General features: G+C 40.4%; 91 protein-coding genes, 2 tRNA genes and 1 rRNA gene. 40 read left to right on the top strand and 54 right to left on the bottom strand.

The window, feature by feature from the left end; all coding sequences use genetic code 11:
- Window positions 1-2,346 (bottom strand): ATP-binding protein (locus Q0779_RS14510; protein WP_298773578.1); only part of this gene is annotated, 2,346 nt, incomplete at its 3' end.
- Window positions 2,347-2,628: 282 nt separating this feature from the next.
- Here Q0779_RS14510 and Q0779_RS14505 point away from each other — a divergent pair.
- Complete coding sequence (locus Q0779_RS14505) at window positions 2,629-3,420, top strand: EAL domain-containing protein (protein ID WP_298773577.1); 792 nt, start codon at window positions 2,629-2,631, stop codon at window positions 3,418-3,420.
- 73 nt (window positions 3,421-3,493) lie between these two features.
- On the opposite strand, the gene Q0779_RS14500 is transcribed toward Q0779_RS14505, so the two are convergent.
- The 8 genes from Q0779_RS14500 to aroA form a co-directional block, all read right to left on the bottom strand.
- Complete coding sequence (locus tag Q0779_RS14500; protein WP_298773575.1) at window positions 3,494-4,036, bottom strand: DUF2058 domain-containing protein; 543 nt, start codon at window positions 4,034-4,036, stop codon at window positions 3,494-3,496.
- Between the two features lie 14 nt (window positions 4,037-4,050).
- Window positions 4,051-4,746 (bottom strand): orotidine-5'-phosphate decarboxylase, encoded by a 696-nt coding sequence (gene pyrF / locus Q0779_RS14495; protein WP_298773573.1) that lies wholly within the window; start codon window positions 4,744-4,746, stop codon window positions 4,051-4,053.
- A 92-nt stretch (window positions 4,747-4,838) separates the two neighbouring features.
- Window positions 4,839-5,999, bottom strand: a complete 1,161-nt coding sequence (gene lapB / locus Q0779_RS14490) for a lipopolysaccharide assembly protein LapB (RefSeq protein WP_298773571.1) — start codon at window positions 5,997-5,999, stop codon at window positions 4,839-4,841.
- A gap of 1 nt (window position 6,000) precedes the next feature.
- Window positions 6,001-6,276 carry a LapA family protein gene (locus Q0779_RS14485; RefSeq protein WP_298773569.1) on the bottom strand — a complete coding sequence of 92 codons (276 nt, stop codon included), beginning with the start codon at window positions 6,274-6,276 and terminating at the stop codon, window positions 6,001-6,003.
- A 122-nt stretch (window positions 6,277-6,398) separates the two neighbouring features.
- Complete coding sequence (gene ihfB / locus Q0779_RS14480) at window positions 6,399-6,686, bottom strand: integration host factor subunit beta (protein ID WP_298773567.1); 288 nt, start codon at window positions 6,684-6,686, stop codon at window positions 6,399-6,401.
- A gap of 78 nt (window positions 6,687-6,764) precedes the next feature.
- Window positions 6,765-8,432 (bottom strand): 30S ribosomal protein S1, encoded by a 1,668-nt coding sequence (rpsA, locus tag Q0779_RS14475; protein WP_298773566.1) that lies wholly within the window; start codon window positions 8,430-8,432, stop codon window positions 6,765-6,767.
- Window positions 8,433-8,536: 104 nt separating this feature from the next.
- Window positions 8,537-9,229, bottom strand: coding sequence for a (d)CMP kinase (cmk, locus tag Q0779_RS14470; RefSeq protein ID WP_298773565.1), 693 nt, complete (start codon window positions 9,227-9,229; stop codon window positions 8,537-8,539).
- 199 nt (window positions 9,230-9,428) lie between these two features.
- A complete protein-coding gene (aroA, locus tag Q0779_RS14465; protein WP_298773564.1) occupies window positions 9,429-10,715 on the bottom strand; it encodes a 3-phosphoshikimate 1-carboxyvinyltransferase in 1,287 nt (428 codons plus the stop codon).
- Between the two features lie 454 nt (window positions 10,716-11,169).
- Between aroA and Q0779_RS14460 the strand changes: the two genes are divergently transcribed.
- Window positions 11,170-12,363, top strand: a complete 1,194-nt coding sequence (locus Q0779_RS14460) for an amino acid aminotransferase (RefSeq protein ID WP_298773563.1) — start codon at window positions 11,170-11,172, stop codon at window positions 12,361-12,363.
- 473 nt (window positions 12,364-12,836) lie between these two features.
- Here the strand turns inward: Q0779_RS14460 and Q0779_RS24025 are convergent, their stop codons facing one another.
- Complete coding sequence (locus tag Q0779_RS24025) at window positions 12,837-12,941, bottom strand: pesticin C-terminus-like muramidase (protein WP_367180818.1); 105 nt, start codon at window positions 12,939-12,941, stop codon at window positions 12,837-12,839.
- Window positions 12,938-13,147, bottom strand: coding sequence for a pesticin C-terminus-like muramidase (locus Q0779_RS24020; protein ID WP_367180817.1), 210 nt, complete (start codon window positions 13,145-13,147; stop codon window positions 12,938-12,940). The genes Q0779_RS24025 and Q0779_RS24020 overlap by 4 nt, the downstream gene beginning before the upstream one ends.
- Window positions 13,148-13,455: 308 nt before the next feature.
- Between Q0779_RS24020 and Q0779_RS14455 the strand changes: the two genes are divergently transcribed.
- Window positions 13,456-13,656: a hypothetical protein gene (locus Q0779_RS14455; RefSeq protein WP_298773562.1), complete on the top strand. Its 201-nt coding sequence runs from the start codon at window positions 13,456-13,458 to the stop codon at window positions 13,654-13,656.
- A gap of 192 nt (window positions 13,657-13,848) precedes the next feature.
- Here the strand turns inward: Q0779_RS14455 and Q0779_RS14450 are convergent, their stop codons facing one another.
- From Q0779_RS14450 to Q0779_RS14440, 3 genes are all read right to left on the bottom strand, one after another.
- Complete coding sequence (locus tag Q0779_RS14450; RefSeq protein WP_298773561.1) at window positions 13,849-15,117, bottom strand: glycosyltransferase; 1,269 nt, start codon at window positions 15,115-15,117, stop codon at window positions 13,849-13,851.
- Between the two features lie 249 nt (window positions 15,118-15,366).
- Window positions 15,367-17,052, bottom strand: coding sequence for a sodium:solute symporter family protein (locus Q0779_RS14445; RefSeq protein ID WP_298773560.1), 1,686 nt, complete (start codon window positions 17,050-17,052; stop codon window positions 15,367-15,369).
- Window positions 17,052-17,348 (bottom strand): DUF4212 domain-containing protein, encoded by a 297-nt coding sequence (locus tag Q0779_RS14440; protein WP_298773559.1) that lies wholly within the window; start codon window positions 17,346-17,348, stop codon window positions 17,052-17,054. Before Q0779_RS14440 ends, Q0779_RS14445 begins: the two co-directional genes overlap by 1 nt.
- A gap of 245 nt (window positions 17,349-17,593) precedes the next feature.
- Here Q0779_RS14440 and Q0779_RS14435 point away from each other — a divergent pair, with 245 nt between their 5' ends.
- The 15 genes from Q0779_RS14435 to Q0779_RS14365 all read left to right on the top strand — a co-directional run bounded on the left by Q0779_RS14435 (window position 17,594) and on the right by Q0779_RS14365 (window position 29,726).
- Window positions 17,594-18,208: a sigma-70 family RNA polymerase sigma factor gene (locus tag Q0779_RS14435; RefSeq protein ID WP_298773558.1), complete on the top strand. Its 615-nt coding sequence runs from the start codon at window positions 17,594-17,596 to the stop codon at window positions 18,206-18,208.
- Window positions 18,201-18,884: a ChrR family anti-sigma-E factor gene (locus Q0779_RS14430; protein ID WP_298773557.1), complete on the top strand. Its 684-nt coding sequence runs from the start codon at window positions 18,201-18,203 to the stop codon at window positions 18,882-18,884. Before Q0779_RS14435 ends, Q0779_RS14430 begins: the two co-directional genes overlap by 8 nt.
- Before the next feature lie 19 nt (window positions 18,885-18,903).
- Window positions 18,904-19,860, top strand: coding sequence for a DUF523 and DUF1722 domain-containing protein (locus Q0779_RS14425; RefSeq protein WP_298773555.1), 957 nt, complete (start codon window positions 18,904-18,906; stop codon window positions 19,858-19,860).
- Window positions 19,857-21,281: a deoxyribodipyrimidine photo-lyase gene (phrB, locus tag Q0779_RS14420; RefSeq protein ID WP_298773553.1), complete on the top strand. Its 1,425-nt coding sequence runs from the start codon at window positions 19,857-19,859 to the stop codon at window positions 21,279-21,281. The genes Q0779_RS14425 and phrB overlap by 4 nt, the downstream gene beginning before the upstream one ends.
- Before the next feature lie 3 nt (window positions 21,282-21,284).
- Window positions 21,285-21,752 (top strand): nuclear transport factor 2 family protein, encoded by a 468-nt coding sequence (locus tag Q0779_RS14415; RefSeq protein ID WP_298773551.1) that lies wholly within the window; start codon window positions 21,285-21,287, stop codon window positions 21,750-21,752.
- On the top strand, window positions 21,749-22,459 hold the full coding sequence (locus tag Q0779_RS14410) for an SDR family NAD(P)-dependent oxidoreductase (protein WP_298773550.1): 711 nt from the start codon (window positions 21,749-21,751) through the stop codon (window positions 22,457-22,459). The genes Q0779_RS14415 and Q0779_RS14410 overlap by 4 nt, the downstream gene beginning before the upstream one ends.
- On the top strand, window positions 22,459-23,712 hold the full coding sequence (locus Q0779_RS14405) for an NAD(P)/FAD-dependent oxidoreductase (RefSeq protein ID WP_298773548.1): 1,254 nt from the start codon (window positions 22,459-22,461) through the stop codon (window positions 23,710-23,712). The genes Q0779_RS14410 and Q0779_RS14405 overlap by 1 nt, the downstream gene beginning before the upstream one ends.
- Window positions 23,713-23,868: 156 nt before the next feature.
- The gene (locus Q0779_RS14400; RefSeq protein WP_298773546.1) at window positions 23,869-24,603 is read left to right on the top strand and encodes a DUF1365 domain-containing protein; all 735 of its coding nucleotides are present in this window, start codon (window positions 23,869-23,871) and stop codon (window positions 24,601-24,603) included.
- 28 nt (window positions 24,604-24,631) lie between these two features.
- Entirely contained in the window at window positions 24,632-25,918 is a 1,287-nt protein-coding gene (locus Q0779_RS14395; protein ID WP_298773545.1) for a cyclopropane-fatty-acyl-phospholipid synthase family protein, read from the top strand.
- The gene (locus Q0779_RS14390; protein WP_298773544.1) at window positions 25,896-26,402 is read left to right on the top strand and encodes a DUF2878 domain-containing protein; all 507 of its coding nucleotides are present in this window, start codon (window positions 25,896-25,898) and stop codon (window positions 26,400-26,402) included. The genes Q0779_RS14395 and Q0779_RS14390 overlap by 23 nt, the downstream gene beginning before the upstream one ends.
- A gap of 3 nt (window positions 26,403-26,405) precedes the next feature.
- Window positions 26,406-26,891 (top strand): chalcone isomerase family protein, encoded by a 486-nt coding sequence (locus Q0779_RS14385; RefSeq protein ID WP_298773543.1) that lies wholly within the window; start codon window positions 26,406-26,408, stop codon window positions 26,889-26,891.
- A 2-nt stretch (window positions 26,892-26,893) separates the two neighbouring features.
- On the top strand, window positions 26,894-27,415 hold the full coding sequence (locus Q0779_RS14380) for a DUF3833 domain-containing protein (RefSeq protein ID WP_298773542.1): 522 nt from the start codon (window positions 26,894-26,896) through the stop codon (window positions 27,413-27,415).
- A gap of 80 nt (window positions 27,416-27,495) precedes the next feature.
- Complete coding sequence (locus Q0779_RS14375) at window positions 27,496-27,792, top strand: hypothetical protein (RefSeq protein WP_298773541.1); 297 nt, start codon at window positions 27,496-27,498, stop codon at window positions 27,790-27,792.
- Window positions 27,793-28,019: 227 nt separating this feature from the next.
- Complete coding sequence (locus Q0779_RS14370) at window positions 28,020-28,892, top strand: glycerophosphodiester phosphodiesterase (RefSeq protein WP_298773539.1); 873 nt, start codon at window positions 28,020-28,022, stop codon at window positions 28,890-28,892.
- Between the two features lie 195 nt (window positions 28,893-29,087).
- Window positions 29,088-29,726: a hypothetical protein gene (locus tag Q0779_RS14365; RefSeq protein ID WP_298773538.1), complete on the top strand. Its 639-nt coding sequence runs from the start codon at window positions 29,088-29,090 to the stop codon at window positions 29,724-29,726.
- Window positions 29,727-29,770: 44 nt separating this feature from the next.
- Here the strand turns inward: Q0779_RS14365 and Q0779_RS14360 are convergent, their stop codons facing one another.
- The 18 genes from Q0779_RS14360 to Q0779_RS14275 all read right to left on the bottom strand — a co-directional run bounded on the left by Q0779_RS14360 (window position 29,771) and on the right by Q0779_RS14275 (window position 53,006).
- On the bottom strand, window positions 29,771-31,747 hold the full coding sequence (locus tag Q0779_RS14360; RefSeq protein ID WP_298773537.1) for a DNA topoisomerase III: 1,977 nt from the start codon (window positions 31,745-31,747) through the stop codon (window positions 29,771-29,773).
- Between the two features lie 85 nt (window positions 31,748-31,832).
- Window positions 31,833-33,869 carry a prolyl oligopeptidase family serine peptidase gene (locus Q0779_RS14355; protein ID WP_298773536.1) on the bottom strand — a complete coding sequence of 679 codons (2,037 nt, stop codon included), beginning with the start codon at window positions 33,867-33,869 and terminating at the stop codon, window positions 31,833-31,835.
- Between the two features lie 132 nt (window positions 33,870-34,001).
- Complete coding sequence (locus Q0779_RS14350; protein ID WP_298773535.1) at window positions 34,002-34,220, bottom strand: hypothetical protein; 219 nt, start codon at window positions 34,218-34,220, stop codon at window positions 34,002-34,004.
- A gap of 342 nt (window positions 34,221-34,562) precedes the next feature.
- Window positions 34,563-35,321 (bottom strand): SDR family oxidoreductase, encoded by a 759-nt coding sequence (locus Q0779_RS14345; protein WP_298773534.1) that lies wholly within the window; start codon window positions 35,319-35,321, stop codon window positions 34,563-34,565.
- Window positions 35,322-35,325: 4 nt separating this feature from the next.
- A complete protein-coding gene (gene mmsB / locus Q0779_RS14340) occupies window positions 35,326-36,225 on the bottom strand; it encodes a 3-hydroxyisobutyrate dehydrogenase (protein WP_298773532.1) in 900 nt (299 codons plus the stop codon).
- A gap of 23 nt (window positions 36,226-36,248) precedes the next feature.
- Window positions 36,249-37,427, bottom strand: a complete 1,179-nt coding sequence (locus Q0779_RS14335; protein WP_298773531.1) for an enoyl-CoA hydratase/isomerase family protein — start codon at window positions 37,425-37,427, stop codon at window positions 36,249-36,251.
- Between the two features lie 29 nt (window positions 37,428-37,456).
- Window positions 37,457-38,614, bottom strand: a complete 1,158-nt coding sequence (locus Q0779_RS14330) for an acyl-CoA dehydrogenase family protein (protein WP_298773530.1) — start codon at window positions 38,612-38,614, stop codon at window positions 37,457-37,459.
- A gap of 140 nt (window positions 38,615-38,754) precedes the next feature.
- Window positions 38,755-40,254, bottom strand: a complete 1,500-nt coding sequence (locus tag Q0779_RS14325; protein WP_298773528.1) for a CoA-acylating methylmalonate-semialdehyde dehydrogenase — start codon at window positions 40,252-40,254, stop codon at window positions 38,755-38,757.
- 75 nt (window positions 40,255-40,329) lie between these two features.
- Window positions 40,330-41,520, bottom strand: a complete 1,191-nt coding sequence (locus tag Q0779_RS14320; protein ID WP_298773526.1) for an acetyl-CoA C-acyltransferase — start codon at window positions 41,518-41,520, stop codon at window positions 40,330-40,332.
- Between the two features lie 546 nt (window positions 41,521-42,066).
- On the bottom strand, window positions 42,067-42,894 hold the full coding sequence (locus Q0779_RS14315; protein ID WP_298773525.1) for an SDR family oxidoreductase: 828 nt from the start codon (window positions 42,892-42,894) through the stop codon (window positions 42,067-42,069).
- A gap of 412 nt (window positions 42,895-43,306) precedes the next feature.
- Window positions 43,307-43,795 carry a glycine zipper 2TM domain-containing protein gene (locus Q0779_RS14310; protein ID WP_298773524.1) on the bottom strand — a complete coding sequence of 163 codons (489 nt, stop codon included), beginning with the start codon at window positions 43,793-43,795 and terminating at the stop codon, window positions 43,307-43,309.
- 332 nt (window positions 43,796-44,127) lie between these two features.
- Complete coding sequence (locus tag Q0779_RS14305; protein ID WP_298773522.1) at window positions 44,128-44,556, bottom strand: hypothetical protein; 429 nt, start codon at window positions 44,554-44,556, stop codon at window positions 44,128-44,130.
- A 103-nt stretch (window positions 44,557-44,659) separates the two neighbouring features.
- A complete protein-coding gene (locus Q0779_RS14300; protein ID WP_298773521.1) occupies window positions 44,660-44,866 on the bottom strand; it encodes a hypothetical protein in 207 nt (68 codons plus the stop codon).
- A gap of 158 nt (window positions 44,867-45,024) precedes the next feature.
- Window positions 45,025-45,249 (bottom strand): hypothetical protein, encoded by a 225-nt coding sequence (locus Q0779_RS14295; RefSeq protein ID WP_298773520.1) that lies wholly within the window; start codon window positions 45,247-45,249, stop codon window positions 45,025-45,027.
- A 115-nt stretch (window positions 45,250-45,364) separates the two neighbouring features.
- Window positions 45,365-46,108, bottom strand: a complete 744-nt coding sequence (locus tag Q0779_RS14290; RefSeq protein ID WP_298773519.1) for an aldolase/citrate lyase family protein — start codon at window positions 46,106-46,108, stop codon at window positions 45,365-45,367.
- A 777-nt stretch (window positions 46,109-46,885) separates the two neighbouring features.
- Window positions 46,886-48,016, bottom strand: coding sequence for a hypothetical protein (locus Q0779_RS14285; protein WP_298773518.1), 1,131 nt, complete (start codon window positions 48,014-48,016; stop codon window positions 46,886-46,888).
- Between the two features lie 87 nt (window positions 48,017-48,103).
- Window positions 48,104-52,009: an AMP-binding protein gene (locus Q0779_RS14280; RefSeq protein WP_298773516.1), complete on the bottom strand. Its 3,906-nt coding sequence runs from the start codon at window positions 52,007-52,009 to the stop codon at window positions 48,104-48,106.
- A 790-nt stretch (window positions 52,010-52,799) separates the two neighbouring features.
- Window positions 52,800-53,006, bottom strand: coding sequence for a hypothetical protein (locus Q0779_RS14275; protein ID WP_298773515.1), 207 nt, complete (start codon window positions 53,004-53,006; stop codon window positions 52,800-52,802).
- Between the two features lie 1,054 nt (window positions 53,007-54,060).
- On the opposite strand from Q0779_RS14275, the gene Q0779_RS14270 reads away from it, so the two are divergent.
- Window positions 54,061-56,121, top strand: coding sequence for a hypothetical protein (locus Q0779_RS14270; RefSeq protein WP_298773514.1), 2,061 nt, complete (start codon window positions 54,061-54,063; stop codon window positions 56,119-56,121).
- Window positions 56,122-56,261: 140 nt separating this feature from the next.
- Here the strand turns inward: Q0779_RS14270 and hda are convergent, their stop codons facing one another.
- From hda to Q0779_RS14255, 3 genes are all read right to left on the bottom strand, one after another.
- The gene (gene hda, locus Q0779_RS14265; RefSeq protein WP_298773513.1) at window positions 56,262-56,972 is read right to left on the bottom strand and encodes a DnaA inactivator Hda; all 711 of its coding nucleotides are present in this window, start codon (window positions 56,970-56,972) and stop codon (window positions 56,262-56,264) included.
- A gap of 56 nt (window positions 56,973-57,028) precedes the next feature.
- On the bottom strand, window positions 57,029-58,276 hold the full coding sequence (locus Q0779_RS14260; protein WP_298773512.1) for a DUF2066 domain-containing protein: 1,248 nt from the start codon (window positions 58,274-58,276) through the stop codon (window positions 57,029-57,031).
- 167 nt (window positions 58,277-58,443) lie between these two features.
- On the bottom strand, window positions 58,444-59,460 hold the full coding sequence (locus Q0779_RS14255) for an endonuclease/exonuclease/phosphatase family protein (protein ID WP_298773511.1): 1,017 nt from the start codon (window positions 59,458-59,460) through the stop codon (window positions 58,444-58,446).
- Between the two features lie 400 nt (window positions 59,461-59,860).
- Here Q0779_RS14255 and Q0779_RS14250 point away from each other — a divergent pair, with 400 nt between their 5' ends.
- The 6 genes from Q0779_RS14250 to Q0779_RS14225 all read left to right on the top strand — a co-directional run bounded on the left by Q0779_RS14250 (window position 59,861) and on the right by Q0779_RS14225 (window position 72,277).
- Complete coding sequence (locus Q0779_RS14250) at window positions 59,861-60,244, top strand: energy transducer TonB (protein ID WP_298773510.1); 384 nt, start codon at window positions 59,861-59,863, stop codon at window positions 60,242-60,244.
- 138 nt (window positions 60,245-60,382) lie between these two features.
- The gene (locus tag Q0779_RS14245; protein ID WP_298773509.1) at window positions 60,383-60,718 is read left to right on the top strand and encodes a hypothetical protein; all 336 of its coding nucleotides are present in this window, start codon (window positions 60,383-60,385) and stop codon (window positions 60,716-60,718) included.
- 286 nt (window positions 60,719-61,004) lie between these two features.
- A complete protein-coding gene (gene recC / locus Q0779_RS14240) occupies window positions 61,005-64,814 on the top strand; it encodes an exodeoxyribonuclease V subunit gamma (protein WP_298773508.1) in 3,810 nt (1,269 codons plus the stop codon).
- Between the two features lie 93 nt (window positions 64,815-64,907).
- Window positions 64,908-68,636, top strand: a complete 3,729-nt coding sequence (recB, locus tag Q0779_RS14235) for an exodeoxyribonuclease V subunit beta (RefSeq protein WP_298773507.1) — start codon at window positions 64,908-64,910, stop codon at window positions 68,634-68,636.
- A gap of 44 nt (window positions 68,637-68,680) precedes the next feature.
- Window positions 68,681-70,804: an exodeoxyribonuclease V subunit alpha gene (gene recD, locus Q0779_RS14230; RefSeq protein ID WP_298773581.1), complete on the top strand. Its 2,124-nt coding sequence runs from the start codon at window positions 68,681-68,683 to the stop codon at window positions 70,802-70,804.
- A 453-nt stretch (window positions 70,805-71,257) separates the two neighbouring features.
- Complete coding sequence (locus tag Q0779_RS14225) at window positions 71,258-72,277, top strand: D-alanine--D-alanine ligase (protein ID WP_298773506.1); 1,020 nt, start codon at window positions 71,258-71,260, stop codon at window positions 72,275-72,277.
- A gap of 90 nt (window positions 72,278-72,367) precedes the next feature.
- Here Q0779_RS14225 and Q0779_RS14220 read toward each other — a convergent pair whose 3' ends face one another.
- From Q0779_RS14220 to Q0779_RS14205, 4 genes are all read right to left on the bottom strand, one after another.
- Entirely contained in the window at window positions 72,368-73,798 is a 1,431-nt protein-coding gene (locus Q0779_RS14220; protein ID WP_298773505.1) for a hypothetical protein, read from the bottom strand.
- 174 nt (window positions 73,799-73,972) lie between these two features.
- A complete protein-coding gene (locus tag Q0779_RS14215) occupies window positions 73,973-74,332 on the bottom strand; it encodes a hypothetical protein (RefSeq protein WP_298773503.1) in 360 nt (119 codons plus the stop codon).
- A 243-nt stretch (window positions 74,333-74,575) separates the two neighbouring features.
- Window positions 74,576-75,082: a hypothetical protein gene (locus Q0779_RS14210; protein ID WP_298773501.1), complete on the bottom strand. Its 507-nt coding sequence runs from the start codon at window positions 75,080-75,082 to the stop codon at window positions 74,576-74,578.
- 56 nt (window positions 75,083-75,138) lie between these two features.
- On the bottom strand, window positions 75,139-76,257 hold the full coding sequence (locus Q0779_RS14205) for a hypothetical protein (RefSeq protein ID WP_298773500.1): 1,119 nt from the start codon (window positions 76,255-76,257) through the stop codon (window positions 75,139-75,141).
- Window positions 76,258-76,650: 393 nt separating this feature from the next.
- On the opposite strand from Q0779_RS14205, the gene Q0779_RS14200 reads away from it, so the two are divergent.
- The 3 genes from Q0779_RS14200 to Q0779_RS14190 all read left to right on the top strand — a co-directional run bounded on the left by Q0779_RS14200 (window position 76,651) and on the right by Q0779_RS14190 (window position 79,431).
- Window positions 76,651-77,103 carry an RpiB/LacA/LacB family sugar-phosphate isomerase gene (locus tag Q0779_RS14200; protein WP_298773498.1) on the top strand — a complete coding sequence of 151 codons (453 nt, stop codon included), beginning with the start codon at window positions 76,651-76,653 and terminating at the stop codon, window positions 77,101-77,103.
- Window positions 77,104-77,458: 355 nt separating this feature from the next.
- Window positions 77,459-78,139: a TIGR00153 family protein gene (locus Q0779_RS14195; protein ID WP_298773496.1), complete on the top strand. Its 681-nt coding sequence runs from the start codon at window positions 77,459-77,461 to the stop codon at window positions 78,137-78,139.
- Between the two features lie 23 nt (window positions 78,140-78,162).
- Entirely contained in the window at window positions 78,163-79,431 is a 1,269-nt protein-coding gene (locus Q0779_RS14190; protein WP_298773494.1) for an inorganic phosphate transporter, read from the top strand.
- 1 nt (window position 79,432) lies between these two features.
- Here Q0779_RS14190 and Q0779_RS14185 read toward each other — a convergent pair whose 3' ends face one another.
- The gene (locus Q0779_RS14185) at window positions 79,433-80,347 is read right to left on the bottom strand and encodes a LysR substrate-binding domain-containing protein (RefSeq protein ID WP_298773492.1); all 915 of its coding nucleotides are present in this window, start codon (window positions 80,345-80,347) and stop codon (window positions 79,433-79,435) included.
- Between the two features lie 106 nt (window positions 80,348-80,453).
- On the opposite strand from Q0779_RS14185, the gene nhaC reads away from it, so the two are divergent.
- The 5 genes from nhaC (at window position 80,454) to Q0779_RS14160 (ending at window position 88,062) form a co-directional block, all read left to right on the top strand.
- The gene (gene nhaC / locus Q0779_RS14180; protein WP_298773490.1) at window positions 80,454-81,833 is read left to right on the top strand and encodes a Na+/H+ antiporter NhaC; all 1,380 of its coding nucleotides are present in this window, start codon (window positions 80,454-80,456) and stop codon (window positions 81,831-81,833) included.
- Between the two features lie 86 nt (window positions 81,834-81,919).
- On the top strand, window positions 81,920-82,735 hold the full coding sequence (locus Q0779_RS14175) for a hypothetical protein (RefSeq protein ID WP_298773489.1): 816 nt from the start codon (window positions 81,920-81,922) through the stop codon (window positions 82,733-82,735).
- Window positions 82,736-83,164: 429 nt separating this feature from the next.
- A complete protein-coding gene (locus Q0779_RS14170; protein ID WP_298773487.1) occupies window positions 83,165-84,106 on the top strand; it encodes a LysR family transcriptional regulator in 942 nt (313 codons plus the stop codon).
- 175 nt (window positions 84,107-84,281) lie between these two features.
- Window positions 84,282-85,502: an alpha-xenorhabdolysin family binary toxin subunit A gene (locus Q0779_RS14165; protein ID WP_298773485.1), complete on the top strand. Its 1,221-nt coding sequence runs from the start codon at window positions 84,282-84,284 to the stop codon at window positions 85,500-85,502.
- A gap of 136 nt (window positions 85,503-85,638) precedes the next feature.
- Window positions 85,639-88,062: a hypothetical protein gene (locus Q0779_RS14160; protein ID WP_298773483.1), complete on the top strand. Its 2,424-nt coding sequence runs from the start codon at window positions 85,639-85,641 to the stop codon at window positions 88,060-88,062.
- Window positions 88,063-88,212: 150 nt separating this feature from the next.
- Here the strand turns inward: Q0779_RS14160 and Q0779_RS14155 are convergent, their stop codons facing one another.
- From Q0779_RS14155 to dnaQ, 6 genes are all read right to left on the bottom strand, one after another.
- A complete protein-coding gene (locus tag Q0779_RS14155; protein ID WP_298773482.1) occupies window positions 88,213-88,488 on the bottom strand; it encodes a hypothetical protein in 276 nt (91 codons plus the stop codon).
- Between the two features lie 31 nt (window positions 88,489-88,519).
- A complete protein-coding gene (locus tag Q0779_RS14150; protein WP_298773480.1) occupies window positions 88,520-88,675 on the bottom strand; it encodes a hypothetical protein in 156 nt (51 codons plus the stop codon).
- A gap of 393 nt (window positions 88,676-89,068) precedes the next feature.
- A tRNA-Asp gene (locus Q0779_RS14145) sits at window positions 89,069-89,145 on the bottom strand.
- Between the two features lie 54 nt (window positions 89,146-89,199).
- Window positions 89,200-89,276, bottom strand: a tRNA-Asp gene (locus Q0779_RS14140).
- Window positions 89,277-89,477: 201 nt separating this feature from the next.
- Window positions 89,478-90,884, bottom strand: coding sequence for a TIGR03503 family protein (locus Q0779_RS14135; protein WP_298773478.1), 1,407 nt, complete (start codon window positions 90,882-90,884; stop codon window positions 89,478-89,480).
- A 55-nt stretch (window positions 90,885-90,939) separates the two neighbouring features.
- Window positions 90,940-91,668, bottom strand: coding sequence for a DNA polymerase III subunit epsilon (gene dnaQ / locus Q0779_RS14130; RefSeq protein WP_298773477.1), 729 nt, complete (start codon window positions 91,666-91,668; stop codon window positions 90,940-90,942).
- A gap of 74 nt (window positions 91,669-91,742) precedes the next feature.
- Between dnaQ and rnhA the strand changes: the two genes are divergently transcribed.
- Window positions 91,743-92,225, top strand: coding sequence for a ribonuclease HI (gene rnhA, locus Q0779_RS14125; RefSeq protein ID WP_298773475.1), 483 nt, complete (start codon window positions 91,743-91,745; stop codon window positions 92,223-92,225).
- A 7-nt stretch (window positions 92,226-92,232) separates the two neighbouring features.
- Here rnhA and Q0779_RS14120 read toward each other — a convergent pair whose 3' ends face one another.
- Window positions 92,233-93,135, bottom strand: coding sequence for a LysR substrate-binding domain-containing protein (locus Q0779_RS14120; protein WP_298773473.1), 903 nt, complete (start codon window positions 93,133-93,135; stop codon window positions 92,233-92,235).
- A 25-nt stretch (window positions 93,136-93,160) separates the two neighbouring features.
- Entirely contained in the window at window positions 93,161-93,883 is a 723-nt protein-coding gene (locus tag Q0779_RS14115; RefSeq protein ID WP_298773579.1) for a methyltransferase domain-containing protein, read from the bottom strand.
- 359 nt (window positions 93,884-94,242) lie between these two features.
- Between Q0779_RS14115 and Q0779_RS14110 the strand changes: the two genes are divergently transcribed.
- The 3 genes from Q0779_RS14110 (at window position 94,243) to Q0779_RS14100 (ending at window position 96,828) form a co-directional block, all read left to right on the top strand.
- A complete protein-coding gene (locus tag Q0779_RS14110; RefSeq protein ID WP_298773471.1) occupies window positions 94,243-94,425 on the top strand; it encodes a hypothetical protein in 183 nt (60 codons plus the stop codon).
- Entirely contained in the window at window positions 94,394-95,185 is a 792-nt protein-coding gene (gene gloB / locus Q0779_RS14105; RefSeq protein ID WP_298773470.1) for a hydroxyacylglutathione hydrolase, read from the top strand. Before Q0779_RS14110 ends, gloB begins: the two co-directional genes overlap by 32 nt.
- Window positions 95,186-95,274: 89 nt before the next feature.
- Window positions 95,275-96,828 (top strand): LysM peptidoglycan-binding domain-containing protein, encoded by a 1,554-nt coding sequence (locus tag Q0779_RS14100; protein WP_298773468.1) that lies wholly within the window; start codon window positions 95,275-95,277, stop codon window positions 96,826-96,828.
- A gap of 128 nt (window positions 96,829-96,956) precedes the next feature.
- Here the strand turns inward: Q0779_RS14100 and Q0779_RS14095 are convergent, their stop codons facing one another.
- From Q0779_RS14095 to Q0779_RS14085, 3 genes are read right to left on the bottom strand one after another with little or no spacing between them, the layout of a single operon-like run.
- Entirely contained in the window at window positions 96,957-97,490 is a 534-nt protein-coding gene (locus tag Q0779_RS14095; protein WP_298773467.1) for a BsuPI-related putative proteinase inhibitor, read from the bottom strand.
- Window positions 97,490-99,334: an AsmA family protein gene (locus Q0779_RS14090; protein ID WP_298773466.1), complete on the bottom strand. Its 1,845-nt coding sequence runs from the start codon at window positions 99,332-99,334 to the stop codon at window positions 97,490-97,492. Before Q0779_RS14090 ends, Q0779_RS14095 begins: the two co-directional genes overlap by 1 nt.
- A 29-nt stretch (window positions 99,335-99,363) precedes the next feature.
- The gene (locus tag Q0779_RS14085) at window positions 99,364-99,858 is read right to left on the bottom strand and encodes a putative 4-hydroxy-4-methyl-2-oxoglutarate aldolase (RefSeq protein ID WP_298773465.1); all 495 of its coding nucleotides are present in this window, start codon (window positions 99,856-99,858) and stop codon (window positions 99,364-99,366) included.
- Between the two features lie 180 nt (window positions 99,859-100,038).
- On the opposite strand from Q0779_RS14085, the gene Q0779_RS14080 reads away from it, so the two are divergent.
- A complete protein-coding gene (locus Q0779_RS14080; RefSeq protein WP_298773464.1) occupies window positions 100,039-100,359 on the top strand; it encodes a hypothetical protein in 321 nt (106 codons plus the stop codon).
- A gap of 361 nt (window positions 100,360-100,720) precedes the next feature.
- Here the strand turns inward: Q0779_RS14080 and msrQ are convergent, their stop codons facing one another.
- Window positions 100,721-101,338, bottom strand: a complete 618-nt coding sequence (msrQ, locus tag Q0779_RS14075) for a protein-methionine-sulfoxide reductase heme-binding subunit MsrQ (RefSeq protein ID WP_298773463.1) — start codon at window positions 101,336-101,338, stop codon at window positions 100,721-100,723.
- Window positions 101,338-102,360: a protein-methionine-sulfoxide reductase catalytic subunit MsrP gene (gene msrP / locus Q0779_RS14070; RefSeq protein ID WP_298773461.1), complete on the bottom strand. Its 1,023-nt coding sequence runs from the start codon at window positions 102,358-102,360 to the stop codon at window positions 101,338-101,340. Before msrP ends, msrQ begins: the two co-directional genes overlap by 1 nt.
- 222 nt (window positions 102,361-102,582) lie before the next feature.
- On the opposite strand from msrP, the gene rmuC reads away from it, so the two are divergent.
- Both rmuC and Q0779_RS14060 read left to right on the top strand, forming a co-directional pair.
- Window positions 102,583-104,073: a DNA recombination protein RmuC gene (gene rmuC, locus Q0779_RS14065; RefSeq protein WP_298773459.1), complete on the top strand. Its 1,491-nt coding sequence runs from the start codon at window positions 102,583-102,585 to the stop codon at window positions 104,071-104,073.
- Window positions 104,074-104,298: 225 nt separating this feature from the next.
- Window positions 104,299-106,269 carry a transglycosylase SLT domain-containing protein gene (locus Q0779_RS14060; RefSeq protein WP_298773458.1) on the top strand — a complete coding sequence of 657 codons (1,971 nt, stop codon included), beginning with the start codon at window positions 104,299-104,301 and terminating at the stop codon, window positions 106,267-106,269.
- Window positions 106,270-106,913: 644 nt separating this feature from the next.
- Here Q0779_RS14060 and rrf read toward each other — a convergent pair.
- Window positions 106,914-107,029 (bottom strand): 5S ribosomal RNA (gene rrf / locus Q0779_RS14055).
- Window positions 107,030-107,442: the final 413 nt, after the last annotated feature.

The following is a 107,442-nucleotide window of genomic DNA, read 5'->3' as shown; positions in this document are numbered from 1 at the left end:
ATCTGTATTATCTGTATTATCTGTATTATCTGTATTATCTGTATTATCTGTATTATCTGTATTATCTGTATTATCTGTATTATCTGCATTCATTCTATGAGTAAAATGCGCATTAACTAACGCTTTAATAAAGCGCTGCCCTAAAATAGGCAAAGTAATTAAACCATCTATTGTTCGTCCAAAATCAAAACGTTCGGAATTTAGATGTTGACACATCACTAATGGTGATAATGGAAAACGTACTCTCAACACCTTCAACTCTTCTTTTGCTTTATTGAAATCAACATAACAATATAAGATTATCGAGGCCGTTGTATTGGCATTTTCATCAATGTCAAGTTCATGAATCCTCGAAACTGAATGAGCTATTTTCAGCCCATACTGTGCCATTTCCTTTAGGATCACTTCCTTAAAATCAACATCATTACTGATCAATATCAATCCTTGATGATGAAGCCCTTTAGGCACTACAAGCTCGCGACTTTCAACACTAACCTCTATGGTAAAATAAAAACGACTACCTTGTTCTGGCTCAGACTCGACACAAATCTTTCCTCCCATCAAACCAACTAACTGCGCGCTAATCGTCAGGCCTAAACCTGTACCACCAAACCGACGTGTAATAGAGCCATCTTCTTGAGTAAAAGGCTGAAATATCTTTTTTTGCTGAGCCTTATCAATCCCTATCCCAGTATCACTAACCGATACAGTTAATAATATTGCTTCACTCGATACATCAACAACCTCAAGATCAATCGATACTGAACCAAAGTCGGTAAACTTTACCGCATTTGACATTAAATTCATTAAAATTTGACGTAATCTATGTTCATCCAACATCAAACTATAAGGTAGGTTATGGGGAATATTCACTTTAAGATCGATGGATTTTGTGACAACCTTAGGAAGAACAATCAATAAGGTGTCATAAATAACCTCCCTAAAATTTGATGAATGCGTCGTAATAGCTAACTTTCCCGACTCAATTTTAGATAAGTCAAGAATGTCATTAATCAAAATCAATAACGTTTGGGAAGACGTTTCAATAACGCTCAAATAATCAAGCTGAGTTGGCGTCAAATGAGTATCAGATAAGACTTCAGACATCCCTATAATGCCATTTAAAGGGGTTCTTATCTCATGGGACATATTAGCCAAAAAAGAGCTTTTAGCTTTATTTGCTTGCTCAGCTTCTTCTCTTGCCTGCACAATTTTAGATTCATTCAAATGCCGTTCTTCAAGCAAGTTATTTAACTTAAAAGTAAACTGACTCAATTCATCATGACCATCATTATGGATCTTTATTGAATAATCATGTGTTTCTTCAATGCGTTGCATTGTTTCTAAAACATTTAATAAGTAAAAAAGAATACGCCTAATGAGTAAAAAACCTAACAGTCCAATAATCAATAAAATAACTAAAATGAGTGCAATATAAAAATATGCGCGATATTCAAAACTTCTAGATTCGATATGAATTTGATTATTAAGCGTTTGCATTACGCTTCTTAAACCATCAGATAACATCATCAATCGAATATTTAATGCTTGAATACCTGAGTCCATCTCATCTTGTGGAATGCTAGACAGTCCAGCTTTAGCCACTCTTTGTTTAAAAGATTGCGCCTCAATAAAAGCCTTAGAACTAAAAATATCCAATAATAGTTTAATTTGTTCAGGATCAGCACTGATTGTGATAAATCTATCAATAAACAACTGTTGTTTGTTCTTGAAACTAATTAACTCATCTTCCATATTCAGATCAGGAAAGACTCTCTCTAAATCAAAACTCCAATCAGCTTCGTAATCCCATAATAATATCCATGTTAGCTGATACATTATTCGAACTTGTTGTTCTAAATTATCCACCCCAGTGTAAATAGGTTCTTTTTCATAAAGTAAAATGAGTTCCGCTAAATAGTCAAATACCCAAAATGACCACTCTTGAACATCTTCTTTGACGACTTGAGGATATTCATCATAGGCCTCAGATAACCCCAATACGATTTCATTGAGGGTTTCTATTGTCTTAACATCATTATTGCTTGAAGGGCTATCGAGTGTGCTCAGACTCAATTTTCTCTGAATTTGGAATAAGACTTTTCTTATTTCGTCGGCATTTGACGTATTACCTTCTAGTTTCGCCACTCTCATTTTATGTCCTAGCTCAATACTATCAGAAATATCTGACAGCATGCTTAATTGAACCGATAACGTTTTTAAATGGGATGTTCGTTCAAGCAAATAATTCACTTCGATAAATGCTAAAATAGCCGAAAAAGTCAGTGGAAAAACAACAAGTAGCAATAACCTCGCCTTTATTGAAATTCGATTCAACCAGTCCATAACATTCCTATGTAATTAAAGTGGATATGAAAAAGGTAAAATGCATACAATCATCAAGAATTAATCCACACTGAACTCTGCTCCCAGAGCCCTTACCTTGAGTGTAGAACAGATTTGGTCAATGAAAATACACCGAGACTATTTAGTTCAATCAAAAACACTATCTTGCGCTACACTTATACATGAGTTACAACGGCAATTTGTCTTAAACTACTCTTAATCGAGCATGTGCAGTATAAATATCATCACTTGTTCGTTCTTCCATTGAATGGAATGCAATGTATGAACTCAACATCACATGAGACTTCACGAAGAACAGAAACGCGACAACAAAGCATTAGAAATTTTAAAATTAAAATGGCTTTTCAACCTATTGTGGATATTTTTAAACACAAAGTTATTGCACATGAAGCATTGGTTAGGGGAGAGTTTGGCGAATCAGCGAAAGAGGTATTATCTAGCGTCAATGCCTGCCACCAGTACCAGTTTGATCAACAATGCCGGTTTAGAGCTATTCAAACAGCAGTCGCATTACACTTAAAAAGTCAGCTTTTTGTCAATTTTTGTCCGAATGTAGTCAAATCACCCACTTTACATATGCAATCTCTAGAGCAATTAACAAACCACTTTAACTTCCCTAAACAACAACTCGTTTTAGAATTAACAGAATCAGAAGAAATTATCGATCTCAATAAAATAATTCAATTACGACAATATTATCAAGACAATGGTCTGAAGGTTGCGATTGATGACTTTGGCTCAGGCTATGCGGGGCTAGGTTGGCTCGTTAAGATCCATCCTGATGTGGTAAAATTAGACATGTCTCTTGTAAAAAGCGTCGATACTGATAAATACAAAAAAGCCATTATTCAAGGCATTATTATCACCTGCAGTCAACTCAACATTATGTTACTCGCTGAAGGAGTAGAAACAATGATGGAGTATTGGACATTAAAAAAATTAGGGATCCGCTACATGCAAGGTTATTTATTTGCCAAACCTAAACTTGGCTCACTCACACACACCCTCGCACCTTTGCCTCCTCAACAAGCTCACAATCGCCATACGGCTTAAAGCAAGGCGCCATACTCGGCAAACTAGACCAAATCAATACAGCGCCACTCTTTTGTCATCATGACAACAGCATTTACCACATCAAATCATCTGGGATCACATAATCAGCATAGGGATCCTCTTCACTGATATTGCTATTGTCATCATTTGCTTCCCACAAATAACCGATCCAATCAGGTACTAATAAATTCACTCTTTCTGCCAACTTATGAGGGACTAAATAACTATGCTCTTCAAAACGAATAATGCCTAACCGTCCCGTCAACAATTCAGTTTGCAACTTTTCATCAATATAAAGAGACAAAATTTTATTATTAAAAGTAAAATTAAACTTTATCTCAGCACTTGCGGGCACAGTCACAGCTAAACGCTTAAACTCTGTGACTAATCCTCTCACTAGCCCTTTTTCTGTTGCATCGTTAAAGCGTTTTTCATTGAGCGCTTTATCTTTTTCAGCCTGAGCAAGCTTTTGTAAAGCAATATCTTTTTTTAATGCCTCACTGCCATCATCCACTTTGGCTTTTTTATCCCTACGCTTTTGTGTTTTCGTATCACGTACTTTTTGTTTGCTCACTAAGCCCGCTTTTAACAGCTGTTCTTGAAATGGATTTGCCATTGATATTTTCTCGTCTATTTTAATGACTGATATATTGTTTCTAATGCCTGCAAAGGATTTTTCGCCTTGGTAATGGGCCTGCCAATCACAAGATAATCCGAACCAGCTGCGATGGCCTCAACGGGTGTCATAACTCTATGCTGATCACCGATATCACTGCCAAGAGGCCTGATTCCTGGCGTCACTAAGTTAAAACCCTGCCCAAATGTGGCTTTCATGACTTGTGCTTCTCTTGCTGAACACACAATACCATCTAGCCCTGCTTGCTGGGTTAATTTTGCCAGCCGATTGACCTGTTCGGCTGCTGAGCAAGTGACACCTAATAGGGCTAATTCAGTATCACTCATCGATGTCAACACTGTCACCGCAATCAATAATGGTGCTTTTTCACCATAAGGTAAAAGAGCTTGTTTCGCCGCTTGCATCATAGCCAAGCCACCACTGGCATGAACATTTGTCATCCATACACCCAACTCTGCTGCTGCTGCAACAGCTTTGGCTACAGTATTAGGAATATCATGAAACTTTAAATCAAGAAACAATTCAAAGCCACGTTGATGTATTTCAGTCACTAATTGTGGACCAAATAAAGTAAACATTTCTTTGCCTACTTTTAATCGACACTTCTTAGGATCAAGTTGATCGATTAGCCCCAATGCCTCAATTTTATTATCATAATCAAGCGCAACCAAAATAGGTGTGTCAATCATATTTTCTTTAAACCTCTTTAAATTATACTCAATTTAACCTTACCAATAACGCCGCTGTTTACAACAACTGCATTTTACACATCGAAGACAAGCTACTCACCATCTAGCCCTCGAATACGCTTAATACTGCCCCAATTTTTACACGACGGACAATGCCAATATAACCGGTGGGAAGGAAAACCACACTCACTACAACGGTACCCTGGGCGATACTTAATTTGTTGCTCAACAAGTTTTTCAAGCATGGATAAACTTTGTTTTGCTTGACCTTCTTCTGCTTGTTTTAAATGCATATTCATTAAATGCTGAAAACTTTTCATTGTCGGGTGGCGATATAAACCTTCAAGCACCAAAGTTTCAGCATCTTCAACCAAGCCCTTTTCTATCATTGTTTGTGCTAATGAAATAGTAATACTTGCACCAGCACCCAGCGACACAGCTTGGCGTAATAATTCAACATATCCATCGGTATCTTGGGTATCGATATAAACTTTTTTAGCAATAGTCAGCCCATCAGCAAATAAATCGGGATCCGCTAATAACAGTTTTTCCAGCGTACTCTTACATAAATTAAACTGACTCGATATTTGATAATATTCTGCCAACATCAACAATGTGCGACCCGATTGAGCATCCTGTTTCAATGCGGCATCTAAATATTGCTTTTGACTATTTTGATCATCAACTTCATCAGCCAACTCACAATAAAAATGAGCACATATGGATTTCAACGCTTGCTGCCGCTTGCGTGTCAATTTTTTAATAATATTAATGGCTTTTTGCCACTCTTTAGTGATTTGATAAATCGCGATGAGTTCAGTTTCAGCCTCATCACTGTGCTCTTCTTGATTCACTAAATTAATGAAAATTTCTTCTGCTCTGTCATAAAACCCTGCAGCAAGGTAATCTTTACCTAATTCCATCATGGCAAGATCGCGCTGCTCAAGAGCTAAATGCGGTCTGGCAATCAAATTTTGATGCACACGAATAGCCCTATCTACTTCACCACGCTTACGAAATAAAGAGCCTAAAGAAAGATGAGTATCTATCGTTTCATCGTCTACATCCAGCATAGTAATAAACAAATCGACCGCTTTATCTGATTCATTTGAAAGCAAAAAATTTAAACCTGTAAAATAATCCCGACTCAATTTTTTACGCTGGCTACTCTGATTTTGTCTTACACTTCTTCGTCCCATGTACCATCCATAGCCCGCGGCTATAGGTAATAACAGAAACAGTATTTCAAGCATATTAAGCGTCTATATCCTGACTATTTTGAATGGTTAATGTATCACACTTTTTACTCAATTTACGTAACGCAAATTTAAGCCTCATGATATGATAAATGGCAAAGACCCAACTCAACATGAATCCCGCTAAAAAAACGACCGCTAACAAGACGGGTAACCTGAACTCTCCCTGCGCAATAAAATAGCTAATGGTGACAACCTGTTCATTTCTGGCGCCAAACACTAACGCTAAGAAAAACAATACAGCAACGACAACTGCAATGATAAAAGACTTCACGCTACACTCCCTATACGCTTCAAGATACTCTAATTATCTAAGAATTTTCACTAACTAGCTAGCGTTACATAAGTTTTAGGCATAAAAAAACCTCCTAAAGGAGGTTTTTGAGGCAATGTAAATTACGCGTTAATAGCATCAACACGTTCGCGCAGTTCTTTGCCTGGCTTAAAGTGCGGAACATACTTTCCATCCAAATCAACAGATGTACCTGTTTTTGGATTACGGCCTACTCTTGGCGCACGATAATGAAGTGAAAAGCTACCAAAGCCACGGATTTCGATCCGGTCTCCAGTTTCCAATGTCAGTGCCATTTGCTCTAACATCTCTTTTATTGCACTTTCCACTTCTTTAGCCGACAGCTGCGACTGCCTAGTGGCGAGTTTTTCGATCAGTTCGGATTTTGTCATCCTATACCCTCTATTATCAAGCCAAACACAGTCACCTAACAGGGGTGATAATGCCACCCCCGAACTTCAGGCGATGATTTATTTACGAGCTGCTTTGAACGCTTCAGCCATCGCACTGCTCATGACAACTTCATCTTGCTTGTTCAAGCTAGCCATTGCTTCTTTCTCTTCAGCTTCATCTTTCGCACGGATAGATAGGCTGATGGTACGGTTCTTACGATCCACACCCATGAACTTAGACTCGACTTTGTCACCAACAGCGTAAACTGTAGATGCATCTTCGATGCGCTCACGAGAGATATCTGAAACACGAAGGTAACCTTCAACTGTCTCAGCTAGTTCAATTGTAACACCTTTTGCGTCAACTGCAGTAACAACACCATTGACAACAACACCTTTCTTCTTATCAGCAAGGTATGCATTAAATGGATCGTCTTCAGTTTGCTTAACGCCTAAGCTGATACGCTCACGCTCTGGGTCAACAGAAAGAACAACAGCATTGATTTCGTCGCCTTTCTTGTATTCAGCAACAGCGTCTTCGCCAGTACCATTCCAAGAAATATCAGAAAGATGAACCAAACCGTCGATGCCACCGTCAAGACCGATAAAGATACCAAAGTCAGTGATTGACTTGATCTTACCTGATACTTTGTCACCTTTGTTGAAACGCTCTGCAAAGTCATCCCATGGGTTAGTCTTACATTGCTTAAGACCAAGAGAAATACGACGACGCTCTTCATCGATGTCTAATACTAGAACTTCAACTTCATCACCTAAATTAACCACTTTAGATGGGTGGATGTTCTTATTAGTCCAATCCATTTCAGAAACGTGAACAAGACCTTCAACGCCTTCTTCGATTTCAACGAAACAACCATAATCAGTTAAGTTCGTTACGCGACCCGTTAGACGAGTGTTTTCTGGGTAACGCTTGCTGATTTCTAACCAAGGATCTTCGCCAAGTTGCTTAAGACCTAGTGAAACACGAGTGCGCTCACGGTCATACTTAAGCACTTTAACGTTGATTTCATCACCAACATTAACGATTTCAGATGGGTGCTTCACACGTTTCCAAGCCATATCAGTGATATGAAGAAGACCATCAACACCACCTAAGTCTACGAATGCACCGTAGTCAGTAAGGTTCTTAACGATACCTTTAACTGATTGACCTTCTTGAAGGTTCTCAAGAAGTGCATCACGCTCAGCACTGCTTTCAGATTCGATAACAGCACGACGAGAAACAACAACGTTGTTACGCTTCTGATCAAGCTTAATTACTTTGAATTCTAATTCTTTGTTTTCTAGATGAGCGGTGTCGCGAACAGGGCGAACATCAACTAGAGAACCTGGTAGGAATGCACGGATACCGTTCAACTCAACAGTGAAGCCGCCTTTAACCTTACCATTGATGATACCGATTACAGTTTCAGCATCTTCATACGCTTTTTCTAGAACAATCCAAGCTTCATGACGCTTAGCTTTTTCACGAGAAAGTTGTGTTTCACCGAAGCCATCTTCAACAGAGTCAAGGGCAACATCAACTTCATCACCAACGGCAATTTCAAGAACGCCTTGTGCGTTTTTGAACTGCTCAGCTGGAATTGGGCTTTCAGACTTAAGACCTGCATCAACCAGTACAGTACCGTTTTCGATGCGTACAACCACACCGCGAACGATAGAACCAGGACGAAACTCTAGAGTTTGTAAGGATTGTTCAAATAGATCAGCAAAAGATTCAGTCATGTTTAAGTTACTTTCTTTAATAAACCACAGCCCATCCTAGACGTGGAGTCAGTACAATAATTCACTGCATCCTTGCGAGTGAATGATGATGTATTGAGCTAACATTAGCTCAATACTGGCAATTTTGTTTCAATATGGGCTAACACTAAATTAACCACACCTTCAATATCGATTCCAGAAGTATCAATGACTAAAGCGTCATCAGCTGGAATAAGAGGCGCAACAGCACGATTCATATCACGCTCATCACGTTCCTCTATCTCAAATAAAAGGCGATCAATATTAACATCGAAGCCCTTGTCCTGCAACTGATTATAGCGCCTTTGCGCCCTTTCAGCAGCGGAAGCCGTTAAAAATATTTTAGCAGGCGCATAGGGAAACACCACAGTGCCCATATCACGCCCATCGGCAATCAAGCCAGGCGCTTCATTAAATGCCCGTTGCCGGCGCAGTAAAGCCTCTCTGACCCGAGGAAATGCAGCAACTTTTGACGCTGCATCAGAACAATCTTGACTTCTTATGGCCGTCGACACATCTTCGCCTTCAAGGACGACTTTAATGCCTTTGTTCTCATTGCCAGGTAAAAATTGCACATCCAGATGCGCAGCCAGTAATGTTATTGCCTCTTCATTATCTAATTCGACATTATGATGAATAGCGGCCAGCGCCAATACTCGATATATGGCACCACTATCGAGTAGTTTCCAGCCTAATTTTTCGGCGAGTAACTGACTAATGGTACCTTTCCCTGCACCGCTAGGGCCGTCAATAGTGACAACAGGAGCCCGTTCTGACATAAAATTCCTCCGCAAAAACCACCTTCCGTGAAGCTACTGAAAATGAGCGCGCGAAGTATAAACTAATTTACCAACAAAAGCGGTAAAAACTTCATTTGTTTTTACCGCCATAGGGAGATATCGCGCCCATATTTTCGTTTAATGGCTCACTTTCAGACCATGAAATGACACTCAGGTTCCCTCAAGATATTGATTCACTTCAATCAAATTTCGCAATCGATGCGAAGCGCTCAAAATAATCAGGGAATGTTTTAGAAGTGCAATCAGGATCATTAATGGTGATCCCACAATCAGCAAAAGCGACCAGTGAAAAGCACATTGCCATTCGGTGATCATTATAAGTATCAATATCGGCAGTATTAATAACCGTTGGAGGGGTAACACTAATATAATCTTGTCCTTCGTCGACAATGGCCCCCACTTTACGTAACTCTATGGCCATTGCCGCTAACCTGTCCGTTTCTTTGATACGCCAATTGTAAATATTTCGAATATGGGTCGTGCCAGTAGCAAAAAGGGCCGTCGTAGCTATCGTCATAGCCGCATCTGGAATATGATTCATATCCAGATCAACGGCTTTTAGCGGTGCCCCTCGAGCAATAATATAATCATCTCCCCATTCAATATCGGCCCCCATTTTTTCGAGTACATCGGCAAATTTCACATCGCCTTGAATACTGGACTTGCCTACGCCAGTCACTTTCACTTCTCCACCTTTAATGGCTGCTGCAGCAAGAAAATAAGACGCTGAGGACGCATCACCTTCGACCAATACTTGACCTGGAGACATATAAGTTTGACCCGACTCGACAATAAAAGATTGGTAGTCATTATTAATCACTTTGACGCCAAATTGCGCCATTAAAGCAAGCGTAATATCAATATAAGGTTTAGACACCAACTCACCTTTAATGCTAATGACCACTTTACTCTTAGCAAGCGGGGCAACCATCAATAACGCAGTTAGGAATTGACTCGACAGCTCCCCCGCTATTTCGACATTCCCTCCATTAAGGCCCGTGGCATTAATGGTTAAGGGTGGAAAGCCATCATTTTTAAGGTAAGTTACCTGAGCGCCTAATTGTCTTAACGCATCAACTAAATCACCAATGGGACGCTCTTCCATACGCGGCTCACCAGTTAAAGTAAACTCACCTTGCCCCAGTGTCAGCGCTGCACATAAAGGGCGCATGGCCGTACCTGCATTGCCTAAAAATAACGTTTGCGCTTGCTTTGCATTTAGCGCACCAGCTAACCCCTCTACTTCACATACTGTATTGTTGTTCGACAACCGATAGTTCACTCCCAACTGCTTTAACGATGCCAACATATAGTTAATATCATCAGAATCGAGTAAGTTCGTTAATGTCGTGGTGCCTTGTGCTAATGTCGCAAGCAGTAAGGCGCGGTTGGAAATACTTTTTGAGCCGGGAATATTCACTTGGCCTTGAATATGGCTAATTGGCTCTAGACGTAGCTGTTTCATTAATCACTTCTTCTTTATGTGCAATCCAGTATACATGGATACGAGTTAACAATAGATGTTCAGGCCTGCAATTAAAACGAGTCACCACGACAAAATGAACTCAACAAGACCGAGACTTAAACTTCGTGACTATAAAATTACTGATCCTGAGTAAGGATTCAACATTTTTTTGTATTTTATTGCACTTTATTAAATCATTTGTGCTTAAGCGCCCTCATTTAAGCCAAAATATGTCAAAAATACCTTTTAAGGACTATTTTTTATCCATATCGAGTTGAGCTTAATATCATACTCAACTCTTTAAACTGACACACTCTATATGGCAGCTTTCCCTTCCACTTCATCTGACGTAAAAAATTCATATAGACTGTCATTTTCCCTATTACTTACGTTATGCTGATCACATATTCATTCAAAGGGCTTTGGCCCACAGAGAAGAAAGGTAGAATAAGCTATGTTCAACACGCTTACCGCTATGCCTGCAGATCCCATTTTAGGGCTACTTACACAATATAGACTCGATCCCAATCCCAATAAAGTTGATTTAGGCGTCGGCGTTTATAAAGATGAAGCTGGGCATACGCCTATTTTAAATTGTGTCAAACACGCTGAACACCATCGCTTTGAAACAGAAGACACAAAAGTCTATATCGGCCCAACAGGCAGCCCACATTTTAACGATTTAATGACAAAACTGGCTTTTAGTCCTAATAACCCCGCTTTTTTAGCGAATCGTATTCGAACTGTTTCTACACCGGGGGGCACAGGTGCTCTTCGCGTCGCTGCCGATTTTATCAAACGCTGTAGAACCAACGCAACCATCTGGGTTAGCTCACCCACATGGGCGAACCATAATGGCTTATTTGAAGCCGCAGGGATTAACGTTAAAGCCTACCCCTATTATGATCATGATAATAAGTCTCTTAAATTTGACGAAATGAAAGCGACGTTAGCACAAGTCAATCCAAACGATGTGGTATTACTCCACGCTTGCTGTCACAACCCCAGTGGTATGGATCTCACTCCCTCACAGTGGGATGAGATTATCTCTTTGACGCAAGATGTCGGATTTACGCCACTTATCGATATGGCTTATCAAGGATTTGGAGAAGGTGTCGATGAAGATGCTTATGGCGTGCGTCAAATGGCCGCTAACGTCGATAACATAATTTTATGCAGCTCCTGTTCTAAAAACTTTGGCTTATACCGTGAACGCATAGGTGCCTGCTCCATTGTGGCAAAAGATCAACCCAGCGCCGATGTGGCCTTCTCTGTGCTCTTATATGTTGTCCGTTGTCTTTATTCTATGCCACCCGCTCACGGCGCTGCAATTGTTGAAACCATATTAGATTCAAAAGAGCTCACTCAAGAGTGGTTAACAGAACTCGCTCAAATGCGCGACCGGATCAATGGTAATCGCAGTATGCTTGTTAAAAAACTAAAAGAAAAAGGCGTCAAACGTGATTTTAGTTTTATTGCTAAACAAAAAGGCATGTTTTCTTTCTTAGGCATTACACCAGAGCAAGTCAAGCGGTTGCAAACTGAATTTAGCATTTACATGGTAGACTCAAGCCGGATCAGCATTGCAGGGATCAGCACTGGAAATGTGGACTATCTTGCCTCATCCATTGCCAAAGTCCTCGAATAACACCCATAGTTAACAATCAACACATAGCGACTCATTAGGAACTGTTGTTTTTCGTGGTTGAATGATGTTCAAAATAAACGTGTTTTAATCGCTGCGTTGAGCGTACAGCCTAGCCTGCTAAGCTAATTCTCTACCACAAAGAATAGAACACGTTTACACAGCTCCTACGGACTGCATTGATAAGGCCTTTTTACTGCACATCACTTATTTATGGTAAATAAGTCTGCTTTTCTCATGATAGACGTTATGATTCTTTATCGGCTACCTCTAGTGGTCTAAGAAAATCGCCACAACAAATGAAACTATCTTCACTGGCGTTCCCATCCACTTCATAGCCTTAATCATGAGGTAACAACATGGATCCATAATCAAATAAACTGATAGACTTAAGCCGTTTCACCTTTTATCAGCCAAGATTCCAGTAAGTCAGCCTCCTTATTACGACGAGTTGAATACATATCACCAAAATGACGTCAATTTTCCAGAGCTGCAAACCAATCCCCCTTAGGCACCTGACGCCAAAAATGGGGCGTACGAATAGATAAGTTACCATATTGAAACGCCACTGAAGCAATCACTGTTTAACAAGGTGTAGGTAAGTAATCAAAAGCCACAAAACTATGGGAATTTTGCCATAATGATTCAAGTCGCTCAACAGCTTGTTTTTTGCATAGTCATTGATTTCAGACACCTCACCGGAGCAAAGAGCCAAAGGAAAATCCATTAAGGCAGCTTGGGCTTGCTGTTTTCTTAGTCCAGCATAAGGGGTGAGCTTTTTGGCCAACTCAGGGGGAAAAGCCTACTCTAATTCACATGGGGAACGTGCCCCAAGATCAAACCCGCAACCTATAGAGACCCCAGAATGAACGTCAGTCAAAAATCAAAACACAAAACACAAAACACAAAGCCTTGATTCTGACGCATCCCCGCACAGTGTCAACTATCAACACTATCGATGACGCCACTCTTATCTTTAAGCTAGAATATAAGACCAACCCCCACCATCCAGCTTGAACTGCTGTTAATTTGTATTACACTTTAATACCTGCTCTCAAAAATGCAGCGCATTTTGTCATTTAGGTAGATTGATCAATGGAAGATACGAAAAGCAGCAAAATGATTGAGATTATTTGCCCCAATAAGTTAAGGCCCACCCCAACGGGGCTAAAGTTTACCCATCTTGAAAACCATGGCAATACGACCATGCTCAATAATAATCAATCTCATCGCTTTATGTGTCCGTTATGTCGTGAACAACATGATTGGAATATCAATGATGTCGTCGACTTTTAGTCAGTCCAGCGTATATGACAAGTCGTAATGACATTTTAAGAACAAGCACAAAATCAATATCATTGACATCACATTCTGGATAATGTTTTCAAGATCATATTGATGATATCTTCGCTTGCTGACCACTTTACAAGCAATCTCGTTGACGATTTTTTATTGCACTGAAATCTTATTGAACTCGTCTCAATCTTATTACATTTTCACTTGCTCCGCTTTCACTTGCGCCAGCCAATGAGATAAGGACTCTGGTGACATCAAGGCCTGTTGACCTAAGACACTATCAGACACCTCTTTAAGTTCTGGTGGCAACAAATCAATAATCAGTTCAAGATCGTTAACGGTTTTGACATGCTCATCGATCACTTTTGCCATGCCTGCATCATGTTTCACCCCTCTTGCACGCACAGCTTTAACTAATCCCGTTAATAAAGTCAGCCAAGTACTCATCGGCCCTTGTACCACCGATGCTGACTCGGCTGAGGAATCAATAAAAGCAAAAGGAATGGTTTCAATCAGTAATTTTTCTTTCATCGACGCGAGAATCCAATCAGTATCAAACGAGAAGTCAAACACGGTTGGCGCCGCCAAAATCGTGATGAGCGCCTTTCGGCTGAATAACTTAAACGCCGCTTGAGTATCACGGATCCCTTTTGAGAAAATCTCACTGCCCACCATTCTTTGCATATGTCTTAAGGTTTTAATACCCACCCCCCAACGTTCCTCTTGTTTCACTAAGATAGATTCAAAATGCTTGCGATTACCGAGTACCACTTGCACATTTCGCTCTATAAAGGGCTCTAAAATTAATCCAAGCTGACCCAGATGCACTGAATTGTCGGCGTCAGTATAAATAATGGCATCCATTTGTTTCTCTAGGGCTTTAAGGCATCCAAAAATAATCGCTCCGCCTTTACTGGAGTCACTTAATGAGGTTAAATTGGCTAACGGCCCTTTAGGCTCAGCCAAACCATCTTTTAAATGCAGTACAGTAACGCGTTGACCTTCATCATGTTGACTCACTATATTTTTAGCAATATCATAACTTTTATGAGGACAACCATCATCAACAGGATAAAGTGACCAATTCACCATGGAGTCCTGACAAGCCCAATTTAATTGGCGGATTTTGACGTTTAATGAGTCTTCACCATTGGGGTTTTGCTCAGTTTTTTGACGTAAACGATGGTGCTCTCCCCACATGGCGTACACCACGCCAACGCTAATGGGTTGACTCACACTTAACATATAACGCCTAGAACAGACGAGTTTCACAGCAAGTTGAAACTCAAGAGGAGTATTAGGTTGTAAAGATAAGTAGCTCAATTGATTGGATGAAATATCATTTAATTCCAGTAAGGCGTCTGCTAGCCAAAATAAATGATCTTGATGACTCGACTCTGTTAAATCAAAATATTGACTAGCATGACTCATCAGTGTCTCTAATCTCAATGCACTGCTCATAATGAATCCCTTCATATTGTTAACAACTCAGCGATGATTAATGGCAGGATTAACGCTCATCAAGACCATCATTCAACGCACACCATCTGTCCTATATTAAAGCTAGTCATGACGATTCAAATTGCAAATGAGGCTCTGACTTCAACAAGCCACTTTAAAACATACCCTATTCATACTGCTATTTTTTATGGTAAAACAGTTCCCTGAGGCCACATGACGAAATGCATTAATAAATAAGAAATATAAAGACTAAACAGGTCGACGAATGGAGTCGACTAAATCCTTTATGTTATCGGGTGTTGCGGGGGTTAATCGACACACAACAAAAGCCACAGCAAAATTAATTAACATGCCCACCGTGCCAATGCCCTCTGGTGAAATACCAAACCACCAGTTTTCGGGCACATTCATGTCGGGCGTAGCAATAAATTTAAAATAAATAATATATGAGGCTGTGAAAACTATTCCACAGAGCATGCCTGTCACCGCGCCTTCCCGGTTCATGGCCTTATAAAAAATACCCATGATGATGGCAGGAAAGAATGATGATGCGGCAAGCCCAAAAGCAAACGCCACCACTGACGCGACATAATCCGGTGGATGAATACCTAAATATCCTGCCACACCAATCGCGACACCAGCTGCCACTCGCGCAAATAATAATTCTTGTTTTTCAGTAATATTGGGCATGAGATTACGTTTACATAAATCGTGGGAAATCGCCGATGAAATCACCAGTAACAGACCCGCCGATGTGGACAACGCTGCTGCAATACCACCCGCCGCCACCAGTGCAATCACCCAATTAGGCAGGTTCGCAATCTCAGGATTGGCTAATACCATGATGTCACGGTCGATGATCATCTCATTGCGATCATCACCTGAATAATACATGCGCCCATCGTTATTGTTATCTTGCCACTGAATTAAGCCGGTTTTCTCCCAGTTTTTTATCCAATTTGGCGCATTGCCATACAAGACCCCTTGATTATCCTCATCGTTAATAGTGTTGATCATATTCACTCGCGCAAAAGCCGCAATCGATGGCGCCGTGGTATACAGTAAAGCAATAAAAAACAATGCCCAGCCTGCTGATTTTCTGGCATCCTTAACTTGAGGAACAGTAAAAAAACGCACGATAACATGAGGCAATCCTGCCGTTCCCACCATCAGTGCGAAGGTAATAAAGAGCACATCTAGCTGACTCTTATCACCCTGGGTATAAGCGGAAAAACCCAGTTCATGGGATAGGGCATCGAGTTTATGCAATAAATACATCTCTGAGCCATCATGGATTGTCGCCCCAAAACCAAGCTGAGGAATAATATGACCTGTCATCAGGACAGAAATAAAAACAGCGGGCACTAAATACGCAAAGATTAATACACAATATTGGGCCACTTGGGTGTAAGTTATTCCTTTCATTCCCCCTAATACTGCATAGAAGAACACCACTCCCATGCCAATCATGACACCAGTCACAATATCCACTTCTAAAAAACGTGAGAACACCACCCCCACACCACGCATTTGCCCAGCAACATAAGTAAAAGAAATAAAAATGGTACAGATCACTGCCACCGTTCGGGCCGTTTGAGAATAATAACGATCGCCAATAAAATCAGGTACGGTAAATTTGCCAAATTTACGCAAATAAGGCGCAAGACATAGGGCTAACAGGACATAGCCCCCCGTCCAGCCCATTAAAAATACGCCACCATCGTACCCCATAAATGAAATGAGACCGGCCATGGAAATAAAAGACGCCGCCGACATCCAATCTGCCGCCGTCGCCATGCCATTGGCGATGGGATGCACGCCGCCGCCAGCAATATAAAATTCTGTCGTTGAACCCGCTCGGCTCCATATGGCTATCGCAATATACAAAACAAAGCTCGCACCGATCATCATAAAAGTGAGCGTTTGCACATCCATTATTGCTCGTCTCCATGGTTTGATGAACGGCTATCACTTTCTTGTACACCATAACGCTTATCTAGCTTGTTCATTTGCCGGACATAGATAAAAATCAGCACGACAAACACATAAATACTGCCCTGCTGGGCAAACCAAAACCCCAGTTTAAAACCAAAAAAAGTGACTTGATTGAGAATATCAACCCACAAAATACCACAGCCAAAAGACACAAAAGCCCAAATAGCGAGTAAACTCAAGACTAAACGAATGTTCGCCTGCCAATATTTTTTTGCCTGCAACGCACTAATAGCCATCTGTTTTCTCTGTATTGAAAAATGAAGCGGTACTCAAAATATCAATAAACAGCCAGTGACAACATCACCCATTCAGACTAAAACCGTAGCCGCACCTCAATCACTTTTGTTGTAAGCTAAGAAATCATAACCACACGGATAACTTAAAAAACGATACTAATACCGACATAAAGTGATCCTTATTTCAAATTCAACCGTATTGGAATTTAAACACATCAAAGAGTTGGTCTAAAATGCAGGTAGGCATGCACAAATATACACAGGATAAGGAGTATCATATTCCACTTCATTCTTCCCAGACCGTCGATCTGAGTGATAGCCTTCGTTCAGTCGCAGCTCACAAAGATAAACACGCTTTTACTCAGCTTTTTCAGTTCTTTGCGCCAAAAATAAAACAATTCGGTGTGAGCAAGTTCAACAGTGATGCCATGGCCAATGAACTTATTCAAGAAACCATGACGAATGTTTGGAAAAAAGCCCATTTGTACCAAGAAAATAAAGGGGCTGCCACAACATGGGTATTTACCATCATGCGCAATACCAGCTTTGACATGTTGCGTAAGATGAAAACTCAATCTGAGCACATTTTTTCAAATATTATCTGGCCACTAGAAGACATGTGTGGGGCAACACCACACCATCATAGCGTTAATGATCACTTACAAGATAAACAATTACTTAATTGCGTTGACACCCTGCCCCCAGCTCAGCAAGAGGTGATTAAAGGCATTTATTACCACGACCTCTCACAAGAACAACTGGCGAAGCGATTGAATGTGCCTCTAGGGACAGTAAAGTCTCGCCTCAGGCTTGCACTTTCTAAACTCAAGCAGCAATTGGGAGAACAAGATCATGATTAATTATCATCCCTCAGACGCAATACTCACCCGTTTTGTTGAAGCCGATTTAAGCATTAGCCTGTCAATCATAGTGTCGAGTCACGTTGAAATGTGCACAGCTTGTCAGCAAAAAGTAGCCAAGCTAACTCAAGAAGCCGCCTTGATCCATTTTCATTTAGCTGAGCACGACAACCAGGAGGCTGACACTGTAAATGTTACAATGAGCGCATATGATGACATTGCTCTCATCAATAAGATCACCGACAGTCCACAGGAGGTTAAGTTATCACTTCCTAAGACAATCACTGAGATTGAAATTGAAGGACAACGCCTGCCTTTACCAACGGCTCTAAAGTCTATTGAACTGAATGAATGGCAAGGCATAGGGAAAATATCGCGTTCTCGGCTCAATGTTGATGATGATGAACGCAGAATGAGTTTATTGAGCATAGCTAAAGCAGGCAGTGTACCTCGCCACACCCACAAAGGGTTTGAAATCACCTTATTATTGCAAGGTAGCTTTGAAGATGAGATGGGGACCTATCAAGCTGGAGATTTTATCTGGTTAAATGATGAACATACTCATCAACCAGTTTCAACAAGCGGCTGTGTTTGCCTCACCGTTTCCAGTGATGCACTTAAATTTACTCAAGGTGTATCACAAATATTAAATCCTCTTGGTAAGTTAATCTACTGAAAAGCAGCGGGTAATCATAATGAATAGCATCATCAACAAAATGAAAATAGGCATTAGTGCCTGTGTCATGGGACAAAATGTGCGATTTGACGGCGGGCATAAACGCTCCGTGTTTTGCACTGAACAATTGAGTGAATATGTGCAATTCAACCCCATTTGCCCTGAAGTTGCAGTGGGTCTTCCCACTCCAAGAAAAAGCATTCGGCAAATAGACAAAGGCGCTCAAGTCTTCCTTTCACGCCCCGATGGCAGCCAGGATGTCACTCAAGCCATCACCCAATATGGTAAAGACATTGCCAACATTTGCACGGATCTGGCGGGATTCATTTTCTGTGCCAAGAGTCCGACTTGTGGCATGGAGCGGGTTAAGATCTACCATCATCACGGTAAAGGCTCAAGTGCAACGGGCATTGGACTATTCGCTCGTCAAATCATGGAAGCCAACCCAGCCTTACCCGTTGAAGAAAGTGGCCGCCTTAACGATCCACTATTACGTGAAAACTTCATTACCCGTATTTTCACCTACCAAAAGTGGCTAACACTCAAAGCCAACGGCTTGAACAAACACAAGTTAATCACTTTTCACAGTCAAGTTAAATATTTAGTATTAAGCCATCACCTCGAAAGTTACAGAAAACTGGGGCAACTATTAGGCACCAAGTCCACTTTATCCATTGAGCAATTAGGCGAAAAATACATTCTGTTACTCATGAATGCGTTGCGTCATCTGGCCTCAAAAAAATCGCACACAAATACCCTGCAACATTTACAAGGTTACTTTAAAAAACACTTAAATAAAAACAAACGAGCAGAGCTCTCAAAAGCCATTGCCTCTTACCGCAAAGGCTTGACACCGTTATTAGTCCCATTGACCTTAATTAAGCATTATTTACTTGAATTTCCTAATGAATACTTAAGCCAGCAAGCTTACCTTAATCCACACCCAGAAACCCTTAAATTGAGGTATGGCTATTGAATTCCTTACTTTGGCTGCGTCGTGATCTTCGCGTTCATGACAATCCAGCTCTAGTGCAAGCCATATTATCAGGGGCAACCACCGCCCTGTATATTTCAACGCCTATTCATTGGCAACAACATCATTTGGCGCCGATCCAAGCCGATTTTATTGCGAGGCATTTAAGCATGCTCAAGCAACAGCTTGCTTCTTTTGGGATCACACTCCTTCACTTAACGGCCAACTGTTATAAAAGCCAAAGTGACGTCTTACTCGCCTATTGTCAGCAGCATAATATCACGCAGGTTTTCGCTAATCGTGAACATGAAATCAGCGAAATCAGGCGCGATAATGCCTTACAAGATCTTTCACTTAAGCTTACCTTGTTTGAATCGGATATCCTGGTGGCTCGGGGAAAAATACTGAATAAACAAGAACAAATGTTCAAGGTCTTTACGCCCTTTAAAAAAGCATGGTTAACCTGTGTACAAACAAACGGCATCGAATGTGTCGAAACACCCACCCTACCCATGTGTATCAATCCTGTTGAGATAGAAACACCCACTTCAATACACGAAATATCAGATCACACTTTTCAGTTCGATTATCCCAGCAAAAACTCCAGCGCTTGGCCTCTCAGTCATCAAATGATGACGCAAGTACTTCCTCTATTTTTACAAGAAAAAGTGCAACACTACACAGCAAATCGCGATTTTCCGGCCATTAAAGGCACATCGGGACTTTCCCCCTATTTTGCCATAGGGGCCATTAGCCCTCGTTTAGTCGTCACCCAACTCATTCAAGCCCAGCCTCAAGTACTCTTTGATACTGAACATCCCCATTTTTCTTGGCTTAATGAACTTATTTGGCGTGATTTTTACAAGCACTTACTGTTTCACTTTCCAAAATTGATCCAAGGAGACTGTTTTCAACGCCAGTATCAAAACTTACCTTGGCTCAATTCAGTTAGTCATTTCAATGCTTGGTGCCAAGCCAAAACAGGGTATCCAATTGTCGATGCGGCCATGCGCCAATTGCTTAAAACCGGGTGGATGCACAATCGGCTAAGAATGATTGTCGCCAGCTTTTTAACCAAACATTTATTAATCGATTGGCATTGGGGGGAGCAATTTTTTATGTCTCACTTGATTGATGGTGACTTCAGTGCCAATAACGGCGGATGGCAGTGGGCCGCTAGCACAGGCTGCGATGCGCAGCCCTACTTTAGAATTTTCAATCCCATTCTTCAAAGTCAAAAGTTTGATCCTAATGGGGAGTTTATTCGGCGCTATTTACCCGAGTTAAGTGCGGTGCCCAATAAAGCGATCCATTTTCCCCATGAGTACCTTAAACAACACCCAGATGCCACAGCATACTGGCCACCACTTGTGGATCACAAGCAGGCAAGATTGAGAGCGCTTGATTTTTTCAAAAAGGGATAACAAATGATTGAACAAAAAGGAACAATGACAGATCCACTTTCACATCCACAATGGCTAAAGGCTTTTGTTGAATTATACAGTCAGCTTGGCACAAACAATTTAGGATTAATCAAGCAGGTTTATCACAGTGATGTTCACTTTTCTGATCCTATGCACACAGTCAAAGGCTTGGATAATTTGCTCCACTATTTCGAACAAATTTACCAGCACGTCACAAGCTGTCAATTTCAAATAGACCATACTTTTTATCAAGCCCATGAAGCGGCCATTTATTGGACTATGATCTTGTGTCATAAAAAATTAAACGGCAAGCGTCCCATCACAGTCCAAGGTCACTCGCACATCAAAGCAGAAAATGAACGGGTGATCTTTCATCGTGATTATTTGGACTTAGGTGCCATGCTTTATGAACATGTCCCCGTTTTGGGCTATGTCATTACTCGCATCAAACACAGAGCGAGTAAGCCATGAAAATCTTAATCACAGGAGCCACCTCAGGTATTGGCTATGAGCTGACACGAGAATATTCCAAACAAGGTAATGAGGTCATTGCTTGCGGTCGCAATCAACAAAAATTAGAACAGCTCACAGAATTAAGTCCCAAAATCACCACACTTTGTTTTAATTTAACCGATTATCAACATTACCCTCAGCTCGATGCTCCCATCGACTTGCTTATTTTTAATGCCGGTGATTGCGAATATATCGATAATTGCATTAATTTTGATGCAAAAAAATTTGAAAGAGTCATTCATATTAACCTTATTTCCATCGCCTATGGGCTTCAAAGCTGGCTTAAACACATCAAAAAAGGAGGCAGAGTCGTATTTATTAGTTCCAGTGCTGCGTTATTGCCACTGCCTAGAGCGGAAGCTTATGGCGCGTCAAAAGCAGCGTTAAGTTACTTGAGTCAAACACTGGCCATTTCGTTGCATCCCTACCAAATAAACACCACTCTTGTCCATCCAGGGTTTGTGGACACGCCACTGACAAAGCGCAATCAATTTACTATGCCAATGCTAATGGACAGCCAACAAGCCGCTATCAAGATTATTCGCGGCATCACTAAAGGGAAATCAATCATTAATTTCCCCATTGTATTTGTATGCTTAATGAAGTTATTGCGATATTTACCGCTGTCAATTTGGCAGAAGATCGCCACAAGGATGATGAAATAATGAAAAAAATTGCCATTATTGGTTCTGGTATATCCGGTCTCACTTGCGCCTATTTACTGAATAAGCAGTGTGATGTCACTGTGTTTGAAAAAAATAATTACGCAGGAGGACACACGGCAACGCTTGATATTACCCACCAAGATCAGACATTGGCTATCGATACAGGGTTTATTGTGTTTAATGACCGCACTTACCCCAACTTTAATCAGTTGCTAAAGCGATTAAACATATCACGCCAAGCGACCGAAATGAGCTTCAGTGTGCATCACCAGCATTCAGGTTTTGAATATAATGGGCATAATATCAATTCCTTGTTCGCCCAAAGACGTAATCTTTTTCGTCCTCAGTTTTGGCGGTTTTTACGGGAAATCATCAAGTTTAACAGTGATTGTAAACGCGCTTATTCGCAACACAATATCGACCCCAATCTCACTTTAGGTCAATATCTTAAACAACAAGGATTCTCGACATTTTTCAGTGAACACTACATTCTTCCTATGGGAGCCGCTATTTGGTCCACCAGCTTAGAAACGATGCAAGCCTTTGAGCTCAAATTTTTTATTCAATTTTTCTATCATCACGGTTTACTGAATATCCTTGATAGGCCTCAGTGGTATGTGATCCCAGGCGGTTCACACTCCTATGTAAAAGCCATTCAAGCACAATTAAAGCACCCTATTTTACTCAATTGTCAAATTAACAATGTCAGTCGCCAATCCCAAGGTGTTACGATTGAAATGCACAATGGTGACAAACATCATTTTGATGAGGTGATTTTTGCCTGTCATTCTGATCAAGCACTGGCCTTATTGGCCGATCCAACGCCCAATGAAACCGACATATTAGCTGCAACCCCTTATAGTCGTAATGATGTCGTGCTTCATACCGATACGCGTTTACTGCCGCAAAGACAGCGAGCTTGGGCCAGTTGGAATTACAAACTTGATAATGATAAAGCCCGTCCAGCTTGTGTGACATACAATATGAATATTCTTCAAGGGCTCCATAGTGATACCACCTTTTGTGTCACCTTAAATCAAAGTGAGTACATTGATCCCAATAAAATACTGCGATCCTTTGTTTACCACCATCCTATCCTCAACAATCACAGTGTAAAAGCACAACAAAAGCGCCCGCTCATTAATGGTCAACAGCATACCTATTATGTCGGCGCTTATTGGTATAGCGGCTTTCATGAGGATGGTGTCAAAAGCGCCTTGGATGTCACCCAGAAATTAGGCGTCCATTTATGACGATTTGGTATAGCGGCTTTCATGAGGATGGTGTCAAAAGCGCCTTGGATGTCACCCAGAAATTAGGCGTCCATTTATGACGATTTGGTATAGCGGCTTTCACGAGGGTGGTGTCAAAAGCGGCTTTAATGTCACTCAAGAATTAGGTGTCCATTTATGACGATGCACAGCGGTATTTATAGGGGACATGTTCGCCATCGTCGATTTGGTGCTATCCCCCATCAATTTAATTATTCAATTTATATGATGGGACTGGATCTTGATGAAATCATGCCCGTATCTCAAATCAGCCATATTTTTGGTATTCAATGGTTCAATCCCATCCGTTTTCATGAAAAAGATTATATCAAAAGTGAACCAGGAACCTTAAAACAACGTATTAGCTATAAAGTGCGCGCACTAGGCGGCCATTGGTCAAGCCAAAATCGTGCCATGATGTTAGCTCAGTGCCGTTGTTTAGGCCTCTATTTTAGCCCTATCAATTGCTACTTTTGCTACGACGATAATCAAATCTGTCAATATATGCTCGCAGAAGTGAGTAACACACCTTGGCGAGAGCGGCATTATTATTTAATTAACATGAGTGAAGAAATGAAAATCAAAAAAAGTTTCCATGTCTCACCTTTTATGGACATGAACATGATGTATCACTGGCGTCTCACCCCACCGAGAAAGCATGCCATGGTGCACATTGAAAATCATCAACAGCAAAAAGTCTTTGACGCGACGCTTTCTCTCAAAAAATACACCATCAGTCGCGCTGCATTTTGGCACATACTAATGACAATCCCATCAATGACGCTGAAAATTGTTATTGGCATTTACTGGCAAGCACTCAAACTATTCATTAAGCGTGTTCCGTTTATCGGGCATCCCAAGACTAAAACCTAACAGTCAAACGACAACCTTAGAGGTAGACATGGAACAAACAATAAAGCAAAAGCCTCCGCTAAAATGGATATACGGCGCCCTGAGCAAAAAAATGAGCGCGAATAAGCAATATAGACAACTGATTTTTCATATATTAAAGCAACTCACATCGGTTCATTTAGAGATAGAAGAAAACGGGAAGGTCCATTGCTTTGGCGATAAGAGTGCTACATTATCAGGCAAGGTCATTGTTCATGATATGCGCTTTTATCAAGATCTACTCTTTAAAGGTAGCATAGGTGGTGCTGAGGCATACATCACAGGTAAATGGAGCAGCCCTAACCTGACGCAGGTCATTCAAATTATGGCTAAAAGCCAACAGCAACTGGATGCCATTGAACGTAAAACCCAATGGTTAGTAACAATTAAAAACCAATGGTTAAGGCTTAAAAATAAAAATTCAAATCAAGGTGCAAAACGCAATATTTTAGCCCATTACGATTTGGGAAATGATTTATATCAAAGCTTTCTCGACGATTCAATGCTCTATTCATCTGCAATATATCCAAAGCACAATGCGACATTGCACCAAGCACAACAGCATAAAATGCACATTATTTGCCAGCAATTAAGCTTAAATGAACAAGATCATGTCATTGAAATCGGCACAGGTTGGGGCGGGCTAGCCATTTACATGGCACAGCATTATGGTTGCAAAATCACCACAACCACTATTTCTGATGCGCAACATGACTTTACAAAAAAAACAATTGAAGCACTTGGGCTGACAGACCAGATCACATTACTCAAGCAAGATTATCGACAATTAAACGGCCAGTTCGATAAATTAGTCTCAATAGAAATGATTGAAGCCGTTGGTCATGAATATCTTGATACTTTCTTTAATACTTGTTCAACACTCTTAAAACCGGATGGAAAAATGTTATTGCAATCCATTACTATTGCAGATCAACGCTACGAGCAATATCGTAAAGGTGTCGATTTTATTCAAAAATACATCTTTCCGGGTGGTTGTCTTCCTTCTATTGCTGAAATCAGTAAACATTTTGCCAACAGTACCGATCTTGTGATCCATAACATCAGTGATATCGGATTGCATTACGCCCGTACCCTTAATGATTGGACACAACAATTTATCACCAACTGGGAAACCCTCAACCCAACACATTACGATGAACAATTTAAACGCCTGTGGCTTTTTTATTTCGGTTATTGCGAAGGTGCATTTCGTGAAAGAGTGATCAGCACCCATCAAGTTCTCGCGAGAAAACCGGGCTACATAGGATCGGCAGATGAAGCGCTTTTGGATTATTAACCTCATTCTATTTCAAGCCAGTTGGGCCGCCGCTGCATGGTATCCCCAACAGGCAGCGCTGATAATAGCCTGCTTGCTGGGGATCCACTTTTTATGCTCCCCAAGTCCTAGGTTTGACAGTAAAGTATTACTTTTAGCCCTCATTGGGATCAGTGCCGACGCACTTCTGCTCTTTTTAGGGGCATTTTACAGCCCAATGGCTTTTTTCCCGTTATGGCTGGTACTGCTCTGGTTTATGTTTATCATCAGTTTAAATCACTGTTTACATTGGCTAGTCAATCAACCGATTGGATTACTCGTCTGCGTTGGTGCCTTTGGCGGAACCTTAAGTTATTGGGCAGGCATTCAAGCGGGTGCTTTACAAACACATTGGCCAATCACTTGGGTTATTACCAGTCTTATGCTGACTTGGTCAATATTATTGCCATTATTAATTTATGGTTACCGATACCTTCAAGTGACCTTCAGGGGTCTATCGAGATGATGTATGTACAAATGGCTTTTGCTTTTTATGCTAACGACTCCCGTGTTTGGTGCTCCTCTTCAGCAGTTAACCAAGTTGGGGCAGGGAGAAATGGATTATTTATTTTGGACACTGTATGAAGCAGAATTATACGCCCACAATGGCCGTATTTCGCCAACATACCAAAATACCGCCCTTAAACTGACTTATGCAAAATCCATATCGAAACAAGCCCTGCTTGAGGCCACACAAGATCAATGGGAATACTTAGGCTATCACTTACAAGATATCAACCGCTGGCTGGCCAAACTCCACCCCATATGGCCAAACGTGGAGCCTGATGACGAATTAACATTTTTCATTGATGAGAATGGTATCAGCCGATTCTATATGGGTAAAACCTTACTGGGTGTGATTGGTGACATTCAATTTGGTCAAGCCTTTATGGCAATCTGGCTGTCTAAAAATACTTCAGAACCTGAATTGAGACAAGCACTATTAGGAGATTAAAAATGAGGATAATAATCAGTTTTTTTGCCATTTTGCTGCTCAACGCTTGTGGAACAGCCCAACTCGACGACTATAAAGGCACGCTGCCAGAATTAAAACTAGAAACCTTTTTTGAAGGTAAACTCAAAGCCTATGGAATGGTATTTGACCGCTCTGGCAAATTATTGCGTCGATTTAACGTTGATCTACAAGCGGATTGGCAAGGCAACACAGGCACCATTAAAGAATGGTTTGTTTTTGATGACGGTGAGAAATCCACCCGTGTTTGGACCATAAACAAAATAGCTGAAAATCAATATCAAGGGCATGCCTCAGATGTCGTCGGTACCGCCAAGGGTCGTACTGAAGGCGCAGCGCTTTATTGGCAATACGATATGATGATCCCAGTAGAGGGTGAGTCTTATCAAGTCACCTTAGATGATTGGATGTTCCTTATTGATAAGCAAAGATTATTCAATAAAACGGACATGTCAAAGTTTGGGTTCAAAGTGGGAGAGCTTATTCTTTATATCGAAAAAATTTAACTATATTTCGCCAATAGTAATCCAAATGCCAAGTGCAAACGTACAATGTATAAGGAAGATGATAAAAAAGAGGGCTTGTTATGAAAACGTTCGCACTTAAACTATACGATTTTTACAATTATATCTTTGACTCCAGTAAAAATCCCCTTCGGCATATTCCCGATCCTGTCAGCAGATTTTATATCATGACGATTTTATCCATCATGTGGAGTATCACTTTTGCCGCCTATCTTGGTAGCATCGTTTATTTTGGGATCAGCTTAGCGGCGCACATCATTTTATTATTGATGTTCTTCTTCACCATGGCGGTGTTTTATGATGCTGAAAAAAATAACACCTCATGGCTCATTAAGTTACGACAAAACAATTCGAAGTAACCCATGCTCCTTCCACTCACCTCTCAGCATCGCTGAGAGGCAAACAATCCTCTGTTTTTTACCCCTTACAACTTAACGACTGCTCAAGATAAAATAGTCATTTCAGGTTATGTTACTTTTCTCTGTTTTACGCGATCTTCCAACACCAGCAGCTCATGCTATGACCCTTGACTCTATAGGTTATTAGCACCTTCAACATCCCATTACGCAAAAACAAAAGGATAGTTATGTCCATACTCAAATACATAAAACCTGTTACTCTGCTATTTTCGCTTTCATTCGTCTTCATTTCCACCATCGTCATGGCCGAAGACCATAAAACATTCAACGAGGTTGAACGAGAAGTCTTAGCCCATCGAGGCGCCTCAGGGGATTACCCACAAAGTACATCCCTTGCCTTTCAAATGGCGCTTGAGCAAGGCGCAGATATCCTTGAGATGGATGTTCACCTTTCACTCGATGGCCATGTTATCGTCAATCACGACAAAGATTTTAGTCAAACGACAGATAGCGATAACAAGGTCGCCGATCTTACGTTAGCCGATATTAAAGCCTTAGATGCCGGATACCGATTCAGTAAAGATGGCGGAGAAACTTACCCTTTTCGCGCCACTGGCTTAGAAGTGTTAACCCTTGAAGAGGTCATTGCCTATTTTCCTGTTAAAAAACTCAGCATTGAGATGAAAGTCAATGACGAGCAACTTGCCGACTCGCTGTGGGCCATTTTGGACAGAAACGGCCTGCATCATCAGGCGACCGTTGCTAGCCAATATACAAAAGCCCTGAACCATTTTCGCGCCGTGAGCAATAATAGTATTCAAACCAGCGCCAGTATCACTGAATTAACCGGCCTAAGCTTAGCTTGGGCAGCGGGGCTTGGTGGCATTTACCCTGCAAAATTTACATTAGCCCAAATCCCTTATGCCATGATAAGCCGACCTTTTCTCTCTTTTTTACAAAACAAGGGCATTACCAGCCATGTTTGGACAGTCAACGAGATTGATAAAATTGAACGTGCTTTTGACTTAGGAGCCAAGGGGGTCATTGGTGACTACCCCGATCGTATTGTGCAAGTATTAGCCGCACGGGGCGAACGCTAGGCATATGTAGATGATATCACTAACGCAATATATTGAGTGCTTATTATTGCAAAACGTCACATCATACTTGTAAAAAGTAGCCATATTCATTTTTGCTACTTTTTACAAGTGAATTACAGGATTTACCGTGTTAGTTTATATTTGTCTTTTAACACGTTCATGTTGTAAAAAAATATTAAACACAAAGGGAATTCAATGTTTAAAAAAATCTTACAGGGAATGGTCTACTCCATAACTTTTATGGCTTCAGCCAATGTCAGTGACGATATAATAAAAAATATTACAGAAGGTGCTGGAGCACTTAAAATGACAGTACCCGAGTTTTGGTACTCAGCAAATCAATATATGCGATTAAATTATGATAATAGCATTGCTGACATTACTCCATTAACCAAAACTCAAGCATATGTGAATTTTCAAAAAAATAATAATGCGGCCAATCAATTAGAACTCACTAAAACCATTAATATTAATAAATCAAAGCTGGCTAATTTTTATGGCATACCAATCAATAAGTTAAATAATTTTCTAAGTTACCTGAATGATAAGTATAAAGATAACGATAAATATAGAACTAATGACATAGACAGAAGTCTATTACTCTGCAAAGACGCATGTTATAACGATTGGAAAAATTTTCACGTATTACAAAAGCACTTAAGCAATTATACTGAACGAGAAAATATCGGCCACCATGAAACTTTCGACGTAGAGTATAAACCCAATAGCAGCGCTCTCACAACTGCCATAGAACGCTGGAGAAACGACATATTCTCAGGACCAACACTTATAATGGAACTTCCCCTATGTAATGAGTGTTTTCCACAAAAATAAAACAAGCCTTTCAGTATTGTTAAAGTGGACGATCACATTGCGGCTCATTTACGCTTTGCAGTAGCCGCTTTGCTCAATTTACGCGTCGATGTTCCCCCTCTTTTACTCACTGATCGCCCTTTGCGTTTTTTAAATGGGTTATCACTCTTTACCCCCTGAAGAGCCGTCGGTAACTGGCTTCCTGCAAGCTCTATTTGACTGTGTAAGCTCTCAATTAAGGGGGTCATAAACGCTTTATAGGTGATTTCTTTTTGACTGATACTATTTAGCTTACTCTCCCATAACGCCGTCATATCAGGTGTTGTCGCACTTTCAGGCAGGCTATTAATTAAACCTTTCCCCACTTCGGTCGCCACAATCGTTTTGCCCTGTCTTAATAAAAACCCTCTTTTAAAAAGCAATTCAATAATGCCGGCACGGGTTGCTTCAGTGCCTAAGCCATCAGTGTCTTTTAAAATTTTACGAATGGAGATGTCGGTCACGTAGCGACCAATTCCCGTCATGGCGCTCAACAAACTCGCATCATTAAAGGCTTTCGGGGCTTGAGTGTGCTTTTCGATTACCTCCCCTTGCTGACAAAAGAGCACTTGTCCTTTCACTAATGCTGGCAACAAAGCCACTTGGGTATCATCATCCTTATTATCCTGCTTCTCTTTTTGGTACTGAAACAGTTGTTTCCAGCCCAATGCCCCTTCTTGCTTGGCTTTTGTACAAAAACGGCCGCCTTCAATGATCACCTCAACCGAGGTTTCTTTATAACAATAGGCGGGGTAAAATTGCGCTAGATATTGCCGTGCTACCTGTAAATAAACCTGTCGCTCAAATTGCGTCAAACTCGCTAATACCGCCGTTTTTTCAGTGGGAATAATGGCGTGGTGAGCGTCCACTTTTTTATCATTCCACGCTTTGGATTTAAGACTCGCATTGGGTTTATCACACCCTGTTAATAGCTCATCGGCTCCTCCCTCAATCGCTTGAATAACAGCAGGCGCTAATCCATGCTGTTCCTTGGGAAGATAGCGACTGTCAGAGCGCGGGTAGGTGATTAATTTATGTTTTTCATATAAAGACTGGCAAGTGTCCAACACGGACTTTGCACTCATTGAAAAACGTTTAGCGGCATCGATTTGTAACGCGGACAAATTATAAGGCAAAGGGGCGGATTGCTGTTTATCCACCGATTTGACCTGTTCAACCACCGCCTCTTTTTGGGTAATACGGCCAGCGACATTTTCGGCCAATCCCTTAGATAATAATCGATTCTCTTCATCCATATAAGGCTCACAAGCTTTACTGGGCAGCCACTTGGCACAAAAAGCCGCCTTGTCCTGAGTCAATAAGTGCGCCAACACTTCATAAAATGGCTTAGAAATAAAATGCGCTATGGATTCATCTCGGCGAACAACCAATCCCAGTAAGGGAGTTTGCACTCGCCCTACCGACAATACTCCTTGATAACCGACTTTTCGACCTTGAATAGTGTAAGCTCGCGTCATATTCATGCCATAAAGCCAATCCGCTCTAGCGCGGGCCAAAGCAGATACCGACAAGGGAATAAAATCCCGATTACTTCGAAGCTGTCCTAATGCCCGTTTAACCGCTTTTGGGTTTAAATCGCTGATCAGTAACCGCTGTGTGGCATGTAATTTATCTCCTTTTATGCCTAAATGAGCAATCAATTCATCGACGAGTAACTGACCTTCTCTATCAGGATCGCCAGCGTTCACAAGCTGGCTCGCTTGTTTGACTAACCGCCTTAATACCGCTATTTGACCACGCATTTTAGACTTAGGGACAATTTTCCAATCTAACGGGACAATGGGTAAATGCTCAAATTTCCATGACTTATAGGCATCATCATAAGCATCGGGTTCCGCTTGTTCTAACAAATGCCCAATACACCAAGAAACACAGTCTCCATTTGCCGCTTGAATATAACCATCCAATTTTTTAAGAGGTTTAGGTAACACATCGGCTATTGCTCGCCCTAAACTGGGCTTCTCGGCAATATATAAAATCATAGGAAGTTCTAACATTACTGTATAAAATTACAGTAATGTTAGTCAAAAGCTTGATTAAGTGCAAGTATTCTAGCTGACGAGCAGACTATTTACTCAACATAGGGGGCAAGTTTTTCGCATTATCAAACTTCAATCTCGCCACATTCCCTGCTGGAGTAAAGCCAAAGACTTGTCCATAAAATGACAGTTCAGAATGTAAAATATCCATTTTACTTTTCATTGTGACTAAATCTGGCGAGTCCCCCTCAAACTCCATATAAGCAATGGGAACACCTTTATTTTTCAATTCTTTGTAAATATATTTCGACTGCTCGGCAGGGATCATATAATCATTCATTCCTTGAATAAACAATAAAGGCTCTGCTAGGCCTTTTAAATAAAATAACGCAGTATGATCGTGATAATAGTTATCTTTTCCTACAAGCCGTTTAATATAACTGGCCTCAAACTTGTGCGTCTCTTTTTCAAAAAGCTCCACATTGCTGATCCCAGAATAAATCACGCCCGCTTTAAAGGTATTATAAAAAGCCAATGCCGATAATGCCGATAGCCCCTCTTCCCTAAAGCCTTTAATGGCCAACTTGGTCCCATCGACTAAGCCTTTATTGACTAAATACCCTGCCGCTCTCACAGCATCTTCTGAGTCATATTTGCCCCAATTACCGTACAAGCTATCACGGTATTGACGGCCAAAGCCTGAGCTACCTCGATAATTTAAATCAAAAACAGCAATCCCTCGACTCGTCCAATATTGGATATCACGACGATAAGCTCGACTCGCCTTATTCGTCGGTCCACTGTGTAACATCACAAGTAAAGGTGGGCGTGTCCCTTCAGCGCCAACAAATTTTGGGTTCTTTGGGGGATAAAAATAACCATAAGCCGTTTTCTTATTCCCACTTTTAAAACTTATGCTTTTGCCATGAGAAATGTAATCACTGTCAACGTCAGGAACCGAAGGGGAATAAACCTGCTTGGCCGTATTGGCTTGCACTTTATAAATGCCTTTTTCAGGGGTTTCTTTTTCCCCCACAAAATACACGCCATCAAATCCCTTAATCACTTGTGTGATCTCAGCAAAATCAACATCAATGGGCTCTGCAATCCCAGTTGCCATATCGATTCTGACGAGTCCTGCCGACCCTTTACTGCTGTAACTGGCAATTAAACTTGTTGGGCTTTCAAAGGCATAATTATGATTACCCATTTTCCAATCCGGTACGGCAAATTCAGCCTCATGATCATACACAATTTCTGCTCGACCTTTATCATTGATACGATAAAGGTTCCACCAATTATTAAAATCAGCAACAAAATACAAACGACCATCAGGGCTAAATAAAGGCTGAGTTATCGAACCTTTTAGATTCGAAATTAATCGACGAGGGTGAACAATTTCCCCTTTAGGATCAACATCAGCTACCCACAGCTCTGTATGATCCCAAGGCATATTGGGGTGTTGCCAAGCAATCCAAGCCATCTGTTTTTGATCCGGCGATAAAATGGGAGACGAATAAAAGTCTGCGCCGCTGACCAAGACTTTGGTTTTATCTGCATAACTGACATTAATCCCCACTAAACGCGTGACAGGCTCCCCTTCTACTCGATGATCTTCTTGCACACAAATTAACCGTGCACCCCGCGTTTGAAAAATACAATCCGAATAACGTGTCTTCAACGGTGTTAATGGCACTGGATCTTGATTAGGGGCAATACGATAAAGGCGCTGATCGCTAAATTTACTGGCAAATAAACTTTGCCCTATACCTAACACCGGCGCGCCGCCATACTCGTTAACGCGAGTTCGAACATCAAAGTCAGCGTCAATGACATCTGTCACTGTACCATCAGTATTGAGCTTTTTAACACTTCTTCGCCCTTGAAGAGCCGCATCAGATTGAATAAAATAAATACCATCATCAATCGCTTGCAGTTCAGTAATATCGTCAGATAGCCCATAAACATCTTCAGCAGTGATTGGCGAATCCCAGCTACCATAGCGAGCAACTTGTACTCCTTCAGGCAACACTTCTTTTTCAACGGTCGCTAAGCGTTCACAACCAGATATTGAGGCTAACAGCCAAATCATGATCCCCAACTTAACGCCTAAAAGCTGTTTCATTCTATCCCCTAAAACCTCCTTGTTATAAAAAATATACCCCAACCATAGGATACGACTATATTGACAATTAATTTAACTCACTGAAGCAATGCTAGCTCTACATGTTCCTGAACATTTTAACACTGATCCTAACTAATGTTTTCTGAGTAACCACCGCACAACATCAGCACGCTGTTTCTCATTTAATCCAAAATAAATACAAATCCAAGGTGACAACAAAGTATACCAAGGAATGATACTCTTCTGATCACTGGAAAACAGGAAATAAAAAAAACCTGAATAAATAATAACAATTCCAGTACATCCCACGCACAGCATCATCCACTTTGTTGCCCTTTCTAACCACTCCATGACTCAGTCCAGTTCATTTTTACTAACCATTATTATGACCCATATTGAAAGCGATATTCAATTCTAACTTTATACTTAAGTAGATAAAGCAAAAAAGGTCATGGTGTTAAACACCATGACCTTTTTCTCTATATACCCAAACGGATCCAATGATCCTTGGGTATTTCATTTTACGGTAACGAATAACCCTTAAGCGTTATTCACGCACTTTTCCTTGATTATCTGAAAGTTAAACAAATTGATGACATAAGATTATGTAAAGGATAAACAACAAAATTCCATTTTACCCCTTTATTTAACTCATATTTAATTCAGCTATACCAAGAAGAAATGCGCTAACAATTAAAGTCTGATCCCGCCATCAATTTCAAACACTCGACCATTAACATAGTCATTTTCTATGATAAAGCGCACTGTTGTTGCGATTTCTTCGGCTTGTCCCAGGCGGCCAGCAGGGATCATTTGAGTGATCCGACTTAACGCTTCAGGCTTCATGGCGGCTGTCATCTCAGTTTCAATCACACCAGGGGCAACAGCTGCACTTCGAATACCGTAACGAGAGAGCTCTTTTGCCCAACCAACAGACATGGCCGCTACACCTGCTTTTGAGGCAGAATAATTAGACTGCCCCATATTACCCGCCTTGGCTAAACTTGAAATATTGATGATCACACCCGCTTGCTCAGTCTCTATCATCGCAGCAGCCGCTTCACGGCCACATAAAAAGCTACCAGTCAGATTCACATTGATCACCGATTGGAACTGCTCAAAAGACATACGTTCAGTCACTTGCCCTTCTTTGGCTTTCAACAACATACCATCACGTAAAATACCCGCATTATTAACCAGTACGTTCACCTGTCCAAAGTCTTCTTTAATAAACTGAAAACCTGCAACCACATCTTCTTCATTTGTAATATCCAGTGCGTAACCTTGTACCTCGGTAGATGCACCTAAATTTGCGCAGGCTTTTTCAAGCTTTTCTTGATCCACATCGATAAGCGCCAATTTCGCGCCAGCACTGGCAAAGTTCTGCGCCATCGCAAAACCTAATCCACCGGCGCCACCGGTAATAACCACCACTTTATCTTTTAAATCCATTGTCTTACCCTTTCTTATTAAATTCTTCAAAAATACTAGAAAAATCAAGTTGACCATGGCCCTTTCGTCCATGGTTAACGTATAAACTTCGTGCCAATGCGCCCATAGGTGTACTTGAATTTGAAGCCAATGTTGCTTCTTGTGACAAGCCTAAATCTTTAATCATCAAATCCACCATAAAACCACCTTGATACCCTTGAGAAGAAGGCACATTAGGCATCACATTCGGACAAGGATTATATTTCTCTAACGTCCAATTGCCACCACTGCTCACTTTCATAATGTCAGATAAGATCTTAGGATCTAGCCCATGATCTATGCCTAATTGCAGTGACTCTGATGTCCCAATCATCAATACCGACAACAACATATTATTGCATATCTTAGCAATTTGTCCCGCCCCTGCGCCACCAGCATGGAAGATATTACTCCCCATAATTGATAATGTTGCCTGAGCTTGTTCAAATCCTTTATCCGTTCCACCACAAATAAAGGTTAAAGTACCAGCCGCAGCCCCTGCTGTTCCACCCGATACTGGTGCATCAACAAATTCAATACCTTTAGACGCTGCCACTGCAGCGACTTCTCTGGCGCTATTTGCATCAATAGTTGAACAATCAATTAGTAGCGTGTCTTTAGCCACAACATCGAGTAAACCCGGTTTATCATCTTCACCTAAATATAAACTACGAACATGCTTACCCGCAGGCAGCATCGACACCACCACATCGGCACTGGCTGCAGCCCCGCATGCACTACTGGCCATCAATGCCCCTTGCTCTGCTAATTCAGCCATCGCCTCAGGCACAAGATCAAACACTTTAACAGTAACACCCGCTTTCACTAAATTAAGTGCCATTGGCTGGCCCATATGCCCTAATCCGATAAATGCTACAGTATTCATTCAACTTGCTCCTTTATTGACTATTAATTTGCTGTTTTTACCGCGAGGTCCCAAAGAGGATGAGGTTCATTTTTCCACGGTGTGCGAAGTAACTTATCCGCTGCCGCTTCACAATCAGCATTGAGTTCAGCAAACTGCCATTTAGGATTTCTATCCTTATCAATCAATAACGCCCGCACTCCTTCTTTAAAATCTCCAAAGGCACTGCAATTAACACTCAAGCCTAATTCAAATTGAAACACATCCGCTAACGTTAATTTTTCACTCAATTGAGACTGGGCGTAAATCAATGACCAACTCAGCGGGCTGCCTTTTAAAAAAGTGTTGATACTTCTTTGCAGCCACTCCTCTGTCGTATCAACTTGTTGAATACGTTTCACTATCTCGGCTAAACTACCAGTCATCAAGGCATCAATTTTTTCCTGCTCAAAATGTAATCGACTCTCTTTGCTATCCAAGCACTGATGCTTATCAAATAAGTCATTCAACATCGTATGGTGCTGCGCCATATTTTTCTGTTGCCAGGATAAGGTTAGCAAGGTATCCAGTACCACATTTTTATCTTGACTGGCTAATCTATGTGTCGCCATGTTGACATAAAGCGCATCAGCATCATTCATTTGATAAGCCGTTAATCCTAAGAAAAGGCCGATTTTGCCCGGCATTCGATTTAAAAAATAACTGCCTCCCACATCAGGATAAAGCCCAATCGTCACCTCAGGCATCGCAATACGCGAACGCTCAGTGACAATACGGTGGCTTCCACCAACCATTAGCCCCAAACCTCCCCCCATGACGATGCCGTCACCCCAAACAATCACCGGCTTTTCAAAACGATGTAACAAATAATCTAAACAATATTCTTGTTCAAAAAAATCCAATGCTTCATGGGTAACAGCGTTGGGTGCCAACACGCCCGCTTGATAGATTGCCCGTACATCCCCACCGGCACAGAATGCTTTCTCTCCCGCGCCTTCAAGTAACACACACACTATACTCGGATCATTTTTCCAACATGTTAATTGCGCTAACATGGCACTGACCATATCAAGGTTCAATGCATTCAATGCCGCTTCGCAATTAAGGGTCACTCGACCAATAACATGCCCATCTTGAGTTGGCAAAGTGCTAAAAATCACATCCTCAGTAGATAGTCCCTCTTCCACTTCCCCCTCCTTCCTTGCCCTTAGTGCCTGTTTCATGCTTTCCCCCTTGCTTGCTAAACCTTATACTAGATAACACTCACAGCATGTTCATCCAACAAACGTCTTGCAATAATTAACCGCATGATTTCATTGGTCCCTTCTAATATTTGATGTACACGCACATCCCGTACATGGCGCTCTAATGGGTATTCTTGAATATAACCATAGCCACCATGAATTTGTAGAGCACTGTCACACACTTGAAAACCAATATCGGTAGCAAAACGTTTCGCCATGGCGCAATAAGTCGTCGCCTGAACATCCCCATCATCGAGTTTAAAAGCCGCAAGCCTGACCATATTACGTGCAGCGACTAATTCCGTAGCCATATCCGCCAATTTAAACTGTAATGCTTGAAAAGCCGCTAAAGGCTTACCAAACTGCTCACGCTCATGCATATAGGTTGTCGCTCGATCTAAAGCAGCTTGGGCCGTTCCCACCGAACAAGTGGCAATGTTAATTCGCCCGCCATCCAGCCCTTTCATAGCAAAGGTAAAGCCTTGCCCTTCCTCGCCCAATAAGTGACTGGCAGGTACACGCACTTCATCAAAGGCGATTTGCGCTGTAGGTTGCGCATTCCAGCCCATTTTATCTTCTGCTTTACCGTAACTGACACCCTCGGCATTTGCAGGTACCGCTATCGCTGAAATGCCTTTTGCGCCTGGCTCACCAGTTCGGCACATCACCACTAACAGATCCGTTGCCCCTGCACCTGAAATGAACATTTTCGCTCCAGAGATCACATATTCATCTCCTTCTCGAACCGCTTTTGTTTTTAACGCAGCCGCATCACTGCCCGCCCCCGCCTCAGTTAAACAATATGACGCTAATGCCACGCCACTGGTCAATGATTCTGACCACTGCTCTCTTAATGACTCACTGCCAAAACTCGTCACCATCCAAGTGGCCATATTATGGATCGTTAACATGGCCGTTGTTGATGTACACCCTTTTGCCAACTCTTCAAAAATCAACACAGCATCGAGTCGAGACAATCCCAAACCGCCTTCGGTTTCAGGACTATAAAGTCCACAAAAACCTAGCTCGCCCGCTTTTTCGATGACCTCTCGAGGAAAATAATGCGCTTTATCCCACTGGGCAGCAAAAGGGGCCAGCTCTTCTCTGGAAAATTGATTGGCTAACTCAACAAATTGGCGTTGGTCGTCATTAAGGTTAAAGTTCATTCGGGTACTCCTGTCACGCTCTCGCTTGGATCTACAACTGATCTCAACCCCAACAAAATCATCCATTCATTTCGTTGGGATAGTTTTAAAAAGTGTTGTGATAATATTTAAATCGTTTATTGTCATTCACAACTAAAGCATTATTTTAGCCCTATGGTCATATTCGGGCTCGATGCGATTTCAATGTCAGACTCAAACCATCGCGCTGTGATGGTTTTCGTTTCGGTATAAAATCGCACAGCTTGCTTACCGTAAGCATGTTGATCTCCATAAAAACTGCCTTTCCACCCGGTAAAGGAGAAAAAAGGCAAAGGCACCGGAATAGGCACATTAATGCCCACTTGACCCACTTCAATTTCATGTTGGTATTTTCTTGCAGCAGCACCACAAGCCGTAAAGATAGAAGTGCCGTTGCCATATGGACTGGCATTGACAATCTCAATGGCATCTTCAAGAGAATCTGCATGCATGCACGCTAAAACAGGTCCAAATATTTCTTCTTTATAAATTGCCATGTCTTGAGTGACGTTATCAAACAAGGTCGGGCCGACCCAGTTACCACTTTCAAAACCCGGTACACTAAAGTCGCGCCCATCAAGCAAACACTCAGCGCCTTCTTCAATCCCTTGGCCAATTAAGTCAATGACTCGCGCTTTCGCAGCAGGGCTGATCAACGGGCCATACCCTGCTTCTTTATCATCCCATAAACCAGGCTTAACTTTAGCAATAGCCGCTTTCAGCTCAGGGATCCAACTTTTCGCCTCTCCCACAAAAACGGCAACCGATAACGCCATACAGCGTTGACCCGCTGCACCAACGGATGCGCCCACCAAATGATTAATCACTTGCTGCTTATTCGCATCAGGCATGATCACACAATGGTTTTTTGCGCCAGCAAAGGCTTGCACACGTTTTAAATGATCCGTCCCAGTTTTATACACATACTGACCCACCGCCACCGAGCCCACAAAGGATAGGGCTTTCACTTCAGGGTGACGTAATAAAATATCAACAGCGGTTTTATCGCCATGAATAAGCTGGAGTACTCCCTTAGGGGCACCAGCCTGTTCAAACAACTCCACTAAACGCTGTGGCGTCATAGGATCTTGCTCGGAAGGCTTCAATACAAAGGTATTGCCACAAGCTACCGCAAGCGGGAACATCCATAATGGGATCATGGCTGGAAAGTTAAACGGAGTGATCCCCGCACAAACCCCTAAAGGTTGAGTGTAGCTATAGGTATCAATAGAGCGAGCCACATTCTCAACCGTTTCCCCCATCATAAGCGACGCTATATTACAAGCATGTTCAGCCACTTCAATACCTCGCCAAACATCCCCTTTGGCATCATCAAAGGTTTTACCTGTTTCTTGGGCTAAAATAGTCGCCAGTTCATCATGATGCTCTTTCAATAAATGTTGATACCTCAACATCACTCGAGCGCGCTCAGATACTGGCACTTCCTTCCAACCTTTAAAAGCCTGCTTAGCACTGGCAATCGCGGTTTCAACTTCGCTTTCAGTCGCAGCATTCACTACAGCAATAGGCTGATTATTGGCCGGATTTGTTACGGTAATTTGCGTTTGACCTTGGCCTAAAACAAACTGGCCATCAATATAATGTTTAACTTGAGCTGTCATTTTCAATCCTTTACTTAAGCATGCCAATAGAGATTAATCCCGTTATACTGTCCGCATGCAGATCATCGATATGATTTATACTTCAATCGCCATCGCGGTAGCTTCCCCACCGCCGATGCACAATGAAGCCACTCCCCGTTTAAGGCCTCGCGCTTTTAACGCATAAATTAAGGTCACTAATAAGCGAGCACCTGAGCAGCCAATGGGATGACCTAATGCACATGCACCGCCATTGACATTGACCTTTTGGACATCCAAACCTAACTCTGAAATCGCCAACATAGTGACCATGGCGAAGGCTTCATTAATTTCAAATAAATCCACCTCATCGAATGACCAATTGACACTCTCTAATAATTTGGTCATGGCACCGACAGGCGCTGTAGTAAACATCGCAGGGGCTTGTGCATGAGTGCTATGGCCTTTAATGGTTGCCAGCACCTCTAAACCTTGCTTATTCGCTTGCTCACGAGACATCAAGAGTAGTGCTGCCGCGCCATCAGAAATAGAACTGGAATTGGCCGCGGTAATGGTGCCATCTTTAGCAAAAGCAGGACGTAATGTGGGAATTTTTTCAGGACGGGCGTTACCCGGTTGCTCATCGGTATCAAGGATCTGCTCACCTTTACGACTCGACACTGTCACAGGTGTAATTTCTTGCTTAAATAAACCCAGTTCTATGGCTAAGTTTGCTTTTTCAAGTGAGCCTAGCGCGAATGCATCCATTGCCTCACGGCTCAGCGTAAATTCATCTGCCGTTTCTTGAGCAAAACTGCCCATTGCGCCACCGGTATACGCATCTTCTAAGCCATCAAGAAACATATGATCCAACACTTTGCCATGGCCCATACGCATTCCACTGCGCGCTTTATCTAATAAATAAGGCGCTTGACTCATACTCTCCATACCGCCAGCAATAACAATATTGGCACTGCCCGCTTTAATTAAATCATGTCCTAGCATCACCGCTTTCATTCCAGAGCCACACACTTTATTCAGTGTTGTCGCGCCAACAGATAACGGCAATTGAGCGCCTAATGCCGCTTGACGAGCAGGTGCTTGTCCAAGCCCCGCAGGCAGGACACAGCCCATTAACACTTCATCTATTTGCTCTGGGTCAATATTGGCTTGAGTCATCATGCCCTGTATGGCTGTGCTCGCAAGCTTGGGCGCTGAAACGCTTGATAACCCACCTTGAAACCCCCCCATAGGGGTACGTTTTGCTGCCACAATAACAATATCTGAATTTGCTTGTACGCTACTCATATTCCACTCCGAAAATCTTTCTGCTAACACTACCGCTTCTCAATGCTTCTGAAATTTGACTTATTCGCATTCAAGCCTGATAAGGGTATATTCTTCTGGACAAAAAAACCTAACCAACACTCTGACGTTTACGCTAACGTAAAGCAAGGTTTGACCGAAAAAATCACAAAAAAAGCCAGCTTGTCCTTGTCACACCACATTTACAGTAAAGTAAAATAACACTATATAATAGACACGATGAGGTCCGCAAAATCTTTATGGGCTGTCTTGCGCACCGAAAAAATACAACAAGATCTAGGTGAGCTCGACTTGCAGCTCAAGCTGAAACCCGCAAATGATACTTTATATCCTATTAGTCTTAGATACAGTGACTAAATAACCCAACTCCGACACACCAAGTAATATGACGAAGATTTTTTGAGCCTTTAACCGATTTAAAAAACAAGTAGACTCTCCTAGGATCATAAAAGTATTGAATGTAAATCTTGAAAAATTCAACACTTCATTGGCAAGTATGTATTTCCAATCTTATAAAAAACGCTTTATTCAATCGCCCCTTGCTAAAATACGGTCAAGCAATCTTGTGGATAACAAACGACGCAAATAGCCAAAAATATAAGTCGGTTTTGTCACATAGTAGCGGGGTTTCGGATTGGCGCTTTTCATGATGGTTAAAAGCGGCTTCAATACCGCTTCAGGACCAAGAGTAAAAGGGGTTGAAGACTCTTCACTACTAAGACGAGATACCGTTTTTTGATAATTATCTCTATGGCGAGAAGCATGAATATCAATGGATTGTTCAATGGCGCGTAACGCATTAGCTCTGAACTGACTCACAATGGGGCCCGGCTCGATTAAACTCAGGGAAATATTCGTATCCATCAATTCAAGTCTAAGCGTATCGGTATAACCTTCTAAGGCAAATTTACTGGCGTTATAGGCACCACGATACTTCATCGCAACAAGCCCCAGTACAGAGCTATTTTGTACAATTTTTCCCGCACCTTGCGCTAACATCACAGGAATGACCGCACGAGTGAGTTCATGTAAACCAAATAAATTCGTTTCAAATTGCGCACGCAACGCCTCTGTCGGCAAATCTTCAATAGCGCCTCCCTGACCGAAAGCCGCATTATTAAAAAGTACGTCCAATCTCCCGCCAGTCAGTGCTAAGGTCGCTGCCAGCCCAATACGAATAGAATCGGCATCATTCATGTCCATTTGAACACAATTCAATCCTTTTGCTTGCAGCGCAATGACATCTTCTGCTTTTCGACAGCTAGCCACCACCTTAAATCCTGCCTCATGCAATTGCTCTGCGCAAAAACGGCCTATGCCGCTACTGCAGCCTGTAATGAATATTGATTGGGTCATGGTATTCTCTTCATTCAATTTTTCATAAGCATAAGGAAATAAACAGATATCACCAAGGCTTTTATTATCTCATTCCATAGGTAAAAAAATACTCAAAACATGTGCATAGCAGCTCAAGCCCATGGCGTAAAGAGACAATAATCTTCCTACTGAAATAATATTCAAAGAATTTAAAGATGATGACAAAAACAACATAAGATTTTGAAAATAAATAGTAAACAATTAAACAAGCTCAATAAAGCAAAGGAAGCAAAGGAAACACAGTCACAGGCTATTTTTTATATTTTACGAAAAATAGCCTGTCAGTTTTAATTGTCTAATCCATAAAAAATAAGCGCTATTAAATAAGCGCTACTACTAGAGGCGTAATCACACCACAAAACCGTGCACATTATCGTTTTAATGCGTCAGGCTATCTTGGCACCACCCTACCAGTATTACCAGACATATTCACTTGTACTTTTTCACCCACACGAAACATCATATTCGGATTGGCTTCTTGAACAATGGAGATAACGTTGCCATTGTCCAATCGAATGGTTAAGTTCACACCATTACTTTCACCCAGTGCATTCGCCGTTTTCCCCCCAGCATAGCCACCTAGCAATCCCCCCCCGATAGCCGCTAAAGTGGAACCTGTACCACCGCCAATCGTTGAGCCTAAGACGCCCCCCACAGCAGCCCCAGCAACGGTGCCCACGATATTCGAGCCCTCTGAGGCATCAATGGTCACAGGCTTAGTGTCTATAATGGTGCCATAGTAGACTTGTTGAACAGTGCGAGTCTCGGCCGACCCATAACTATCCCCATAAGGATTAGGTGTATTGGTACACCCCGTCAATTGAACCAATGACAAGGTGAACAAAACAGTGAGCAAAGCCCCTAATTTACATTTTATCATGATAAAAAATCCGTAAATTGTCATCTATAACACAAGTATAGATGGGAAACCTTGCTTACGCCGATTTTTCACTCAATACGGAAGTGATTAAAAATATGATTAATCATGTGTTATCAATAATATAATAACAACTCATCATTTCAATGATAATATCTATGCAGGTAACTCATTAAAAAAGTCGCGTGATGAAAATGAATCGGTTCGAACCATACTGAACAAAATACCTGGACAAAAGATGAGAAAAAACGGGCAATAACGTATTATTCGTAAACGCGTTATCGACTTTATTGAATCGTAATTTTCCCGTCCTGAGAAAATTTGTCACTCTGTCATCACCACTTACTTCCTGTCATAATAAATAAATGCTGTCGAAGCTTATGATAGCAATCATTATCAGGTAACCACATTGACACAGTATGTTGCTGAGCCTCCTTGACACCCTTAATGTGAAATGAATACCCATCCAGCCCAGACTCACCAATGACACTAGGGGCTGACCAAAACTCACACCTCTGCTCCACTTGCCAAAATAGCCAATCAACATATTGACTATCAAATAATTTAACGGGAAAATCTCGGTTTTTTTCGTCGCCATCACGATACTGAAAACCTTCAGCAGTACGTAAACCCGACTCATCCAAAGCTATTTTTAAGTAAAAATCATTGCCATAACCTGAAGCCAAAAATTCAAAGCGCTTTGTATCTACAGCCCACAGATTAAACGGCAAGAGACAAAGAAAAATGAACACCGTTTTTCTCATTAATAACCTCAAAAAAACTAAATAATACAGGTAATAAAATACTGACAAATACCGATTACAGGCCTAAAACACTAATGCCCATATCATTGGGCTCGCAACGCACTCAATTTTTTGTCGATTGCAATAACACATTGTGGGATGCTTGCCACTGAGTGGCGAGCGTAAAACCTGACATCTGTTGTATTTTCTGATGGGTAAAGGCCATGAGTTTTTCATTGGGTAAAGTAAAATCGACATCAAATTTACAGGGCTGATCCACATGCCAAGGGGTGTCAGTAAAAATTTCAAAATTATCGTGGATGAAAGCCACTAATCATGGGCTGCATCATGGGCTGCATCATGGGCTGCATCATGGGCTGCATCATGAGCACCTGATGAGGGCTTTAACCCATTAGCATACAGCTCATTACTGTCTTTCATCTCTTTGTAGAGCCAAACCATTCTAGTTTGAAATACTGACTGACCCCGTTAGCGATGCCTTTCTTTTATCCATTGCTTTACAGGCGCGACCCATTCAGCCAGAGGCCGATAAAAAGCACCATGCTCTAGACCTGTAGCAATCGAAATTTCCTTAAATGAGGTTAATCGAGGGCTCCTATTTTGCAGTTTTTTGCAAGTCAGCGCACCGTCAGAGGTTTCATAGACAGACAGAAAAGCCCCATTCATCTTAATCTCTGAATACTGGCTTGACACTATGCGCCCCCCCTGCTAACAGCACAGTATTCACAGGCGTTGCCTCCAAATAATGGGAAAAGAGTACACGGCTAACTCATTGTTGTAAATAAGTTATTCAACTTCCCCACTCATACTATTTAAGCGCTTTTATCACTGCACTGGCTGCATGACCTAAAAACAAGCTATCCATCCCAACGGCCAAAAGGGAATAACCCAATTTAATATAATCTGTTATACCTTCTGTAGAAGAAGAGAAGATCCCTAACGGTATATTAGCTTCCATGCATTTCGTGGTGACTTTGTTAATAGCCTCCACGACATCTGGATGCTCGATATTCCCAACTAGCCCCATACTGGCAGACAAATCATAAGGTCCAATAAAGACACAATCAATACCTGAAACGGCTAATATTTCAGTAATATTGTCAACCGCAGTAATATGTTCAATTTGAATAATCTTTGCAATTTTTTGATTTGCTTGCGCAACATAATCAGCAAAATTCAATCCATATCCATGTGCGCGTGCAATTCCCACGCTGCGGATCCCTTCAGGAGGATATTGGCTTAATTGAATTAAATGATGCACATCTTCTGGGCTCTTAACTTGAGGAATAATGATCCCCTCAGCACCAATATCAAGACATTTTTTAATCCAAATTTCATCATTCGCAGGACAACGAACAACACAAGGAACACCGCTTGCTTGGATTATTCTCTGAGCATCAGAAATATCAATTAAGCCATGTTCAAGATCTAGAAAAAGCCAATCGAACCCTTGTAATGAATAAATTTCAGCCACTTCAGGGCTAGGTAAAGAAAGAATCGTTCCCACTAACTTTTCACGAGCCAACAGTTTTCGTCTAAAATTGAATGCCACACCATTATCCTCTAGAGCTATACTTTTTATTTTTCCAATAGATAAGAATACAAAATAAGTATACTAGGGGCGGTATTTTTTTGTGGCCAAATGCTCCCCTAATTGCAACTAAGATTCGAATATTACGCTGGTTTGAACCATTGCGCGACCAGACAACCAAAATAATGACGACGAGAACGCTTAAGATGAGTAGTGACCGAGAACGCTTAAGATGAGTAGTGACAGCCCTGTGCTCATCTTACCCCTATCTCTCGATAACATCAGGGTCGCAGCTACACTCGGCCTTTCCTTAATCTGTTACACGTCTTTTGAGCAATAATGTGACTAGCACTGCTACTATGTCCAGACATTGTTACAGTACTCGATTGTTTTGAAACTAATAGATTCATTGGATGAGTTAGGCTTTCTAGTTCACAGTGACGGCTATGCCACACAGGAACACCTTGCCCAGAAATGAACTTAACACTTTCCGGTGAACTGAACTCTGCCAGATAAACAACGCCTCTTGCACCCAACAAAGTAATCTCTAACTGCCCTTCAAATAAATTGGGTGTTATTTAGCCACCCCTATTCATCAAAAGGACTATATCTTCCCTACCCTCACAACCTTCTATGAACGCCATCAGGGCTATTTATGTATTGGGTAAAAGAACAAAGTTCATGATTCGCTCTCAGCAAAAGAGTGTATAAGATCATAACAATCTCAAATTGAAAAGCCTTGTGGGAGTTAATTGCCTAAAACTCGTTCACGCTCTCATTCTGCATAATATCGCTAAATCAACCTCGTTGACGCTCAAAGAAGCGTTTATCATACCATAATACTATCGATGCTATAGCCAATAAAAAGTATAATAAAAAGAAGAAGCCAAAATAATAGGAAAAAGAAAAATAAAAGATGATTAGGTCAAGAAGTAAAAGCATCAGATAAGCAAGGACTATGGAAATAGCCGGACAAATATTATAGAAAGAGATAATATACAATTTAGAGGATTTAATCGCATATTTAGTCATTATTTTTTTTGATAATGGCCAATATATTCCAACACTCACTCCAATTAAAACTGAACCAATATAAAGGTTAACCAGCTCTTTACCAAAAGACAAAACAGAAATGCCCAAAAAAGTCAAACCAAGAACGAAAAAACATGACTTTAAAATTGAAATAGACCTAATGTTGTTACTCATTTTCAACGCAAACTGTATTAAAAGCATACATGATAGTGAGGATAAGCTGAAACTAAAAAAAGCCAATCCCCCTATTTTTACAGCGTTAGATACTGCATAGTAATCTTTCGCTACAAAAATAACCATTCCAGCATATAAAGTCATGACCATATAATTACAAATTGAAAATATAAAAAAAACGGCCTCAGACTTACTGAGTTTTTGTAATAATGATGGTTTACTCTTCTCTAATGAAAAATTAAATTCCTTTATATTAAAACAACTCCATAAAAACACTAAACTGACACTCAATAAAAGAGATAAAATAAAGCTATCATAAGTCAGAAACTCAGAAAATAATAGCGGTGATAATACAATTGCTAACATTTGCATTGCTATATGAAGATTACAATAATTATCAGAACTATTATTTTTAATAGAAGATGTACAATACAGATCTAGTATACTATAAAATACTGAAGAAATGTATCTAAAAATAATATTTGCGATTAAAAAAATATAAAATGATTTTGTATAAATTATTACACACAAGGATAATATACTTATCACACTGAGAGACACTGTTAATAGTTTTATGTTTTTATTTCTAATGAAATTAATTGATAAAACACCTAGCACTTCCATTACAGCACCTGTAATCAGTATTAAAGGTAACAACACCTCTTTATACTCAGGATTATTATAAATCAAAAATGCTTGCGGAATAATGCTTGTTGATCCCACCCATAGAAATCGAATAATGAAAAACGAAAGATTATGTGAGAAAAAAAATGGCCCCTTTTTCATGAGACTATAATTATTTCATGCCATTTACAAATTATCATTTTTGGTAAAAAGATCAGATAATGCATCGACATACTCATTCAAATATTGCTTTATTATTTTAGAAGAATAATAACGAACTTTATAATTGCAAATAATATCAATTCCCTTCTCATTATTTAAAGAAATAAACCACATTATCTTAAAGTCACTTGTATTGGGTAGAACAAATACATCTTTCATATCAGCCCCCATGACATCAAAATAATGATTCTGGTGTTGATTAACCATAAAATTAAAGATCATACTTCCTTTTCCACAATGCGATACTTCCTTAAGAAATTCATGAATAAAATCATAAGACATACTGTATTTGTTGGCATCATGAACGATGCTTTTTACTGATTGTAACTGTTCGAACAAACTCACTTTATTATTCAAGCATAGCCTTATGATGACTCTCCTAGCAAAAAAACCTATCGTATCACGTATAGCACCACCAATACGATTGGCATTACCAATAGGTATACAAAGATCATTTGTTCCAGTTTGTCTTACAGAAAATTTATAAAAACCAAGAAGAAACAAATGAAATAATGTGCAATTATTAACTTCCACACACGATTGCAAAGCATGATATAAACGTGCATTAATGGATATTTTATCCGTATTTATTGCCTTATGATCTAATTGACTTTGCTCTTGATAAGGAAGTTCTAATTCACTAGAACCTTGTAAAAAGTCTATCCAAAATTCTCTATACTCTCTCATGTTTATTTCTTTATGAGTTTTTTTAGACCATTCAGCGTAATCGACATACTGTAATTTCCCCCTTTCAACAATCAACTTAGCTTGATTCTGTAATATAGAATATGCTGATTTAATATCCCGCATAGTAATATACATTGATGTCCCATCCGAAATTAAATGGTGCATCACCAAGAGTATGATACTGTGTTTGTTCGTCGTTTTAATCAGCTTTAGTGAAAGTAAAGGACCAGTATAAGGATTAGAGATATTCAATTGCATATCTATGGCTAAATCGCTTAAGTATTCCATTGTCTCTAAATAATTAATTTCAACAAACATATGAACTTCATCCACTGAAACATGCATATTCTCTAATACAACTTGGTAGTATTTACCTGCTATTTTTTGAAAACACGTTCTTAAAATAAGATTCTGCTGGATCACATGCTTTACTGCACCTTTTAACAATCCCAAATCTATATTTTCAGAAAACTTCACGGCAAAACGTAAATGCTCATCGTCTATCTTATCTTCTTCTATCAGAAGCAGCCAAAAATCCTGTTGATGTGACACTAACTTACTCTCTTCACTCGCGCACCGAACAATACCTTTCGCCCCACATTGTATTTGATTTTTATTGTGATAAATATATTTAGCTATTTCGTTTATATTACTGTGTTCACGCAATACCTCTAAATTAATCTCAACATCAGCCCATCGACTCAAGCTTTCAGACAGCTCAATAATTTGAATAGAGTCAAATCCATAACTGAAAAAATCATCACTATAATTAATATTATCAACCTCTGCTTCACAAGCATCGGTTACCCACAAGGCAATTTCATCACGAATAACCACTAATGAACTAGGCTGTTGAGTAAAAAAACCTCCCTGATGCGGAACCGTCACCATACTATTGACCCCTTTTTCTTGAGGTATGTCAGTTTTAGTGACCATAATATCCAGCAAAGGATCTTGTTCTGTTAGATTTGTAGTTGATGAAACAACTAAGTCTGAAACCTGCTTATTAGTCTCTTCTTGAACAGGTACGTTGTTCTGATTTAGAGAAGCATTCGATAATTGATTTAACTTAGACTGCTCAACCATTAAGCCTTTTGCTAAATAGCGAGCTAACTTTGAGACACTAGGATATTCATTCATTAATACAGGAGAGATATCACAATTAAGCCAGTTTTCAAGTTTCTTGAATAACTGTATACGCAAAACAGAGCTTAAACTATAGCAAGAAAAATGAGCATCGACATCAATATCCGCCACTCTACACGATAGCATGTCCCTTAGTGTAAACTGTAACCATATACTGATCTCTATCGCTGTAGGAAACAACAGAGTAGACGTCCTATTTTCAGATGATTCAAGTTGACGTCGACGAATATGTCCATCTTCAATATTTTCTCCTACTCTGCAAGCAACACCAAAAGAAGAAGGCTTTCTATCGGATAAACGTGGATTATTCCATACATATAAACTCTCTTTGATTAAATCACCATTTTCGTAACTTTGTTTACATCGCTGCCTCTGCACCTTTCCACTTGTTGTTTTTGGTAATTGTTTTTTATTTAAGATACAGATAGATAATATCGGCATCGGATGCTCTGCATAAATTGAATGTTCTATCGCTTTAATAACTTCAGTTTGACAATTTTTTATCTCTTTCGCATTATTAACTTCCAAAGCAATAACAACAGCCTCATTAGCTTTCGCTGAAATAATTGAAAAAGCAATAACACAGCCAGGTCTGATCAGACTATGGCTTTTCTCAACAGCAAGCTCAATATCCTGCGGATAAATATTTTCTCCATTAATAATCATGGTATCTTTAAGCCGACCGGTAATAAATAACTCACCCTTATACATAAAACCCAAATCACCCGTTCTTAAATATTGATGATCCGTTACTTCATTTTTAATACTTGCATTAAATACCTGCTCTGATCCTTCAAGCATTCCCCAATACCCCTTGGCTTTACTCGCTGAATCAACCCATATTTCACCAACCATTTTCGAATGACAACGTTCACCACTATCAGCATTGACAATAGCAAGATGTACGCTATCAGGTACTTGACCACAACCCACCAAGGTTTGAGTATGAGTGCTTTTATCAGTAACCGTCTTCACCAAGCCTTTTAATAAAGACCGTTTATCAAGATGAATCCTTAACGTCCCTCCAATACTGACAGCCACGGTATGCTCAGCAAGCCCATAAGCGGGACAAAAAGCCTCAGGCCGAACACCTGAAACCGAGAAACATTCTATAAAGTACCGTATCGTCTCATCCCTGATCGGCTCTGCTGCACTCATAAATATTTGTAAGTATGACAAATTCCATTGTTCACGCTGTACAGGAAGTGTCTTCCTAGCCACTAACTTATAAGCAAAGTCTGGTGCAGCAGTATGGGTTGCCCGAACTCGATCCATGACATCCATCCATAAAGCAGGCCGCTTAATAAAATCCAATGGAGATATTATCCATAAACAACCATTGCCATAAATACAATTCAAAATACCGCTAATCAAACCAAAATCATGAAAATGTGGTACCCAAGAAACTATTCTAGACTGACCATTAAACCCCAAAGCTTGCCGATTAATATACATCTGATGATTTAAATTTCCCCAAGTGATACAAACCCCTTTAGGATCAGAAGTAGAGCCCGAGGTATATTGCAATAGTGCTATTTCCCCACATTCAACATTAAAAGGGTCAAAGCTCCTTTTAATATGTCGACTCGGCACTAACCAAGGAACGATAGCATTGTTCAATTTTCCTGGTTGAAAAATGGCTTTTACATTACCCACTTTACGAGCTAGATTATAACTGTTACTTGTTAGCAACAACTTAGGAGAACAATCGGCAATAATTTTATTAAGATATTCCATCTCTATGTGCATAGGATCGGGTGGAATAACTGGCACAGGAATAATGCCTGCATATAAACAACCGAGCAATGCCTCGACGAAATCTAAAGAAGGAGGATAGATCAGTAAAACACGATCGCCAGCTTTAAGATGACATTGACAGGTTAGCTCATAGGCAATAGTCATAGCATATTGATTAAGCTCTTCCCTGCTTAACCTAGCAGAATCTGATCCATCACTACCCACTAAATACAATAGATCATTTGATGACCCCATTGTTGAAAGCATATGCTGCAAGAAATCATGTCTGCTTGATTTCATTGTATTCCCCAATACGACAGGCCAGAATTTAAGTTATAAAAATAACAACCCAATAAAAAAATACCAAAACAAGGCCCTTAGCCGCCTCTCTTTATTTATAGTTCAAAAATAGAAATTTTCCGTGTCATTAATACATTATGAGGGTGTTTTTATAAAAGTGACTTGTCTGCTTACTATGACAATAATGTCAATCATCACATTTCACCCTATGTTTAAATTCACTTACCGGTGGTTAATCACGGTAGGAAGCCAACAAAAATTGCACTGATTATCTGAAACTAAGGCTTATTTCTGAACGCTTATCGTGATCTTAATTAGATGAAAACAGAAATCAAAACCAGCTATGAGAACATAGCAAGATGATGTATTTTAAATCATTCACTACTTCCTGATTAATACTTTGTGATTATCTAGATTCACTTATCTGAAACTGCAATGATACATAGGCAACAATTACAGCTATTATCGCCAAAAATGGCCCTGAGATGTTGGTAAAGTAAACAGAAAAACTCTCCCAAGCTTTCGAAGAAACTATATGTACGTAATGTCCTTATACCAAAATTTCAAGTACATATGCCGCTACAGGGAGTAATAACAATACCAAAATTAGTACTGTAACTGCATAAAGAACTCTCCCTATCAACTAACGCCTGCCAGCAAGGACGCTGAAAAGCAGTACCTGAAGCACTTTCAAATGCTACCTGCCATTTGCTAACTTTTGATACTAAGATAGTGATTTTATTTACTAAAACTTTTCATTTTCTAAGGCTAATCCATCAAGTGAAATGCTTCATCCCCAATAGTTGTTTGTGGCGGGATTCAACAAGTAAAACTCCGGTTCAGAATCTGGAGTAATAATTTTTCCGATAACTTCTCCAGAAATCTTAACTATTAATTCTAGCTTAAAACTCTCATCGCCCAAGTGACAGAAAACCTCTTCAACCTCGAAAGAGGAAGAGGCCTCTTTATTTAATATAATTTCAATCCAATCTGACATAATTATGCATTAACAACTTATTCAACAGCAGCAGGATAGTCTTCCAAACTGCTTACTCTTTTTTTTAAAAAATCATTAAGCTAGAGTATACAGCTAATCCATAATGCGCATGCTCAAACATCAGGCCCGCAACATAACAAGTAACCAGTACTTATTCTCACTCTCAATTAGTCAAAAACGCATCATTAATAGTCTGTATTTTATGGTATTTATTGAAGTAGAACTTATTAGCCAGCATGCACTTTTTATTCCGCACTCCCTCAGCCAGCAAACTACCACCCAAAAGACACCTTTGTAAATAAAATGTTTAAAACAAATAAAGAGAAAAGTAAAAACCATTGATCTCGCTCACAAGTTTCATTGGTTCCTCCCTAAGTAAAAAGCCCTCTCTAAGTAACAAGACTCCCTTTGTAACAAGAGGGGGGTTGCTGTGGTTCCCCTTTTGGCCCAGTGTGAATGGGAATTCACGACCTTCGATTAAGCGAAGCTTAATATCATAAACCCAACTTGAAGAAACACCCTGCTTTCATACTCTTTGCTTTTTGCTTTTTGCTTTTTGCTTTTTGCTTTTTGCTTTTAAAGCCAGTGTGAATATAAAAATAACCATCGGAAACACGGATGTTTCCGTCTGAGCCTATAAGGAGATATTTACGGCGAGTTATTTTAATATTCGCACATCAATCTGCGGCAGCAATTCAATCCAATAAGGCTATGATATTAAATACATCATCAAATACAAATATAGCTAGACGCTATCCAAGGTTCCAATGTGTGGATTGGAATCCACGATCTCAGCCTGCGGCAAGCTAATTGATGTCAATAACATGACCAATTCAAACAACACTTTTCAATACCGATAAAGCCAAAAGTTAGCTCATTATTCCCCAAATGTGAGTGCCCAATCACAATTGTATCCCCATCATACCCAAGTCACATCACTTATGTTACATTGCTGTAATTACAGATAAAATAAATTATTCAATCCTACAATTTACATCGACTTTTTAACCCGATTAACCCGACTATTTCCGCTTACAATAAGGACAAATCTCAAATGGAACTGATCTCTTTTTCCCGCCTATTGATGGGTTTAGCCCTCACTGTCGCTATCACAGCCTGCGGCGGTGGAGGCGATGATACCAACGCCAATAATGACAGCAGTAATAACCTCGATAATGGCACGCCCAGTACCAATGTTGGCGCCAGCATTGCGCGATGTGACACCTTAAGTGGACAAGCGGCCAATAATACTCAGTGGACCTTAATCAGCACCGACTCTGCACTGCAATTTCAAGTTGAACCTGATTATTATGCTGAGCAATCCGGTGCCATTTTAGCGAAAATGACAAGCAACAGTGCCAACTACCAATATCACTGGCAACAATTAAGCGGCGAACCACTCACCTTAATCTCCCCCCATAGTGCCCTATTAGCATTTGAGGCCTCAAGCGAAGGGGCTTATACACTTCAAGTGAATGTGCTCGAAAAGCATCCTGATCAAGGTTCAACTCCTCAAACTTGGCAAGAAACGCTGGATATTAATATCAGCGGGCTCAAATCTCATAACGCTCAAGTCAGAGTCAGCCATCAAGCCACTCAGGGCAGTTTGGTGAGTCTTCGCCATCATTTAATGAGTTCAACTGCCTCCATGACAGCGTTAACTTGGTGTCTTGCAGCGGGCCCGGATCTCTTAGTGGATTTTACGCAAATCGACCGCCCTCTTTTTGCTGCCCCCAGCGTCACAAATGACACCTTAAGCTCGCTGCGCGCCATTGCCACTATTAATGGTGAAACAGTTATCGATGACGTCCATGTGCTGATCACCAAAGAAGAGGCCATCACCTCCAATTATTTTCCCGATCCTTTGACACGCACTTTTGCTTATGAGGCCAGCTCTCCCTTCGCTACTGCACTTGAGCAATGTGTTTATAGCAACACACTAACCGAGCCTTGTTTATTATCAAACCTACCGTTAATTAGTCAGCAAAGCAGTCATAATGCCATGAAAGCGGCCATTCGCGATCGTTTAGTGGTTTCCCATCAATGGATGGGAGATAACTTTATGCAATTTCTTGAGCAGATGGATCCCCAAGGAGATTTTTTAACCTTATTACAATCTGTGACCGCCATTGTGATCAGCAGCGATATTCGCCCCTCTTTTTATTGGGCGTTAACAGGCGCCATTTACTTAGATCCTGATAATTTATGGCTCACAGCCAGTGAACGCGATACCATAAGTGAAGAACCCGATTATCGCAGCCAATTTGGTGAATCGCTTAACTTCCTGATCCCTTGGCGATACATCAAAGATAATAATTATGCCTCTGAATATTTCTCTATCGCCAATAGAGGTGCACGCTCCCTTGACTCTCTCACTCCCGAGTTAGCCTCTTTGCTATATCATGAGTTAGCCCACGCTAATGATTATTTCCCTGTCGAACTGCATAGCCAATTACAAGGTCCTAGACTCATCGATGACTTTGAATGGATAAGCAATACAGACTTACTGATTTCAACGAAACTGAATCAACAAAATCCACTCACCAGTGAACCTCTGCTTAATTTGGCTAACGTCAGTTTTAGAGGTGAAGATGCAACAAGCACACAACAAGCCTACACACCTGACGATGTCAGTGGATTTTTTAGTCAAGATCATGCCAATGCTTACTATGCTTATAGTAGCCAACAAGAAGACATGGCCATGTTATTTGAAGAGGCCATGATGAGCTATCGTTTTGGCATTCAACGAGATATTGCCGTCACCGATAAACCCGCTAATGCAACAGCCAATAATATCACTCTCAGTTGGGGACAACGTGGCCGCATTGGTGAAGACAAAGTGTTCGAGCGCTTTGCACTGATTGGCACATCCATTTTACCTACTATCAATGCGCAGGTGATCCGTAATGCCCTGCCCGCGCCCACTCAGTTACCGTCAGGTTCCACTTGGGCACAAAGCTTAACGCAAACAATCAATAATTCGGTGAAGCAAAGTGTAAGTAGTCAAAGCAATACACTAGCGCAAAAGGAGCTGTCTATAACCAATCAAGAGCGCTTAATCAATAGCGGCCAGCATCGCCCCCATCCACCATTGAAACTCAGTGGTAAACGTTAAGTTTCAACATTAAAAAGGCCATTGTCCAAATAAATGAACAATGGCCTTATCTATCCAAACGGCTTGAAAATTCCAGCTCTAAGCGAGTAAACCATATGGCCGAAGAGTACATATTCATAAAATGCTATAACCGCAACCTACTATAATCGCAGCATTTCTTTAACGAAAGGAATGGTCAATTTTCTTTGGTGGATGAGTGATGCTTTATCCAGTCTATCAAGTACATCAAATAAGGTTCTGAGATCACGCGCGAGACGGTTGAGTAAAAACCGTCCCACATCATCGGGCAATTGTAAGCCTCGCATGGCAGAGCGCCTTTGCAGCGCCGCAAGTTTCTCATCATCGGCCATGGGCTGTAACTGATAATTGAGTCCCCACTGCATACGTGAGACTAAATCAGGTAACACAAATCCCGAATCGGTAGCCGAGACTTTTGCACTGACAATCAAAGCACTGTGATCTTGCTCGATGAGCCGATTATACAGATCAAAAATCGCTTCTTCCCACAGCGGATGACCCGCGATGGCATCCACATCATCGATACACACCAAGTCGATATTCTCTAGCCCTTCTAACAATGCTGTCGATATGCTGGCATGGATCCCTAAGGGAATATAAAAACTGCTGCGACCTAAATCATTTGCCTGAGCACAAGCTGCATGCATTAAATGGGTACGGCCTGATTTTTCTGGCCCCCAAACAAAAACGGCTTGTTTGGCTTTTCCTTGTGCACAATCTTGCAAGCTTTGAATAAGTTCATCATTACCTGCTGCCGGATAGTAACTGTGAAAAGTTTCATCATCTGGCAGCGATACAGGCAATGATAATTGTAAAGGTGAACTTGACTTCACTCAGATAAGTCTCAATACGTTATTGTTTACTGACCCTATGTTAACATGCACAGCCACTAATGTCCTTTCCATTGATAAATCGTGGCGACAACAGGCGCTGAAGTCACATTCTGACTCTCCATTGTTTTGCCCATTGACAAGGAATTATCAATCCCCCTATTTGAAGAAGCATAGCCACTCACATTATCAGAATAAGCCGTATTCTGTTCTGAACTTCCATTGTTCATTGTGGTCATTTTAGGCTCAGCCGCTTTAGAAAGCGGCGTTAATCTCGGCTCTAAATCCATCACACGAAATAAATCAGCTTGGGTACTAAAAAGCGAAAAATCATAAGTGACAGTGTCACCTTTGATTTGCACTAGTTGCGATGATTTTATCGCACGTAATTGCCCAATATAATGTTCAAGCTCCACCATCTGTTTAATCGTATTCACCCCAGAAAACGTCACTTTAGTAGTGAGTTGTGAACCAGAATCCACTGTCGCATATTGATCCACATAATATTCACTGATTTTAGCCATCATGGCACTGATCGCCAGATCCACATTCTGAGCATCACTGTTCATCGACACCAATGGCGCACTTGACGACGCATTGCGGGTTTTTGGATAAAGGCTAAGTGTATAGTCTACACCACGACGACTATTCGCTATCGACGCCATAATAAAGAAGTCAGCTTGATAACGACGTGAAGCCCCCGCCACCGTATCAACAAACATGCCTCTGACATCACTGACACTAATACGCATTGAGTCATCTAGATCCATCAAAGGGAAAATAAATGGCATTCCTCGGTTATTCGCCTGACGAAAGAAGTCTTTTTTGATCTGACTGCTAGATTCATCGCTGATAATTTGGCGTTGGCCACTTTCGTCATCACTGACAAGCCAAACTAATGTCAATGGACGCTGTTTTCCCCACACAGGTAAATTCGCTTGCCTAAGCAAATCAACAATACGACGATTATCAAAATTCACTTTAAGGTATAATTGCCCCTCTTTTTCCTGATAACCATACTGCGTCATCAAAGCATTAGGATTATTATGTTTCGCTGCAACAAGTGGGTTTTTAAGCGCACTTTGCAAACCTGAATTTTTAAGCACAACATTATCAAAGGCTTTTTTAATACCGATATTTCGCTGTGCAGTAGTACGATTATCTACGCTAACAAGGCTCTCATCCAATTGAGTGACTTCAGCAGCCAATAGACTAGAAGAAAAAATAACGAGAGTACTTAACAATAAAAGCGGTAACTTAATGATGATTTTCTGCGCTACATTTTTTTGCGCTAACATATTATGCATTGGAATGTTCAGCATCTTTGGTGACTTAGCAATAACTCAAGAGTAGCAAAATTGTATCACAATAAAATAATTTTACCCCTGTGTTCTTTATACCTGTCAGTTCTCATTAATAAAATGCCTAAAACACGATTAGCTATTGCACCTCAGGCATCTTGCTTTACCGACAATTAATCCATATTTTTTACCCAAGTAAAAGACGCATACATAGGCTCATGATCGCTAAGCTCGATAAACTGAGTCAGTTCATGATAATCACTTAAGGTTAGTGTATGAGTGTCACTGCGATTAGCATAACCAATTTGATCAGTATTTCCCCGTTCATCCTCACTGCAATATGCAATGCTGTCATCGTCTCCCTCAATCAAATCTTGGCAGGCCAACCTGATACCCGTTTGTGATAAAAAATCTTCCCAAATCTCTTGATGTGCACTCGCTTGAGAATGATCAGCCCATTTCAAATTAAAATCCCCCGCCAACACAATATTCGCATCACTGGAGTATGCACTGATAAAGTCGGCCAATTGCTGCATTTGCCCACGACGGGCTTCCATATCATCATCACTGCGACCCGCATCCATATGGGTATTATAAACATGGACCTCAAAACCTTCGTTTATCTCCATTTTGGCCACAGTAAAGCCTTTTTCTGTTAAACAATCAGGATTACCATCCGTTAAATCACCGTGACATGAAGAAAACTCTTCTGACTCAAAGCTTGCCAGAGAATAATCATCATCATCACGTTGATCCATGTCAAAGGGATATTTAGACAGACGAATGAGTCCATCACCATAAGAGATCACCCCACCTCGCCAATGCTTCGAGCGGTAGGGGTAGTTAGTCACTTCGATACGGTCTTCATCTTTAAGAAAGTCATGCTTATCTGGGCTAAACACTTCTTGTAATAAGACAATATCGAAGCTTGCCGTATTCAATTTTGATAATAAGGCCTTAAAATCACTTTTTGTATTACCACCAATACAATTTGGAAAACCATCTACATTATATGTCACCATATTAAACTGCCCTGTCTGGGCATCATTATAAGTAGGCGCACCAGCCTCTTGGTAATCATAGCCATGCGTACTTTTCGTCCCCGTAGGGGTAAATTTATAATCCCAACACAATGCAAATGTACTGTGACTCAACATGGAAAGAATAGCGATAACAAAATACTTTTTCATTAGTTTTATCCTTAAGTATTACGATAGGAGTGAGTGTTCAAATGATGGACATGATCCAAAAATATTACTGAAGTGGTTTAAAACACTTTATTAACTATTTTTAATGAACATCGAAAAAGCATACTGACATGTGAATTGAAAGTTAAAAAGATCAAAATAAAGAACAGAGAATCCTATACAAAACATTACAAAGCCATTATTCATACAGAAGTAAACCTTTTTTCTTCTCTACGCAATCAATACCAACGACAACAAACAACTTGTATTTTACCTAAAAGTAACATTTAATACCTAAACTGATCTTATTTATTAACTGTTGGACAGCCTAAAAGCGATACGACTAAAGTTAATTCAATGTGAATTTTAATAGTCAATGCCAATGGTTAAGGGGGGAGGATTTATGAAGTACTTCATTTTATTAGTTGGCGTACTAGGCTTATCAGCTTGTGTTTGTACTGACTCAAGAGACGCACCAGAGATCATTGCAAAAGCCTCTCCAATCGATTGCGATCATAGTCAATCAATACCCGAAATGGCCATAAAAGAACAGGTTAAAGGCTGGGTTCTACTCGCTTATTCTCTGGATAAAAATGGTTTTCCTGTGGACATGGAAGTCATCGACTCCAATCCACAAGGTTATTTCGAAGAAACGGCATTGGCGACTTATTCTGCTTGTCAATTTGTCAAAACCGCTCATATAGAAACTAATGAAAGACTTATGATGAATCTTGAGTTTAATTATACAAATCTAAAGCCATATTCTTCTGTTTACGCGCAACAATAATGCATGTCCAACACTCAGCCAATCCTAGCGCTAACCTAAACTAATACTTTAAATACTAACAACCAAAAATTTACTCATTAAAGTCATAATGTTACCATTGCTTACATTGCATCAATCTTATTAACCTCAAGGAAATCCATGAATAAGTTAATCGGCATTGCGCTATTAAGCCTCTTTTCTTCACCACTTTATGCAACCGAAATTACTTCAGCTAAAATCACTCAATTAATGTTGGATAGAAACTACACTGACAAAGTATTTATTCAATTAGATAAGAAAAACACTGCAGGCGACACTTGCCACGACAATACTAGATGGGAATATGTTCTTGATATCAGTGATAATTTGGGAAAAACAATTTATTCCAGTTTGTTAGCCAGTTTCGCTGCAGGCAAAACCGTAAACCTGAAAGGAACCAATAATTGTCTCCTCTATACTGGCGTAGAAACCCTCAGTCGAGTCGAAATACTGTAATCAGATATCGCTTTTAAAATGATCAATTGCCATACAACAAAAACAAATACGTTTTTGTTGTATTGACCATAAAAGCCACAACTTTATTCACCGAAAACATTTCCATATTGATGACTTAAAACAATCAACAGGCCCTGAGTTAGACTTTATTTCTCCTTCAAAGGTGTATAAATCATCAATCAATGAGTCAGTCATTCCACATTGAATAAAAGTCGCAATAATTTTCGCGCATTTCAGTATAGAATAGAGGCATTGTTCATATCGCATATCGAGGCTTAACTCCCCCATGCTCTATTTGATCCAATCTAACATGATGGAAGCCCTCTCTAAACAATTAGCCAATGAACTTGCCAGCCCTCTGCCGAGTCTATCCTGTTTACAACCTGAGCACATATTAGTGCAAAGTCCTGGTATGTCGACATGGTTGAGATTAGAAATTGCTAAACATAATAATATTGCTGCGGTATTGGAGTTCCCCCTCCCTTCTAGCTTCATCTGGCAGTTATGCCACACTTTGCTTAAGGATGTGCCTAAAGAAAATGCGTTTACAAAAGCCGCCATGACATGGAAACTCATGGATCTTCTGCCTCGCTTATTAGAACGAGAAACCTTTAAGCCGCTTAAGGATTATTTGCTAGGCGCACAAACGTCATCGACTAAACACAGTTTACATGAGCACTCTTTACATGAGCATTCTCAAGAGGGGTTTACCGATGCTCAAAATCCGCTGAAGCTCTCTCAAAACCCGCTGAAGCTCTATCAACTGTGTAGCCGTATTGCCGATATTTTCGATCAATATTTAGTTTACCGCCCCGACTGGATAGCGGCTTGGGAAAACAACGAAGCCCCACTCTCACTCAGTGAAGAACAAGCATGGCAGCCGGAATTGTGGCGGGCCCTCATTGATTTTAATGCCAATGAATTACAACAAAGCCAATACCACAGGGCCAACTTGCATCATGCGTTATTTACCGCGCTTGATGATCCCAATACCGATTTATCCGGCTTACCGCAGCGATTATTTGTCTTCGGTATTTCATCCATGGCGCCGCAAACCTTAGAGGTGATTTATTATTTAGCCAAGCGCATTGATGTCGTTATGTTAAGTCTCAGTCCCTGTCAGCATTACTGGGGAGATATTATCGATCCAAAATTGCGCGCACGAATGGCGCTAGAATATGCGGGTAAAAAGCAGCTTGATGCCTTGTGGGAAGATAAACTCGAAGTCGGTAATCCCATCTTGGCCAATAACGGGAAAATGGGCCGTGAATTGCTGGATCTTATTCTCTCTCTGCCCGAGAGTCATACTCAATTTAATTTTGACTGCTTTATCGATCCTCTCACTTTAAACACATCAAATTCAGGGAATAATCCACAGTCTTTGCTTGCAGGCGTACAATCCGATATTTTAAACCTTGAAACCCGCGGCCAGAGTCTCGGCCCCGACGCCAGTTTATATTTGAGCCTTGAGGGTCGACGGCCATTAGATCAAAACGATACGTCTATTACGCTTAGAAGTTGTCACAGCCCGTTAAGAGAAATCGAAACCTTACACGATCATTTACTGGAAATGCTGAGTAACAACCCTGCGTTGTCACCGAAAGATATCGTGATCATGATGCCCGATGTGGCTGCATACGCCCCTTATATCGATGCAGTTTTTGCCGCTAAACAAGGTACCCATTACCTCCCTTACGCCATTGCAGATAGAGGTGCGGCTCAAGAATCACCTCTCATCAACAGTTTCTTGCACTTACTCAATATCAACCAAAGCCGTTTCGCATTAACCGACATATTAGGCATTTTAGAAGTCCCCGCCGTATTAAGGCGTTTTGGACTCGATAATGATGACTTAAGCCTGATCCGCCAATGGTTAGAGCAAGCAAACATTCGCTGGGGCCGAGACGAAAAAAGCCGCATGAAGCAAGACCTTCCGCCTTTTAATCAAAATTCCTGGGCATTTGGTATTAAACGTTTGCTATTGGGCTACGCCTTTAGTGACGCCTCGCCTTTATACCATGACACCCTTGCAGTAGAAGGCATCGAAGGTCAGTCTGCTCAGGCTTTAGGTCAATTACTGAATTTCATTGAAACCATCGACAATCACCAAGTGTTACTCGCCACCCCTTTGCCCATCACACAAAGGCAAGCCCAACTGGATGAAATGTTAACTGATTTTTATGATGTTGATGACGATGAAAGAGAGCAACTGCAAACCGTACGCGATGCCTTATGTAAACTCTCCACAGAGCTCAATGAGGCGAAGCACCAACAAGCGATTGCGATTGAAGTCTTACATACTTGGTTTAAACAAACCTTATCTGAATCCCGTGTCGGCCAGCGTTACTTAGCAGGCAGTGTGAATTTTTGCACCTTAATGCCCATGCGATCGATCCCGTTTAAACTGGTTTGTCTATTGGGGATGAACGACGGCATTTATCCAAGAGTTCAGTATCCTGTGGGGTTTGATCTGGTGGCACATTTTGGCCCTCGAAAAGGCGATCGCTCTCGAAGACTGGATGACAGATATTTATTTTTAGAAGCCTTATTATCTGCCAGAGAGCAATTATACATCAGCTATATCGGTCACAGTGAACGCGATAACTCTGAGCGCATTCCCTCGATGTTAATCACTGAACTCGTGGAATACTGCCAGCTTTGTTATCTGCCTGATAGGTTTCAACATCAAGAGGCCAACTGCGTCTCACCAACAGATATTCAATTGATTGAACAGGCGATTGCACAACAGTTATTGCAAAAAATGCCACTGCAGCCTTTTGACAATAAGCTGTACCAAGACCAATCAAGTGACAGTGAGCAAAATATTCAGCAAAGTTATGCCGCTCAATGGTGCCCAGTGCAAGCCCAGCAACCTAATGACAATGATGAAGATAAACACAGCTTAACCCACAGCGCAAAGTTCACTGAACAACACTCTTCTCAATACCAGTCTTTTATCGGTAAAAACACACCCGCTAATCAAGATTCGACCGAGATGTTATCTGCCGCTTTATCTGACTCTTTATTAAAGCAAAGCCAGACCAATATTAATGGGATAGAAAGCGAAAATCACACCTTAGATTTATCGGCTTTCATTCGGTTTTATCGCAATCCGGCGCAATATTTCTTTAAACGTCGCTTAAAAGTTGATTTAAACCTCGACATCCAAATTGATCATAACGATGAGCCTTTTTCTTTAAATAACCTTGAGCGGCATAAATTACAAACGACGATTCTTGACGATACGCTCGACAAAAACCTCAGCCAACCTGATCCACAGTTTTACCAAAAGCTACAAGCCAGTGGCGATTTACCTTTATCTCCCTTTGATACCTTATTATTGAATGAGTACCAAAAAGACTTGTTGCCCCTCATCGATAGAATTTATTTCTTACAAGGTAAAACAGCAGAAGATAAAGCGGTAAACAAGACTGAAATATCGACTAACGAAGCACAACAGATTGAAATCAAACACCAAGAAGAGACTCAACATTGTGATATTCAATTACACTTTGACGCCCCCTTTGACATTCAGCTCACAGGCCGAATCGATGACATTAGCATTAAAGGCTTAGTCAATTATCGCCCTGGCACTGCCAAAGCCAAAGATCTTATTCGAGTTTATTTACGGCATTTATGCCTCAATGCCATGGGAATAAACCGCCCCAGTTACTTACTGGATGCGGGTAAATTTCATGTATTTGACAGTCTCACAAGTTCGGCAGCATACCAGCAATTACACACTTGGATAACGCACTTTTACGCCGGTTTAGAGCACCCCTTAGCCTTTATTCCCAATACTTCTTTTGCCTATGCGGAAGCCGATGGCGAACATGCCAATAAACTCGACGCCGCCGCATCCGCTTGGCTCAACGAGCAAACGCAATTTGGCGATGCCAAAGACCCCCACTTTCACAGGTTATATCACTTTCCTGAAGACTTTCAAGAAAACACCTTTGGTCAGATCAGCCAGACTTTGCTATCACCATTACTGAGTTTATATCAGTCAGGTCCACTAAAGCAGCTCAGTGCGCATGTGGAATCGACGCCCTTAACTCATCCTGACACTTCGGCGGCAAAGGAAAGGAGCGATTAGAATGCACACAATGAGTTCAGAACCCACTTTGTCACAACGCCTTGATGCGCTTACCTTACCCCTCAAAGACAGTCGGTTAATGGAGATAGCACAATGAGTTCAGAATCCACTTTGTCAGCACCCATGTTGTCACAACGCCTTGATGCGCTTACCTTACCTTTTAAAGGCAGTCGGTTAATTGAAGCCAGTGCGGGAACAGGTAAAACGTATACCATTTCAGGCCTTTATTTAAGGCTTCTTTTAGGCGTCGGTGTTGATACTCCCCTCAGTTGCGAGCAAATTTTAGTGGTGACCTTCACCAATGCCGCCACAGCCGAACTGCGAGACAGGATCCGCAAGCGGGTACACTCTTGCTTTAAGTGTTTTATGGGGCTAAAAGTTGAAGATGATTTTATTCAGCAATTATACAGTCAGACCCCCATTGATGAACGCGCCCTGTGCCTTAAACGCTTGGACTTAGCCTTAAAATCTCTCGATGAAGCCGCCATTTTTACCATACACGGTTTTTGTCAGCGGATCTTAGCCGATCTCGCTTTTGAGTCCTCCCTCTTGTTTGAATCAGAGTTTACCTTAGATGACAGCGAATTTTTGCATCATGCTGTTCGGGATTTTTGGCGTGAACAATGTTATGCCTTACCCGAAAATATTGCGGGGATCATTCAAAAAAACATCAAAGATCCTGAAAATTTAGGTAAGCAATTACGCGCATTATTAGGGGCGAGCCTTGCTGTTGCTGCACCAAAACCTATGGCGTTTGATAAATTATCTGACCGCCTCACTCAAAGCTTGAATCGCTTTTATTCGCAATGGCCACAAGAAAGAGATGCCCTTGAAGCCATGCTCCATGCATTACCTTTAAATGGCACCCGTTTTGGCAAAGCTGCAGATAATTACCCAAAACTGGCAAAAATGTTAGATGAACTGGATAATTGGGTGGTATCCCCTCAACGTCCGGCACCGATAAAAGTCTTATCTCAGCTGGCATTGAGTGAATTAAAACTCACCAAGAAACATCCCATTCCCACAGCCAGTGAAGCGCCCTTATTGGCACATATTGAACAGCTTTATCAGCTTTTCAATGAATTAGTCCCCGCCTTTTTATATCAAGCAAGGCAAGGCATTTCACAACGATTTGTACTGCAAAAAACCGAGCGCAATTTAATGACGCCCGATGACTTATTGTTGACCTTAGCCCATGCACTAAAACCTGAGATGTCTCGGCATGCTGAAAACAATGCCAAAGACACAACCGTTGATCACCATGGCGAATCAGAACAAAATGACACTGATCTCACTCAGGCCCATCACCTGTTAGCCAAGCATATCGCCAAACGTTTTCCTGTGGCCCTCATTGATGAATTCCAAGATACGGATCCCCTGCAATTTACAATTTTCAGTCAAATTTATCAAAAGGCACACTCGAATAATCATATCGGTTTATTGATGATCGGCGATCCAAAACAAGCCATTTATGCTTTTCGCGGCGCCGATATCCACACTTATATTCATGCAAGAAAGCATACCAGTGAGCATTACTTCCTAGACACTAACTACCGCTCCAGTAAAGCAATGGTGGATGCCACTAACCGCCTTTTTAGCCATCAAAATGATGCGTTTATGAGTCAGTCCATTCCTTTTGAAGCCGTCAATGCCGCCGATAGTGAAGGCAAGAAGGTATTAATAGACAAGCGCGCACCAAATGATGAACTTCATCAACAAGCATCACATGATAGCGCGCTGCGTATTCAACTGCTCAGTGAGGATCCTGAAAAAGGCTTAAACAAAGTCACCGCCAGAGAACAACTTGCTCAAGCCAGCGCCGAAGAAATCGCCAGATTGCTAAGCGGTGCTCAACAGGATCAATGTTTGATTGAAAACCGCCCCTTAATCGCCAAAGATATTGCTATTCTCGTAAGAGATAGAAATGAAGCTGCAGTCATGAAAAAGGCACTAGAACAACGCCAAATAGGCGCGGTTTTTCTCAGCCGAGACAGTGTTTATGACACCCTAGAAGGGCGAGAGATGGCCATTATTTTACAAGCCATGGCCTTACCTAAAAACGAACAAGCCCTACGCAGCGCCATGGCCACGCAGTTATTGGGCTACAGCTGTGAACAAATACACACTTTTAACCTTGACGAAGAAGTTAGGCAAGTCTTATTAGAGCAGTTTTTTCAACTGCATCAATTATGGAGCCAGCGGGGGATCATGCCCGCACTGCTCTTTTTAGCCAGAGAAACCCAACTGATCGAACGCTTGCTGAGCAGCGAAAATGGCGAACGTCGGCTCACCGATTTTAGGCATTTAGCCGAATTATTACAGCAAAAATCAACAGAACTCGATGGGTGTAATGCCCTGCTTAATTGGTATCAGCAAACCTTAATCGATAATACACAAGCAGAAGAAGCCCAGCTTAGATTAGAAAGCGAACAAAACTTAGTTCAAATTGTCACGATCCACAAAAGTAAAGGGCTCGAATACCCAGTGTGTTTTTTACCTTTTGTCAGCTTGCCACGTTCCAGTCGTAAACCCAGCACCTTGCTCTACCATAAAGAGGGACAATTGGTTTGGGATTTACTGCAAACTGATGAAGGCTTTGACGCCTATAAACAAGAAACGCTGAGTGAAGATCTGCGCTTACTGTATGTGGCATTAACCCGCCCTGTGTATCGATGCTATTTATTCATTGCCAACCAAAGCAAATTCACTAAAAAAGACGGCATTAAAAGCCAACTCCATGAAACAGCCATAGGTTACTTACTGGGCATTAAAGAAGCAAAGTGTGAATATATTGATTTACAATTTGCAGCTAACACACTGGCCTGTAAAGCGATAAGTGTTGAGGATATGGATGAAATTATACCCTGCACGCCTTTTCAAACACTCAAGAACGACACAGACACTGTATTGTCTCCTAAAACGCTCATTCGCCAATTATCGACCCCATGGCGAGTTGGCAGTTATTCTGGACTGGTTAAGAATATTGGCCATGAGAAAGTACAGCCAGGCGCCGATGATGAAGGCTTTTCAGCCATGGTTATCGACGATGAAGAAGCCAGTCTTGTCAATCGATTTACCTTTGAGCGAGGGGCAAATGCGGGTAGTTTTATGCACTTAGTGCTTGAGCTGATTGACTTTACTCAGGCAGAGACAGAACTGACCTTGCATCTACCCCAAGCCATGAGTCAATATGGTATCGATGAAAGCTGGTTTGATATGCTCCATGCTTGGTACCTTGATTTACTCAGTGCGCCACTCTCCCAGAACACAAACTTATCATTATCAAACTTGCCACCCGCGGCTAAATTAGTTGAAATGGAGTTTTATCTTCCTATTAACACCCTTAATGCACATAAACTCAATAGCTTACTAACAGAATACGGTTATAGTGCGCAATTACAATTTGATGATCTTCAAGGCATGCTAAAAGGCTTTATTGATTTAACCTTTGAGTACCAAGGGCAATTTTTTATCGCCGATTATAAGTCTAATCATTTAGGGCAACAGTTTGAGCAGTACCATCAAGGCGCCATGGCTCAAGCCATTAAGGATCATCGCTACGATCTCCAATACATTATTTATACCCTCGCCCTTCACCGTTATCTCACATTGCGTCTTGCCCATTATGATTTTGACCAACACATGGGCGGCAGTTATTATTTATTTTTACGGGGCATGTCAAAGGATCATCCTTTGTCAGGTGTTTTTTACGATAAGCCCCCTAAAGCACTGATCTTGGCTCTGGATCAACTGTTTGAAGGCCTTGATAGCCAAGCTTTACTCAAGCCAACAACTCCCGTTCAACAAGAGTTACTGCTATGACGCTTACCAGCCTTTCAACTACTCAACATGAGCCAACGCCACACATGATCATTGAAAAAGACGGTGTCACCACTCATCAACCTTTACCCCAACTATTAAAAAAATGGGAAGAAGAAGGCCGCTTAACCCCACTCGATAGGCATTTTGCATTAGAGCTAAGTCACATCCACCAAGAGACGTCGCCTTTATTTGTGTTGATATGTGCACTCTTGAGCCGACATTTATCTCAGCAACATACTTGCTTGCCGCTGTCTCAAATCGCCTTTGCTAATCCTTTACAAGAGAAAGTCAGCCAGTGCCAAATAACCGCTTCACTTGAAGACGTCATTGGGACTTTATCTCGTTTCTCTGCCATTACCATGACTCAAGCACAAGCAAACAGCCAAAACCATAAAGATGCAGTAGCACCCAGTACCTTATTGACTGCACCACTCATCTTAGACAATGGCTATTTGTATCTGCAGCGTTATTATCAATTTGAAACCCAAGTCAGTGATACCCTCTCTCGACTTGCCAGCGATAATAATCACTCACTCGGCCTCCATGAATATGAGCATATTGCAAGGACATTGGATTTACTCTATCCCGCATTTCCCCTATCACAAGATGAAGTCAACTATCACGCTCAAGCGTCAAATGAGAAAAAGTTTGATTGGCAAAAAATTGCCACGGCCACCGCATTAACCAAAACGTTGGCTGTTATCACCGGTGGGCCAGGAACAGGCAAAACCACTACTGTCACTAAGTTATTATTTTTATTGTGCTTACAACAAATAAAAGCGGACTCAAGTACACAGAAAAACATAAGCATCAAGCTAGTAGCGCCCACAGGAAAAGCGGCGGCGCGTCTCAGTGAGTCCATAAAAGCCTCAAAATTACGCCTAAGCGATGAAATCGCTCAATGGTCAACAGACAAAGCACACACAGAGCGTCATCTCATTGCATTGAGCCATATTCCAGAAGAAGCAGCCACACTGCATCGTTTATTGGGGGTTATTCCCAATTCACATAAATTTAGATTTGATGAGAACAACCCATTAAGGCTCGATGTCCTCATCGTTGATGAAGCCTCAATGGTTGATTTACCTATGATGTATAAACTCTTGCATGCACTTCCTCAGCATGCACGGCTTATTTTATTGGGGGATCAAGATCAACTGGCCTCCGTCGAAGCCGGTGCGGTACTCGCCGATATTTGTGCTGGCTTAGCCACCTCAAATGCACGCAATCACCACCAATGGCAAATGCGATACTCACCTGTTCATGCACAGCGATTATCACAACTGTGCAATACGGATCTCACCGCCTTTATAGACAAAAACAGTCCGCCACAAGTCACTCACATTGGTGATAGCTTATGCATGTTAATGCACAGTCATCGTTTTAAGGGCGATGCAGGTATTGGTCAACTCGCCAACGCGGTCAATCACGCCAACAAACAAAAAATTAAACAGGTTTGGCAAAAAGATTATCCAGAACTGTGTTGGCTAGAGCACCAAGTGCATTCAAAAGGCAATTTTGGATTAAACGCCTTACTTGAGCAAAGCGTCTGTGCTTACGGCCATTATTTAACCATGGTCCACAATCAGCTGCAGTCTTGTGAAACCATCATTCAATGTTTTAATCAATACCGTATTTTGTGTGCCATGCGCAGTGGCGAATATGGGGTAGATGGCATCAACCAAAGTGTGACTCAAGCCCTTTGGCAAGCCAAACTTATTCAACCTTTGCAAGAGTTTTATCCAGGAAGGCCCATTATCATTCAAAGTAACGATTATAATCTCGGCTTATTTAATGGCGATATAGGCTTAATTTTACCCGATAAGGATCGTAACGATAAGCTCATGGCTCACTTTATTCAAGCCGATGGTAGCTTACTCAGTGTACTGCCCGCCCGTTTACCACAACATGATACTTGTTATGCCATGACAGTGCATAAAAGCCAAGGCAGTGAATTTAAACAAGTCGCCTTGGTGTTACCGGTATCACCCAGCCCCTCACAAAAACAATTATTAACCAAGGAGCTCATTTATACAGGGATCACTCGCGCCAAAGCGCACTTTACGTGTTTAGGCAGTGAGAAAGTCTTTGAAACGGCCTGCCTGAAAGCCACTCAAAGGGCATCAGGGTTAGCCTTTCGACTTTGGAAGGCTCAATCGCCCCAATGACAGTGTTAACTATACCCGTGATACCTCAAGCTGCAGGATTCAGCTGGAATTAAAAGCCTTTTAGACAAGGCATTGAACAACGAGCCTAGTCATTCTAAGCCGATGTTTAATAACACAGTATAAAAGGCTTTTAAACCAGCCCTTTGGGAGTGTGTGAAAGCACCTATTTCTACGTTATATTATCTTAAAAGGCAATAAGCATTTCAGCAATAATACGCCTTGAATTAGGCACTTTTACGCACTCTGAAAACAGGCATCTTGAGGTATCACGGGTATAATAAGTTGGGGATTAAGTCGCTTGAGGGTATAATGCCGCTTTATTTTAATCTTTATCCTGCCGTTATTAGCGATAACATGATGAAAAATAACACTCATCATAAACACTTTATGGTGTAACGGCCTTTCACTTAAGGATAAAGGTTCTTCCTACTCGACGCGATACGAGGAATTGTTATGAAACGGATCAACCTACTGCTGATTTGCGGTGGTGGTGGCGATGAGCATGCTATCTCATTACTTTCAGCTGACTTTTTTCAGCAAACCTTAGCTCAGTTGCCTCAATTTAATGTCATTCGAGTTGAATTATTAGCACAAGGAAAATATCGCACACTTGATGGAAAAATGTGTGACATAACCAATCACAAACAATTGCACTTTCAAGAAGGGCACAATGATAACTGGCCCATTGATTATGTGATCCCCTGTATTCATGGCTACCCTGGCGAAACCGGTGATTTACAATCTTATCTGGATCTCATCCACTTACCTTATTTTGGCTGTGATGCCGAGGCGAGTCGACATTGCTTCAATAAAGTCACCGCTAAAATGTGGTTTAGTGCATTGGATATTCCCAATACCCCTTCACTTTTTTTAAGTGAGTTAACCCCAGCCGCCATTGATAAAGCCACTCAAGCCTTACACAATTGGGGTTCCATTTTTATTAAAGCGGCGTCACAAGGCTCATCCGTGGGTTGCTATAAAGTGGATGACGTCAACGAGCTTGCCGAGCGGTTAGCCGATGCCTTTCATTACTCAAATTACGTGATTGTTGAAAAAACCATTCAAGCACGGGAATTGGAAGTCGCCGTCTATGAGTACCAAGGCGAAGTCGTTGCCACTTTGCCCGGCGAGATTATTTGCGCAGCCGATACCTTCTACACCTTTGATGAAAAATACGATACGAACAGTCACGCGACAACGGAAGTCATTGCAAAAGGGCTATCCACTGATCTCACCAACCGTATTCGCCATTACGCCATCAAAGCCTTTAAAGGCATGAAACTGAAACACCTGTCTCGGGTTGATTTCTTTTTAACAGCAGATAATGAAATTTTACTTAATGAAATTAACACCTTTCCTGGACTCACCCCAATTTCAATGTTCCCTAAAATGCTACAAAACCACGGCCCAAGTTTTAGTGACTACTTGACTGATGTGATTTTAAGTCAGCTTGAAATTTCGCCAAATGTATAGTGTAAAAATCAACATAAATGCTCAATAAACAGCAAAAAATGCCAGTCATTCCCGACTGGCGTTTTTATTAACCGCACGAGTATCAGTTAATTAATCAATGCAATTAATCCGTAAATCCCACTTATCGTTACTCTTTTCCGCACCAATTGCAATCGAAAGCGTACCCATACTGCTTTCATCATAATCAATAATGGCACTTTTTGTCCCGCTGAAATAATTTGTCGTCCAAAAAAGTCGATTATGATTTTTGTCTCTCACAGAAATTGAGTTTTGCGCCTCATAAGCGTTAATAACGATTTCTAACTTCCCTTTAAAATTCGTTCCCGGATTATAAGAACCCACCCAATTATTGCCTAACGATTTATAAAACGCCGTAGAGCTGCCCGCTACGCTTAAACGAGCAAAGGTGGTATTAATGTCATTAACAATTTTATTCGTTATAACACGGCTCTGCGAACTATTCCCTAAATAAATTTCCGATAATCCATGTCCTGTTTCATCAATTATTGTTTTAGAATGAGTCACATTCGCGACCTTAGGTTGTAAATGTGGTTCCGAAAAAGCTCGAATACCATTAATGATTTGATCATTGGTATTGGTAGTATAAAGACCGTTATCCGCCACATAAATCGCTGGCGTCGCCACTCCAACCACGCCTATTGCTTGTGAATATTTGGTTGTGGCTGGAGTATTATCGATTTTATTCCAAGCCCTATTAGCATAAAAATTCCCTTGCGAATGAGACAAGATCACTACCTTATGATTTTGTTCCAGTAAAGGTAAATAATAATCCCTTATATGCCAATTCAAATCTAAATCATTAATATAGTTATCTTCATCAATTAATGCTAAGGATTCTTTTGCAAAACGTTCAAATACATACTTTTGAGGGAAAATAAAAATGTAAGCAAATTGCTGCCACGCTTTTTTATCGGATAAATGGTAATCTTGTTGAATATGCTGCTTCGCCACTTCTGCGAGTTGCTCTATGTGCCCCTCTTTTTGATTCCATGCTAACATAACCTTATCAACGCCCACACGTGGCATCACTTTCCCAATAATAGTGCCTAGATTGTAGTTAGCTTTCTTCCAATCAGTATACATTCCATTAACATAGACTAAGGTTTGAATCGTTGTGGGGCTACTGGCGGCTAAGCTATCACTTCCTAACGCCTCAAGGGCTAATTGAGCATCAGCAGCATTCATATCAATGCCAGTAGGATCAAACACCTGATCTTTCGATAAGTTCACTCCCTGATCGAGCAAGAATGTGGCCATTAATGCTTTTTCCGTCTCAGCTTGCGAAGCTATAGCCTCTAATGCTTGCACTTCTTCATAAGACTGAGTCACCGCTTTAGGAATGTGAAAAATCCTGTCCGGTTTAGTATAAAACTGCGTCTTTTCGCCCGTTGTTATATCGGTAAAGGTCACATCAAATACTGGCCCATCATCTGTGCTATCGTTCGCAAACGCCATTCCAAATACACTTGACAGCACCAATAGAAATGCAGCTCTACTCATTACTCTATTTAATCCTACCCGTACTCTTTTTATCAACATACTACTTTTTTCCATTATTGTTATTATCACAACGGATCCTTTTCTTCCCGATTATCTGAGTCATCATTTCTATTAATGATTAAAAAGCACGATTACTTTATAAAGTGAATTTCAGATTCTTTTAATTATTACGCATCACTTTCTCATGCATTCTGGAAGGAACTCACTATTAAACCGATCCAGCTTTAACTCCATTAACTGTTCTTGATTATTAATATTTATCTCTGTTGGGTGATAGGTAACAAAAAAATCCAGTTGATAATCAGGTACCCAGAATTGACTATCTTGAAAATTGACATAAAAATATAGACTATCCTCTCGAGTAATGGCGTACTTATGGCTTTGATATCGAATAACAGGCCCTAACAACACTATATAAGTTGATTCTGCATCAATGAGTATTGACTCGTTGAAACTGATTGAGTGAATGTGTAAACCCACTATAGGAATAATGCCTATTTTAGCAATCTCCCCAGATTCCTTTATCTTATCCATTAACCCCTTATCGCTTATATTCATAACTGAAAAAGGTAAACTATCAGAAAAAACATATGTCAGCTTAGGGGCACAATCCGCCTCATAGGTTATTTTGCTACAGCCACTCACGAAGAACAGACTCAATAAAGCAAAGAGTAATAGGCTATTAAACCTTAATCGACCTTGTTTCATAAGCAATTTGATTAACGCCTCACCACATATATAGCAGATGAAAATACCTCACTATCACAACCAAACACATCACTTTTGCATGCACTTAGGAAGCGCTTCAAGATAAAACCGATTTAAGCTCAATTGGATAAGCTTAAGCTCATTCTGAGTATGATTTTTTGTGGGATATCGAGCCGTAAAGCCACTCAAGCTGTTCTCTGATAACCATGCAAAATGGCCTCCAATGTCGGCATAAAACCATAAACCATGACTATCTCCGATCCGCAAATAAGGGGCTTGATATCGAATAACCGGCCCTAACAGCTGTACCGAGTTTGACATCACCTTGATAATCGAAAATTCCTCAGGATATTTATCATAAGGTTCACGGTTAAACCCCACTCTTGAAGCTAATCCTATTGCCTGTATCTTATCCGCTATCGGTTCTTTTTCTATATCCATCACCGCAAACAATGCGCTATCTAGAAAGCGATATGTCAGCTTAGGGGCACAATCGGCCTTAAAAGTTATTTTGCTGCAGCCACTCATCAAAAGGGCCACTAACAATAGCAATGCCGCCTTTACATTTATCTCCATGCCACCACCTTTAATTCCGCTTATTTTTTATATTGATATATGGACATGAGGTCAGGTTAATTTTCAGAACAGATTAAAGTCACTTTGAACTTAGCTATCTTTCCTTTAGTATTATTAGCAAGAAGTTTTAAATAACTATTATTTTCAAATAGATAATTATCAATGATAAAAGTATGCTCACCACCAGGCCCGATTCGGGCGCGCTCTTGTTCAACACCAGCAAATGAATATGAAAAATCAAATTTTCCTTCATATTTTGTGTGCTTAACATTCAGAGTTAATTTTACATTTTCACCTGGCATCATACCTGTCTTTGTATACCAACTCCCTGTCACCGTACCATTAAAAATCGTTGGCTCGGTAATAAAACAGCCTGAAACAAGTTCGACTCCACCACCTTCTAAGACGCAGTCCATGCTTTCTGCACTCATGGTTTGCTGATTTAAAAAACGTTGATTACCAATATAGCGATTAAAACGCGCTTTTGAGTCTAAATGATGGCTCACTATTTTAGCATAGGCATCTTCACCCGCAGCGGTTGCCGACAGACACGCATAGCCTTTCAGTATTTCTGTATAATGACGGCGCTTATCTAAATCATCGGTATCTAATAAAAACTGGCGAGTATAAAAAGAGACGTGCTCTAAATAGCCCTTCTCATTGCCGTTTGGAAAAAGTTTGGCTATTTCAACCGCAACATCATCACGAATACCATCATTATTCGTATCAATATTCCCTATGGTACCGTCATCTGCGGCCTCATAAATAATGACGCCATAACGCTGACCATTATTTTGCACAAGTAAGTCTTCCCAGCCATCACCCAGTACCAGCTTAAAATCTTCTTTAGCATCGCCAGAAAAATAGCCATACTTCAATTGATATTCACTCTCAATGAGAGACACATCCGTTAAATCACTAACAGTGACATCGGTAATTGTCCAACTGCCTTTATCACCTTCAAGCTTAAGTAATTTGTTGTCATGTGCTGCCGATAATTGCACATATAAACTCCCCTCTTCATCTTGATAGACAACCGACTCTTCCAAGTGAGTATTAATATTCGATGACGGAATAAAAAAAGTAATATCGCCTGAGATAATCGGAATCCACGCCGAGCTCGCATAACCTAATGAGGGCCATTGCAGGCTTCCAAGCAGTAACACTGGCAGCATACATCTCATCATTGTTTTTTTTGTTGTAATACCTTCGCAAACACTTTCATTATTATTTTCTTCAATCCTTTTTAAAATAAAAACATTACTTTTATAAAGTAATTACTTACAGTATAAAGTTTAGTCAGATGGTTAATCGTACTGAATACTAATATTTGATTTAATAAGAGTTACCTAATAATAAATCAAATAATCCAACCGACATTAAAACAAAAAATAACCAAATTGATACAAAGTAATACATAAAAAAACATAACAACTTGGAATTTGACATACCATCGTTATCTGACACTTGTACTCCCTTTTCCAATAAAAATACCAATTGTTAACTTGGTCATTAAAAATCCTTCTTTGCTAAACTTAAATAACAAATAATGCCGTACGAAAAAAAACATGAAAATTGCCCTTTCCAGTGATGAACATGTCCCCCTTGTGGATTTTATCTCCAGCTACCTAAAAAAGCAGGGGCATGAGATAGGCTATTTTGGTCCACAAGAAGGAGAAAAAGCGGCCGATTGGCCTGATGTAACCCAAAAAGCTGCCCAACAAGTGGCCACTCAGCAAGTCGACTATGGCATTTGTTTATGTTGGACTGGCACTGGCGCCTCTATTGCCGCCAATAAAGTCAAAGGAATACGCGCAGCCTTATGCCATGATAGCGAAACAGCAAAAGGTGCACGCAAATGGAACCATGCTAACGTGTTAGTATTAAGTATTCGAAACACCTCAATGCCGATCGCCGAAGAAATATTAAAAACCTGGTTTAGTACGCCAGTGAGTGATGACAATTGGAATAAGAAACAAATTGCAAAAATAAAAGCAATGGAAATGTATTTTGATCACTAACGACTCTTAGTACGACAATGGGTTCTCCAGAAGATATTAGGCTGTAAAATCCCATCATTCATCCGCTTCATTAACGTTAATCCCTGCAAACCTTCTCATCATGATCCCAAGCTTCAAATAATGCTTCTTATGAATGAACAAATTTACATAACAGTACACTTGTTAACCAATGAGTATTCATAATAGCTTAATGTTGCCATTTAGATGATCTGACATACACTTTGATGTTGAAGCATTGTATTTAAGAGCAATAAAACAGTCATAAAGATCCTTGTTTCATTTGAATTAAGTATTGCTTACGTTACCATGCCCTCGATTTTTCTTAAGTCGCACCATTAAAAATAGGTAAACGGTCATGCCAATCAACTCTATTTTAAACGTGTTTGCAAAATCGCCCATTGAACCACTTCAAGAACATATCAATACCGTTCATGAATGTGCTCACTTACTGACTCCCTTTTTTCAAGCCGCGATATCCAATAATTGGCATCATGCATCGAAAGTGAGAGAGCAGATAAATTTAACCGAGAAAAAAGCGGATAACTTAAAACGTCAGATCCGTTTAACCTTGCCTAGTGGGCTATTTTTACCTGTCGAACGAAGCGATCTCCTCGAACTTCTCACTCAACAAGATAAAATAGCCAATAAAGCGAAAGACATTTCAGGTCGTATCCTCGGCCGCCAACTCACCTTACCGCCCCCTATTCACTCCCCCTTCTTGTCTTTCCTAGATCGCAGTCTCGATGCCGTCACGATGGCAAAAGAGGTCATTAATGAACTTGAAGATCTCCTTGAAACTGGGTTTACCGGCCGAGAGGTCAATATTGTCGAAAAAATGATTAGAAAAATCGATAGTATTGAAGAAGATACTGATACATTACAAATTGCTATTAGAAAGCAACTGTTTGAAATTGAAAAAACACTTAACCCAATTGATGCCATGCTGTTATATAAAATCATTGAATGGGTGGGTGACTTAGCGGATTTAGCTGAAAACGTCGGTGCACGACTCGAGCTCATGCTAGCACGCGTCTAGTCAAACTTTATTGGAGTTGGAATATGGTTGATGTATTAATAACGAATGGTCCATGGTTAATTGCCACTGCGGCTATTTTTGGTTTCTTCATGGCATGGGGTATAGGAGCAAACGACGTCGCTAATGCAATGGGAACCTCTGTGGGTTCAAAAGCCATTACCATAAAGCAAGCCATTATTATTGCGATGATTTTTGAGTTTGCAGGGGCCTATTTAGCTGGGGGGGAAGTCACCAATACAATCCGTAGCGGCATTATCAACCCTCATTATTTTATCAATATCCCTCAATATCTCGTTTATGGCATGCTAGCATCATTATTAGCAGCGGGTTCTTGGTTAGTCTTAGCATCAGCTTTAGGTTGGCCTGTATCGACCACTCATTCTATTGTGGGTGCCATCATAGGTTTTGCCGCTGTAGGCGTCAGTCCTAACGCCGTAGAATGGGGAAAAGTCAGTGGTATTGTGGGTTCTTGGATCATTACTCCTGCCATTTCGGGGATCTTAGCTTATCTTTTATTTCAAAGTGTCCAAAAGCTTATTTTTAATACCAGCGATCCCTTGAGAAACGCTAAACGTTTTGTCCCCTATTATATGGGACTGGCTGCTTTTGTGATCGCTCTCGTAACCTTAAAAAAAGGCTTATCACACATAGGGCTCAATATGAGTAATGCTGAATCTTACAGCTTTGCTTTCATCATTGCAGTTTTGGTTAGTATCCTAGGAATGCTGATTATCAGTCGGTTAAAACTGGATCCAAAAGCGGATAAAGAAAGCCATTTTGCCAATGTTGAGCGCGTTTTTGCAATATTGATGGTTATGACAGCCTGCTGTATGGCATTTGCACATGGTTCAAATGATGTCGCCAACGCCATTGGGCCATTAGCAGCAATCGTATCGATTGTGAATAGTGGCGGGGTCATTGCCAGTCAATCTCCATTAGTCTGGTGGATCTTACCTTTAGGGGGGTTAGGCATTGTGCTCGGACTGGCTATTTTTGGTCAAAGGGTCATGAAAACAATTGGCTCACATATCACTCACCTCACACCCAGTCGAGGTTTTGCCGCTGAATTATCCGCCGCTTCAACCGTTGTCATCGCCTCAGGAACTGGATTGCCCATTTCAACCACGCAAACCTTAGTTGGCGCAGTATTAGGTGTTGGTATGGCAAGAGGTATTGCAGCCATTAACATGGGTGTCGTGCGCAATATTGTCATCTCTTGGATAGTCACTTTGCCAGCCGGCGCCGCACTATCAATTGTGTTTTTCTATATCATTAAAGGGATCTTTAATTAACCTAGCACTCTATTTCTTTAACTTGTTCTTGCAGCCAAGAGATAAAAATAGTCAAACTGTTACTTGAAGGCATCATTGGATTATGCACTAAGTGATAATGGCACGGATTGCCTATTTCGGGGGGAGTCAATGCAACTAGCAGCCCTCTACTTAGGGCATCCACCACCAGTGATGTTCTTCCCATCGCCACACCATGGCCAAGTTCTGCTAGCTGCAGTGTAATATTTGATAGAGACTGGCGTAAAGGTTGTTTACTCGAAAAAGGAAGGCCTTTAGAATGCGCCCAATCACTCCAAGTATCTCGGTTACTGAATGTACTTTCCTCTCCTAATAAAGGCAACGTCATAAGTTTTTTCAATGCATCAGAATTTAAAGGTAACTTCAAATCATGCTGCTTTATAAAATCAGGTGAACATACAGGAAATAAATGCTCTTCAAATAATGGTGCGCTTTTCACATACTCAATATCTTTCTCTCCATAAAAAAGCCCTACATTGGCATGATATAGATTAAACTTTAAAGGATCAGATACAGTATTCACCGTGACTTTAATATGTTCAAATTCTCGATTAAATGCCAATAATCTTGGAAAAAGCCAACGAATAGCAAAACCTGGAGGTGTAGAGATAACGATATCAGTACTGTGTTGTTTACGTCTTTCCAACTCAATAGTTTGCTGTATATGATGTAAATTAACCGACACTGACGTTAATAATGCCCGCCCTGATGATGTCAAAATAATACGCTTACTTTCACGAGTAAACACTTTGAAGCCCACCCGTATTTCTAAATTCTGAATGTGTTGGCTGACCGCACTCTGACTGATCCCCAGCTCATCTGCAGCCTGAGTAAAACTGTCAGCTCGACTAGCACATTCAAATATTTTTAATGCTTGTAATGAAGGAAGAAGAAACATAGCTATAAGCTTTTACTAATACGTGGTTAAGTAAATTAGGATAGAAGATCCATCTCTCTTTTGCTAGCGTGAATAAACGATATAACTCTATTTTTGGAGTGGCATTTTGAAAACCCCAAGTTTCTTACAATCTTTATTGACCTTTTCAGCCATTATCAGTGTGATTGGCTTCGGCCATTTCGCTTTACACACAAGTTTACATAGTCTAATGCTTATCAGCCTGATTATCGCAGGAGTCAGTGCACTTCCTTTAAGTCAAGATAAGTTTACCTCAATCCGTAAAGCAATGAACACAGGGATTCAAACGGCTTTACCCGCTATTTATATTTTCCTACTCATCGGAGTATTAATTGCAGCGCTTATTCAAAGTGGCACTGTCGCTAGCTTGATCTATTATGGTTTAACCTTTATTTCACCAGCCGTATTTTTACCTGCTGGATTACTATTATGCAGTTTAATGTCGATTGCTACTGGCACTAGTTGGGGAACCGTTGGCACCGCAGGGGTTGTATTAGTCAGCCTAGGTCAAACCATGGGACTACCCATCCCCATTGTCGCTGGCATGGTCGTATCAGGAGCTAGCTTTGGTGACAAAATGTCTCCCGTTTCAGATACCACCAATCTTGCAGCAATGTCATCGGGCACCGATCTTTATAGACACATTAAAAGCATGACTTATACAACAGGACCTGCGTTCCTTCTCACACTGATTGCCTTTAGCCTCATTGGCTTTTTTTATAGCCAACATCAGCTTGTCCAAATTGATTTAAGCCAGCTTTTATCAACAATCACTGACACTTTCTCTATCAGCATAATCACTTTATTGCCATTACTTGTAATGATTATCATGAGTGTAAAAAAATACAGTGCCGAAGTTGCTATGTTAAGCGCATCCTGTATTGCCATCATATTAGCCACCTGGCTTCAACAGGCCAATCTCAGTACAGTATTAACCTCATTATACAATGGTGGCAACTTCAATACAGGTCTTGAAAATTTAAATCACTTATTTAACCGTGGTGGAATGGCCTCAATGATGTGGACGCTATCTTTAGCGTTAATGGCACTTGCTTTAGGAGGCATTTTAAATCACTTTGGTTTTTTACATGTTTTAATCAAAGGCATCCTAGCCCAAGTCAAACGAGCTGGAACCTTAGTTGCCACCACAATACTGGCGTGCTTTATTGGTAATATCGCTATGGGTGAAGCCTATATGTCTATCATTCTCGGAGGCAATTTATTTGGTGAGGCATTTGACGAGCAATCGCTCGATCGCTCTGTTATGTCTCGCTCACTTGAAGAAGGTGCGACATTAACCACAGCTTTGATCCCATGGACAACAGCAGGGGCATTCTTTTCATCCAGCTTAGGCGTTAACGTTTTTGATTATGCACCTTGGGCGATACTCAATTGGCTCAACCCACTATTGTCCATTGCATTTGCCTATCTTGGCATTGCCATGTTTAAAAAACATACTTCTCGATAAAGAACTACAGAATACTCATCATAACTATCACTGAGTATCCCTTTAATTTAATTAACATAACCGATGCCGCACGAAGGAATAACATCATGTGTACCGACCCCATTCTTATCCAAGTAGATTGTTTAAAAAGCTTAAGAACGTTACCCGAAGACCTAATCAAGGACATTCCATCCCTATTAGTTAATCGTGAAGGACATACCAATAAGGCTTATATGCGAACAGAAAATTTCATTGGATATGCAGCCCCTAATGAAAAATATACTTTAGGCCTTAATGGCTTTACACCTGTAAAAAATAAAGATATCCCCCCCTTAGTCTCACCTGTTTGCCCTCCTCGCCTCACATTAGAAGGTGAATGGATAAATCATATCGATCTAACCATTGATGATGCTAATATTCTCGGCGGAAATGGCCGTTACTTGCTCCCAAAAGGGATGAATAGTCTGAATATACCTATCGCTGACACAACGTTTGCACATTTATCATATTACGGTTGCCATCTTGTCCCTTTAGGTGAAACCCTTTCTTTTGACACTGAAGAAAATATACCTTTAACCATCACTGCAATAGGTGAAGATTACGCAAAAGAATTTTTATTTGACCCTATCATTGGCGGAGGGGCTTATTTAGAAGTTCATGATAGACCCCATTTCCATATGCCTTTAGACCCCACAGCAAGTGGCTATTTAATCATTGGTAAAAAAAATGATAAGGGTGAAAGCGAAATTTCCGCTTTTAACATACCTTTTGGTTATGGCATTAACATGGCTCCTTGGACCATACATGCCGATTCATTTTTAACAGGTCGCTATATGGTGATCTACTCAGTGACTAAAGCCTTTTCTACTGTCATTATTCGACAAAATAATGGTGAGCTAGCAAAAGTTAACTTCATTAAATAATATCCATTCACTTTTGAGCCAGCTGTTTTTCAGCTGGTCACTTCCTCATCCTGCAAAATATCACCGATTTATATTAGGTTAAACATCCCCCCCCAACCCACCATGGTTAACAACCATTCACAAAGCGAAACAAAATAACAGGTCAGACCTCACAGTGAAACAATAACAAAACAAATAAAAAACAAATAAAAAACAAATATAAAACATAAATATTGAAAAAAATTTGTTAAATACCAATACATTAAAATAAAGCATAATGGTATTCACACATTTATGACACAGGTTTTGTTTTATTCTCACTTTATTCCTTATTTGCTCTCATACAATGTTTAATAAATGTTAATTAATCACATTGTTTCATCCATATTTTGTTCGCTATCAAAAGTAATCACAGGTATAAAACAGTGAGAACAATAATGGAGTAAATAAATGGATCGTTTTTTATCAATGAAAATTTTTGTTCGTATTATTCAGTTAGGCAGCTTCACTGCAGTTGCCTCAGAGCTTAATATGACACAGTCATCAATTAGTAAAAAAATAGCTGCATTAGAAAAAAACCTAGGAACAAAACTTATCATTAGAAATTCTCGACAAATATTACTTGCAGATGTGGCTTCCCATTATTATAAACACTGTATTCGTATCCTTAATGAACTTGAGCTGGCAGAAAATGAAATAAAAGAAAACACACTCATGCCAACAGGAAATTTACGCATGAGTCTACCGGATACCTTTGGGCGATTATTTATTACGCCTCATTTAATCGAATTTAAAAAGAAATACCCCAAAATAAATCTCGATATTGACTTGTTAGGACGGCGTATAGACTTAATTAATGAAGGGGTTGATGTCGCTATTAGGATCGGACATTTAGCCGATTCAAATCTTATTGCAAGAAAAATTGGTTCCTGTGGGCGTTTATTAGTGTCCAGTCCGAAATATCTCTCTTCTCATGGTTATCCACAAACATTAGATGACTTAAAGTCACATAATTGTTTATGCTTTACACAAAGAGGTGAATTCAATCATTGGAACTTCATTCATAACAGTAAGGAGATTTGCTTTCCCCTAAAAGGCACTGTCAAATCAAGCTCTGCAGATGTGCTCAAACAATGTGTGCTTGCAGGATTGGGAGTCGCTGTCCTTCCTCAATGGCTCATTGAAGATGAAATAGCGTCTGGCAAGCTTGTGACATTATTACCTGACTTCACTCCCGTAGCCTTTCCAATACACGCTATATACCCCCAAAATAATTTCGTACCATTGAAAGTAAAATGTTTCATTAAACATTATATCGATATTTTTTCAAACAACCCTATAATTAATAAAAGAAGTTTAGAAAGACCTACAATAATATTAAACTCACCGTAATAACAGTAAACATTCTAATTAAGAATGAATCATATTCCAATAATCGTCTTTCTTTTATTTACATTAGCATTATCATGAAACAAAATTTCAAAATAAAAAAGTGAGGAACAATATTTAAACATTAACAATAAGCATTTATTACCCTGAAAATATATTATAAAAAGGAAACGTAATAATGAAAAAAACCACTCAAAAAATAATTAAATCTGTTTTTGCACTTTCTTTAATCAGTGCCAGTGTTATAACATCAGCCTATGCCACAACTATCAACCCCATTGATTATGACACTGTTACTGGTACTAATGGCCAATTTATCGATTTAGAGTCTGATGCCTTTCTACTGAAACAAGAAGAATGGTATACCATTCAGGCTTATGTTGAAGAAGCGATGCGCCTACCACTCACAGAAGCATCTATGATCAATGCCTTTGCAATTCCCAGCAACGTAGAGTTCACCACTTTTCAACCCTTATTGGAAGAGTACGTTTCAGTCAACACCACAGCCGACAATTGGAACCGTACAATATATCCAGGGATTGTCAGTTTAGCCCTTGAGCTGAGCAATTACGCTGATATTCATGCCATGTTCATGCAACCCTTACTCGATAGTCTCGTCACCATGAAAACAGCCGCAATGTCAGGTGATTTAGCAACAGCAGAAACTCAGCGCGCCGTATCCATTTCATTGCTCAACATACTGAAATCATATGCGGTTACTCGTGAAGCCGATACCGCCCAAGCAGAAACTGACCTTCTTAATTTTGCTGCAGATATCGCCTTACAAAGCGGTCAACTTGATACCCTTAGAACCACGCATGCGGAATACTTGCTCGATGATGGCAGTGATTTAAAAAGACAGATTGCTGAAATACAAGCTAGAGTCAATCAACTTAATGCCGAATATGATAAGTATGTCACCATCGCAGCCACCACAGTGACCTATGCTTGGGTGCCCGTTTATGGCATTCTTGCCGCTGCACCTGTAGCGGGTATTTATGGCGATAAAGCAGAAAAGGCTCGCAAAGAAAGAAATCAATTAAAGGCTGATATTAAAGTATTGCAAGAGCAATTAACGTACAGAGAAAATATCTACGTCTCCTATCAAAAATCTTACACTAGCATCATAGGTATGGAAGATAAAATTCGCGCAGCTATTCCACATGTCAATAAATTAAAGGGACACTGGCAAGGAATTAATGCCGATTTTAACGTCATGCTAGAACATATTTCTTCAACAGAAGGTGAAAATGGGTTAGACAACGCATTAGCATTGGTCGCCAGTATCACAGCCTCGCTAACGGTTAGCCAAATCCAAACTGAATGGCAAGAAATCTCTGCAAAAGCAACAGAATTTGCTCAAAATGCCTACATCATAGTCGAAGACGAGTCTTTGTAATTTAGCCAAGGCTTATTCATTAATATTATTTCAAATGCCGTATTTAATCTTCAATATCAGTTTAAATACGGCATGTCAAACCAGAGTAAGACACTTATAACAATAAATATATCAAGCCATATTGAAAGGAATGTCTATGTGCACCTTATTACCCAATCACTTATTCAAGCTCAATAAAAATTCAATACACTTACTTTCTACCAGTATATTGACCACCAGCTTATTCTTCAGTTTACATTCTCAAGCTAATAATTGGACGGACTTCCATGGGTTAACTGAGCCCACTCCCCTACCTCAACATATTTCAAAGAGCACTTATGAGATCAGTGCAACTTCTATGATTGTTGCCGATTTACAAGTTAATTTATCTGATGTCTTAAGTGATCCACGTATTGGCTCTGAAAAACCAACCAGTATTGTCATTGTTGCCGATACGGTTACGGTACCCAGTCATTTTGTTTTGTCGTTAAAAAATCAATCTTTATTCATTTTTGCTCGACAAATTAATGGAGAAGGCCATGGCACCATCACATTAGACAGTGCCGCACAGAGCAATGAAATGGTGGGGATCTTTACTCAAGAATTAACCGCTAATTTAAGCACACTGGCCATCCAGCCTGATGGCCATTACGATCTGACATCAATCCAAGCAAGCACTTTGGGTCAAGGACAACTCATCACCCAATTAACAGGCCTACACAAAACACAAGATATTAGTGGAGACTTGAGTGGTTACCTTCAGCTTAATCTGAATGGTTATAAAACTGTCTTTGAAAAAACCTTTGATATGGCCGCTTCAATTTATGATCAAAACCCCAGCTTAAGTTTAAAAATGCTCACTTGGATAGAAAGCTATTTAAGATCGTCACCCACAGTATTAGAAGAGAACCCCTTTATTGCTAATCTATACCTCCAAGCGGCTAACTTAAAGCAATTCATCGAATATGCCAGCCAAAGCGACAATTATGTTCCCTATCTAGACAGGCAACTTTACCAAAACACTTATTCTAGCTATCTAGATACAATGCAAGACTATCAGGGCCAATATGAGCGTTTTGTGGATCAAGGCAAAACCACCAATGTGAGAAAAATTGAAGCTGAGCTCATGCTTGATAATATGAAAGATGCTATCCAAGCAGAGGCGGCCATTGCCGAGCAAGCAGTATTGAATATCACTGAATTAGAAAATTCACTTGCCAATATTAAGCAACAGTTTTCAGCACAAGAATCCAGTGTTTTCTCTGCACGTTCAGCATTTCTTATCGGCCTTGAAAACTGGAAAACAAAACAAGAACTGCAAGTCGCATTAGAAGTATTCACGGCAGTCAGCTCTATTGGTTCTGCCATGGCTGGCGCATTTGTCGGCAATGTCGAAGGACTCAACTCTCTCGCTGCCGATATTCCAGATACTGCCGTACAACTCACCGAATTAGCCCTCAAAATAAAATTGGTTGCGGGAGTGCTTGAAAAAGTCACTGGCGCAGTAAATGGCATGGCCAGTCTCACGACAACAGTCAAACGAGATTTACTCTATGATAAAGTCGCTAATAATTTTGAAAACTTGACCTTTACTATCCCTTCTCTTCATGAAAGCAATAATGCTTGGGAAGTATTACTGATTGATGTTCGTTCCCATCTTCGTTGGGCCAGTAGCTTAGGTGTTGTGGGCGCCACAGGTTATTTAGCCGAACTTGAAAAACTCATTGTTTATGGTAAGTCCATTAACGCAGTACAAATTGATCTAGCTCAAGAACAATCTCGTCTTGTTGAATTATTAATTGCGGCAGAAGTCAACAAGAATCACCTTGCACGTATTGAAACTTTACTGGCTGATATCGATAACGAACAAAATGCATTACTTGAACTTGAAACCCTCTTCTATCGTAATTTGAATAGTCTTAAACGTCCCATGTTTGTTGCCCTCTCAAACTATGAAGCTGCCTTTCGTTATTGGGGCTTAAGCGAGAGTCAAGTCAGTCCCTCCTTAAATAAAGACTACTTGGAGTACAAACTCGATTTAGCCACATTAAATGATGAATATACCCAAGCACTTAATCGTTTTACCCCATCACCGCAAGATTTCTCTATTAACAGCATTGAAATCACCGATCCTCAACAGTTAGCAGATTTTGCGGCGGATGGCTCATTAAGTGTCCATATCAGTCAAGATCATAGTGCCTTTAATTTATTCGACCGAGTCCGTTTAAGCACGGTAAGGGTCGTATTACAAGGAAGCCAACTTCCTACTAATAATGACTATTTTATTGATATTGAAAGTAATGGTGAATACCAAGATCGTTGGCAAGGCACAGAATATACCTTCAATGCGAACCCTTTATATCGCTTATTTGGTTATAAACTTCAAAATGGTGATATGAATAACGTTCAATATAATCTGATCACTGATGGCGGTATTGCCGATCAATTTGCATTTGCTTACTTCGAGCCCACTCCCTTTTCTACTTGGTCATTTTCATTAAGAGAACCGAGCAACATTGACTTAAGTCTAGTCGAGAGTATTCGTCTTGAATTTATGGGTAATGCTATTCCCAAAAATTAGATTACTCAGAGAAGCAGTGCCATGATAGGCACTGCTTCTCTCGTCGCTCACCTCTTCCCAACGGGGCTACATCTCATTGATCACAGTAGTCATTGTGATAACAAAAAACCACTCATATTTTTACTCATCATACGGAGAAGGTATGATTTATCATTCCCTGTAAGTATGAGGTTGACCTCTCGCTAAATCCAAATAAGCGGGTAAACTGACTAAAAAGAAATGATCCCAACCTTGTTTACAGATCTCAAAACACAATAAGTTAGGTTCCAAACCTAAATGAGTAAAATGAATTTCTCTGTACATACCATAATTTTTTATTTTCCAAATCAATTGTGTATTTAACCATTCTGTTTTAATGTCGTTAGACATTCCCTTCTGAATATGAAATGCATCAATACATTCCAAAGCCACCAATTTATCGGGCAATAACTTTTTCGCACTAAAAGACCAATAAGAGTTATTGGGAGAAAAGTAAAAGTTGCAATCCCCCCTTCTTTAAAATCGGTTTATCGGGTCTCGTCCACCAATGTTCCATCTCCTGAGTCAACGCCAAATAAATTTCTTCACTCGTTGCATGTACTTGCACGCTTTTTTGATAATCCATTACACTCATATCCCCTCTCGCCTTTCTCTGTTGAGTGTATACTTAAAACCCTATTTTCGCTGACAATTTCAACCTTCAGTGAATACCGCGTAGCAATCCGTTTTGAACGAAAGATAGATAAGTCGAACCCGCTTTCATGTCAAAAGCCAATGGCTCGCTTTAATGAGCGGTCCCTAATAAAAAATCTTCCCCCCCAGAGATAGGGGGTGATTGCTGAATAATGTATGGAACATTATCGGCCTAACTGAACTCTTTGAGAGGATTGTTCAACTGAACTACGCAGTGCATGGATGCGCAAATGTCATGTAGAGTATGGATGCTTGAAAATGACCGCGCTTACTGTTTTTTAATCTTATATACGAAAAAAGCCTCATCTTTCGATGAGGCTTATCTCTTTTATATTGGCGGAACGGACGAGACTCGAACTCGCGACCCCCGGCGTGACAGGCCGGTATTCTAACCAACTGAACTACCGCTCCAATTCTTCATTAACAAACTTAATGTCTATCAATATCAAATTTGGTTAACTTGATTGGCGGAACGGACGAGACTCGAACTCGCGACCCCCGGCGTGACAGGCCGGTATTCTAACCAACTGAACTACCGCTCCACATCAAGTTGCAGCGAATAATACGGATGCGAAGGGCTAGCGTCAATGACTTTTTTAACGAAAACGACCCAACCAGACAAAAAACAACCAAATTGGACATATTTAAAACAAAATAATAAATAAATCAACTACCAAGAATAAATTATCATCACAAACCAATTGATCCACCAAGCATACAATCAACCAAAGGCTTAGGACTAACTAAAACTTACCATCGGGCAAAGTTAAATCAATCTCATCTAACATCAAGCTCATTTCTGCTTGACTCTGTTTGACACTTCGTTGCTGGGCACGTTTTGCATTCATCACCTTTTTGCGCTTCATCCCGATACCGAAAACAAGCCCGACCATGAGTAATAAAGAAAAATTCCCCAAGATAATCCAAGTTAATGCATAACGTTTAGCATTTTGCTCAGCAATAACGGTACGTTCAACATTGGCTGCTATTAACTCTTCTAGGGTTAAACGTTGAGGAAGTTGAATTAAATTAAAAAATAATGCAGGTAAGGTTAAATAGATTTCTCTATTCTCTGCGGCTATCTCCCCCCGTCGAGAAGCCTTACCCTTCACAGTGCTAATGGCACTGACATTAACACGGTATCCGCCCAAATGCGTGACTCTAGGTAGGGTTACCTGCGTTAACGATCCATTAATATCGTTAAGCTCAATGACTTTTCTCTTACCTGTGGGACCGATTAATTCTAAAACGACTTTGGTTTCATTCAAAAAAAGAACTTCATCATCAACTTCAAGCAACAAGCTTCTCTCTGCTTCATTAGATGATAAATCCGATATAAAACGAATATTGATGGGACTTTTTGACAATCGAAATGCAATGCGGTGCTCACGTTCAAAAATAGCATTATACATTTTCACTTCAAAGATATAATTCCCCCAAGCCTGATTAAAGTCCAACAGACTAGTGAATACTCCATCATCAGGCACCTCATCGAACCCTTCACCATTATCGAAATACTGCCCCACATCGACGCTGCCCACAGCAAAATTTTCATCTTGTACATCACCTTCACTGATAAAACGCGCTTGCCATTTAAACAGATAATCAAGCCCAGGCAGACGAAGTTTATCAGTCTCATTACTCAGTGTTGCCGTTAGCTTTAAACGTTCACCTTGAAAAACAGGCTGAGGAATATCGTCTATTTGAATCGCTAAATGAGACACTTTAGTGACTGTTGAGCCTGAATTAATTTGCCCAAGTAATTGCCAGGGACCAGGCATTGGATTGTCAATAACTATCATGTCTCCCGTCTTCCCTTGCGCCCATTTAACCTGATCGGGATGGTGATTAGCGTACCATTTATGCCCGTCGGGCAATACTATAACCACAGGTGCAGAACCAAATTCTCTTTGCACAAATAATGTCAAACCCGATACTTTATGATCAATTCTAAAACGGTTCTTTAGCTCACTGACATTATTAGCCATGTGCTGACCTAACGCATCAGGAGCACGATTGTCTATGTGACGCACCTCATCAAATTTAACGGTTTCAGGTGACAGAGCAAAACTTGAATGACCCCAAAAGAGCCCAGATAAAGAAATAATAAAACAGCAAAAATGTCGTATTCCCTTCAAAGCGCTATCCATAACCTCTGACTTCTCCAATACTGTCATCATTAAACGAGTCGTGTTTCCAATCGAATTATTCCCGCCAAATGCAACCACCCGCTTTCGCTACAATATCCAATCGACTTTCATGAGCAACCCGTTCATTATCAGCCGCTAAAATCACGTTTAACGGTGTGCGCTGCGAGCTCAAACGTTGTATGCCTCCCGATTCTTGTCCCGCTTTTTCATTGGATAAATTAAACTTAGTTTGCCCCCCAGTCATAAGAAGGTAAACATCTGCTAAAATTTCTGCATCGAGTAATGCACCGTGTAATTCTCGGCGAGAATTATCAATACCATAACGTTTACACAATGCATCCAGATTATTTTTTTGACCTGGATGTAGAAATTTGGCGACTGCAAGGGAGTCAACGATTTGACAAATATCCGCTGTTTTAGGTCCCAAAGGTTGCAATAATGAGAACTCATGATCCATAAAGCTCACATCGAAGTTTGCATTGTGTGCCACAATTTCTGCGCCATCGATAAACTCAATAAAACGCTGAGCTACTTGATAAAAACTGGGTTGATTCGCAACAAACTCATCGGTGATCCCATGGACCTTAATCGCGTCCTCATCAATTAATTGATGCGGATTAATGTATTCATGGAAATGCCTGCCTGTTAATCGCCTATCAATCACTTCAACACAACCGATTTCGATGATCCTATGCCCAAGGTAAATCGCGCCTCCACCTTGGTTCATACCTGTGGTCTCGGTATCTAAAATAACTTGGCGTTTTGCGGTAGAAATGATATTCATAAATTTTTTACACTATTAAAATCAATTTTGAGTACAATGCTCATCGAGCCAATAATGACTATGGTATCAATTCGATGACCCAACTGAAACAACTCTCTATCTATACTGATGGTTCTTGCCTAGGAAACCCAGGTCCAGGCGGATACGGCATAGTGATGAAATATAAGTCACATGTCAAAGAAATCGCTGATGGTTTTGCATTAACCACCAATAATCGCATGGAGTTATTAGCCCCCATTATTGCTATAGAGGCATTAAAAGAACCCTGTCAGATTATTTTAACCAGCGACAGCCAATATATGCGCCAAGGGATCACCCAATGGATCCATGGCTGGAAGCGAAAAGGATGGATTACCGCAAATAAACAACCCGTCAAGAATGCCGATCTTTGGAAACGGCTTGATAAGGCGATAAAAACCCACAAGATCGATTGGCACTGGGTCAAAGGACACAGTGGTCATAGTGAAAATGAACGCTGTGACACATTAGCCAGACAAGCCGCTGAAGCTAAACCCAAACAAGAAGATAGGGGTTATACCCGTGATACTCCAACCTGATTTTCCTTTATGAATAGGCCCCTAAACGCAAAAAATCATCACAAAACCGCATAAAAGCGTTTGCTAAAACCGTAAAATGGCAATCTTTATGCTTAATGCGATAAAATTGCCTCTCAAGGACGAGACCATTAACATGGATCACACCAAAATCTTTACGAGCTAATTCTTTTTCTAATGTAAGCTCAGATAATACCCCCAATCCTCCTCCTTGCTTTACCGCTTGCTTAACCGCATCTGATGACGAGAACCTAAATTTTTCAATGGGTTGTATATCTAATTGATGTGCCGCATTAACAAAATACTCACGTGTGCCTGAGCCCTCTTCTCTCATGACCCAAGGAAAAGGCATGATCTCACCAGCATTGACATGTTTACCCGCAAGGGGATGAGCCGGATGACAAAAAACTAATAATCTATCTTTATACCAAGCTTCTACCTGTAAGCGGCTATCAACACAAGCTCCTTCGATAAAGCCCACTTCGCTTTTGAAATTAAGTACGGACTCAATAACATTTCGAGTATTGTCTATATTCACATCTACATAGGCTTCAGTGTGCTGTTGACAAAATGCCACGGCACTCTTTGCCAACAAATAATTCCCAATAGTTGAGCTCGCACTAATGTTTAACGCACCAGACAAAGGATTTTGTTGCTGAGTAAAAAGCTGCTCTATATCATTAATCCCTTGTAAAGACTGAGTCACTAATGGCAATAATAAACGTCCTTGAGCATTTAAATGCAACCGGTTCCCAATCCGTTCAAATAAGCGAGTATTCAGCTGTTTTTCTAATTCAGACAATGCCATTGACGTCGCTGGCGCCGATAAGTTAATCAGCAAGGCCGCCTTCGCCACTTGGCCACTACGAGCGACAGCTTCAAACACCATCAATTGTTTTAACGTTATGCGCATTGACAATATCTTCGTTGAAAAATGATTATTTTTTGATTCGAGAAGAAGCTCGGCCTGTACGCCCTGCTGCTGCTGGACGCCACTTCGGCTGCTTCACGGGCTTTTTGGCTTGCAATGGCGTTAATGGCACCTCAATTTTTCTCGCAACAATCACATACACACTGCCACTACTGGGTAACCATGCTTTCAACCTTTGTTGCCAAAACTGTTTTTTTTGCGTAATACGACTCAACAGATGATGGTGAATAACCCTCTCATCACTGACCACTTGATAACCAAGTACCCCTAACCAATCTTTAACTCGATAAGGCGTAAAAAAACGACCTCGCCAAGGTAAGGTATTCTGATATTGAGATAAAAATTTACCAATAAACAGTGGACTGATTGGATTAAACCCCACAATAATGAGATAGCCTCCTGCAATAAGTACTCTATCTAGCTCTCTCAACAAACGATAAGGATCTTCATTAAATTCCAATAAAAAATTCATCACAACGGCGTCAACCGCTGTATTTTGAACCGGTAGATTAGTTAACTCCGCCATAATATCTGCCGTTGGCGCATCATAAAGTGAATATTGATTCTGAATCGACAATCCCGTTTTATCCAAATCAGCGCTTAAAGAGCCAAGGTTCAACAAATAATAGCCAAATATTCTTGGCCACCAAGGCGATAACGCCTGCTCAACGGTAAAACGAATTGTCTCTCCATTTGGCAATTCACCCCATTGTTGAGGGGGAAACATCATAGCATGCTGTAACAAAAGTCACCTCCAACCTTGTCTTAATACCCCTATCATAACGCTAATTATTCTACCTTGTTTGATCTTATCTTAAAAAAGAGAAAACGACAGCAATGATATTTTATACCCGTGACACTTGAAGATGCATGTTTTCAGAGTCTGTAAAAGTGCCTAATTCAAGGCGTATTATTGCAGGAATGCTTATTGCCTTTTAAGGTGATGCAACGCGGAAGTAGTTGATTTTACAGACTCCCAAAGGGCTGGCCTCTTTATATGTAAAAGCAAGGCCTTTTATACTGCGTTACTGAACATCAGTTTAGAATCACTAGGCATGCTGTTCAAGCTGACCATCAAGGATGATGGAAATGTCATTTATGCAGGAGCAATTAATGACCTTGCCTAAAAGGCTTTTCATTCCAGCTGAATCCTGCATCTTCAAGCATCACGGGTATATACAACAAGCCTCATCTGTCAGTACAATAGTCGCACTCACGGATATTAAAAATGCAGGCCCACATGTATCGTATTATTCCATTACCCGCGTTTAACGATAATTATATTTGGCTCATTAAACAAGATAATCATTCAGCGGTTTATGTTGTCGATCCTGGTGATGCAAATGTTGTCATCCAGTACCTCAACGCTAACCAACTCACCTTAGCGGGGATCTTAATCACACACCATCACATTGACCATACTGGCGGCATATCGGCACTCAGTACCTTTGCAAAACGACATAATAAGGATAATGCTATCCCTATTTATGGCCCCGCATTGGAAAATATTGAAGGAATTAATCAACCCATCACTAACGAAAAAAGCATTATCTTAAAAAGCCTCAACATCAAAGCAACCATCTTTGCGATCCCAGGTCATACCTTAGGACATATCGCCTATTTGATTGATGATAATTTATTTTGTGGCGATACCTTATTCAGCGGAGGATGTGGACGCTTATTTGAAGGAACGCCAGAGCAAATGCATGCTTCATTATCCACATTGAGTCAATTACCCGAAAACACAAAAGTGTTTTGCACTCATGAATATACCTTAGCAAACCTTGATTTTGCTTTACGAGTTGATCCCGATAATGTCAACCTACAAGCTTACCAAAAACAGGTCATACAACAACGAGAACATCATCAAGCTTCCTTACCTTCCAACATAGGGCTCGAACGTCAAATCAACCCCTTTTTACGTTGTCACACCGATACAATTCAACGCTCAATCAGTCAGCATTTCAAGCAATATCCAAGTAAAGAGTGTTCATTTTTCGCACTATTGCGTCAATGGAAGGACACAGTCTAAAAAATACTATACAATGCAGCGCTATTCGTGTCCCCAAGAACCGATGAAGTCACAGTGTTTGGGACCTTAATTGAGGATAAATTTTTTCCATGCGCGCACCTTATATTATTATTGCAGGGGGCTTTTCTCTGCTAACGGGTTGTCAATCTTTAGACTCTGTTAACCCCGTTCAACCTGAAGCTGTAGCACAAAATGCTGCAAAGCCCATCGCCACAGAAGTCGACCAAAAAACCGTCGATTCTCCCGTTGTCATTAACGATGTTTGGCAACGGATCAGGCTCAATATGCACTTACCAGTACCTGATAATAAATTAGTCAACCAGTATCGTAATTGGTATATCAAACATCCCAAGCACTTAGAACAGATTTCTGAACGTGCGACCCCATTTTTATACCTTATTGTCAATGAAATACAAAAGCGTGATCTCCCCATGGAGCTCGCATTATTACCTGTCGTTGAAAGTGCTTTCGATCCTTTTGCTTATTCCGCTGGTGCAGCATCTGGTTTGTGGCAATTTACCTCACCGATGGCCAAATATTTTGGTCTAAAAATGAATTGGTGGTATGACGGTAGGCGCGACGTTCCTGCAGCCACGGTTGCCGCACTTGATATGATGGAATATTTATACAAAAAAACCAATCAAAACTGGTTATATGCTATTGCTGCCTACAATACTGGTGAAGGTCGTGTATTAAATGCCATCAAACGCAATAAACGTAAGGGCGTGTCTACCGATTTTTGGTCACTTGATTTACCCACCGAAACTGAACGTTATGTACCACAGTTATTGGCATTGGCTGATGTGATCAAAAATGCCGATAAATACGGTATCACGCTAAAACCAATCAAAAATCAACCTCAAATAGAAGTCGTAGATGTCGGGGATCAAATTGATCTTGCTGTTGCTGCAAATCTAGCTGATATGTCGACATCCGATCTTCATAAACTCAATCCTGGTTTTAATCGTTGGGCGACCGCGCCTAAAGGCCCTCACTATTTAGTATTACCTATCAGTAAAGCCAAACACTTTAAACAGGCATTGTCTCAAACAGAGCCAGATGATAGGTTAAATTGGGAAAGGTATAAAGTGAAGTCGGGTGACAGTTTAAGCACCATCGCCAAACATTACCGAACCACGGTTGAAGCACTTAAAGCCGTTAATAACATAAAAGGCAACACCATAGTCGCAGGGAAGTTTTTACTGATCCCCGTCGCGGCCAAAAACCCCGATCAGTATACCCTATCGTTAGAACAGCGTACCAGTCGTAAACAGAACCGTAAACGCGCTTCTGCTAAGGTGAATTATCAGGTCAAATCTGGTGATTCATTTTGGAAAATCGCTCGTCACTATAAAGTTAAAGTCTCTCAATTAGCCAGCTGGAATAATATGTCTCCTAGAGATCCGTTAAAGATAGGTCGTAAACTGGTCATTTGGACAACGGATGGCCAAGCAAGTCTTAATGCCGTCATGCGCACCGTACGTTACAAAGTACGAAGTGGTGACTCATTAGCCCGCATCGCCAGTAAATTTAACGTGAGTGTCACTCAGTTAGTGAAATGGAATGCATTAGAAAAACAGAAATATATTCAACCTGGCCAGATGTTAAAACTGTATGTTGATATGACTAAAGTGAGAACTTAATCTGCTTTCTTTATTAAAAAAGCGCTTCATAACGAAGCGCTTTTTTTATGCTGCTTGTTCCGTCCTGAGGTAAGTTGACACTTTGGAGACTTATCTATGAAAACCTCAAAAGCGGGGATAGCCAACACTCATCCTTTAAAAGACACTTTTTGGCTCACTTTACCCATCACTTTGTTTTTAGACTCCATTGCTTTACCGGCAAATACCGCTTGCAGGGTATAATCTTTACCCCATAAATCACTCATTAACTTTGCAGGCACATCAAACTTTACCTTCATGCTCTTTCCTGAAGCCAGTACCGTTTCTCTTAACGCTTGAGTAAACATCATTTGTTCTGACCAAGTCCAAATTCTTTGCCCTTTATCATTATAAATGTATAAGTCACCGCTCTTTCCAGAAGAGAAAAGTAATGGCACCCCATAAGACTGAGGGTTAGTCACTTCTAATACAACTGACAATGCTGTATTTTTCTCTATATGTTCAGGGATAATTAATTTCCCCACCAGCAAAGCAGATTGCTTCTCTTCTTTAGGTAAAGCCAACTTATCCTTGATGTCAGGTTTACTCACACTGACTCCTCCTTGAGAAATGGGATCACTGACACTCGGCGCACACCCAAACATCGATAGCGAACATATTAAAACCCAAACTTTTCTTGTCATTACAATCCTCCTAATTTATCCAACAATTTATCTTTTAATTTTTGTTGTAGCTTGTCGGTTTCTTGTTTCACCTTTCCTTTCAATAATGCCTCTGTATCCAATGCAAATTTAGGTTCCGTCATCGTGCCCGTTATTTTGAGTGGAATATCAATTCCACTTAACGTATTGCTTCCTTGCCCCCCTTGGCCTTCAAGCGACCCCACCACTTTAGTTAGCAATTGGTAATTCAACGCTTGAGTGATGATATTGGCATTGCCTTGTCCTTTAATACGAATTAAAGGCGATGCCATATTCAAATCATTATTATTCACCACACCTTTAGCTATCTTGAAGCTGCCCGTTAAACGAGTAAAGTCGGTTTTTTTCTCTTCTTCACCTTCAGTAACATCGGCCCCTGTTAGCTTTGCTTGCGCTTGACGTAACATTTGAGGAATATTAATGCCATAAAGCGCACCATCAACCACTTCAAATTTTCCAGAAGCAACCAAATTCTTTTTAATATTATCAGGAATAAGGCTTGAACCTTCACCTTCGATGCTCAAATTTGTCAGCCCAGCCAATAACCCCACATTTGCTGCATCTTTAAGTAGTGGTCTTATTTCAACGCCGGTAATGCTTTTCTTAAAAGAGTAATGGGGTAAAGGGGTTTTCGCATTTAACTTTGCACTGGCAACGAGTTTCCCTTTGTAAAGATCAGCCGTTAATGACTGCATATTCAAAATGCCACTTTTTAATTGTGCTTTCATATTCCAATTAGCCGATTTGATATTATTCATCACTGCGGACTTAATCGTCATTTCAGCATTGACATTCACTTTATTTAAAGCAGATAAATCAGGTTCTTGTTGATTTTGAACAGACTGCTTAGGCTGTTTAACTTTATCAGATCCCGCCCCCGATTTATCAGACATTGCAGCCAAAAACTCATCTACATTTAGTTCATCAAAATCCAATTTTATGTTTAAATCTGGAATTTTTTTACCGTAATTAGCCTCAATACTGGCTGAACCACGTAAATCCATTGCAGCGATATCATTGATCCCCACATTTAATAACTTATCCTTTAAATTGCCGGTCACTTGAAGCAAGAAATCAAAAGGTAATGCAGGCTTATCACTGCCTATTTTTTGGATTTCATTCTTTATTTCAAAATCTTTAATTTTTACATTTTGCATCTGTTTATCGAGTCGAATCGCACCTTGCCCCTCACTTTTTAATACCATATCAGGTAACTTTGCCGTCAATTCATAATCAAGAGTGGCAAACTTATCCAACTGAAAACGGCCTAACGTCAATTCTTTTAACGAAAAGATCTGCTCTGAATCAGTTTGTTGGTTAACGATTAATACTTGACTGTTCGTTATTGTAATGCCGCCTATCTCTAACCGTGACACATTTGCAGCACTACTCGATTTCGACTTTGTTTGAGGTGGCTTCGATCCCGTCGCCTTCACGCCAGTTAACCCATCTAACCCCGAACGTCCATCTTTTTGCGTTTCTAAAATAAAGGTTAAACCATCAAGTTTAAGCTCCTGAATAACAACTGCCTTTTCAATCAAAGGTAACAATTCAACATCGGCAATGGCCTGATTAATCTGAAGGATCTGTGGGTATTCAAACCCTTTTGGGTTCGACACACTTATTCCACCCAATTTTATTCCCACATGAGGAAAAAATGTCCAACTTAAATCATCTTTTAGGGTTAATTGGCGCCCCGTTTTTTCTTTTACAAATTCGATTATCTGTGGTTTGAAATCATTCGGATTAAAAAAAAGACTAATATAAGCCGCAAAGGCAACAAATAAGGTAAATAACACGATGACTAGCCATTTTATTACTTTCATTAGAGGTTCCATTCAATTAAAAACAAAAATTATTCAGTCAGTACCGATAAATCTAACGCTCGAGATGACAATGCGACACCGTTCGCATCAGCGTATATCCACATTTTAGGCTGAATATTGATCCCTGCAATCTCTAATGCAATATTTACATCTCCTCTCCCTCTTTTTAGAGTCTTGATTGGATTCGTTCCTAATGCATATACACCAAGATTAAATGTTTTCATACACATCACATCTCGAATATTGCCATGCACTAAAATACCTTCCCATTCATTTTCCATTGCTGATTTCGCGATCATGTCACCTAATAATGCCCTTGATGAACCTTGTCCATCAACCACTAATACTTTGCCTTTACCATGTTCAGTTAACATAGACTTCACTTTAGAATTGTCTTCAACACATTGTATTGTAACAACTTCACCATAAAAAACCGGCTTCTTCCCGTAAGACTGATACCTTACAGGCAATAATGTCAACGCATCATCATAATGATCAAATAAATCAGGAAGCAAATCTAACATTGTGGCATCCATTCACCGTGTTTTCAAAACAGACTACGCCTAGTCTAAAAGCAAAACAAGAATCAAAATAAGTTTCTTGTTAAAAAGATAATAAGAAAGGCTTTAAGATTGGAACAATACCCTTTATAATGATAGGAATTCTTATTTCGTCCACACTCACCTAAAGTAAAGTGATCCCAAATGAACAATAATTTAGATTTAGAAGATGCTATCGCGGCATTAGATCAATATAACTACGACAAAAAACGAAGCAGTGACTTAGAACAAGCGAGAAATAAAGCTCAAATGAAAAAGTATATTTCTTCCTTGGATTTTAATTTGCGTCGATTACACATATTACAAGATTCTGTGAATGAATTGGTTGAAGAAGAGAAACAGCTGATAGCCCAACAAGAAAATATTCAAACCTACAAAACCAAGGTCATCAATTTATCTCGACAGCTTAATTTGTCATACGAACAAGTTGTACAGATCATGAAGCAGCAAGAAGAAAGTGTATAAAATTATCATTCATTTTTGGTGAACACATTAAATAACTTATTTCAATCAAGAAGTTTTATGCTTTCTGCGTCGGTATACTGAACATATTTATCGAATGTCCATCAACAGAACTTAGCGCATTTTGGTTACTTCATTTTTAGATGAATATCGTTTTTCAGAGCGTAATATGATGGTGTATCTTATATAATAACGCTGACTCTATGTGACTTTATACATGAGAATAAAATTTTATTCTCATGTTGTGGCGATTAAGTTAATTTGTGTTAATTATCCCTGTTAACGCAAATATAAAATCAATACGCCATTATGCCAATCATTTCTTTTAACGCCGAGTATATAAAACCAACACTCGAGCAAAATACTAATGCAGTGAGTCTGATTTTTTTATACTCAGTCTATTAAATTTTTTATAGCGTAAGCATAAAAGAAAAAACAAGCCCAATAAATACAAACTCGGCTCAATTATTTCAGATTTCACAGACCAGTAAAAATGAATGGGGACTAAAATAGCAATAACATAGATCCAATTATGTAACTGCTGCCAACGATGACGCATTTTCCTTTGAATAAAAACCAGAGATGTCAACGCTAACGCCATGAGCAAGATATAGGCTAATAGCCCAAGTAAAATGTAAGGTCTCTTAACAATCTCATCCATAAACAAAGACCAAGCAAACAATAAATCTAAACTTAAAAACGCCAAAACATGTAAACTGGCATAAGCAAAAGTATACAAGCCAACTAACCGCCTTATCCGCAACAAACCACTAAGCTTACAAAATTTGGCTAACGGAGAAATCGTTAATGTCAGTATTAAACTGTTAATCGCCCCCATTCCGGTGAAATGAATAATATATTGAACAGGATCGCCACCAGCATGCCCATTCAACACATTCATAAATAAATAAGCTAAGGGAAATATCCCCAGTGAATGAGCTAACAATTTAATAAAAATGATTTGCTTTGCTGATAAGCGCATTAAAAATTAACCTTTAGATTTAATCCTTTATATAAAGCCCCAACACTATCGCCATAACCATTAAAAGGCAGTGTTTTAATCCGTTTAGCCGAAAATAACCCTCCTGGACCAATACGCCTTTCCGTTGCCTGTGACCACCGTGGATGATCGACTTCTGGATTAACGTTAGCATAAAAGCCATATTCGCTAGGCGCTAAACGATTCCAGCTCGTGGGTGGCTGCTTATCCGTCACTCGGATCTTCACAATAGATTTAATACTTTTAAATCCGTATTTCCAAGGAACAACCAAACGAATAGGCGCTCCATTTTGTGGAGGTAATGTTTTACCATAGAGCCCAACTGCCAGAAATGTTAAATCCGTCATCGCTTCGGCTAACGTTAAGCCTTCAACATAAGGGTAATCAATCCCGCCACCGACAAAACGATTTTTCTGACCAGGCATTTGCTCGGGATCATATAAAGTCTCAAAAGCCACATGTGTCGCCTTACTGGTGATCCCCGCTTTTTTTAATATCTCAGCCAATGAAAAACCAATCCAAGGAATGACCATAGACCAAGCTTCAACACACCTAAAATTATAAATACGCTCCTGCAAGGGAAATAAACGAAAAAGCGCGTCATAATCCAGTACCATAGGCTTTTCAACCTCTCCTTCAATGCGGAGCTGCCAAGGGTTCACCGTTAAAGACTGAGCATGATCAATAGGATCCGTTTTACTGGTACCAAATTCATAGAAATTATTATGTGAAATGGCTTTTACTTCGGGTGTTTGCTCTCCATAAATCGATTTATTGTATATTGACTGTTTTTGAAAAGTCAGTGAACTTCGCTCAAAGCTCACACTCGGTTTATCATCATTGAATAGATCCCACAATCCAGCTTTTGCCGGTGTCGTCAATAATGCTCCCGTGCCTAATAACCCCAAATTTTTGACTAATTGACGTCTTTGTAAGTAAACCGACTCAGGGGTAATATCACTGTCATTGAATTTATCCCATAATGGCCTTTTTTTAATCCACATTATTGCTCCTCACTTTCAATGCTCACTCCTCGATATAACAATAGACCGTTCAATTAACCAAAAGTATTCACTCCTTTGTTCAGCGCGGGTTTATCTTCTCATCTTACTTGCAAATATTTAACAATAAAGTGCTCAAGAGTGCAGCAATTATGTATCCAAAGGCTTGCAGAGCATTACTGTGCATGTCACTCTATTCCTCTATCTATATAAAGAGTGATTTTTATGCCTTCTATAACCCTGTCTTCACTGTTAGAGTTCGTCCCATTTATTGCTACGGCTTTATTATCTTTACTTGTTGGCGCCTTATTCAATCAAATAAAGACACGCCATAAATGGGAAACCGTTCGCTCAACTCTGCAAGCAGAAATGGACAAAACAAAAGCCAGCTTAGAAGATGAAATAATTCAATGTCAACAAATCATCGACGACAGAGAAAATACACTACAACAGCAACAAAGTAAGTTAGAGTGGCATTTATCAGAACTAGGCAAAGCCCATGCATTAAGTGAAAGAGTGCCCACGCTAGAACAACAAGTGATCGATGCTCAGCGCAAACAAATGGAAGCCCAACTCAGCTTGTCCAAAGCCAATGCAATGCAGCAAACCCTAACGGCTAAATTTGATGCTGAGCAGCAAGCATTAAATGATAAAGTCGCCTTACTTGAAAATGCCGAGCAAAGATTAAAAACACAATTTGAAAATCTTGCCCATAAGATTTTTGAAGACCGCAGTGAAAAACTCCAAACACACAATGATACTCAACTTAATCATGTATTAGCCCCATTTAAACAACAACTTGAAGGCTTCCGTGCTCAAGTACAAGCATCATATTCTCAAGAACAAAGTGAACGTAATGCCTTAAAACACCAGCTTGAGTCTCTCTCTCAACTCAATATTAAAATGAGCCAAGACGCCGTAAATTTAACAAAAGCGCTCAAAGGTGATAATAAGCAACAAGGCAATTGGGGAGAAGTCATTTTAGAGCGTATTTTACAAGATAGTGGCCTAAGAGAAGGACACGAATATCACACCCAACAAGATTTAAAAAATGAATCAGGTAAACGATTCAAACCCGATGTTATTGTTCATTTACCTGACAATAAAGATGTGGTTATTGATGCAAAAATGACGCTAATCGCTTACGAGCGTTATTTCAATAGTGATGATGAAGCCATCCAAGCCCAAGCGATTAAAGAACATGTTATTTCAGTTAGGCAGCATATCAAAGGACTTAGTCAGAAAGACTATCAAACCTTACACGGACTCAAAAGCCTTGATTATGTGCTTATGTTCCTACCCTTAGAACCTGCATTTTTACTGGCACTTGAACAAGATCCCAGTTTAATCAATTACGCCCTTGAACATAACATCATGCTGGTTAGTCCCACCAATCTCCTTGTTGCCTTACGAACAATCAACAATATTTGGCGTTATGAATATCAAAACCAAAATGCACAAAACATCGCCAAACAAGCGGGTAAAATCTATGACAAATTATGTGGCTATTTAGAGGATATGGAAAAATTAGGGCGGGCATTAGACAGCGCAGATAAGAGCTATCAGCAGGCCATGAATAAACTTTCTTCTGGAAAAGGAAATGTCATTCGTCAAGCACATCAAATGCAACAGTTAGGTGTACCTACGAGTAAAAAGTTAACCCCACAACTACTCGATCAGGCTTTTATTACTACAGAAAAAGATGCACAAAAATAAACAGTGTTATCGATATACGGGCAATATGACAAACACTATGATGCCTTGTTTCTCATATTTGCCCTTATTCACTATGACTTCAGCTAATAGTATCTCTAATTGAAAAATAACAAGACAAAATGGGCACAAAAGGCTATATGTATAGTCAAAGCTAATAGAATCAAAAGCAATACTAACAAGAATAGAGATGACCTTTAACGCTGGCGTATCCACAGAGGAGAAATGATGACAAAACTGTTTTTTATCAAACTATTCAGTCTATTTTTTACCATTGGACTCAGTTTTTCCTCTGTCTCTCAAACATTCACTCAAGATCAAGAAAATTACTTAGCAGCTAAAAAAGCCCTAGAAAAAAAACAAAAAAAACGCTATCAAACACTACGCGCTAAACTTGATGGCTATCCCCTTCATATATATTTAGATTATCAATCACAAAAAGATACCCTAAGTGAATTATCCGGTAAACAAGCCTTAACGATTATCAATCAATGGAAAAATACTCCCTTATATAACCGTGCGAGGGGGCGATATTTATCACAAGTGGGTAAGGTTCAGCGGTGGGATGATTTTTTAGTCATCAGTCCAACGGCACCCAATAACATTGCCCTACAATGTTATTTTTTCCGAGCACAATTAGCCAAAAACCAACCAAAAATCGCTTACACTGGCGCTAAAGCCCTTTGGCAATGGGGACAATCTCGACCTGAAGCTTGCGACCCCTTATTTTCTGCTTGGATGCAAGCAGGCCAATTAACCCAAGAGTTGATTTGGACTCGCATGAAACTGGCATTTACAGCCAATCAATATAGTCTATTGCAATATTTATCTAAGCAGTTAACACTTTATCCAACAGAAGCTAAGCAACTCCTTGATATCTATAAACGACCAAGCCAAATAACGGCATTCTTTATCCTCGATACATCATTAAAAGATATCAACTATTTACATGAAGACATTCTCTTTTTAGGCTTAAAAAAATTGTCAAAACGCCATACTGCTCAAGCCCTATGGCTCTTTTCTCGCTATCAAACGCAACACGCTTTTACTGCACAAAAAGCACACCAATTACAACTCGCGTTAATCAAGCGTGCCTTAATTATTGAAGACAATAATCTAAAAGAAAGTATCGACTCACAATTACCCATCATAGCCAATGAGCATAATACCTCCCATGCTAACAAAATTGTTGACGACTTACTCGAGCGACGTATTCGTTGGGCCATTAAAGATAGAGATTGGGAGCAAGCCAACCGATATATTGACTTGTTAAGTCAAACTCAACAAAACAATCCACGATGGATTTATTGGCGTGCAAGGTTATTGCAATATCACAATGCTCAAAGCAAAATGGCAAAAAAACTACTCGATGAACTCAGCCAGCAACGTCATTTCTATGGTTATCTAGCGGCATTGCAGCAAAACAAACCATTTCAATTACAACATCAATCCACTCCGAGTCTCGCCACTTTAAGAAAAAAACTGCATCAAGATCTAGGGTTAGCAAGAGTCACTGAACTGATGACCATGAACAACATTCCCGATGCTCGCAGTGAGTGGTTATTGTTACTCAACAGGCATTCTCAAGCCATGCAACAAGAATATGCGCTTTTTGCATTGGAGCAGCGGTGGTTTAATTTAAGTATAGAAACCAGTATCAAAGCAAAAGTCTGGAATGATATGGATCTACGCTTTCCCTATGCCGCGGCATCCCATTTTGAAAAAGCATCTTCCCAGCAACAAATTGATATCGATGAGCTCAGAGCCATAGCACGTAGAGAAAGTGCCTTTAACCCCTACGCTACATCCCATGCTGGGGCCAAAGGTTATATGCAATTAATGCCAAATACTGCTAAATCAACGGCAAAAAAAGAAAACGTTAACTATCGATCCACCTATTTGTATGATGAAGCGATGAATATTCAACTTGGTAGTGCCTATTATGCACAATTAAAAAATGACTTCGATCAAAATAGGATCCTTGCAGTAGCCAGTTATAATGCCGGTCCAAATAGAGTTAAAAAATGGCTAGACCGATCCCAAGGTCAACTCGATGCCATCAGTTTTATTGAGACCATCCCCTATAAAGAAACACGAGAATACGTACAAGCATTATTAAGTTACCGTGTCATCTACCAATTAAAACAAAACCAGCAACCCGACTTTCTTTCTCAAGCTGAAATAGAATTTCAATATTAGGGCCTGTTGATCTTTGGTGGTTAAATACTGTCCGAGATAAACGTGTTTTAATCACGGCGTAGAGGATGTAGCCTAGTCATCTAAGTCCCCTTTCTTTAATAAAGAGGTCTACAACACAGAGTAAAACACGTTTAGCCGGATCCTGCTTTATAAAAGAATGAGGACAGCATTTGTGGCCCCTTTTTACCGCGTTATCGCTTGTTTATGTAGAATAATACCAATCTCGTAAACAATGACGTCTGTCATGGGTCATTACCAAAAAGCAGATACAGCAAAGAGTGGCGTCTGTTATGGCCAGCTACGCTAAAGCTTCGCGCTGAACCACATGGATGTGATGAATGCAGAAAATGTCAGGAACAATTTTCAGCCATAAACACATCGCTATCGCGATATTCGCCCTACGACTGCCAAGGTGAATATGACAACGTCATAGGCCTACGAACGAGAAGCATGGATGCTGAACTGGCTTTTTTATAGGATATATTTTGGCAGAAGTGCCGATATTGAAGGGAGCATTTATCGGCCTCCACATGGGATAGGAAACATGCTGCGCATGACCCTTCTACTCCCCCATGTGAAAGTGGTCATTTCCGCCATAAACGAAAAAGCCCGTTGCGTGAGCAACGGGCTTTCGTTTATTTGGCGTCTGGAAATGACCTACTCTCACATGGGGATACCCCACACTACCATCGGCGCGATTGCGTTTCACTTCTGAGTTCGGAATGGGATCAGGTGGAGCCACAATGCTATGGTTTCCAGACATAAAATTGTATGGAACAATTTTAAACGCACTTCAGTGCGGCCCCTTGTGGGTCAAATACAGGGATGTATTTGATAAAATTTATTCCTAAATTCGAAAAGCTGCTTTCGACGCTAAGGTCAAAAGATAAAATATCGAGTTTGAAGTACATGGAAGTACTTTATGTCATAAAAGTAGGAGCATTTTATGACCACTTACATTAAGTGTTCTAATTTTGTACGTAGAAATAATTAGTTTACGACCTCCATGGATGGAGGAAGTGCCAAGAAATGTGGTGACCTACAAGGATGTAGGAAATACTTAAAAATGTATGGAACATTTTCAGTAGAACATTTCTGGTAAAACCCATTAGGGTTGTATGGTTAAGCCTCACGAGTCATTAGTATCAGTTAGCTCAACGCCTCACAACGCTT

It is taken from the genome of uncultured Shewanella sp. (assembly GCF_947491715.1).
Taxonomy (GTDB): Bacteria; Pseudomonadota; Gammaproteobacteria; order Enterobacterales; family Shewanellaceae; genus Shewanella.
Note: the sequence above shows the minus strand (reverse complement) of the source record. Positions and strands in the feature narration are given on the sequence as shown.

Bases quoted from the DNA above. Each gene is read 5' to 3' on its own strand.
- Q0779_RS14505 (WP_298773577.1), top strand. From the start codon at position 2,629: ATGAACTCAACATCACATGAGACTTCACGAAGAACAGAAACGCGACAA.
- Q0779_RS14500 (WP_298773575.1), bottom strand. From the start codon at position 4,036: ATGGCAAATCCATTTCAAGAACAGCTGTTAAAAGCGGGCTTAGTGAGC.
- pyrF (WP_298773573.1), bottom strand. From the start codon at position 4,746: ATGATTGACACACCTATTTTGGTTGCGCTTGATTATGATAATAAAATT.
- lapB (WP_298773571.1), bottom strand. From the start codon at position 5,999: ATGCTTGAAATACTGTTTCTGTTATTACCTATAGCCGCGGGCTATGGA.
- ihfB (WP_298773567.1), bottom strand. From the start codon at position 6,686: ATGACAAAATCCGAACTGATCGAAAAACTCGCCACTAGGCAGTCGCAG.
- rpsA (WP_298773566.1), bottom strand. From the start codon at position 8,432: ATGACTGAATCTTTTGCTGATCTATTTGAACAATCCTTACAAACTCTA.
- cmk (WP_298773565.1), bottom strand. From the start codon at position 9,229: ATGTCAGAACGGGCTCCTGTTGTCACTATTGACGGCCCTAGCGGTGCA.
- aroA (WP_298773564.1), bottom strand. From the start codon at position 10,715: ATGAAACAGCTACGTCTAGAGCCAATTAGCCATATTCAAGGCCAAGTG.
- Q0779_RS14460 (WP_298773563.1), top strand. From the start codon at position 11,170: ATGTTCAACACGCTTACCGCTATGCCTGCAGATCCCATTTTAGGGCTA.
- Q0779_RS14455 (WP_298773562.1), top strand. From the start codon at position 13,456: ATGGAAGATACGAAAAGCAGCAAAATGATTGAGATTATTTGCCCCAAT.
- Q0779_RS14450 (WP_298773561.1), bottom strand. From the start codon at position 15,117: ATGAGCAGTGCATTGAGATTAGAGACACTGATGAGTCATGCTAGTCAA.
- Q0779_RS14445 (WP_298773560.1), bottom strand. From the start codon at position 17,052: ATGGATGTGCAAACGCTCACTTTTATGATGATCGGTGCGAGCTTTGTT.
- Q0779_RS14440 (WP_298773559.1), bottom strand. From the start codon at position 17,348: ATGGCTATTAGTGCGTTGCAGGCAAAAAAATATTGGCAGGCGAACATT.
- Q0779_RS14435 (WP_298773558.1), top strand. From the start codon at position 17,594: ATGCACAAATATACACAGGATAAGGAGTATCATATTCCACTTCATTCT.
- Q0779_RS14430 (WP_298773557.1), top strand. From the start codon at position 18,201: ATGATTAATTATCATCCCTCAGACGCAATACTCACCCGTTTTGTTGAA.
- Q0779_RS14425 (WP_298773555.1), top strand. From the start codon at position 18,904: ATGAATAGCATCATCAACAAAATGAAAATAGGCATTAGTGCCTGTGTC.
- Q0779_RS14415 (WP_298773551.1), top strand. From the start codon at position 21,285: ATGATTGAACAAAAAGGAACAATGACAGATCCACTTTCACATCCACAA.
- Q0779_RS14410 (WP_298773550.1), top strand. From the start codon at position 21,749: ATGAAAATCTTAATCACAGGAGCCACCTCAGGTATTGGCTATGAGCTG.
- Q0779_RS14405 (WP_298773548.1), top strand. From the start codon at position 22,459: ATGAAAAAAATTGCCATTATTGGTTCTGGTATATCCGGTCTCACTTGC.
- Q0779_RS14400 (WP_298773546.1), top strand. From the start codon at position 23,869: ATGACGATGCACAGCGGTATTTATAGGGGACATGTTCGCCATCGTCGA.
- Q0779_RS14395 (WP_298773545.1), top strand. From the start codon at position 24,632: ATGGAACAAACAATAAAGCAAAAGCCTCCGCTAAAATGGATATACGGC.
- Q0779_RS14390 (WP_298773544.1), top strand. From the start codon at position 25,896: ATGAAGCGCTTTTGGATTATTAACCTCATTCTATTTCAAGCCAGTTGG.
- Q0779_RS14385 (WP_298773543.1), top strand. From the start codon at position 26,406: ATGTACAAATGGCTTTTGCTTTTTATGCTAACGACTCCCGTGTTTGGT.
- Q0779_RS14380 (WP_298773542.1), top strand. From the start codon at position 26,894: ATGAGGATAATAATCAGTTTTTTTGCCATTTTGCTGCTCAACGCTTGT.
- Q0779_RS14375 (WP_298773541.1), top strand. From the start codon at position 27,496: ATGAAAACGTTCGCACTTAAACTATACGATTTTTACAATTATATCTTT.
- Q0779_RS14370 (WP_298773539.1), top strand. From the start codon at position 28,020: ATGTCCATACTCAAATACATAAAACCTGTTACTCTGCTATTTTCGCTT.
- Q0779_RS14365 (WP_298773538.1), top strand. From the start codon at position 29,088: ATGTTTAAAAAAATCTTACAGGGAATGGTCTACTCCATAACTTTTATG.
- Q0779_RS14360 (WP_298773537.1), bottom strand. From the start codon at position 31,747: ATGATTTTATATATTGCCGAGAAGCCCAGTTTAGGGCGAGCAATAGCC.
- Q0779_RS14355 (WP_298773536.1), bottom strand. From the start codon at position 33,869: ATGAAACAGCTTTTAGGCGTTAAGTTGGGGATCATGATTTGGCTGTTA.
- Q0779_RS14350 (WP_298773535.1), bottom strand. From the start codon at position 34,220: ATGGAGTGGTTAGAAAGGGCAACAAAGTGGATGATGCTGTGCGTGGGA.
- Q0779_RS14345 (WP_298773534.1), bottom strand. From the start codon at position 35,321: ATGGATTTAAAAGATAAAGTGGTGGTTATTACCGGTGGCGCCGGTGGA.
- mmsB (WP_298773532.1), bottom strand. From the start codon at position 36,225: ATGAATACTGTAGCATTTATCGGATTAGGGCATATGGGCCAGCCAATG.
- Q0779_RS14335 (WP_298773531.1), bottom strand. From the start codon at position 37,427: ATGAAACAGGCACTAAGGGCAAGGAAGGAGGGGGAAGTGGAAGAGGGA.
- Q0779_RS14330 (WP_298773530.1), bottom strand. From the start codon at position 38,614: ATGAACTTTAACCTTAATGACGACCAACGCCAATTTGTTGAGTTAGCC.
- Q0779_RS14325 (WP_298773528.1), bottom strand. From the start codon at position 40,254: ATGACAGCTCAAGTTAAACATTATATTGATGGCCAGTTTGTTTTAGGC.
- Q0779_RS14320 (WP_298773526.1), bottom strand. From the start codon at position 41,520: ATGAGTAGCGTACAAGCAAATTCAGATATTGTTATTGTGGCAGCAAAA.
- Q0779_RS14315 (WP_298773525.1), bottom strand. From the start codon at position 42,894: ATGACCCAATCAATATTCATTACAGGCTGCAGTAGCGGCATAGGCCGT.
- Q0779_RS14310 (WP_298773524.1), bottom strand. From the start codon at position 43,795: ATGATAAAATGTAAATTAGGGGCTTTGCTCACTGTTTTGTTCACCTTG.
- Q0779_RS14305 (WP_298773522.1), bottom strand. From the start codon at position 44,556: ATGAGAAAAACGGTGTTCATTTTTCTTTGTCTCTTGCCGTTTAATCTG.
- Q0779_RS14280 (WP_298773516.1), bottom strand. From the start codon at position 52,009: ATGAAATCAAGCAGACATGATTTCTTGCAGCATATGCTTTCAACAATG.
- Q0779_RS14275 (WP_298773515.1), bottom strand. From the start codon at position 53,006: ATGTCAGATTGGATTGAAATTATATTAAATAAAGAGGCCTCTTCCTCT.
- Q0779_RS14270 (WP_298773514.1), top strand. From the start codon at position 54,061: ATGGAACTGATCTCTTTTTCCCGCCTATTGATGGGTTTAGCCCTCACT.
- Q0779_RS14260 (WP_298773512.1), bottom strand. From the start codon at position 58,276: ATGCATAATATGTTAGCGCAAAAAAATGTAGCGCAGAAAATCATCATT.
- Q0779_RS14255 (WP_298773511.1), bottom strand. From the start codon at position 59,460: ATGAAAAAGTATTTTGTTATCGCTATTCTTTCCATGTTGAGTCACAGT.
- Q0779_RS14250 (WP_298773510.1), top strand. From the start codon at position 59,861: ATGAAGTACTTCATTTTATTAGTTGGCGTACTAGGCTTATCAGCTTGT.
- Q0779_RS14245 (WP_298773509.1), top strand. From the start codon at position 60,383: ATGAATAAGTTAATCGGCATTGCGCTATTAAGCCTCTTTTCTTCACCA.
- recC (WP_298773508.1), top strand. From the start codon at position 61,005: ATGCTCTATTTGATCCAATCTAACATGATGGAAGCCCTCTCTAAACAA.
- recB (WP_298773507.1), top strand. From the start codon at position 64,908: ATGAGTTCAGAATCCACTTTGTCAGCACCCATGTTGTCACAACGCCTT.
- recD (WP_298773581.1), top strand. From the start codon at position 68,681: ATGATCATTGAAAAAGACGGTGTCACCACTCATCAACCTTTACCCCAA.
- Q0779_RS14225 (WP_298773506.1), top strand. From the start codon at position 71,258: ATGAAACGGATCAACCTACTGCTGATTTGCGGTGGTGGTGGCGATGAG.
- Q0779_RS14220 (WP_298773505.1), bottom strand. From the start codon at position 73,798: ATGAGTAGAGCTGCATTTCTATTGGTGCTGTCAAGTGTATTTGGAATG.
- Q0779_RS14215 (WP_298773503.1), bottom strand. From the start codon at position 74,332: ATGGATAAGATAAAGGAATCTGGGGAGATTGCTAAAATAGGCATTATT.
- Q0779_RS14210 (WP_298773501.1), bottom strand. From the start codon at position 75,082: ATGGAGATAAATGTAAAGGCGGCATTGCTATTGTTAGTGGCCCTTTTG.
- Q0779_RS14205 (WP_298773500.1), bottom strand. From the start codon at position 76,257: ATGCTGCCAGTGTTACTGCTTGGAAGCCTGCAATGGCCCTCATTAGGT.
- Q0779_RS14200 (WP_298773498.1), top strand. From the start codon at position 76,651: ATGAAAATTGCCCTTTCCAGTGATGAACATGTCCCCCTTGTGGATTTT.
- Q0779_RS14195 (WP_298773496.1), top strand. From the start codon at position 77,459: ATGCCAATCAACTCTATTTTAAACGTGTTTGCAAAATCGCCCATTGAA.
- Q0779_RS14190 (WP_298773494.1), top strand. From the start codon at position 78,163: ATGGTTGATGTATTAATAACGAATGGTCCATGGTTAATTGCCACTGCG.
- Q0779_RS14185 (WP_298773492.1), bottom strand. From the start codon at position 80,347: ATGTTTCTTCTTCCTTCATTACAAGCATTAAAAATATTTGAATGTGCT.
- Q0779_RS14175 (WP_298773489.1), top strand. From the start codon at position 81,920: ATGTGTACCGACCCCATTCTTATCCAAGTAGATTGTTTAAAAAGCTTA.
- Q0779_RS14170 (WP_298773487.1), top strand. From the start codon at position 83,165: ATGGATCGTTTTTTATCAATGAAAATTTTTGTTCGTATTATTCAGTTA.
- Q0779_RS14165 (WP_298773485.1), top strand. From the start codon at position 84,282: ATGAAAAAAACCACTCAAAAAATAATTAAATCTGTTTTTGCACTTTCT.
- Q0779_RS14160 (WP_298773483.1), top strand. From the start codon at position 85,639: ATGTGCACCTTATTACCCAATCACTTATTCAAGCTCAATAAAAATTCA.
- Q0779_RS14150 (WP_298773480.1), bottom strand. From the start codon at position 88,675: ATGAGTGTAATGGATTATCAAAAAAGCGTGCAAGTACATGCAACGAGT.
- Q0779_RS14135 (WP_298773478.1), bottom strand. From the start codon at position 90,884: ATGGATAGCGCTTTGAAGGGAATACGACATTTTTGCTGTTTTATTATT.
- dnaQ (WP_298773477.1), bottom strand. From the start codon at position 91,668: ATGAATATCATTTCTACCGCAAAACGCCAAGTTATTTTAGATACCGAG.
- rnhA (WP_298773475.1), top strand. From the start codon at position 91,743: ATGACCCAACTGAAACAACTCTCTATCTATACTGATGGTTCTTGCCTA.
- Q0779_RS14120 (WP_298773473.1), bottom strand. From the start codon at position 93,135: ATGCGCATAACGTTAAAACAATTGATGGTGTTTGAAGCTGTCGCTCGT.
- Q0779_RS14115 (WP_298773579.1), bottom strand. From the start codon at position 93,883: ATGATGTTTCCCCCTCAACAATGGGGTGAATTGCCAAATGGAGAGACA.
- Q0779_RS14110 (WP_298773471.1), top strand. From the start codon at position 94,243: ATGTCATTTATGCAGGAGCAATTAATGACCTTGCCTAAAAGGCTTTTC.
- gloB (WP_298773470.1), top strand. From the start codon at position 94,394: ATGTATCGTATTATTCCATTACCCGCGTTTAACGATAATTATATTTGG.
- Q0779_RS14100 (WP_298773468.1), top strand. From the start codon at position 95,275: ATGCGCGCACCTTATATTATTATTGCAGGGGGCTTTTCTCTGCTAACG.
- Q0779_RS14095 (WP_298773467.1), bottom strand. From the start codon at position 97,490: ATGACAAGAAAAGTTTGGGTTTTAATATGTTCGCTATCGATGTTTGGG.
- Q0779_RS14090 (WP_298773466.1), bottom strand. From the start codon at position 99,334: ATGAAAGTAATAAAATGGCTAGTCATCGTGTTATTTACCTTATTTGTT.
- Q0779_RS14085 (WP_298773465.1), bottom strand. From the start codon at position 99,858: ATGTTAGATTTGCTTCCTGATTTATTTGATCATTATGATGATGCGTTG.
- Q0779_RS14080 (WP_298773464.1), top strand. From the start codon at position 100,039: ATGAACAATAATTTAGATTTAGAAGATGCTATCGCGGCATTAGATCAA.
- msrQ (WP_298773463.1), bottom strand. From the start codon at position 101,338: ATGCGCTTATCAGCAAAGCAAATCATTTTTATTAAATTGTTAGCTCAT.
- msrP (WP_298773461.1), bottom strand. From the start codon at position 102,360: ATGTGGATTAAAAAAAGGCCATTATGGGATAAATTCAATGACAGTGAT.
- rmuC (WP_298773459.1), top strand. From the start codon at position 102,583: ATGCCTTCTATAACCCTGTCTTCACTGTTAGAGTTCGTCCCATTTATT.
- Q0779_RS14060 (WP_298773458.1), top strand. From the start codon at position 104,299: ATGACAAAACTGTTTTTTATCAAACTATTCAGTCTATTTTTTACCATT.